Origin of the sequence: Variovorax sp. UMC13, assembly GCF_014170375.1 — a bacterium.
In the GTDB taxonomy this organism is placed as follows: Bacteria; Pseudomonadota; Gammaproteobacteria; order Burkholderiales; family Burkholderiaceae_C; genus Variovorax.
Map to the genome: position 1 here is coordinate 1 of NZ_LZZW01000011.1, position 111557 is coordinate 111557.

General features: G+C 69.0%; 115 protein-coding genes (1 of these 115 running past the window's edge). 86 read left to right on the plus strand and 29 right to left on the minus strand.

Annotated features, from left to right (window positions below):
- Positions 1 to 5 precede the first annotated feature (5 nt).
- The 13 genes from tuf to A9977_RS06925 all read left to right on the plus strand — a co-directional run bounded on the left by tuf (position 6) and on the right by A9977_RS06925 (position 7444).
- On the plus strand, positions 6 to 1196 hold the full coding sequence (gene tuf, locus A9977_RS06865) for an elongation factor Tu (RefSeq protein ID WP_183024149.1): 1191 nt from the start codon (positions 6 to 8) through the stop codon (positions 1194 to 1196).
- A 24-nt stretch (positions 1197 to 1220) separates the two neighbouring features.
- Entirely contained in the window at positions 1221 to 1535 is a 315-nt protein-coding gene (gene rpsJ, locus A9977_RS06870; protein WP_028250951.1) for a 30S ribosomal protein S10, read from the plus strand.
- 274 nt (positions 1536 to 1809) lie between these two features.
- On the plus strand, positions 1810 to 2490 hold the full coding sequence (gene rplC, locus A9977_RS06875; RefSeq protein ID WP_183024150.1) for a 50S ribosomal protein L3: 681 nt from the start codon (positions 1810 to 1812) through the stop codon (positions 2488 to 2490).
- Positions 2490 to 3110 (plus strand): 50S ribosomal protein L4, encoded by a 621-nt coding sequence (gene rplD, locus A9977_RS06880; RefSeq protein ID WP_183024151.1) that lies wholly within the window; start codon positions 2490 to 2492, stop codon positions 3108 to 3110. Before rplC ends, rplD begins: the two co-directional genes overlap by 1 nt.
- A complete protein-coding gene (gene rplW, locus A9977_RS06885; protein WP_183024152.1) occupies positions 3107 to 3445 on the plus strand; it encodes a 50S ribosomal protein L23 in 339 nt (112 codons plus the stop codon). The genes rplD and rplW overlap by 4 nt, the downstream gene beginning before the upstream one ends.
- A gap of 2 nt (positions 3446 to 3447) precedes the next feature.
- Complete coding sequence (rplB, locus tag A9977_RS06890; protein ID WP_183024153.1) at positions 3448 to 4272, plus strand: 50S ribosomal protein L2; 825 nt, start codon at positions 3448 to 3450, stop codon at positions 4270 to 4272.
- A gap of 11 nt (positions 4273 to 4283) precedes the next feature.
- Positions 4284 to 4562 carry a 30S ribosomal protein S19 gene (gene rpsS, locus A9977_RS06895; protein ID WP_007838132.1) on the plus strand — a complete coding sequence of 93 codons (279 nt, stop codon included), beginning with the start codon at positions 4284 to 4286 and terminating at the stop codon, positions 4560 to 4562.
- A 9-nt stretch (positions 4563 to 4571) separates the two neighbouring features.
- On the plus strand, positions 4572 to 4904 hold the full coding sequence (gene rplV, locus A9977_RS06900; protein ID WP_007838134.1) for a 50S ribosomal protein L22: 333 nt from the start codon (positions 4572 to 4574) through the stop codon (positions 4902 to 4904).
- Between the two features lie 14 nt (positions 4905 to 4918).
- A complete protein-coding gene (rpsC, locus tag A9977_RS06905; RefSeq protein WP_183024154.1) occupies positions 4919 to 5845 on the plus strand; it encodes a 30S ribosomal protein S3 in 927 nt (308 codons plus the stop codon).
- 54 nt (positions 5846 to 5899) lie between these two features.
- Positions 5900 to 6316: a 50S ribosomal protein L16 gene (gene rplP, locus A9977_RS06910; RefSeq protein ID WP_183024155.1), complete on the plus strand. Its 417-nt coding sequence runs from the start codon at positions 5900 to 5902 to the stop codon at positions 6314 to 6316.
- A 62-nt stretch (positions 6317 to 6378) separates the two neighbouring features.
- The gene (gene rpmC, locus A9977_RS06915) at positions 6379 to 6585 is read left to right on the plus strand and encodes a 50S ribosomal protein L29 (protein ID WP_183024449.1); all 207 of its coding nucleotides are present in this window, start codon (positions 6379 to 6381) and stop codon (positions 6583 to 6585) included.
- Positions 6586 to 6594: 9 nt separating this feature from the next.
- Complete coding sequence (gene rpsQ / locus A9977_RS06920; protein ID WP_140844734.1) at positions 6595 to 6864, plus strand: 30S ribosomal protein S17; 270 nt, start codon at positions 6595 to 6597, stop codon at positions 6862 to 6864.
- A gap of 73 nt (positions 6865 to 6937) precedes the next feature.
- Positions 6938 to 7444: a peroxiredoxin gene (locus A9977_RS06925; protein WP_183024156.1), complete on the plus strand. Its 507-nt coding sequence runs from the start codon at positions 6938 to 6940 to the stop codon at positions 7442 to 7444.
- A gap of 214 nt (positions 7445 to 7658) precedes the next feature.
- Here the strand turns inward: A9977_RS06925 and A9977_RS06930 are convergent, their stop codons facing one another.
- Positions 7659 to 8249 (minus strand): GNAT family N-acetyltransferase, encoded by a 591-nt coding sequence (locus A9977_RS06930; protein ID WP_183024157.1) that lies wholly within the window; start codon positions 8247 to 8249, stop codon positions 7659 to 7661.
- Complete coding sequence (locus A9977_RS06935) at positions 8246 to 8953, minus strand: cytochrome b/b6 domain-containing protein (protein ID WP_183024158.1); 708 nt, start codon at positions 8951 to 8953, stop codon at positions 8246 to 8248. The genes A9977_RS06930 and A9977_RS06935 overlap by 4 nt, the downstream gene beginning before the upstream one ends.
- Before the next feature lie 161 nt (positions 8954 to 9114).
- Here A9977_RS06935 and A9977_RS06940 point away from each other — a divergent pair, with 161 nt between their 5' ends.
- On the plus strand, positions 9115 to 9573 hold the full coding sequence (locus A9977_RS06940) for a cytochrome c (RefSeq protein ID WP_183024159.1): 459 nt from the start codon (positions 9115 to 9117) through the stop codon (positions 9571 to 9573).
- Between the two features lie 255 nt (positions 9574 to 9828).
- Here A9977_RS06940 and A9977_RS06945 read toward each other — a convergent pair whose 3' ends face one another.
- Complete coding sequence (locus A9977_RS06945) at positions 9829 to 10326, minus strand: TlpA disulfide reductase family protein (protein WP_183024160.1); 498 nt, start codon at positions 10324 to 10326, stop codon at positions 9829 to 9831.
- Between the two features lie 13 nt (positions 10327 to 10339).
- Here A9977_RS06945 and A9977_RS06950 point away from each other — a divergent pair, with 13 nt between their 5' ends.
- The 17 genes from A9977_RS06950 (at position 10340) to A9977_RS07030 (ending at position 27300) form a co-directional block, all read left to right on the plus strand.
- On the plus strand, positions 10340 to 11044 hold the full coding sequence (locus A9977_RS06950) for a DUF4197 domain-containing protein (protein WP_183024161.1): 705 nt from the start codon (positions 10340 to 10342) through the stop codon (positions 11042 to 11044).
- A 40-nt stretch (positions 11045 to 11084) separates the two neighbouring features.
- Positions 11085 to 11624 (plus strand): hypothetical protein, encoded by a 540-nt coding sequence (locus tag A9977_RS06955; protein WP_183024162.1) that lies wholly within the window; start codon positions 11085 to 11087, stop codon positions 11622 to 11624.
- Between the two features lie 19 nt (positions 11625 to 11643).
- On the plus strand, positions 11644 to 12915 hold the full coding sequence (locus A9977_RS06960) for an MFS transporter (protein ID WP_183024163.1): 1272 nt from the start codon (positions 11644 to 11646) through the stop codon (positions 12913 to 12915).
- Positions 12912 to 13367, plus strand: coding sequence for a PTS sugar transporter subunit IIA (locus A9977_RS06965; RefSeq protein ID WP_183024164.1), 456 nt, complete (start codon positions 12912 to 12914; stop codon positions 13365 to 13367). Before A9977_RS06960 ends, A9977_RS06965 begins: the two co-directional genes overlap by 4 nt.
- Positions 13336 to 13605, plus strand: a complete 270-nt coding sequence (locus A9977_RS06970; protein WP_183024165.1) for an HPr family phosphocarrier protein — start codon at positions 13336 to 13338, stop codon at positions 13603 to 13605. Before A9977_RS06965 ends, A9977_RS06970 begins: the two co-directional genes overlap by 32 nt.
- 58 nt (positions 13606 to 13663) lie before the next feature.
- A complete protein-coding gene (gene ptsP, locus A9977_RS06975; protein ID WP_183024166.1) occupies positions 13664 to 15469 on the plus strand; it encodes a phosphoenolpyruvate--protein phosphotransferase in 1806 nt (601 codons plus the stop codon).
- A 143-nt stretch (positions 15470 to 15612) separates the two neighbouring features.
- Complete coding sequence (locus tag A9977_RS06980; protein WP_183024167.1) at positions 15613 to 15990, plus strand: DUF4148 domain-containing protein; 378 nt, start codon at positions 15613 to 15615, stop codon at positions 15988 to 15990.
- 38 nt (positions 15991 to 16028) lie between these two features.
- Complete coding sequence (locus tag A9977_RS06985) at positions 16029 to 16481, plus strand: Spy/CpxP family protein refolding chaperone (protein WP_183024168.1); 453 nt, start codon at positions 16029 to 16031, stop codon at positions 16479 to 16481.
- Between the two features lie 147 nt (positions 16482 to 16628).
- A complete protein-coding gene (locus A9977_RS06990; RefSeq protein ID WP_183024169.1) occupies positions 16629 to 17309 on the plus strand; it encodes a response regulator transcription factor in 681 nt (226 codons plus the stop codon).
- Positions 17306 to 18628 (plus strand): ATP-binding protein, encoded by a 1323-nt coding sequence (locus tag A9977_RS06995; RefSeq protein WP_183024170.1) that lies wholly within the window; start codon positions 17306 to 17308, stop codon positions 18626 to 18628. The genes A9977_RS06990 and A9977_RS06995 overlap by 4 nt, the downstream gene beginning before the upstream one ends.
- Before the next feature lie 108 nt (positions 18629 to 18736).
- Entirely contained in the window at positions 18737 to 19777 is a 1041-nt protein-coding gene (locus A9977_RS07000; RefSeq protein ID WP_183024171.1) for an NADP-dependent oxidoreductase, read from the plus strand.
- Positions 19778 to 19937: 160 nt separating this feature from the next.
- On the plus strand, positions 19938 to 20492 hold the full coding sequence (locus A9977_RS07005; protein WP_183024172.1) for a fimbrial protein: 555 nt from the start codon (positions 19938 to 19940) through the stop codon (positions 20490 to 20492).
- A gap of 442 nt (positions 20493 to 20934) precedes the next feature.
- The gene (locus A9977_RS07010; RefSeq protein WP_183024173.1) at positions 20935 to 21495 is read left to right on the plus strand and encodes a fimbrial protein; all 561 of its coding nucleotides are present in this window, start codon (positions 20935 to 20937) and stop codon (positions 21493 to 21495) included.
- Positions 21496 to 21714: 219 nt separating this feature from the next.
- Positions 21715 to 22491 carry a molecular chaperone gene (locus tag A9977_RS07015; protein ID WP_183024174.1) on the plus strand — a complete coding sequence of 259 codons (777 nt, stop codon included), beginning with the start codon at positions 21715 to 21717 and terminating at the stop codon, positions 22489 to 22491.
- 19 nt (positions 22492 to 22510) lie between these two features.
- A complete protein-coding gene (locus A9977_RS07020) occupies positions 22511 to 25150 on the plus strand; it encodes a fimbria/pilus outer membrane usher protein (protein ID WP_183024175.1) in 2640 nt (879 codons plus the stop codon).
- A gap of 14 nt (positions 25151 to 25164) precedes the next feature.
- The gene (locus tag A9977_RS07025; RefSeq protein WP_259651856.1) at positions 25165 to 26184 is read left to right on the plus strand and encodes a fimbrial protein; all 1020 of its coding nucleotides are present in this window, start codon (positions 25165 to 25167) and stop codon (positions 26182 to 26184) included.
- Positions 26185 to 26187: 3 nt separating this feature from the next.
- Positions 26188 to 27300, plus strand: coding sequence for a fimbrial protein (locus tag A9977_RS07030; RefSeq protein WP_259651857.1), 1113 nt, complete (start codon positions 26188 to 26190; stop codon positions 27298 to 27300).
- A gap of 7 nt (positions 27301 to 27307) precedes the next feature.
- Here the strand turns inward: A9977_RS07030 and A9977_RS07035 are convergent, their stop codons facing one another.
- Complete coding sequence (locus tag A9977_RS07035; RefSeq protein WP_183024451.1) at positions 27308 to 28840, minus strand: class I adenylate-forming enzyme family protein; 1533 nt, start codon at positions 28838 to 28840, stop codon at positions 27308 to 27310.
- A gap of 364 nt (positions 28841 to 29204) precedes the next feature.
- On the opposite strand from A9977_RS07035, the gene A9977_RS07040 reads away from it, so the two are divergent.
- Complete coding sequence (locus A9977_RS07040) at positions 29205 to 29696, plus strand: hypothetical protein (RefSeq protein ID WP_183024177.1); 492 nt, start codon at positions 29205 to 29207, stop codon at positions 29694 to 29696.
- A 67-nt stretch (positions 29697 to 29763) separates the two neighbouring features.
- Here the strand turns inward: A9977_RS07040 and A9977_RS07045 are convergent, their stop codons facing one another.
- Positions 29764 to 30708, minus strand: a complete 945-nt coding sequence (locus A9977_RS07045) for a LysR substrate-binding domain-containing protein (RefSeq protein WP_183024178.1) — start codon at positions 30706 to 30708, stop codon at positions 29764 to 29766.
- 138 nt (positions 30709 to 30846) lie between these two features.
- Here A9977_RS07045 and A9977_RS07050 point away from each other — a divergent pair, with 138 nt between their 5' ends.
- The 8 genes from A9977_RS07050 (at position 30847) to A9977_RS07085 (ending at position 37440) form a co-directional block, all read left to right on the plus strand.
- Positions 30847 to 31257, plus strand: a complete 411-nt coding sequence (locus A9977_RS07050) for a RidA family protein (protein ID WP_183024179.1) — start codon at positions 30847 to 30849, stop codon at positions 31255 to 31257.
- A gap of 31 nt (positions 31258 to 31288) precedes the next feature.
- On the plus strand, positions 31289 to 32155 hold the full coding sequence (locus A9977_RS07055) for a fumarylacetoacetate hydrolase family protein (protein ID WP_183024180.1): 867 nt from the start codon (positions 31289 to 31291) through the stop codon (positions 32153 to 32155).
- A gap of 35 nt (positions 32156 to 32190) precedes the next feature.
- Positions 32191 to 32616, plus strand: a complete 426-nt coding sequence (locus tag A9977_RS07060; protein ID WP_183024181.1) for a cupin domain-containing protein — start codon at positions 32191 to 32193, stop codon at positions 32614 to 32616.
- A gap of 4 nt (positions 32617 to 32620) precedes the next feature.
- Complete coding sequence (locus A9977_RS07065; RefSeq protein ID WP_183024182.1) at positions 32621 to 33712, plus strand: ABC transporter ATP-binding protein; 1092 nt, start codon at positions 32621 to 32623, stop codon at positions 33710 to 33712.
- Positions 33709 to 34572 (plus strand): ABC transporter permease, encoded by an 864-nt coding sequence (locus tag A9977_RS07070; protein WP_183024183.1) that lies wholly within the window; start codon positions 33709 to 33711, stop codon positions 34570 to 34572. Before A9977_RS07065 ends, A9977_RS07070 begins: the two co-directional genes overlap by 4 nt.
- Positions 34572 to 35387, plus strand: coding sequence for an ABC transporter permease (locus tag A9977_RS07075; protein WP_183024184.1), 816 nt, complete (start codon positions 34572 to 34574; stop codon positions 35385 to 35387). Before A9977_RS07070 ends, A9977_RS07075 begins: the two co-directional genes overlap by 1 nt.
- Before the next feature lie 80 nt (positions 35388 to 35467).
- Positions 35468 to 36475, plus strand: a complete 1008-nt coding sequence (locus A9977_RS07080; RefSeq protein ID WP_183024185.1) for a PotD/PotF family extracellular solute-binding protein — start codon at positions 35468 to 35470, stop codon at positions 36473 to 36475.
- Positions 36472 to 37440 carry a tripartite tricarboxylate transporter substrate-binding protein gene (locus tag A9977_RS07085; RefSeq protein WP_183024186.1) on the plus strand — a complete coding sequence of 323 codons (969 nt, stop codon included), beginning with the start codon at positions 36472 to 36474 and terminating at the stop codon, positions 37438 to 37440. Before A9977_RS07080 ends, A9977_RS07085 begins: the two co-directional genes overlap by 4 nt.
- Positions 37441 to 37470: 30 nt before the next feature.
- Here A9977_RS07085 and lipA read toward each other — a convergent pair whose 3' ends face one another.
- From lipA to A9977_RS07100, 3 genes are read right to left on the minus strand one after another with little or no spacing between them, the layout of a single operon-like run.
- The gene (gene lipA / locus A9977_RS07090) at positions 37471 to 38451 is read right to left on the minus strand and encodes a lipoyl synthase (protein WP_183024187.1); all 981 of its coding nucleotides are present in this window, start codon (positions 38449 to 38451) and stop codon (positions 37471 to 37473) included.
- Positions 38452 to 38458: 7 nt separating this feature from the next.
- Positions 38459 to 39157: a lipoyl(octanoyl) transferase LipB gene (gene lipB / locus A9977_RS07095; RefSeq protein ID WP_310936101.1), complete on the minus strand. Its 699-nt coding sequence runs from the start codon at positions 39155 to 39157 to the stop codon at positions 38459 to 38461.
- Positions 39154 to 39468 carry a YbeD family protein gene (locus A9977_RS07100; RefSeq protein ID WP_183024188.1) on the minus strand — a complete coding sequence of 105 codons (315 nt, stop codon included), beginning with the start codon at positions 39466 to 39468 and terminating at the stop codon, positions 39154 to 39156. Before A9977_RS07100 ends, lipB begins: the two co-directional genes overlap by 4 nt.
- Positions 39469 to 39633: 165 nt before the next feature.
- On the opposite strand from A9977_RS07100, the gene A9977_RS07105 reads away from it, so the two are divergent.
- The 14 genes from A9977_RS07105 (at position 39634) to A9977_RS07170 (ending at position 53189) form a co-directional block, all read left to right on the plus strand.
- Entirely contained in the window at positions 39634 to 40113 is a 480-nt protein-coding gene (locus A9977_RS07105; RefSeq protein ID WP_259651858.1) for an ATP synthase subunit I, read from the plus strand.
- 3 nt (positions 40114 to 40116) lie between these two features.
- The gene (atpB, locus tag A9977_RS07110) at positions 40117 to 40995 is read left to right on the plus strand and encodes a F0F1 ATP synthase subunit A (RefSeq protein WP_183024190.1); all 879 of its coding nucleotides are present in this window, start codon (positions 40117 to 40119) and stop codon (positions 40993 to 40995) included.
- A gap of 64 nt (positions 40996 to 41059) precedes the next feature.
- Positions 41060 to 41329, plus strand: a complete 270-nt coding sequence (gene atpE, locus A9977_RS07115) for a F0F1 ATP synthase subunit C (RefSeq protein ID WP_140844704.1) — start codon at positions 41060 to 41062, stop codon at positions 41327 to 41329.
- A gap of 34 nt (positions 41330 to 41363) precedes the next feature.
- The gene (locus tag A9977_RS07120; RefSeq protein WP_183024191.1) at positions 41364 to 41834 is read left to right on the plus strand and encodes a F0F1 ATP synthase subunit B; all 471 of its coding nucleotides are present in this window, start codon (positions 41364 to 41366) and stop codon (positions 41832 to 41834) included.
- A 7-nt stretch (positions 41835 to 41841) separates the two neighbouring features.
- On the plus strand, positions 41842 to 42372 hold the full coding sequence (locus A9977_RS07125; RefSeq protein WP_183024192.1) for a F0F1 ATP synthase subunit delta: 531 nt from the start codon (positions 41842 to 41844) through the stop codon (positions 42370 to 42372).
- A gap of 45 nt (positions 42373 to 42417) precedes the next feature.
- Entirely contained in the window at positions 42418 to 43971 is a 1554-nt protein-coding gene (atpA, locus tag A9977_RS07130; RefSeq protein WP_183024193.1) for a F0F1 ATP synthase subunit alpha, read from the plus strand.
- A 32-nt stretch (positions 43972 to 44003) separates the two neighbouring features.
- Positions 44004 to 44879, plus strand: a complete 876-nt coding sequence (atpG, locus tag A9977_RS07135; RefSeq protein ID WP_183024194.1) for a F0F1 ATP synthase subunit gamma — start codon at positions 44004 to 44006, stop codon at positions 44877 to 44879.
- A gap of 46 nt (positions 44880 to 44925) precedes the next feature.
- A complete protein-coding gene (gene atpD / locus A9977_RS07140) occupies positions 44926 to 46341 on the plus strand; it encodes a F0F1 ATP synthase subunit beta (protein WP_183024195.1) in 1416 nt (471 codons plus the stop codon).
- Between the two features lie 124 nt (positions 46342 to 46465).
- The gene (locus A9977_RS07145; RefSeq protein WP_183024196.1) at positions 46466 to 46885 is read left to right on the plus strand and encodes a F0F1 ATP synthase subunit epsilon; all 420 of its coding nucleotides are present in this window, start codon (positions 46466 to 46468) and stop codon (positions 46883 to 46885) included.
- Between the two features lie 207 nt (positions 46886 to 47092).
- On the plus strand, positions 47093 to 48262 hold the full coding sequence (locus tag A9977_RS07150; RefSeq protein ID WP_183024453.1) for an ROK family protein: 1170 nt from the start codon (positions 47093 to 47095) through the stop codon (positions 48260 to 48262).
- Positions 48259 to 49872 (plus strand): sugar ABC transporter ATP-binding protein, encoded by a 1614-nt coding sequence (locus A9977_RS07155; protein WP_183024197.1) that lies wholly within the window; start codon positions 48259 to 48261, stop codon positions 49870 to 49872. The genes A9977_RS07150 and A9977_RS07155 overlap by 4 nt, the downstream gene beginning before the upstream one ends.
- Complete coding sequence (locus A9977_RS07160; RefSeq protein WP_183024198.1) at positions 49829 to 50860, plus strand: ABC transporter permease; 1032 nt, start codon at positions 49829 to 49831, stop codon at positions 50858 to 50860. Before A9977_RS07155 ends, A9977_RS07160 begins: the two co-directional genes overlap by 44 nt.
- A gap of 118 nt (positions 50861 to 50978) precedes the next feature.
- Positions 50979 to 51881, plus strand: a complete 903-nt coding sequence (locus tag A9977_RS07165; protein ID WP_259651865.1) for a substrate-binding domain-containing protein — start codon at positions 50979 to 50981, stop codon at positions 51879 to 51881.
- Positions 51882 to 52025: 144 nt separating this feature from the next.
- Positions 52026 to 53189: a Gfo/Idh/MocA family protein gene (locus tag A9977_RS07170; protein ID WP_183024200.1), complete on the plus strand. Its 1164-nt coding sequence runs from the start codon at positions 52026 to 52028 to the stop codon at positions 53187 to 53189.
- A 1-nt stretch (position 53190) separates the two neighbouring features.
- Here A9977_RS07170 and A9977_RS07175 read toward each other — a convergent pair whose 3' ends face one another.
- Positions 53191 to 55209, minus strand: coding sequence for a diguanylate cyclase domain-containing protein (locus tag A9977_RS07175; RefSeq protein WP_183024201.1), 2019 nt, complete (start codon positions 55207 to 55209; stop codon positions 53191 to 53193).
- A gap of 186 nt (positions 55210 to 55395) precedes the next feature.
- On the opposite strand from A9977_RS07175, the gene A9977_RS07180 reads away from it, so the two are divergent.
- Positions 55396 to 56520 carry a ligase-associated DNA damage response exonuclease gene (locus tag A9977_RS07180; RefSeq protein WP_183024202.1) on the plus strand — a complete coding sequence of 375 codons (1125 nt, stop codon included), beginning with the start codon at positions 55396 to 55398 and terminating at the stop codon, positions 56518 to 56520.
- Complete coding sequence (locus tag A9977_RS07185) at positions 56517 to 58193, plus strand: ATP-dependent DNA ligase (protein WP_183024203.1); 1677 nt, start codon at positions 56517 to 56519, stop codon at positions 58191 to 58193. The genes A9977_RS07180 and A9977_RS07185 overlap by 4 nt, the downstream gene beginning before the upstream one ends.
- 6 nt (positions 58194 to 58199) lie before the next feature.
- Here A9977_RS07185 and A9977_RS07190 read toward each other — a convergent pair whose 3' ends face one another.
- Positions 58200 to 59096 carry a LysR family transcriptional regulator gene (locus A9977_RS07190; protein WP_183024204.1) on the minus strand — a complete coding sequence of 299 codons (897 nt, stop codon included), beginning with the start codon at positions 59094 to 59096 and terminating at the stop codon, positions 58200 to 58202.
- A gap of 141 nt (positions 59097 to 59237) precedes the next feature.
- Here A9977_RS07190 and gtdA point away from each other — a divergent pair, with 141 nt between their 5' ends.
- The 7 genes from gtdA to A9977_RS07225 all read left to right on the plus strand — a co-directional run bounded on the left by gtdA (position 59238) and on the right by A9977_RS07225 (position 67316).
- On the plus strand, positions 59238 to 60290 hold the full coding sequence (gene gtdA / locus A9977_RS07195; RefSeq protein ID WP_183024205.1) for a gentisate 1,2-dioxygenase: 1053 nt from the start codon (positions 59238 to 59240) through the stop codon (positions 60288 to 60290).
- 59 nt (positions 60291 to 60349) lie between these two features.
- Positions 60350 to 61054, plus strand: coding sequence for a fumarylacetoacetate hydrolase family protein (locus tag A9977_RS07200; protein WP_183024206.1), 705 nt, complete (start codon positions 60350 to 60352; stop codon positions 61052 to 61054).
- 14 nt (positions 61055 to 61068) lie between these two features.
- Positions 61069 to 62334, plus strand: coding sequence for a 3-hydroxybenzoate 6-monooxygenase (locus tag A9977_RS07205; RefSeq protein ID WP_183024207.1), 1266 nt, complete (start codon positions 61069 to 61071; stop codon positions 62332 to 62334).
- Between the two features lie 82 nt (positions 62335 to 62416).
- The gene (locus A9977_RS07210) at positions 62417 to 63400 is read left to right on the plus strand and encodes a tripartite tricarboxylate transporter substrate binding protein (RefSeq protein ID WP_183024454.1); all 984 of its coding nucleotides are present in this window, start codon (positions 62417 to 62419) and stop codon (positions 63398 to 63400) included.
- A gap of 31 nt (positions 63401 to 63431) precedes the next feature.
- Positions 63432 to 64400 carry a tripartite tricarboxylate transporter substrate binding protein gene (locus tag A9977_RS07215; protein WP_183024208.1) on the plus strand — a complete coding sequence of 323 codons (969 nt, stop codon included), beginning with the start codon at positions 63432 to 63434 and terminating at the stop codon, positions 64398 to 64400.
- Entirely contained in the window at positions 64397 to 65743 is a 1347-nt protein-coding gene (locus A9977_RS07220) for an FAD-dependent oxidoreductase (protein WP_183024209.1), read from the plus strand. The genes A9977_RS07215 and A9977_RS07220 overlap by 4 nt, the downstream gene beginning before the upstream one ends.
- Before the next feature lie 37 nt (positions 65744 to 65780).
- A complete protein-coding gene (locus tag A9977_RS07225; RefSeq protein WP_183024210.1) occupies positions 65781 to 67316 on the plus strand; it encodes a cryptochrome/photolyase family protein in 1536 nt (511 codons plus the stop codon).
- Here the strand turns inward: A9977_RS07225 and A9977_RS07230 are convergent.
- Positions 67313 to 68452, minus strand: a complete 1140-nt coding sequence (locus tag A9977_RS07230; RefSeq protein ID WP_183024211.1) for a PQQ-dependent sugar dehydrogenase — start codon at positions 68450 to 68452, stop codon at positions 67313 to 67315. The two genes, A9977_RS07225 and A9977_RS07230, sit on opposite strands and share 4 nt — an antisense overlap.
- A 62-nt stretch (positions 68453 to 68514) precedes the next feature.
- Between A9977_RS07230 and A9977_RS07235 the strand changes: the two genes are divergently transcribed.
- The 4 genes from A9977_RS07235 to A9977_RS07250 all read left to right on the plus strand — a co-directional run bounded on the left by A9977_RS07235 (position 68515) and on the right by A9977_RS07250 (position 71929).
- The gene (locus tag A9977_RS07235) at positions 68515 to 68988 is read left to right on the plus strand and encodes a hypothetical protein (RefSeq protein ID WP_183024212.1); all 474 of its coding nucleotides are present in this window, start codon (positions 68515 to 68517) and stop codon (positions 68986 to 68988) included.
- 94 nt (positions 68989 to 69082) lie between these two features.
- On the plus strand, positions 69083 to 69979 hold the full coding sequence (locus tag A9977_RS07240; RefSeq protein WP_183024213.1) for an acyl-CoA thioesterase II: 897 nt from the start codon (positions 69083 to 69085) through the stop codon (positions 69977 to 69979).
- Positions 69976 to 71091, plus strand: a complete 1116-nt coding sequence (locus A9977_RS07245; protein ID WP_183024214.1) for an NADH:flavin oxidoreductase/NADH oxidase — start codon at positions 69976 to 69978, stop codon at positions 71089 to 71091. The genes A9977_RS07240 and A9977_RS07245 overlap by 4 nt, the downstream gene beginning before the upstream one ends.
- A 31-nt stretch (positions 71092 to 71122) precedes the next feature.
- Positions 71123 to 71929 (plus strand): PPK2 family polyphosphate kinase, encoded by an 807-nt coding sequence (locus A9977_RS07250; RefSeq protein WP_183024215.1) that lies wholly within the window; start codon positions 71123 to 71125, stop codon positions 71927 to 71929.
- Positions 71930 to 71941: 12 nt separating this feature from the next.
- On the opposite strand, the gene A9977_RS07255 is transcribed toward A9977_RS07250, so the two are convergent.
- The gene (locus A9977_RS07255; RefSeq protein WP_220811579.1) at positions 71942 to 73273 is read right to left on the minus strand and encodes a hypothetical protein; all 1332 of its coding nucleotides are present in this window, start codon (positions 73271 to 73273) and stop codon (positions 71942 to 71944) included.
- 191 nt (positions 73274 to 73464) lie between these two features.
- Between A9977_RS07255 and A9977_RS07260 the strand changes: the two genes are divergently transcribed.
- Genes A9977_RS07260 through A9977_RS07275 form a run of 4 tightly spaced genes read left to right on the plus strand, consistent with a single transcriptional unit; the run spans position 73465 to position 79682 of the window.
- Positions 73465 to 74394, plus strand: a complete 930-nt coding sequence (locus A9977_RS07260) for a glycosyltransferase (protein WP_220811582.1) — start codon at positions 73465 to 73467, stop codon at positions 74392 to 74394.
- The gene (locus tag A9977_RS07265) at positions 74391 to 75545 is read left to right on the plus strand and encodes a glycosyltransferase family 4 protein (RefSeq protein WP_183024216.1); all 1155 of its coding nucleotides are present in this window, start codon (positions 74391 to 74393) and stop codon (positions 75543 to 75545) included. Before A9977_RS07260 ends, A9977_RS07265 begins: the two co-directional genes overlap by 4 nt.
- A gap of 11 nt (positions 75546 to 75556) precedes the next feature.
- Positions 75557 to 78070: a glycosyltransferase gene (locus A9977_RS07270; protein WP_183024217.1), complete on the plus strand. Its 2514-nt coding sequence runs from the start codon at positions 75557 to 75559 to the stop codon at positions 78068 to 78070.
- Between the two features lie 4 nt (positions 78071 to 78074).
- Positions 78075 to 79682, plus strand: a complete 1608-nt coding sequence (locus A9977_RS07275) for a hypothetical protein (protein ID WP_183024218.1) — start codon at positions 78075 to 78077, stop codon at positions 79680 to 79682.
- On the opposite strand, the gene A9977_RS07280 is transcribed toward A9977_RS07275, so the two are convergent.
- From A9977_RS07280 to A9977_RS07325, 10 genes are all read right to left on the minus strand, one after another.
- Complete coding sequence (locus A9977_RS07280; protein WP_220811607.1) at positions 79679 to 80389, minus strand: ABC transporter ATP-binding protein; 711 nt, start codon at positions 80387 to 80389, stop codon at positions 79679 to 79681. The two genes, A9977_RS07275 and A9977_RS07280, sit on opposite strands and share 4 nt — an antisense overlap.
- Before the next feature lie 26 nt (positions 80390 to 80415).
- Positions 80416 to 81171, minus strand: a complete 756-nt coding sequence (locus A9977_RS07285) for an ABC transporter ATP-binding protein (protein WP_183024220.1) — start codon at positions 81169 to 81171, stop codon at positions 80416 to 80418.
- Positions 81168 to 82109: a branched-chain amino acid ABC transporter permease gene (locus A9977_RS07290; protein ID WP_183024221.1), complete on the minus strand. Its 942-nt coding sequence runs from the start codon at positions 82107 to 82109 to the stop codon at positions 81168 to 81170. Before A9977_RS07290 ends, A9977_RS07285 begins: the two co-directional genes overlap by 4 nt.
- Complete coding sequence (locus A9977_RS07295; RefSeq protein WP_183024222.1) at positions 82106 to 83026, minus strand: branched-chain amino acid ABC transporter permease; 921 nt, start codon at positions 83024 to 83026, stop codon at positions 82106 to 82108. Before A9977_RS07295 ends, A9977_RS07290 begins: the two co-directional genes overlap by 4 nt.
- Before the next feature lie 177 nt (positions 83027 to 83203).
- Positions 83204 to 84415 carry an ABC transporter substrate-binding protein gene (locus A9977_RS07300; protein ID WP_183024223.1) on the minus strand — a complete coding sequence of 404 codons (1212 nt, stop codon included), beginning with the start codon at positions 84413 to 84415 and terminating at the stop codon, positions 83204 to 83206.
- A gap of 186 nt (positions 84416 to 84601) precedes the next feature.
- A complete protein-coding gene (locus A9977_RS07305) occupies positions 84602 to 85456 on the minus strand; it encodes a class I fructose-bisphosphate aldolase (RefSeq protein WP_183024224.1) in 855 nt (284 codons plus the stop codon).
- A 39-nt stretch (positions 85457 to 85495) separates the two neighbouring features.
- Positions 85496 to 86491 carry an aldo/keto reductase gene (locus A9977_RS07310; protein WP_259651859.1) on the minus strand — a complete coding sequence of 332 codons (996 nt, stop codon included), beginning with the start codon at positions 86489 to 86491 and terminating at the stop codon, positions 85496 to 85498.
- Entirely contained in the window at positions 86488 to 87489 is a 1002-nt protein-coding gene (locus tag A9977_RS07315) for an ABC transporter permease (RefSeq protein ID WP_183024225.1), read from the minus strand. Before A9977_RS07315 ends, A9977_RS07310 begins: the two co-directional genes overlap by 4 nt.
- A complete protein-coding gene (locus A9977_RS07320) occupies positions 87486 to 88997 on the minus strand; it encodes a sugar ABC transporter ATP-binding protein (protein ID WP_405054672.1) in 1512 nt (503 codons plus the stop codon). The genes A9977_RS07315 and A9977_RS07320 overlap by 4 nt, the downstream gene beginning before the upstream one ends.
- Positions 88998 to 89002: 5 nt before the next feature.
- Positions 89003 to 90052 carry a substrate-binding domain-containing protein gene (locus A9977_RS07325; RefSeq protein WP_183024227.1) on the minus strand — a complete coding sequence of 350 codons (1050 nt, stop codon included), beginning with the start codon at positions 90050 to 90052 and terminating at the stop codon, positions 89003 to 89005.
- A gap of 179 nt (positions 90053 to 90231) precedes the next feature.
- Between A9977_RS07325 and A9977_RS07330 the strand changes: the two genes are divergently transcribed.
- From A9977_RS07330 to A9977_RS07340, 3 genes are read left to right on the plus strand one after another with little or no spacing between them, the layout of a single operon-like run.
- On the plus strand, positions 90232 to 91719 hold the full coding sequence (locus A9977_RS07330; RefSeq protein ID WP_183024228.1) for an FGGY family carbohydrate kinase: 1488 nt from the start codon (positions 90232 to 90234) through the stop codon (positions 91717 to 91719).
- Entirely contained in the window at positions 91716 to 93479 is a 1764-nt protein-coding gene (locus tag A9977_RS07335; RefSeq protein WP_183024229.1) for a glycerol-3-phosphate dehydrogenase/oxidase, read from the plus strand. Before A9977_RS07330 ends, A9977_RS07335 begins: the two co-directional genes overlap by 4 nt.
- 1 nt (position 93480) lies before the next feature.
- Positions 93481 to 94236 (plus strand): GntR family transcriptional regulator, encoded by a 756-nt coding sequence (locus A9977_RS07340; protein WP_183024230.1) that lies wholly within the window; start codon positions 93481 to 93483, stop codon positions 94234 to 94236.
- Between the two features lie 146 nt (positions 94237 to 94382).
- On the opposite strand, the gene A9977_RS07345 is transcribed toward A9977_RS07340, so the two are convergent.
- On the minus strand, positions 94383 to 95270 hold the full coding sequence (locus A9977_RS07345; protein WP_183024231.1) for a DMT family transporter: 888 nt from the start codon (positions 95268 to 95270) through the stop codon (positions 94383 to 94385).
- Between the two features lie 103 nt (positions 95271 to 95373).
- On the opposite strand from A9977_RS07345, the gene A9977_RS07350 reads away from it, so the two are divergent.
- From A9977_RS07350 to A9977_RS34055, 3 genes are read left to right on the plus strand one after another with little or no spacing between them, the layout of a single operon-like run.
- Positions 95374 to 96144: a hypothetical protein gene (locus tag A9977_RS07350; RefSeq protein ID WP_183024232.1), complete on the plus strand. Its 771-nt coding sequence runs from the start codon at positions 95374 to 95376 to the stop codon at positions 96142 to 96144.
- Positions 96141 to 96410 (plus strand): hypothetical protein, encoded by a 270-nt coding sequence (locus A9977_RS34050; RefSeq protein WP_220811585.1) that lies wholly within the window; start codon positions 96141 to 96143, stop codon positions 96408 to 96410. The genes A9977_RS07350 and A9977_RS34050 overlap by 4 nt, the downstream gene beginning before the upstream one ends.
- Entirely contained in the window at positions 96382 to 96624 is a 243-nt protein-coding gene (locus A9977_RS34055) for a hypothetical protein (RefSeq protein WP_220811587.1), read from the plus strand. The genes A9977_RS34050 and A9977_RS34055 overlap by 29 nt, the downstream gene beginning before the upstream one ends.
- Before the next feature lie 75 nt (positions 96625 to 96699).
- Here A9977_RS34055 and A9977_RS07360 read toward each other — a convergent pair whose 3' ends face one another.
- The 3 genes from A9977_RS07360 to uvrA form a co-directional block, all read right to left on the minus strand.
- Positions 96700 to 97332, minus strand: coding sequence for an MSMEG_1061 family FMN-dependent PPOX-type flavoprotein (locus A9977_RS07360; protein WP_183024233.1), 633 nt, complete (start codon positions 97330 to 97332; stop codon positions 96700 to 96702).
- Positions 97333 to 97402: 70 nt separating this feature from the next.
- A complete protein-coding gene (locus tag A9977_RS07365; RefSeq protein WP_183024234.1) occupies positions 97403 to 98497 on the minus strand; it encodes a HAMP domain-containing sensor histidine kinase in 1095 nt (364 codons plus the stop codon).
- Positions 98498 to 98543: 46 nt separating this feature from the next.
- On the minus strand, positions 98544 to 101585 hold the full coding sequence (uvrA, locus tag A9977_RS07370) for an excinuclease ABC subunit UvrA (RefSeq protein ID WP_183024235.1): 3042 nt from the start codon (positions 101583 to 101585) through the stop codon (positions 98544 to 98546).
- A 192-nt stretch (positions 101586 to 101777) separates the two neighbouring features.
- Between uvrA and ssb the strand changes: the two genes are divergently transcribed.
- A complete protein-coding gene (gene ssb, locus A9977_RS07375) occupies positions 101778 to 102314 on the plus strand; it encodes a single-stranded DNA-binding protein (protein WP_183024236.1) in 537 nt (178 codons plus the stop codon).
- A 108-nt stretch (positions 102315 to 102422) separates the two neighbouring features.
- On the opposite strand, the gene A9977_RS07380 is transcribed toward ssb, so the two are convergent.
- Entirely contained in the window at positions 102423 to 103319 is an 897-nt protein-coding gene (locus A9977_RS07380) for a LysR substrate-binding domain-containing protein (protein ID WP_183024237.1), read from the minus strand.
- A gap of 142 nt (positions 103320 to 103461) precedes the next feature.
- Between A9977_RS07380 and A9977_RS07385 the strand changes: the two genes are divergently transcribed.
- The 7 genes from A9977_RS07385 to A9977_RS07415 all read left to right on the plus strand — a co-directional run bounded on the left by A9977_RS07385 (position 103462) and on the right by A9977_RS07415 (position 109990).
- The gene (locus tag A9977_RS07385) at positions 103462 to 104409 is read left to right on the plus strand and encodes a dioxygenase (RefSeq protein ID WP_183024238.1); all 948 of its coding nucleotides are present in this window, start codon (positions 103462 to 103464) and stop codon (positions 104407 to 104409) included.
- Between the two features lie 103 nt (positions 104410 to 104512).
- Positions 104513 to 104761, plus strand: coding sequence for a 2-hydroxymuconate tautomerase family protein (locus A9977_RS07390; protein WP_183024239.1), 249 nt, complete (start codon positions 104513 to 104515; stop codon positions 104759 to 104761).
- 98 nt (positions 104762 to 104859) lie between these two features.
- A complete protein-coding gene (locus tag A9977_RS07395) occupies positions 104860 to 106227 on the plus strand; it encodes an MFS transporter (protein ID WP_183024240.1) in 1368 nt (455 codons plus the stop codon).
- A gap of 72 nt (positions 106228 to 106299) precedes the next feature.
- On the plus strand, positions 106300 to 107979 hold the full coding sequence (locus tag A9977_RS07400; RefSeq protein ID WP_183024241.1) for an FxLYD domain-containing protein: 1680 nt from the start codon (positions 106300 to 106302) through the stop codon (positions 107977 to 107979).
- A gap of 66 nt (positions 107980 to 108045) precedes the next feature.
- Entirely contained in the window at positions 108046 to 108777 is a 732-nt protein-coding gene (locus A9977_RS07405) for an ABC transporter ATP-binding protein (RefSeq protein WP_310936102.1), read from the plus strand.
- Entirely contained in the window at positions 108770 to 109363 is a 594-nt protein-coding gene (locus tag A9977_RS07410) for an energy-coupling factor transporter transmembrane protein EcfT (RefSeq protein WP_183024243.1), read from the plus strand. Before A9977_RS07405 ends, A9977_RS07410 begins: the two co-directional genes overlap by 8 nt.
- Positions 109364 to 109408: 45 nt before the next feature.
- Positions 109409 to 109990 (plus strand): biotin transporter BioY, encoded by a 582-nt coding sequence (locus A9977_RS07415; protein WP_183024244.1) that lies wholly within the window; start codon positions 109409 to 109411, stop codon positions 109988 to 109990.
- Here the strand turns inward: A9977_RS07415 and A9977_RS07420 are convergent.
- A complete protein-coding gene (locus tag A9977_RS07420) occupies positions 109987 to 110457 on the minus strand; it encodes a DUF6314 family protein (RefSeq protein ID WP_183024245.1) in 471 nt (156 codons plus the stop codon). The genes A9977_RS07415 and A9977_RS07420 overlap by 4 nt on opposite strands.
- A gap of 85 nt (positions 110458 to 110542) precedes the next feature.
- Here A9977_RS07420 and A9977_RS07425 point away from each other — a divergent pair, with 85 nt between their 5' ends.
- The gene (locus A9977_RS07425; RefSeq protein WP_183024246.1) at positions 110543 to 111544 is read left to right on the plus strand and encodes an LLM class flavin-dependent oxidoreductase; all 1002 of its coding nucleotides are present in this window, start codon (positions 110543 to 110545) and stop codon (positions 111542 to 111544) included.
- Between the two features lie 7 nt (positions 111545 to 111551).
- Here A9977_RS07425 and A9977_RS07430 read toward each other — a convergent pair whose 3' ends face one another.
- A protein-coding gene (locus tag A9977_RS07430) for an alpha-hydroxy acid oxidase (RefSeq protein ID WP_183024247.1) crosses the window boundary here: on the minus strand, positions 111552 to 111557 show its end. The gene runs 1146 nt beyond the window's last position; 6 of the gene's 1152 nt are visible here — the last part of the coding sequence; its start codon lies off the right edge, out of view; the stop codon is at positions 111552 to 111554.

Here is a 111557-nt window from a genome sequence, read left to right on the forward strand (position 1 = left end):
GAAAAATGGCAAAAGGTAAGTTCACCCGCACCAAGCCCCACGTCAACGTGGGCACGATCGGTCACGTCGACCATGGCAAGACCACGCTGACCGCTGCGATCGCAACGGTGCTGTCGGCCAAGTTCGGCGGCGAAGCCAAGGCCTACGACCAGATCGACGCGGCGCCCGAAGAAAAGGCACGCGGCATCACGATCAACACCGCACACGTCGAGTACGAAACGGCCAACCGCCACTACGCACACGTCGACTGCCCCGGTCACGCCGACTACGTGAAGAACATGATCACCGGCGCCGCCCAGATGGACGGCGCGATCCTGGTGTGCTCGGCTGCCGACGGCCCGATGCCCCAGACCCGTGAACACATCCTGCTGGCTCGCCAGGTGGGCGTGGGCTACATCATCGTGTTCCTGAACAAGTGCGACATGGTCGACGACGCCGAGCTGCTCGAGTTGGTCGAGATGGAAGTGCGCGAGCTGCTGGACAAGTACGACTTCCCGGGCGACGCCACCCCCATCATCCACGGCTCGGCCAAGCTCGCCCTCGAAGGCGACAAGGGCAAGCTGGGCGAAGAAGCCATCATGAAGCTGGCCGAAGCGCTGGACACGTACATCCCGACGCCCGAGCGCGCCGTGGACGGCACGTTCCTGATGCCCGTGGAAGACGTGTTCTCGATCTCGGGTCGCGGCACCGTGGTGACCGGCGCCGTCGAACGTGGCGTGATCAAGGTCGGTGAAGAAATCGAGATCGTCGGCATCCGCCCGACCGTCAAGACCACCTGCACCGGCGTGGAAATGTTCCGCAAGCTGCTGGACCAAGGTCAAGCGGGCGACAACGTGGGCGTGCTGCTGCGCGGCACGAAGCGCGAAGAAGTCGAGCGCGGCCAAGTGCTGTGCAAGCCGGGTTCGATCAAGCCGCACACGCACTTCACGGCTGAAGTCTATGTGCTGAGCAAGGACGAAGGCGGCCGTCACACGCCCTTCTTCAACAACTACCGCCCGCAGTTCTACTTCCGCACGACGGACGTGACCGGCGCGATCGAGCTGCCCGAAGGCAAGGAAATGGTCATGCCTGGCGACAACGTCAGCATCACCGTGAAGCTGATCAACCCGATCGCGATGGAAGAAGGCCTGCGCTTCGCCATCCGCGAAGGCGGCCGTACCGTGGGTTCGGGCGTCGTGGCCAAGGTCATCGCTTAATCCACAGGCACAAGGACACACACCATGGCAACCAAGCAAAAGATCCGCATCCGCCTGAAGGCGTTCGACTACAAGCTCATCGACCAGTCGGCCGCTGAGATCGTGGACACCGCCAAGCGCACCGGCGCCATCGTCAAGGGCCCGGTGCCCCTGCCGACGCGCATGAAGCGTTTCGACATCCTGCGTTCGCCGCACGTCAACAAGACGTCGCGCGACCAGTTCGAGATCCGCACGCACCAGCGCCTGATGGACATCGTCGACCCGACCGACAAGACCGTGGACGCGCTGATGAAGCTCGACCTGCCGGCTGGCGTCGACGTCGAGATCAAGCTGCAGTAACTCCGGTTCTGCACTTCACCAAGGTCCGCCGGCAGCGATGCCGGCGGACCTTGTCCGTTGATTCGGACTGCGGCATGCCCCTCGCCGGGCAGGCGGGTTGCATGAAAAGGGTAGCGCGGGCTATAATCGCCGGCTCTGCCCGTTTTGCGCCTTCGCCGGTGCTTGCAGGCCGAGATTTATCAACCTTTTTTCGCAGGTCTTCAACGGGACCAAACGCTGTCGCCAATTGAAGTGGCAGCGGCGGAGAAAGACTTCCATTTTTTGGAGAAAACAAATGAGTCTGAGCAACTCCCTCGGGTTGCTGGGCCGCAAGGTGGGGATGATGCGTCTCTTCACCGATGACGGGGACGCAGTTCCTGTCACGGTGGTGGATGTGTCCAACAACCGTGTGACCCAGATCAAGTCCCAAGAGACCGACGGCTACGTCGCGCTTCAAGTGACTTTCGGTTCGCGCAAGGCATCGCGCGTGACCAAGCCGCAAGCCGGACATCTCGCCAAGGCGGGTGTCGAAGCTGGCGAAATCATCCAGGAATTCCGCGTGACCGCCGATACGGCCGGTCAGCACAAGGCTGGTGGCGTCATTGCCGCAGGCAGCGTGTTCGCGGTCGGCCAGAAGGTGGACGTGCAGGGCACTTCCATCGGCAAGGGCTACGCTGGCACCATCAAGCGTCACAACATGAGCTCGCAGCGCGCGTCGCACGGTAACAGCCGTTCGCACAACGTGCCGGGTTCCATCGGTATGGCGCAGGATCCGGGCCGCGTGTTCCCGGGCAAGCGCATGACGGGTCACCTCGGTGACGTCACCGTCACGACGCAGAACCTCGACGTGTTCCGTATCGACGAAGCGCGTCAGCTGCTGTTGATCAAGGGCGCGATCCCCGGTTCGAAGGGTGGCTTCGTCACCGTGCGTCCGGCCATCAAGGCCAAGCCCCAAGCTGCTGAAGGAGCGAAGTAATGCAACTCGAACTCCTGAACGAGCAAGGCCAGGCCGCGTCGAAGTACGACGCCCCCGAGACCGTGTTCGGCCGTGACTACAACGAAGATCTGGTTCACCAGATCGTCGTCGCATTCCAGGCCAACGCCCGTCAAGGCACGCGCGCCCAGAAGGACCGCGAACAGGTCCATCACTCGACCAAGAAGCCTTTCAAGCAAAAGGGAACGGGCCGCGCCCGTGCCGGTATGACGTCCTCGCCCCTGTGGCGTGGCGGCGGCCGCATCTTCCCGAACATGCCTGACGAAAACTTCACGCAGAAGATCAACAAGAAGATGTACCGCGCCGGCATGGCGTCGATCTTCTCGCAGCTCGCGCGTGAAGGCCGTCTGGCCGTGGTGGATTCGCTGACGGTGGATTCGCCCAAGACCAAGCCGCTCGCCGCCAAGTTCAAGGCCATGAATCTCGAGTCCGTGCTCGTGATCGCCGAAGAAGTCGACGAGAACCTCTACCTCGCCTCGCGCAACCTGGTGAACGTGCTCGTCGTCGAGCCGCGTTACGCCGATCCGGTGTCGCTGGTGCACTACAAGAAGGTGCTGGTCACCAAGGGTGCCGTCGACAAGCTCAAGGAGATGTTCGCATGAGCCGCATGAATCCTACGCCCGCTTTCCGGAATTCGTTCCAGGAAGGCCGTCTGATGGCCGTGCTGGTCGCCCCGATCGTGTCTGAAAAGGCCACGATGGTCGGCGAAAAGTCGAATACCGTCACTTTCAAGGTGCTGCAGGACGCCACCAAGCCCGAGATCAAGGCCGCTGTTGAACTGATGTTCAAGGTCGAAGTCCAGGGCGTGTCGGTGCTCAACACCAAGGGCAAGACCAAGCGCTTTGGCAAGTCCATCGGCCGCCGCGACAACGTTCGCAAGGCCTATGTGACGCTGAAGGCAGGTCAAGAGCTCAACCTCGTCGGGGAAGGCGCTTAATCATGGCCGTCATCAAGATGAAACCCACTTCGCCGGGCCAACGCGGCGCGGTGAAGATCTCGCGGGACCACCTGTTCAAGGGTGCTCCTCACGCGCCGCTGCTGGAACCCCAGTTCCAGAAGGCCGGCCGTAACAACAACGGTCACATCACGACCCGTCACAAGGGTGGTGGCCACAAGCACCACTACCGCGTGGTGGACTTCGTGCGCAACAAGGACGGCATCCCGGCCAAGGTCGAACGCATCGAGTACGACCCGAACCGCACCGCCCACATCGCCCTGGTGTGCTACGCCGACGGCGAGCGCCGCTACATCATCGCCCCGCGCGGTCTGGAAGCCGGTGCAACGCTGCTGAGCGGTTCGGAAGCTCCGATCCGCGCCGGCAACACGCTGCCGATCCGCAACATCCCGGTCGGTTCGACGATCCACTGCATCGAGCTGCAACCCGGCAAGGGCGCGCAGATCGCGCGTTCGGCCGGTACGTCGGCCACGCTGCTGGCGCGCGAAGGTGTCTACGCTCAAGTGCGCATGCGCTCGGGTGAAGTCCGCCGCGTGCACGTCGAGTGCCGCGCCACCATCGGCGAAGTCGCCAACGAAGAGCACAGCCTGCGCCGTCTGGGCAAGGCCGGTGTGAAGCGTCACATGGGTATCCGCCCGACCGTTCGCGGCGTGGTGATGAACCCGGTGGACCACCCGCACGGTGGTGGTGAAGGCAAGACCGGTGAAGGTCGCCATCCAGTCGATCCATGGGGCAACCTCACCAAGGGCTATCGCACCCGTAACAACAAGCGCACGCAGGTCTTCATCGTGTCGCGTCGCAAGAAATAAGGGGATAGCAAATGACACGCTCTCTCAAGAAGGGTCCTTTCGTCGACCACCATCTGGTGGCCAAGGCCGACAAGGCTGTGACGACCAAGGACAAGAAGCCGATCAAGACCTGGTCGCGTCGCTCGATGGTCCTGCCCGAGTTCATCGGCCTGACCATTGCCGTGCACAACGGCAAGCAGCACGTGCCTGTGTACATCACCGATCAGATGGTCGGCCACAAGCTCGGCGAATTTGCGCTCACCCGCACGTTCAAGGGGCACCCCGCGGACAAAAAAGTCCAGAAGAAGTAAGGAACGACCATGTCTGAAACACGTGCAGTCCTCCGCGGTGTCCGCCTGTCGGTCGACAAGGGCCGTCTGGTCGCGGACCTCATCCGCGGCAAGAAGGTCGATCAAGCGCTCAACGTTCTGCAATTCACGCAGAAGAAGGCCGCTGTGATCATCAAGAAGGTGCTCGAGTCGGCCATCGCCAACGCCGAGCACAACGACGGTGCCGACATCGACGAACTGAAGGTCAAGACCATCTACGTCGAACAAGGCGCCACGCTCAAGCGCTTCACCGCGCGCGCCAAGGGCCGCGGCAACCGCATCAGCAAGCCCACGTGCCATGTGTACGTGACGGTTGGCAACTAAGAGGCCGGAAGACTATGGGACAAAAAATCCACCCTACCGGCTTCCGCCTTGCGGTCAGCCGCAACTGGTCGAGCCGCTGGTACGCCAGCAACAAAGACTTCGCCGGCATGCTGGCCGAAGACATCAAGGTGCGCGAGTACCTGAAGAAGAAGCTCAAGAACGCGTCGGTTTCGCGCGTGCTGATCGAGCGTCCCGCCAAGAACGCACGCATCACGATCTACTCGGCACGTCCGGGCGTCGTGATCGGCAAGAAGGGCGAAGACATCGAGAACCTCAAGCGCGAACTCGGCAAGCAGCTGGGTGTGCCGGTCGCAGTGAACATCGAAGAAGTGCGCAAGCCTGAAATCGATGCCCAACTGATCGCCGACAGCATCACGCAGCAGCTCGAAAAGCGGATCATGTTCCGCCGCGCCATGAAGCGTGCGATGCAGAACGCCATGCGTCTGGGTGCCCTGGGCATCAAGATCATGTCGTCGGGCCGTCTCAACGGTATCGAAATCGCCCGTTGCGAGTGGTACCGCGAAGGCCGCGTGCCGCTTCACACCCTGCGCGCCGACATCGACTACGGCACCTCGGAAGCCAAGACCACCTACGGCGTCATCGGCGTCAAGGTCTGGGTCTACAAGGGCGACACGCTGGGTCGTAACGACCTGCCGGCCGTCGAAACGCCGCGTCCGGACGACGAGCGTCGCCCGCGTGGTCCCCGCCGCGATGGCCGCCCTGGTGGCGACCGTCCGGGTGGCGACCGTCGTGGTCCCGGCCCCCGTGCCGGTGGCCGTGGCCCGATCGGTGGCAACACCGCACCGGCCGATGGCAGCGACAAGCCCGCAGAAGCGACCGGTGGTGCGCCCGCAGCACCGGGTGCAGACCCGAAACCCGCCGTTAAGCGCGTCCGCAAAGCCGCGCCAGCTGCAGCAGCTGACGGTGCCAAGACCGAGTAATCGGTCTTTCCCGGGCGCGAAAGCGCTCGGGTCAGTCTCACGGAGTAATAAAACATGCTGCAACCTGCACGCAGAAAGTTCCGCAAGGAACAAAAGGGCCGCAACACTGGCATCGCTACCCGGGGCAACTCGGTGGCATTCGGTGATTTCGGTCTGAAATGCACCGACCGCGGCCGTCTGACCGCGCGCCAACTCGAAGCCGCACGTCGCGCGATCTCGCGTCACGTGAAGCGCGGTGGCCGCATCTGGATCCGCGTGTTCCCGGACAAGCCAATCTCTACCAAGCCCGCTGAAGTGCGGATGGGTAACGGTAAGGGCAACCCCGAGTACTACGTCGCGGAAATCCAACCCGGCAAGATCGTGTTCGAGATCGTCGGCGTGCCCGAAGAACTCGCCCGCGAAGCGTTCCGCCTGGCTGCTGCCAAGCTGCCGCTGCGTACCACCTTCGTCGCGCGCCAGCTCGGCACCTGATCGAGGAGAGAACACTCATGGCAACACGTAAGAAGAAGGACGCCGCGGCCAAGCCGGCCAAGGTGTCGAAGGCTGCAGCACTGCGCGACAAGGACGTCGCCGGCCTGCAAACCGAAATCAAGGATCTGCAGAAGGCCCATTTCGGTCTGCGCATGCAGAAGGCCACGCAACAGCTGTCGAACACCTCGACGCTGCGCGTGACACGTCGCGACATCGCTCGCGCCAAGACCATTCTTGCTCAGAAGCAAGAAGCACCCGCCGCCAAGTAAGGAGCAAACATGACGGAAGCTAAAAAATCCCTCAAGCGCACCTTGATCGGCAAGGTCGTGAGCGACAAGCGTGAGAAGACCGTGACCGTGCTGGTCGAGCGTCGTGTGAAGCACGAGCTCTACGGCAAGATCGTGGCCAAGACGAGCAAGTACCACGCCCATGACGAAAAGGGCGAGTACCACCTGGGCGACACCATCGAGATCACGGAAAGCCGTCCGATCTCGAAGACCAAGAACTGGGTCGTGACCCGTCTGGTCGAGAAGGCCGTCCTGGTCTGACCCTGGGCACACAGCCCCTCCCGAAACGGCCCACAATGTGGGCCGTTTCTTTTTTGTCTGGAGCATTCACATCATGATCAAAGTCGGCGACACCCTTCCCCCCGTCACCCTGCAGGAATACTCGGAAGTCGAGGGCGAAGGCTGCAGCATCGGCCCGAACGCCGTGGACGTCGCCAAGGCTTCGGCCGGCAAGACGATCGCGGTCTTCGCGCTGCCCGGTGCCTTCACGCCCACCTGCTCGGCCAAGCACGTGCCGGGCTATGTGCAGCACTTCGACGAGTTCAAGGCCGCGGGTGTCGACGAGATCTGGTGCCTGAGCGTCAACGACGCCTTCGTGATGGGCGCCTGGGCGCGCGACCAGAAGACCGGCACCAAGGTGCGCATGCTGGCCGACGGCAGCGCCGACTTCGCCAAGGCCACCGGCCTCACGCTCGACCTGACCGGCCGCGGCATGGGCCTGCGCAGCAACCGCTACTCGATGCTGGTGAAGGACGGCAAGGTCGCGACGCTCAACGTCGAGGCCCCGGGCAAGTTCGAGGTCAGCAACGCCGAGACGCTGCTGGCGCAAGCCAAGGGCTGAGCGCCCCTGTGCTGACCCCACGAAGGCGCCACGAGGCGCCTTTTTTCATGCCAGAGACACCGCGGAACCGGCTTTGCCGGGCCGCTGGTGTCGCCCCCTCGAGGGGGAAGGCGAAGCGACACGCAGTGCGCGAGCATTCGGGGGTGGGCCAGGGACTGCCCCCCTTGAGGGGGAGGGCGAAGCGACACGCAGTGCGCGAGCCTTCGGGGGTGGGTCAGAGCTCGACTTTCAGGTAGTGCGAGCCCGGGATCGGGTTGTGATAGTAGGGTGGCACCTCGACGAAGCCCAGGTCCTCGTAGAGCGTGCGCGCCGACTCCATGTCGTCGAGCGTGTCCAGCAGCACGCAGGCGTAGCCCGCGGTGCGTGCCGCATCGAGGATGGCTTCGGCCAGCCGCCGGCCCAGTCCCAGGCCGCGAAAGCCGGGGCGCACGTAGAGCCGCTTCATCTCGGCCGCGTTGGGGTCGTCGGCGCTGTCGAGCGGCCGCAGCGCGCAGCAGCCGGCCACCACCGCCTGCCGGCCATCGGCCAGGCGCAGCATCGTTGGACGGTGCTCGGGGGCCGCGGGAATGTCGGTGGCCGCTACCAGCGCCAGCAGCAGCGCGCCGCGCGGCTCGGCGTAGTCGCCGGGCAGAGCCGCGAGTTCCTCGGCGAAATTCTGGAAGCTCAGGTCGATGCCCAGGCCGCCGGCGTACTCGGTGAACACGGCGCGCAGGGCGTCGAGTTCGTCCGCTGCGTGCGGCGTGATCAGCACGATGTCGGGCGTGCCGATCAGCGGCAGCGTGCGCGAGGCGGGGAAGGTGCTCATGAGCGCAAGGTTCCGATCCAGAGCGCGAAGCCGACGCAGGCCGCGAACAGCACCAGGGCCAACAGACGCGATGCGGCATCGTCCCGGCTGGGTTGCGCGGCGGTGGACGCGGGCGCCACGAGGGTCTTGTCGCCCGAGATCATCGGGCCGACCAGGCGGTGCCGCCGCACCAGCGCGTAATAGAGCACCGCCAGCAGGTGCAGCACCAGCAGCGCGATCACCAGCCATTTGCCGCGCTCCGCGTGCCAGCCGGTGGCCAGGCTGGCGGTGGCGCCCGACACCAGGTGCGACAGCGGGCCCACGTTGGAAATCTCGTCGTCGGCCAGCAGGCCGGTGCCGACCTGCAGCGCCAGCAGCCCCAGCATCGCGAAGACCGACAGCGCGCCCAGCGGGTTGTGGCCGATCAGGTGGTCCGGATGGGCGTCGCCGCGCAGGTAGGCGACGACCGAGCGCGGCCGGTAGAGGAAGGCCGCGAAGCGCGACCAGCGCCCGCCGACGAAGCCCCAGAGCAGCCGGAACAGCAGCAGCGCCAGCACCAGGTAGCCGAGCCTGAAGTGCCATTCCATGGCGCCGAGGAAGCCGGTAGCGAGCAGGCCGCCGACGCCCAGCGCCAGCAGCCAGTGGAAGGCCCGCGTCGGCAGGTCCCAGATGCGTGTGCGCGTCGGGCGTACCTCGTCGATGGTCTGGGACGGAGAAGGAGTCATCGGGCGGACAAAGAGGGCCGAAAAGGGGCGGGAGGCGCAGATTAGCAAATCTCGGCGGCCGCGGCCGGAAGCCCCATGTCGCGCCTGCGCCTTCGCGGCCCTCTAAACTGTTCGCCGGTGCCGCAGGCGCGGCGCCGATCCCCCACGAAATAAGGAAGCCCATGATTCGTCTTGCCAGCCTTGCGCTGGCTGCGGCAGTTGTTGTCGCAGCCGTGCTGCCCGTCCATGCCCAGCCCCAGAAGTTCGACAAGCCCGAGGACGCCATCAAGTTCCGCCAGGCCACGCTCAAGGAGATGCAGCAGAACTTCAAGCGGGTCGCCGACATGGCCTCGGGCCGCGACGACTTCAATGCCAAGGTGGCCGACGAGAGCGCGCAGCGCGTGGCCGAGCTGATCAAGCAGCCCTGGGTGGCCTTCGGTCCCGGGACCGAAGGCGGCAAGGCCAAGCCGGAGGTCTGGACCGAGCAGGCGAAGTTCAAGGACCTGGCCGGCAAGGCCGAGGGCGAGATGGTCAAGCTGGCGGCCGCGGCCAAGACCGGCAACCTCGATGCCATCAAGGCCTCGATCGGCGCGGCGGGCGCGACCTGCAAGGCGTGCCACGACAGCTTCAGAGCACGCTGACCCACCCCCGAAGGCTTCGCGGCACTTCGTGTCCGCTTGCCCTCCCCCTCAAGGGGGCGACACCGACGGCCCGGCAAAGCCGGTTCCGTGGTGTCTCTGGCCCACCCCCGAATGCTCGCGCACTGCGTGTCGCTTCGCCTTCCCCCTCAAGGGGGCGATACCAGCGGCCCGGCAGAGCCGGTTCCGCGGTATCCCAGGAACAGAAAAGAAAAAGGCACCTTGCGGTGCCTTTTTCTTTGTGCGGTGTCGGGCCGCTCAGGCCTCGGCCAGCAGCTTCTCGATCAGCTTGTGCAGTTCGGCGAAGTCGGGCTCGCCCACGTAGCGCTTCACGATCTCGCCGCGCTTGTTGACGATGTAGGTGGTGGGGGTGAGCGCCACGTCGCCCCAGGCCTTGGCCACGGCGCCGGTGTTGTCGATCGCGACCTTGAAGGGAAGCTTGCGGGTTTCCGTGAAGTTCACCACGTAGCTGGGCGGGTCGTAGCTCATGGCGACGGCCAAGGTGTCGTAGCCTTGCGCCTTGTACTTGTCGTAGGTGGCGATCACCTTGGGCATCTCGGCCACGCAAGTCACGCAGCTGGTGGCCCAGAAGTTGACCAGCGTCACCTTGCCCTTCAAGTCTTCCGTGGTCTTCTGGCTGCCGTCGAGCAGCACGAAGGTCGATGCCGGGGCGGTCGAGACGCCGGTCTTCAGGTAGACGCCGGCGCCGGCGGCGAGGGCGATCACGAGCGCAGCGACAGGGAGTAGTTTTTTCATGGAGACCGATGGAATGGACCGCCGCAATTTTAGTTCCGCCTGTCTGGCCTTGCCTGCCTCATTGGCATTGCTGGCCATGCAACAGGCGCATGCACTGTCCTTGAGCGATCTCAGCAGCGCCGACGCCTCCAGCGGCGTCAAGGCTGCGCTCGAGAAAGGCGCCACCGTGGCCGTGAGCCTGCTGGGCCGGCCCGACGGCTTCCTGGGCAATCCCAAGGTGCGCATTCCGCTGCCCGGCTATCTCGAGGACGGCTCGAAGGTGCTGCGCATGATGGGGCAGGGCGGCCGCATCGACGAACTGGTCACGGCCATGAACCGCGCGGCCGAGCAGGCGGTGCCGGCGGCCAAGGACCTGCTGGTCAACGCGGTGCGCACCATGAGCGTGACCGACGCCAAGGGCATCCTCACGGGCGGCGACAACTCGGTCACGCAGTTCTTCGCCGGCCGCACGCGCGCGCCGCTGACCGAGCGTTTCCTGCCGATCGTGAGCGCGGCCACGGTCAAGGTGAAGCTGGCCGACAAGTACAACCAGCTCGCGGGCAAGGCCGCCGGCTTCGGGCTGGTGAAGAAGGAGGACGCCAACCTCCAGGGCTACGTCACCGGCAAGTCGCTCGACGGCCTCTACCTGATGATCGGCGAGGAAGAGCGCAAGATCCGCCAGGATCCCGTGGGCAGCGGCAGCGCGATCCTGCAGAAGGTGTTCGGCGCCATCCGCTGAGCCGCTTCGGAGCGGGTCGCACGCCCATAATCGCGACCCGATGCCTTCTTCGTCCCGCGCCGGTCCGGCCGCCTTCCTTCTCCTTGCCGCGGCCGCGTTGGCCGCCTGCAGCCTCACCTTCAACTGGCGCGAGGTGCCGATCGGCGACGGCGGCCTGATCGCGCTGCTGCCCTGCAAGCCCGACCGCGCGAGCCGCGCGCTGCCCCTGGGCGCCGAGTCCGTGAACGTCGAGATGGCGGGCTGCGAGGCCGGCGGCGCCACCTTCGCGGTGGCCCATGCGCGCGCCGCCGATGCGGCCCAGGCCGAGGCCTGGCTGGGCGCCTGGCGTGCGGCCACGCGCACCCAGCTGGCGGGCGTCACGGCAAAGGAGTCCGCGGGCGTGGTGCCGCGCGCCGCGCTGCAGCCGGCGCCGGTCCGGCTCGATGCGGGCGATCGCAACGGGCCCGGCCCGGCCGCGCGGGTGCTGTGGTTCGCGCAATGGCGCGCGGGCGGCGTCTCGATCTACCAGGCCACGGTGTTGGGCACACCGGCCGATGCCGAAGCCGTGACCACCTTCTTCGAAGGCCTGAGGCTGCCATGAGCCGGCGGCGGCCCGCACCATGAGCGCCCTTCCCCTGGCGCCCGCCCGCAGCGACCTGCTGCGCAGCACGGCCCGCGCGATCGCGGTCTTTGTCGCCTTCGCCTTCGCCTATTTCCTGTCGACGCTGGTGCGCGCCATCACCGCCACGCTGTCGCCGGTGCTGACCGAGGAGTTCGACCTGCAGTCGCGCGACCTGGGCCTGCTGGCCGGCGGCTATTTCTTCGGCTTTGCGCTCACGCAGCTGCCCATGGGCGCCTGGCTCGACCGCCATGGACCCAAGCGCGTGGTGCTGTGCTTCCTGACGGCGGCCGTCGCCGGCTGCCTGCTGTTCTCGCAGGTCACCGAGTTTCCGATGCTGCTGGCCGCGCGCGTGCTCACCGGCGTGGGCGTGAGCGCCTGCCTGATGGCGCCGCTGACCGGCTACCGGCGCTGGTTCGATCCCTCGCTGCAGCTGCGCGGCAACGCCTGGATGCTGATGGTCGGCTCGCTGGGGCTGGTGGCCGCGACCCTGCCGGTGCACTGGCTGGTGCCGCTGTTCGGCTGGCGCCCGCTGTTCTGGCTGCTGGCCGCGGGCGTGCTGCTCTCGATGGTGCTGATCGCCTGCGTCGCGCCCGCATGGCGACCGCTGGCGCCGGCGCCGGGCGGCAGCGACGTGGCGCCGGGCTACGGCGCCGTGTTCCGCGACCCCTTCTTCCGCAAGCTCACGCCGATCGGCTTCTTCAACTACGGCGGCTTCGTCGCGCTGCAGACGCTGTGGGTCGTGCCCTGGCTCACGCGCGTGGCGGGCCACTCGCCCTTCGAGGCCGCGAGCGCGCTGTTCCGCATCAGCCTCGCGCTGCTGGCCGCCTATTGGCTCTGGGGCGCGATCAATCCCTGGCTGGTGCGGCGAAGCCTCGGCGCTGCGCGCCTGCTCACCTGGGGCCTGCCGCTCAACATGGGCCTGCTGGCGCTGATGATCGTGGCCGGGCCGGCGGCCGGCAGCGCCGCCTGGATGCTGCTGCTGTGCGTCTCCACCGTCGTCACGCTGGCACAGCCGGCGGTGGCGATGGCGCTGCCCGCGGCGCTGGCCGGCCGCGCGCTGTCGGCGTACAACCTGGTGGTGTTCCTCGGCATCTTCACCGTGCAGTGGGGCCTCGGCCTGCTGATCGACCTGTTCCTCGGCCTGGGCCTGGACACGGTGGACGCCTTCCGCGCGGCCTTCGCGGTGTTTCTGGGCTGCTGCGTGCTGTCGTACCTCTACTTCCTCTGGGCGCCCCCGCATAATCGACATCCGTCCCCTCGCGTCGCATGAACAGCATCCTCCTCATCGCCCACGCTCCGCTCGCACAGGCGCTGCGGCAGTGCGCGCTGCACGTGTTTCCCGACTGCGAGCAGAACATCGCGGCGCTCGACGTGCTGCCCAACGTGTCGCCCGAGGAAACCCTGGCCGCCGCGCGCATCACGCTCGAGCTGCAGCTGCGCGCGCCGCGCTCCCAGGTGCTGGTGCTGGCCGACGTGTTCGGCGCCACGCCCTGCAACGTGGCGCAGAAGCTGGTCGACGGCGCGCGCTCGCGGCTCGTGGCCGGCGTCAACCTGCCGATGCTGCTGCGCGCCGTGAGCTACCGCAACGAACCGCTCGATGCGCTGGTGCAGCGTGCGATCGCGGGCGGCACGGCGGGCGTGATGCAGGTGGCGGTGGCCGCTCCCCAGAACCAGGCGAGAAGAAAACACAGTGATCAAGACATCCGTGACCATCAGCAATAAGCTGGGCCTGCACGCCCGCGCCTCGGCCAAGCTCACCAAGCTGGCCGGCAGCTTTCCGTGCGAAGTCTGGCTCTCGCGCGGCGAGCGCCGCGTCAACGCCAAGAGCATCATGGGCGTGATGATGCTGGCCGCCGGGCTCGGCTCGACGGTGGTGCTGGAAACCATCGGCGAGCAGGAGCAGCAGGCCAGCGACGCGCTCATCGCGCTCATGAACGACAAGTTCGGCGAAGGGGAGTGACCGTGGCGCGCTTCCAGGCCTTCCCGCCGCGCTCGCGCTGCACGCCTCGGATGGCGCCATGACCTTCGCCGTCCACGGCCTCCCCGTCGCCCGCGGCATCGCCATCGGGCGTGCGGTGCTGGTGGTGTCGAGCCGCATCGACGTCGCGCACTACTTCGTCAAGCCCGAGCAGATCGAGAGCGAGATCGACCGCGTGCGCAGCGCGCGCAACGCGGTCGCCGACGAGCTGACCAAGCTGCAGGCCAGCGTCGCGCTGATGGGGCCCAGCGAGGCGCCGCACGAACTCGCGGCACTGCTCGAGGTGCACCAGATGCTGCTGCAGGACGAGGCACTGAGCGGCGGCGTCAAGCACTGGATCACCGAGCGCCTCTACAACGCCGAATGGGCGTTGACCACGCAGCTCGAAGTGATCGCGCGCCAGTTCGACGAGATGGAGGACGCCTACCTGCGCGAGCGCAAGGCCGACCTCGAGCAGGTGGTCGAACGCATGCTGCACCGCATGAAGGGCACGGCCGCGGTGCTCGCGCCCACGCCGCCGCGGCGCAAGCGCGCGGCCCACAGCGACGACGACGACGGGCACGACCCGACCTCGGGCGAGGGCGCCGATGCGCCGCTGGTGCTGATCGCGCACGACCTGTCGCCGGCCGACATGCTGCAGTTCAAGAAGAGCGTGTTCGCCGGCTTCGTCACCGACGTGGGCGGCCGCACCTCGCACACCGCCATCGTCGCGCGCAGCATGGACATCCCGGCGGTGGTCGGCGCGCGCACCATGAGCCAGTTGGTGCGCCAGGACGACTGGGTCATCATCGACGGCGATGCCGGTGTGGTGATCGTCGACCCTTCCCCGATCATCCTGGCCGAGTACGGCTTCAAGCAGCGCCAGGGCGAGCTCGAGCGCGGTCGCCTCACGCGGCTGCGCCACAAGCCGGCCGTGACGCTCGACGGCGAGCGCGTCGAACTGCTGGCCAACATCGAGATGCCCGAGGACACGCTGGGCGCGGTCAAGGCCGGCGCGGTGGGCGTGGGCCTGTTCCGCAGCGAGTTCCTGTTCATGGGCCGCGAGGCGCAGCGCCTCACGCGCCTGCCCGACGAAGAAGAGCAGTACCTCGCCTACCGCCGCGCGGTCGAGGGCATGCAGGGCATGCCGGTCACCATCCGCACCATCGACGTCGGCGCCGACAAGCCGCTCGACGGCAAGGCGGTGCGCGACGACTACCTGAACCCGGCGCTGGGCCTGCGCGCGATCCGCTGGAGCCTGGCCGACCCGGCGATGTTCCTCACGCAGCTGCGCGCCATCCTGCGCGCCGCCTCGCACGGCGAGATCCACCTGCTGATCCCCATGCTCGCGCACGCCAGCGAGATCCGCCAGACGCTGGCGCTGATCGAGGAGGCGCGCGCGCAGCTCGACCGGCGCGGCGCGGTGCACGGCCGGGTCAAGCTGGGCGCGATGATCGAGATCCCGGCCGCGGCGCTCACGCTCAAGACCTTCCTCAAGCACTTCGACTTCCTCTCGATCGGCACCAACGACCTGATCCAGTACACGCTGGCCATCGACCGTGCCGACGAGGCCGTGGCCCACCTCTACGACCCCGCCCATCCGGCCGTGCTGCGCCTGGTGGCCGAGACCATCGCCGAGTGCCGGCGCCAGGGCAAGGGCGTGAGCGTGTGCGGCGAGATGGCCGGCGACGTGAACTTCACGCGCCTGCTGCTGGGCCTGGGGCTGCGCAGCTTCTCGATGCACCCGTCGCAGATCCTGGCGGTCAAGCAGGAAGTGCTGCGCGCCGACACGAGCAAGCTGGAAGCCTGGGCGCAGGACGTGCTCGCGGCCGAAGAGCCCGCGGCCCTGCTCGCCGCGCCGCGCTGAGGCCAGGCCGCCGCCGCTGCGGCCGAGGCAGGCCGGTGCCGCCGCAATAAAACGAAACACGCCGATACGGCGGCGAGAAGACTTCGGCGCGCGCGGATCGCACCATCGAGGCTCCTTCATTCCTTCACCGAAAGGACCTCGCCATGAACATCCGCCGCACCTTCCTCGCCGTTTCCGCCATCGCCCTGCTGGGCACCGTCGCCGCGGCCCAGGCCGAGGACTATCTCGGCGTCCAGACCTCGCCCGGCGCCGCCGTGAAGCGTGCCGACGTGATGGCCGACGCCGTCCGTGCCGCCAACGCACCCGACCAGAACGTGGCGCGCGGTTCGCGCGGCGCCGAACAGGTCATCGTGTCGCAGGACCGCGCGATCGCGCGCGCGGAGGCCGTGCGCGCGGCCGCCGCGCCCGACCAGAACGTGAGCGCGGGCTCGCGTGTCAACAGCCGCCTGGTCTCGACGCAGCCGCAGCCGCTCGATGCGGCCCGCGCCAGCGCGCCCAAGCCGGCCGCCAGCCGCCTTTGAGCGCTCGCAGCCCCTTAATCTCATCGGAAAGCATCGTCATGAAACCCTGGTTCCAACGCAGCCTGGTCGGCCTCTTCGGCGGCGCGCTCGTGCTCGGCAGCCTCGTGGGCTGCGCCGGCCACCGCCACGGCGGCGACAGCGACTCGGCCGAATTCCGCGCCCGCATGGTCGAGCGCGTCGGCAGCAAGCTCGACCTCGATGCCGCGCAGCAGCAGAAGCTGACCGCGCTGGCCAATGCCCTGCAGGCGCAGCGCGAAGCCCTGCGCGGCGGCGGCGACCCGCGCGCCCAGTTCAAGGCCCTGTTCGCCGGCGACAAGCTGGACCAGGCGGGCGCGGCCCGGCTGGTCGAAGAGAAGACCGCGGCCCTGCGCGCCGGCAGCCCGGAGATCATCGCGGCCACGGCCGACTTCTTCGATCACCTGCGCCCCGCCCAGCAGCAGAAGGTGCGCGAGTTCATGGACCGCGGCCGCCGCTGGGGCCGGCATGGTTGAGCCCCGCCACCGCGCCGCCACCTTCACCGCACCGGCGGCTGCGACGCGACCGCCAACGGAGTGCCTGCGATGCGCCGCATCTTCCCGATGCCTTCGAGCCTGATCGTGAGTCTTCTGTGGGGCGCCGCCAGTAGGCACAATCCGACCATGTCACGCATCCTGCTGATCGATGACGACGAGCACCTCGCGGCGCCGCTGGCCACCTACTTCGCGCGCTTCGACTGCGTGCTCGACAGTGCCACGCGGCCCAGCGAGGGCCTGGCCAAGCTGCGTGCGGAACACTACGACGCGGCCATCCTCGACGTGATGCTGCCCGAGATGGACGGCTTCGCGCTGTGCCGCGCGATCCGCACCGAAAGCGACATCCCGATCGTGATGCTCACCGCGCGTGGCGAGGTGATGGACCGCGTGGTCGGGCTCGAACTGGGCGCCGACGACTACGTGCCCAAGCCCTTCGAGCCGCGCGAGCTGGTGGCGCGCGTGCAGACCATCCTGCGGCGCCAGCGCCAGTCGGTGCCGCAGGTGGTCACGACGCAGCGCCAGGATTTCGACGGCCTGTCGATCGACCTCGACCGGCGCGAGGTGCTGCGCCATGGCGAGCGCGTCGAGCTCACGGGCACCGAGTTCGAACTGCTGGCGCTGCTGGCGCGGCAGCCGGGCAAGGTCTGGAGCCGCGACGACATCCTCAACCAGCTGCGCGGCCAGGAGGCCGACTTCTACACACGCGCGGTCGACATCGTGGTGAGCCGGCTGCGCAAGAAGCTCGAGCCGCTCGACTGCATCAAGACGCTGCGCAACGCGGGCTACGCACTGGCCGTGGGCAAATGAGGCGGCCGCGCGCGAACGACGAGCGGCGCTGGCGGCACCGCTGGAAGCATTCGCTGCGGCTGCGGCTCATCACGGTGTTCGTGCTGCTGGCGCTGGCCATGACCACCGTCTTCCTGGGCGGCATGCAGCACGCCTTCAAGACCGGCTGGCGCGAGGCGGCCCAGCCGCTGCTGATCGACTACATCGACCGGCTGGTGCAGGAGATCGGCAGCCCGCCGGACGTGGAGCGTGCCCGGGCGCTGGTGGCGCGCCTGCCGATCTCGATCCGCATCGACGGGCCGCAGGTGCAGTGGGACTCGCATCCCGCCAAGGACCGGCGCGGCTGGTGGGACGATCACCGCGAGGGGGGCGACGCGCGCGACGAGTGGTTCCGGCGCAGCACCGCCGACGGCCATGTGCTGACCTTCGGCCTGGGCGATTCGCCGGTGCGCGACCGGCCGCACGGCATCGGCTGGGTCATCCTCGCGCTGCTGCTGGGCCTGATCATGGCCGCCTACGCCTACGTGCGGAAGCTGCTGCGCCCGCTCGACGACATCCGCGTCGGGGCCGAGCGCTTCGGCCGCGGCGCCTTCGACCAGTCGATCCCGCTGCGGCGCCACGACGAACTGGGCGAGCTGGCCCAGCGCATCAACACCATGGCGCAGGACATCCGCGGCATGCTCGACGCCAAGCGCTCGCTGCTGCTGGCGCTGAGCCACGAGCTGCGCTCGCCGCTCACACGCGCGCGGCTCAATGCCGAACTGCTGCCGGCCACGCCCGAGGGCGAGGTCGAGCGCGAGGCGCTGCTGCGCGACCTCAACGAGATGCGCGACCTGATCAGCGACCTGCTCGAGAGCGAGCGCCTGGCCAGTCCGCACACCGGCCTGCAGCGCGAGCCCGTCGACCTGGCGGCGCTGATCCGCGAGACCGTGGCCGAGATGCCGGGCGCGCAGAACGTGCACCTGGACCTGGTGCAGGGCCTGCCGCCGCATGCCGTCGACCGCATGCGCATCCGGCTGCTGGTGCGCAACCTGCTGGACAACGCCCTGCGCTACAGCACGGGTGCGCCCCGGCCGCCCTGCGTATCCTTGCGCGCGGTGCTGGACGGCCCGAAGCAGGGCGTGGAGATCGAGGTGCGCGACCATGGGCCCGGCGTCGACGAGGCGCAGCTCGACCGGCTGACCGAGCCCTTCTACCGCACCGACGGCGCGCGTGCACGGGCCACCGGCGGCGTCGGGCTGGGCATGCACCTGTGCCGGCTGATCGCCGAGGCGCATGGCGGCGAGGTGGTGGTGCGCAATGCGCATCCGGGGCTGCAGATCACGATCCGGCTGCCTTAGTCCGAGGTCGCGCAGGCCGCCCACGGCCTGTCGCCTGCGCTACCAGCGCGGCCGAAACCCAGGGCTACGATGCGCCTCCTCATCCACACCAGACAGGGAGAACGCACCATGACCAGCCCACGCATCAACCACCAGGTCCGCCTCGCCAAACGCCCCGAGGGCAAGGCCACGCGCGAGCATTGGCACTTCACCACTGAGGCCGTCGCCGAGCCCGAGGAGGGCGGCGTGCTGGTCCAGGTGCTGTCGCTGTCGCTCGACCCGGCCATGCGCGGCTGGCTCAACGATGCCAGGAGCTACATCCCGCCCGTGGCCATCGACGAGGTGATGCGCGCCGGCGGCGTCGGCCGCGTGATCGCGTCGAAGAACCCCGCTTTCGCGGTCGGCGACACGGTCTACGGCACGCTGGGCGTGCAGGAATACATCCTCATCGCGCAGGACCAGGTCAAGCGCAACGGGCTGGTCAAGATCGACCTCGGCGTCGGCACCATCGGCCAGTGGCTCAACGTGCTCGGCATGCCAGGCATGACCGGCTATTTCGGCCTGATGGACGTGGGCCAGCCCCAGCCCGGCGAAACGGTGGTGGTGTCGGGCGCGGCCGGCGCGGTCGGCCAGACCGTGGGCCAGCTCGCCAAGCTCAAGGGCTGCCGCGTGGTCGGCATCGCGGGCGGCGCGGCCAAGTGCGAATGGGTGGTGAAGGAGCTGGGCTTCGACGCCTGCATCGACTACAAGGCCGGTGAAGGCGCGGTGCGCGCGGGCCTCAAGGAGCACTGCCCCAAGGGCGTGGACATCTATTTCGACAACGTCGGCGGCGAGATCCTCGACCACGTGCTCGCCAAGCTGGCGCGCAAGGCGCGGATCATCATCTGCGGCGCCATCAGCCAGTACAACAACGCCAACAGCGTGCCGGCCGCCGGGCCGCGCAACTACCTGAGCCTGCTGGTCAACCGGGCGCGCATGGAAGGCATCGTGGTCTTCGACTACGCCGACCGCTATCCCGTGGCCATCGCCGAACTCGCGGGCTACCTGAAGGACGGCCGCATGAAAAGCAAGGAAGACACAGTGGTGGGGCTCGACACCTTCCCGGAAGCGCTCAACCGGCTGTTCAGCGGCGAGAACTTCGGCAAGCTGGTGCTGCAGATCGCAAACTAGCGCTCGAACGCACGTCGCATTGGCAATTTGATCGATCAGATTGCTAACTATGGTTAACTGGTAGTCAACAGGCTTCTTTCGCCGATTGACGGTCGCTAAACTCCGCTGGCCTTTCGGGGCCAGCCGTTGGTTCGGCGACTGAATTCAGGGAATCCAAGAAATGCGGAAGAAGATCCTCGTACCGTTCGCCATGGCCGGCATCCTCTCCCAGGGCGCAGGGGCCGCGGACGGCGGCACCCTCCACTTCACCGGCGAGATCGTCGATGCGCCCTGCGCGATCGCGCCCGGCAGCCAGCACCTGAATGTGCCGCTGGGCCCGGTGACGCGCAGGGCCTTCGACGAGGCGACCCCCGGTTTCGCGGCGGCGGGTAAGAAGGCGACTTCCATCGCCAGGTTCCGCATCGAACTGCTGGGCTGCGGCGCCTCCGCCAAGGGCGCGACCGTGCGCTTCGTCGGCCGGGCCGATGCCGACGACACCACCAGCCTTCGTCTGTCCGAGCCCGGCCAGCAGGGGGTGGCGGCGGCTTCGGGCGTGGCGGTCGAACTGGGCGCTGCGGACGGCACCAAGATCGCACTGGGCGCGTCCTCGGGGCCTTACACGCTGGGCCTGGGCGACAACTCGCTCAGCTTCCAGGCTGCCTATGTCGCGACCCGGACGACCGTGACCCCCGGGCCGGCCAACGCGGTGGCGCAGTTCACGGTCGCCTACAAGTAGCCAAGCTGCCGATCGCGTGGCATCTGTCGCGCCGGCGTTGCTCGGCTGGCCGCGTTCTTCCTGCGTTACGGCCATGTCCCCCCTCGAAGCAACGCCGTGAATGGGCGAATTGCCGCGCGCTCGTTGGATGAGTGCCACCGCCTTGCCCGGCCTAGGCCGGCGGCAGGAGGCAATGGCACAACCTCGGGAGGAGGGCATCGGTGGCGCCGAAAGCGTCGCACCGGGGCGAATTCCGTTGCATCAAAGCCACTGATTGAAAACTAAAGTTTCCTGTGATCGACTTAAACGGGGAAATCACACAGATGAAGCGAAACATTGCTAACTACTGTTAACTCTCGATTAATGTACTTCTTCTCTCGTACTTGAGTCGCTAAACTCCGATCGCCTCGCGTCAGCGGGCAGTCAGTTATCGGAATTAGCACATCAAATTCAGGGAATGAAAATGCAAAAGAATCGTTTGATCCAAATCGCCGCGCTGGTCGCGGTCGCCGCCCTCTCGCAGGGCGCGCTTGCCCAAAGCAGCGGCACCATCAACTTCACGGGCGACATCGTCGACGCGCCGTGCTCGATCGCCGCCGGCAGCCAGAACAAGTCCGTGCCGCTGGGCAAGGTGGCGCGCACGGCCTTCGACGGCGCAACCGCCGGCACCGCGACGGTGGGCAAGCATGCGCCCGCCGCCGATTTCACCATCGACCTGCTGGGCTGCGGCGCGACGGCCAAGGGCGCGACCGTGACCTTCTCGGGCACGGCCGATGCCGACGACGCCACCGTGCTGCGCATTGCCAATGCCGGTCAGGTCGGTGTGACGGCCGCTTCGGGCGTGGGGATCGAGATCGGCGACTCGGCCGGCACCAAGATCGCGCTGGGCTCGGCCTCGGGTCAGTACGCGCTGGGCCAGGGCGACAACTCACTCAAGTTCAAGGCCTCCTATGTCGCGACCAAGACGGCCGTGACCACCGGACCGGCCAACTCGACCGCGCAGTTCACGGTCGCCTACAAGTAACGGCGTCCAGGGTGGCGGCCGCTCCGGCCTGAGGCTGAAGCGACCACTGCTTCGGCGCTGGCCGGGCGCGCCATGCATGCCGGGCATCGATGCCGGACCCCAGGTCCGGCCGGTGCCGGCCTTTCTCTTCTCGCTCTTCATCTGTTTGTTCGGCCGCCGCCGCGCGTGCTGCCGAGCGGGCTGGCGCATGCGCCTGGCCCGGACCCAGGACTCTTTTCCATGTGCCGCACTCATCGCTTTCGCTGGACCCTCGCTTTCCTGCTGATGCTGGGCCTGCATTGGCCCGCCGTTGCGGGCGTGACGCTGGGCGGCACGCGCGTGATCCTCGGCGAGAAGGACCGCGAAGCCTCCATCCCGGTGAAGAACACCGGCACCTCGCCCTATGTGGTGCAGGCCTGGATCGACGCCGGCGAAGGCAAGAACAAGACCCCCCTGCTGGTCACACCGCCGCTGTCGCGGCTGGACCCCGGCATGGAGAACATCCTGCGCATCCTGCGCGTGGGGGGCGAGCTGCCGGCCGACCGGGAGTCGGTGTTCTGGCTCAACGTCAAGGAGATCCCCGAGAAGTCGGCCGAGGAGAACGTGCTGCAGATCGCGGTGCGCAGCCGCATCAAGCTGTTCTACCGACCGGCGAAGCTCACGGGCAAGCAGGAGGAGGCGCGCACCCGGCTCACCTGGGCCGTCGGTCCCGGCGCGTCAGGCCAGGATGCCGTGCTCAAGGTCGGCAATCCCACGCCCTATCACGTGACCTTCACCGCCTTGAACGTCAACGACGGCCAGCAGCAGATCAACGCCGACATGGTGCCGCCCTTCGGCGAGATGGCGTACCCACTCACCGCCGTCAAGGCGCCGCAGCCGGTCCAGGTGCGCTTCACCACGCTCAACGACTACGGCGCCGAGACGCCCGAGGAGCGTGTGCAGGTGCCGGTGGGCGACACGCCGGTGGCGGTGAAGGCCGAGCTGGTGCCTGTGGCCGCGGACGCGGCGAAGCGCTGAGGCGCCGGGATCGCTCGCCATGCGTGCTCTCCATGCCCCGTTCCGCTTGGCGCTGTGTGCCACGCTGCTCGGCACGCTGGGCGTGCCGAGCCATGCCCGAGCGCAAGCGGTCGCCTCGAATTTCAACGAAGAATTCTTGAGCATCGGCGGTGACCAGCCGCATGCCGACCTGTCGCTGTTCTCCTTCGGCAACCGCGTGCTCGCGGGCCAGTACCGGGTCGACGTCTCGCTCAACGAGCGCGGCGCCGGGCAGGCCGACATCCGCTTCGTGGAACAGGAAGGCAAGGCCGATGCCGTGCCCTGCCTCACGCGCCGCATGCTCGACGACTGGGGTGTCAACGTGGCGGTGTTCCCGACGCTGGTGGCCTTGGCCGACGATGCTTGCGTCGACCTGGGCACGGCGATCCCCGATGCCAGCTTCAGCTACGACGGTGGCAAGCAGCGCCTGTTCGTGAGCATCCCGCAGGCGGCGCTCAAGCGCTCGGCGCGCGGCGCGGTCGGCCCGGAGAAGTGGAACCCGGGCATCACCGCCGGCATGCTCGACTACCAGTTCAACTTCGCGCGCTACAGCGGCGACAACTACCGCAACGACCCCAAGCCTTCGAGCACCCCGCAGAGCGTGTTCGACGGCAACCCCTTCGACGACCGCACCAAGGCGCTGCAGCGCAACACGCTGTTCGCGGGCCTGCGCGCGGGCTTCAATCACAGCGGCTGGCGCTTCCGGCACTTCTCCACCTACAACCGCGGCATCGACGGCCAGGGTCGCTGGCAGGCCGTCAACAGCTATGCGCAGCGCGACCTGGCCTCGATCCAGGGCCAGCTGCTGATCGGCGACGGCAGCACGCCGGGCAACTTCTTCGACAGCCTGCCCTTCCGCGGCGTGCAGGTCTCCTCCGACGATGCGATGCTGCCCGACAGCCAGCAGGGCTACGCGCCCACCATCCGCGGCGTGGCGCAGACCAACGCGCGCGTGACGGTGCGCCAGAACGGCTACGTGGTCTACAGCACCTTCGTGGCGCCGGGCGCCTTCGTGATCGACGACCTCTATCCCACGGCCTCCAGCGGCGACCTCGAGGTGACCATCACCGAGGCCGACGGCCGCCAGACGAAATACATCCAGGCCTTCTCGGCCGTGCCCACCTTGCTGCGCGAAGGCACCTGGCGCTATTCGGCCACGGCGGGGCGCTACCGCAACAACTACGACGGCAGCGTGATCGGCGGGCGGCCCTCGCTGACGCAGCCGACCTTCCTGCAGGCCACGCTGGCGCGCGGCCTGGGCCGCGAGTTCTCGCTCTACGGCGGCGTGCTGGCGGCGAACATGTACCGATCGCTGCTCCTGGGCGTGGGCAAGAACCTGCGCGACTTCGGCGCCGTGTCGGTGGACCTCTCGAGCGCGCGCACCACCGACCGCACGCCCTTCAATGGCCAGAAGCGTTTCGACGGGCAGTCGCTGCGCTTCCTCTATTCGAAGTCCTTCCTCGACTCGGGCACCAACTTCCGCGTGGCGGGCTACCGCTACTCGACCAGCGGCTTCCGCACCTTCCAGGAAGCGGTGCAGATGCAGGACCTGCAGCCCTTCGAGGCCTTCAACAGCCGGCGCAACGAACTGCGCTTCGAGCTCTCGCAGCAGATCGGCGACAAGGGCTCGGTGTTCGCCTCCGCGCGCCAGCAGAGCTACTGGGGCACCGACGCCAAGGACCGCCTGGTGCAGGTCGGCTACTCGGGCAACTACAAGCAGTTCGGCTACAGCGTGTTCTACAACCAGAGCACCAGCCTGAACCGCGCGCCGCTGCGCCAGCTGATGTTCACCTTGAGCATCCCGCTGGGCGACACGCGGGCCAGCGCGCAGTACACGGCCACACGTGACAACAGCGGCCGCGTGAACCAGCAGGCCAGCCTCTATGGCAGCGCCTTCGACGACAGCCGCCTGACGTACAACGTGACGGCCGGCAGCACCAACCAGGGCGGTGGCAGCACCGGCAGCGGCAGCGCGAGCTACCTGTCGCCGGTGGGCCGTTTCGACCTCGGCCATTCGCAGGGCCGGGGCTACGGCCAGAGCACCTTCGGCATGGCCGGCGGCATGCTGATCCACGGCGGCGGGCTCACGCTGTCGCAGCCACTGGGCGAGACCATCGGCCTGGTGCGGGCACCCAAGGCGCAGGGCGTGGGCGTCGAGTCCCAGCCCGGCGTGGCGACCGACGGTGCGGGCCAGGCGGTGATCCCCAACCTGACGCCGTACCGATTGAACCGCCTGGCGCTGCGCACGGCCGACCTGGGCGACACGGTGGAGGTGAAGAACGCGGTGACCGAAGTGGTGCCCACGCGCGGCGCGGTGGTGGTGGCGAGCTTCGAGACCTCGGTGGGCTACCGGCTGCTGATGACGCTGAGCGACGCGAAGGGCCGCGCGCTGCCGCTGGGTTCGAAGATCGAGAGCGAGGCGGGCCAGGAAGTCGGCATCGTCGGGCCCGATGGCCAAGCCTTCGTCACGGGCGCGGGCCAGCGCGGGCGGCTGACGGTGCGCTGGGGGCAGGGTGCGGGCGACCAGTGTGTGGTGCCCTACAGCCTGCCCGAGGAGAAGAGTCCGCCGCCGATCCGGGAATTGACGGGGCAGTGTGCGGCACCCGTGCCGGGCGAGGCGCCGGCCAAGGGAATCCAATGAACCTCATCCGCCACTTGATCTTCATCGCCAGGACGAAGCGCTGTCGTCGCATGGGCCTTGCGCTGGCGACGCTGGCATTGCTGTGCGGCGCGCCCGGGGCCTGGGCGACCTGCGTGCGCTATCCAAGGACCCTGGCGAAGTCCGTCACCATGGACATGGGCCGGGTGTTCATTCCCAACGACCTTGCGGTGGGCGGCAGCATCGCCAGCAGAGAGTTCGCGATTCCGACTCGAGGCATCTCGGAGTTCGTGTTCGACTGCACCCGCGGCGGCGGGACGCTCATCGGTGTGATGTTGCAAGGAAGCCCGGTCGAGAGTGGCTCCGCGATCTACTCGACCGCGGTGACGGGGGTCGGCATCCGCTTGTCGCGAGTGATCACTGCGGATTTGATCGTGACCTATCCGCACCGGCTCGCGCGCCCCGCCACCAACATCTATTTTCCGGAAGGCACCAAGTTCAAGGTGGAATTGATCAAGACGGCCGCCGTGACCGGCAATGGCCCGCTGGCTGCAGGCACCTACACCCAGTACTACGGCGACGGTGACAGCGTGTCGATGCTGACCACCACGCTGTCCGGCAACGGCATCACCATCATCACGCCCTCCTGCACCGTCGACGCCGGCTCGCGCAACATCCCTGTGAACTTCGGCAAGGTGGCGACCTCCAGTTTCAGCGGCCGAAGCAGCACGGCGGGCGACCGCAACTTCAACATCCAGCTCAACTGCAGCGCCGGCCAGAACGCACAGAACACGGTGCAGATCAAGATGGATGCGACGGCCGACCCCGCGAACGTGGACGGGGTGTTGCGCCTCACGCAAGCAGCTGCCGGCACGAACACCGCGGGTGGCATCGGCATCCAAGTCGTCAACGCCAACACCCAGGCCGCGGTCAAGTTCGGCGACACCGTGGACGTGGGCCCATCGAAGGACGGCAGCTACGTGCTGCCCTACACCGCGCGTTACTACCAGACCGGCGACAGGGTGGCGCCGGGCCAGGCCAACGGCACGGCGACCTTCACGCTCGACTACAGATAGCCGATGTCCGTCACCGCAGGTTTCAAAGGGTGGGGGAAAGTGGCGTGCGGGCCGGGCGCCGAACAACAGCCAAACCAGGGGAGTGAAATTGACCGGAGTGTTTTTCTGTTCTCGAGAAAGACCTCGCGCATGCGTGGCGCAGTGTGCGTGGCCGTGTCGACCTTGGCGCTGCTGGGCACGCAGGGCGCCTGGGCTGCGTGCTACCGCCAAGCAGGGGTGACCGCGAAGACCGTGACCCTGAACATGGGCAAGGTGTTGATTCCCAACGATCTCGCTGTCAATGCGGTCATCGTGACAAGGGACTTTCCCATCACGGTTCGAGGCGCAAGGGAGCAGCTGTTCGGTTGTCCCGGTGGTGGCACGCTCAGCGGCGTGATGCTGCAGGGAGCGCCCATCGAAAGTGGCTCCAGGATCTACACGACGGGTGTGGCAGGCGTGGGCATTCGCCTGTCGACGGTATTGACGGGCACGACCACCTACCCTTTTCGATCTGTGTTTCGCCAGAGTTCGGGCGTCTATCTCAGGGCCGGGGACAAGTACACGGTGGAATTGATCAAGACCGCTGCTGTCACCGGCAATGGCCCGCTGGCGACGGGAACCTATACCCAGATCTACGGTGACGGTGACAGCGTGTCGATGCTGACGGCGGTGCTCACCGGCACCGGCACGACCGTCATCACGCCTTCGTGCACCGTCGACGCCGGCTCGCGCAACATCCCGGTGAACTTCGGCCAGGTGGCGACCACCCGCTTCAGCGGCCGCAGCAGCACGGCGGGTGCCCGCGACTTCAACATTCGGCTCAACTGCAGCGCCGGCCAGAACGCGCAGAACACGGTGCAGATCAAGATGGATGCGACGGCCGACCCCGCGAACGTGGACGGGGTGTTGCGCCTCACCCAGGCCGCCGCCGGCACGAACACGGCGGTCGGCGTCGGCATCCAGATCGTCGATGCCAGCACGAAAGTGGCCGTCAAGTTCGGCGACACCGTGGACGTGGGTCCGTCGAAGGACGGCAGCTATGTGCTGCCCTACACCGCGCGCTACTACCAGACCGGCGACACGGTGACGCCGGGCCAGGCCAACGGCACGGCGACGTTCACGCTCGACTACCGCTGAGCCTGCCTCAGCGGCCCACGCGCTCGCGCAGCTCGCGCTTGAGCACCTTGCCGATCGCGCTGCGCGGCAGCTCGTCGATGAAGTGCAGCTGCGCCAGCCGCTGGGTCTTGCCGAGCTGGGCGTTGGCCCACGACAGCAGCGCGTCTTCGGCGGTGGCGTCGCCTGCGCGGCGCACCACGAAGGCCACCGGCGTCTCTCCCCACTGTTCGGAGGGCACGCCGATCACCGCGACGTCGGCCACGGCCGCATGGCCGCGCAGCACGGCCTCGAGGTCGCTCGGGTAGATGTTGAAGCCGCCGCTGATGATCATGTCCTTCTTGCGGTCGAACAGCGTGAGGAAACCGTCGGCGTCGAAGCGGCCCACGTCGCCGGTGCGGATGAAGCGCTTGCCGGTGGCGTCGAACCACTCGGCCTCGCGCGTCTTCTCGGGCTGGCGGTGGTAGCCGGTCATCATGCCGCCCGAGTGGCCCACCACCTCGCCGGCGGCTTCGGTGTCGTGGCGCGGGAGTTCATTGCCTTCCTCGTCGATCAGCCGGATGTCGCTGCCTTCGGCGGGCTGGCCCACGGTGTGCAGCTTGGTGGGATGCAGGTGCGCTTCGAGCACGCAGGTGCCGCCGCCCTCGGTCATGCCGTAGAACTCGATCAGGCCGCCGGGCCAGCGCTTCAGCACATCGGCCTTGAGCGCGGCATGGAAGGGCGCGCTGGTGCTGAACTTGAAGCGGTACGACGAGAGGTCGTGCGCGTCGAAGGCCGGGTGCGCCATCAGGCGCTGGTACTGCACCGGCACGAGCATGGTGTGGGTCACGCGCTGCCGCTCGGCCAGTTGCAGGTAGCCCAGCGCATCGAACTTGGGCATCAGCAGCACGCAGCCGCCCAGCGCGAGCGTGGGGAAGAACACCACCAGCGTGGTGTTGGAGTACAGCGGCGTCGACAGCAAGGTGACGGTGTCGGGGCTGTACTCGTATTTCGCGCCGCGCTGCACGTGCGCCCAGCGCATGCCGTGGCCCTGCACGATGCCCTTGGGCTCGCCCGTGGTGCCGGAGGAATAGATGATGTTGAAGGGCCACGCGGGCTGCACCTCGACGGGCGCGGGCTGCGCGCCGGCCGGCGCGAGCCAGGCGTCCAGGCCGAGGCCCACGGCAGAGCCGTCGAGTGCCACACACACGATGCCGCCGGCCTGCGCAGGACCGATCACTTCGGCCGCCGAAGCGTCGCTGAACAGGATGCGTGCATCGGCGTCCGCGATCATGCGGGCCAGACTCGCGGGCGTGGAGCCAGGGGCCAGCGGTGCCACGGCGACGCCGGCGCGCAGCGCGCCCAGGAACACCGCCGCGTAGTGCACCGACGAGGCGGCGCAGATCGCGATCGCGTCGCCGGCCCGCAGGCCGTCGCGCTGCAGGCTGGCCGCCACGCGGTCCATCAGCGCGTCGAGCGCGCGGTAGTCGAGCGCGTGCGTGGCGTCGGCGAGCGCGGGGCGCTCGGGCGTGTGCTGCGCGTGGAGGCGGACCAAGTCGGCGATGGCGACGAAGGGGCGCGCCATGGCCGCCTGAAGGGTGGGGTGCAGTTGCAAAATCAATCCTTGCTCGAGGGCGATGCAGCAGGATAGCGAAGCGCCCGCCGGACGCCATCACGTTGGCGACCCTGGAGGCGCCCGGCGCGCGTCGTCAGTTGGCGCTCAGGGTGTCGGGTCCACGATCGCGCGGTGCCGAACATCCCGTCGGCGCGGATCCTTGACCCCAGGGGTTCTCGTGCACATCATCTGTACGGCATGGAGGCAGCGGCGCGGGCTTCATCGCCTCCGTGCCGAGTGCGATCGTGCGGCTCGGGGTCTGGCACCTGCGCGCGACATCACCTGGACCGGGCCGGGCCACAGGCCACTTCGTCCCTCACGCAAGGAGCTTCTCATGGGTCTACTCGACATCCTCCAGCAGGCCATCGGCGGCAACAACGCCGATGCCCACATCGACCAGGTCACGCAGCACGCCTCGACCGACGAGATCGGCGCCGGGCTGGCCGCGGCCATGCGCTCCGACCAGACGCCGCCCTTCGGCGACATGGTGGGCCAGCTGTTCGGCAACTCGTCACCGCAGCAGCAGGCGGGCCTGCTCAACCAGATCCTGGCCACGCTGGGGCCGGCGGCCGCATCGGCGCTGGCGGGCGGTGCGCTGGGGCGGGTGCTGCAGCCGGGCCAGACGCAGCTCACGCCCGACCAGGCCTCGCAGCTGTCACCCGACCAGGTGACGCAGATCGCCGAGCATGCGCAGCAGCAGCATGCGGGCGTGATCGACGAGGTGAGTCAGTTCTACGCGCAGCACGCGGGGCTGATCAAGACGTTGGGTGGCGCGGCGCTGGCCATCGCGCTGGCGAAGATGAAGCAGAACGCCACCCGCGGATAGCTCGGGCAAGGCTCCGGCGCGGACCCGGTTTGCACGGAGCACGCCGGGCGTGGCGGGGCGGTGCTGCTCAGCCTTCGAGATCCTTCGCTTGCTGCACCAGCAAGTCCATGACCTTGCGCGTTGCCGCCGGAAGCTGCCTGTCGGCCATCCAGACCAGACCGACATTCATCGACACGGAGGGGAGCTCCAGGGAGAGGATCGAAAGCTCTCCGCGGCGCACGAAGTACCGCGCCAGATGCGCCTGCATGAAGCCGACCGAATCCGTCAGCTGCAGCACACCCAGGTTCGCCAGCGTGGACACCGACTCCAGGTGCCGACGGGCGACATGGACCTGGTGCTCGGCCATGAAGTTGTCGATGGCCGAGCGAACCAATGAGCCCTTGCTGGGCAGGATCATCGGATGGTCCGAAAGGTGCTTCCAGGCCGGCTTGCGCACCTTGGTCAATGGATGCCCGGGCCGTACCACCACGACGGTGGGATCTTCGTAGAGCTTCTCCGTGCGGTACTCGGAGCCGATGCGCTTGGCCGGCAGGAAGCCGATCACGAGATCGATCTGAGCGCTGCGCAGCAGGGGCAGCAGGGATTCCATCGTGCCTTCCCGAACCGCGATCGTGACGCCGGTCACATCCGTTTCCTCCTCGAGGGTCGCGACCAGGCGAGGGACGAGAAAGACGGCGGTGGAGGGCAGGGCGCCCAAGGCCACGCGTGTGAGACGTCCGCCACCGATGTCCTCGAACTCGGCATGCGCATTGCCCAGGCTTTCCATGATCTCGCGTGCATGGCGTACCAGCACCGTGCCGTACTCCGTGGGTTCCAACCCGCGGGCCGTTCGTTCGAAGAGCGGCGCTTCCACGCCTTTCTCGATGGCCGCCAGCATCTTGGAGATCGCCGGCTGGGTGACGTGCAGGTGCGCGGCCACCCGTGCGGCACTCCGGTAGTCGTCCAGCGCGACGAGCAATTGCAGGTGCCGCAGTTTCAGTTGCGCGCGGATGTACCAGTCGAGGTGAGGCATGGCTTGACGCGTTTGGGAGTCATTACCTCATGGTAATGGCAGAGGCCAAACAACTCAATTTACCTCATGTCTTCGTTCGCCCAAACTGCGGCCAGTCCTTCGAAAACACCGCCTCTTCTTCCTCACCTTCTCCTCGCCATGAGCACCAGCAAGCAACGCATCATTTCTCCGCACGTGGCCGAATATCCGCCCGGGTATTGGTCGAATTGCATTCGTGCGGGCAACACCCTCTGGCTGTCCGGGTTCACCGCGCGGGCAGACGACAGGACGACGATCCTGGGCGTCGGCGACGCCTATGAACAAAGCCGCGTGATCTTCGAGAAGGTCAGGAACTGCGTCGAAGCCGCCGGCGCCGGCATGGCCGATGTCGTGAACATGACCATCTACGTGACCGACATGGCCGACAACAAGCAGGTCTGGAAGGCCCGTCAGGAGTTCTTCGAAGGGGACTTCCCCGCTTCGACGCTGGTGCAGGTGGTCGCGCTCGGCACGCCCGAGATCCTGGTGGAGATCGCCTGCCAGGCCATCGCCCCGCCGCAGGCGGACTAGGGCCGCTGCGGTCGAGACGGAAGCGGCAGCCATGAAACTCGTGTCCTACCTTTCTCCCCAGGGCGCCGGCTTCGGCGTCGTGCGCGCCGATCGCTCCGTGGTCGATGTCTCGCGTCGTCTGGGGCCGGCGTGTTCCACGCTCAAGGATGCCCTCGCGCAAGCGCGTCTTCCGGAGATCGCGCAATGGGCCGACACGGCGATGCCCGACTACGCGCTGTCGCAACTCACGCCGATGCCCGTCATCGGGCGGCCCGGCAAGATCGTCTGCGTCGGTCTGAACTATCTCGCGCATCGCCTCGAGGGACCGCATTCGCCGGAAGCGAAGGCTCCGGCCATCTTCCTGCGGCTGCCCGAGTCGCAGGTGGGGCATGACGGCAACATGGTCTGCCCACTGGAATCCGACGCCTTCGATTTCGAAGCCGAGGTGGCCGTGGTCATCGGCCGGCGCGGACGTCGCATCGCCGTGGAGGATGCCGCTGCGCACGTGGCCGGTCTCTCGGCCTACAACGACGGATCGGTGCGCGATTGGCAGAGCGCTGCCGGTCAATGGGCGCCCGGCAAGAACTTCCCGTCCACCGGCGCCTTCGGGCCATGGCTGGTGACCACGGACGAGTTGCCGCTGGAGCGGCCGCTGTCCCTGGTGTGCCGCGTCAACGGGCGGGAGATGCAACGCAGCAGCACCGACCTGATGATTTTTCCGATCGGGCAACTCATCGCGCACATCTCCACCTTTTGCACCCTGGAGCCGGGCGACGTGATCGTGACCGGCACGCCCGGTGGTGTCGGCATGCGCCGTTCGCCGCCGGTATGGCTGCGCGACGGCGACAGCGTGGAAGTGGAGGTCGAGGGCGTCGGCGTGTTGCGCAACACCGTGCGAAAGGAGCGCCTTCCGAATTGAAGCGTCTGGCGTCTTTCTCCCCCAGTGAACTCCATATGACCGACAACAACCCACCCGACCTGAAAACGCTGGAAGTCCTGGTCCGCACCACGGCACTCGATGCCGCGGACTGGATCGACTTCCCCGCCTATGGCTTTCGCCAGTACTTCCTGTGGAAGAACACGCTGACCGGCGCCAGCATTGCCTTGCTCGAATACCGCAAGGGCGGGTGCATTCCGACGAAACACACCCACGCGTCCAACCAGTTCATGTACTGCCTGGAGGGCGACTACGAATACACGGACACGGGCCTGCGCCTGACCGCCGGCTCGTTCTACATGAACCCGAAGGGCCACCCGCACGGCCCCACCCTCGCGCACGAGCGCAGCCTGCTCCTCGAGATCTATGACGGTCCGCACTACCACGAGAAGCCCGTGTTCCACACCGACGAGACCATCGGCGGCTTCCTGAGCAAGGGTTGAGCCCATGCCACAAGATTTCGTTGCTTCGGCATCGACGGCAGCGCACACCGATGCCGCCGTCAAGGTGTCCGTGCGTGGTGTGACCAAGCGCTTCGGCGCCACGCTCGCCGCCGACCATATCCATCTCGACATCCGCGATGGCGAGTTCCTGACACTGCTGGGCGCCAGCGGCTGCGGCAAGACGACGCTCATGCGCATGATCGCCGGCTTCGAGCGGCCCGACGGCGGCCGCATCCATATCGACGGGCGCGACGTGACCGACCTGCCGCCGCGCGCAAGGCACCTGGGCATGGTGTTCCAGCAGTACTCGCTCTTTCCGCATATGACGGTCGCCGAGAACATCGCGTACGGCCTGAAGGCGCAGCGCATCGATGCGCATCGGATGGCGCAGCGGGTCCAGGAGATGCTCGAACTGGTGCAGCTGCCCCAGGTGAGCGAGCGCCGACCCGGGCAGCTCTCCGGCGGCCAGCAGCAACGCGTGGCACTTGCGCGGGCGCTGGCCACGCGTCCGTCGGTGCTGATGCTCGACGAGCCGCTGGGGGCGCTGGACCTCAAGCTGCGCCGGCAGCTGCAGACGGAGCTCAAGCGCATCCACCGCGAAACCCGCACCACCTTCCTGTTCGTCACGCACGACCAGGAGGAAGCGCTTCATCTCTCGGACCGCATCGCCGTCATGCGCGGTGGGCAGATCGAGCAGCTGGCGGATCCCGCCACCCTCTACACGCATCCGGTCAGCGAATTCGTGGCCGATTTCATCGGTGACATCAGCTTTCTGGCGGGGCGCCACGAGCCATCGACGCGGACCTTCCATCTCGGCGATTCGCTGAGCGTGCCGGTGCACCTCGCGCGGCCCGCGGGGCCGGCGCGTCTCGCGGTGCGCCCGGAGCAGGTGCGACTGAGCGAACGCGCCGGTGCGCTGCGGGCGACGGTCCGCGAAGTGGTCCCCGAAACCGGCAGCACGCTGCTGCATCTGGAACTCGGCGACCGGCAGCCGTTGCTGGCGCGGGTGCTCGGCCTGCCGCAGGGGCGGTCGCTTCTCGGGCAGCAGGTGCGCGTGACGCTCGACGATTGCAGCCTGGCCTTCGACGCGCCATGAAGCGAGCCGCAATCCCTCGCCAATGGCGCGTGGTGGCGGCCCTGGCGCCCGCGCTGCTCATGCTGGTGCTGCTGCTCGTCCTGCCGCTGGTGGACATGACCGCCATCAGTTTCCGCCTCGAGAGTTTCGGCCAGCTCCTGCCGGGCTTCACCGCGCAGAACTATCGGTCCTTGCTGGGCGATCCGGACAATCTGGCGCTGCTGGCCAAGACCCTCGGCATCGCCGCAGGGGTGACGCTGCTATGCGCGATCCTGGCCTTTCCGCTCGCGGCCGCGGTCGCCTCGGCCCCCGAACGCTGGCGTGGGTTGCTGTACTTCGTGGTGGCCGCGCCGCTGCTGGTCAACACCGTCGTGCGCAGCTATGGCTGGCTGCTGATCCTGGGACGGCAGGGCCTGGCCAACTCGCTGCTCATGTGGACCGGCCTGATCCGGGAGCCGCTCTCGCTCAGCGGAAACATGTGGGGCGTGGTCATCGGCGGCACGCAGGTGTTCCTGCCCTTCATGGTCCTGTCGCTGACCACGTCGCTGCAGGCCATCGACCGGCGGTTGCGCGAATCCGCAGACATCCTCGGGGCCGGCCCCGCCCGCTCCTTCGCCACCGTGACCCTGCCGCTGTCGACGCCCGGTCTCATCGCCGGATCGGTGCTGGTGTTCAGCATGATGCTGGGCGCCTTCGTGACGCCCCTCATGCTCGGCGGCAGCGCCGTCAAGTACGTGTCGGTACAGGTCTACACCGATGCGCTGGTGCTGTTCAACCTGCCGCGCGCCACGGCGCTCTCGCTGATCCTCACCGTCGTCGTGCTGGCGGCCTACGCCGTGCACAAGCGCGCCATCCGCCGGGTCGAGGAGGCCCTTTCCTGATGACGAAGGTCTCGACCGAAGCCCTGTGGCGCCTGGCCGCCCGGCTCTGTGCCGGCGTGGTGGCCCTGTTCCTGATGCTGCCGCTCCTCGTCGTGGTGCTGTTCAGCTTCAGCGAGCGCTCTTACTTCAGCTTTCCGCCCACGGGCTTCTCGCTCAAGTGGTACGGCGCGGCCTGGCAGTCGGGCCTGTTCCTCGCACCGGCGGCGCGCAGCCTGGCGCTGGCCGTGCTGGCCACGGCGCTCGCCGCCGCGTTCGCCCTGCCCGCCGCGCTGGGCGTGCGGCGCATGCGTCCGGGCGTGCTGCGCGGCGTGATCGAATTCGCCTGCCTGTCGCCCCTGATCGTGCCCGCGCTGATCATCGGCATCGCGTTGCTGTATTCGCTCACGCGCCTGCGCCTGATCGACACCTTCACCGGCCTGCTGGCCTCGCACCTGCTGCTGGTCTTCCCCTTCATGTTCCGGGCCCTGCTCACCAGCGCCGTCGCATTGCGGCCGTCGCTGCTGGAGGCCTCCGAGGTCCTCGGTGCCAGCCCCGCCACCACGCTGCGCCGGGTCGTGCTGCCCGCGCTCGTGCCCGGGCTGGTGGCCGGCGGCATCTTCTCGGTGATCGTCTCGCTCGACCAGTTCACGGTCAGCCTGTTCGTGACCCAGTCCGAGCAGGTCGTGCTGCCGGTGGCGCTCTACAAGTATCTGTTCGACGTCAACGATCCCGTGGCGGCCGCCGTGTCCACCGTGCTGGTGGTCTTCGGCCTGCTGGCGGCGGTCGTCATCGACCGCCTGGGCTGGTTGCGACACCTGGCCGGTAGCGGCGCCTGACATCCCTCGACCACCCCCTTGCCAACCCCGGAGCCACCATGCCTCAATCGCTCGACCGACGCCGATTCCTCGGCGCTGCCATGTCCCTGCCCGCCGCGGGCCTCCTCTCGACGCTGCCCGACCTGGCCCTCGCACAGACGGCGGCGTTGAGCATCGGCTGGTACCCGGGCCTGCTGGGCGGCAACTTCCGCCGCAGCTTCCTCGACACCTTTGCCGGCGGGAAGGAGGCACGGGTCATCGAGTCCTTCGACAATGCCCGCTTCACGCAGATGCAGGCCAACCGCGCACAGCCGAGCTTGCACGTGGGCGTGTTCACCGACGTGCTGCTGCCGCTGATCGCCAAGTCCGGCCTGGTGTCGGAGATGGACCCGCGCCGGATCCCCAACATGGCACAGATGGACGAGCGGGTCCGCCTGCCCGTGGGTCACTTCGCCATGCCGGTGACCTATGGCACCTGGGGCATCGCCTACAACGCGAAGAAGCTCGGCAAGCCCATCATGGGGTGGGCCGACCTGCTGCGCGACGATCTCAAGGGCCGGGTCTCGGCCCCCAACATCACCTACAACTCGTCCGTCTACACGCTCGATGCGCTCGCGGCGCTCAAAGGCGGCAGCATCCGCTCGCCGGAGGCCGGCCTGGAGGGCATGTACCAGGTCCGCACGCGCGGCCCCGGCCTCTGGGACCAGGAAAGCATCGCGGTGGGATGGCTCAAAAGCGGCGAGATCTGGGCCACGCCCTACTTCAGCGGCAACGTGCTAGCCATGATGCGCGACCCGGACCTGGCGGACCTGCGCTTCTGCGTGCCCAGCGAAGGCGGCTATGCGTTGCCCATGAGCGTGGTGCGGGTCGTCAATCCGAGCGCGGGGGAGCAGCCGGAGCGGTTCATCGACCACATGCTGGGCGTCGAGGCGCAGGAGGCCTGGGCTCGGATCGGCAACGCCAGGCCGGTCAACAAGAATGCCAAGGTCCCGGCCGAGGTCGCCGCCTCCGTGCCGACCGCGGACAAGCTGCGCAACGTGGACTGGGGCTTTTTCGCCGAGCGTCGTTCGGCGATCGTCGACCAGTGGAACAAGGTGGTGAATCGATGAGCACCGCCAGGCGGCAACTGCTGGCGCTGGGCGCCCTCCTTCCGCTGGCCGCCACCCTGCGGGCACAGGCCAGGCCCGAACAGCTTCGGATGCTGGTGCCCTACGCGCCCGGCGGCGCGGCCGACACATTGGCGCGCGCCCTGGCCGAGCGGCTCGGTGCCGCCGACGGCGGCGTGCCGGTCCTGGTGGACAACCGTCCCGGCGGCGGTACCGTCATCGCCAGCCAGGCCGCGGTCACGGCGCCGGCGGATGGAAGGACCCTGTTGCTGGTGGGCGCCAGCTTCCTGGTCCAGCCGCACCTGCTGATCAAGCCGCCCTACGATGCACGCAGGGATTTCGAGCCGGTGCTGCTCTGCGCGTCCAATCCGCATCTGCTGGCGGTGCATCCCAGTGTGCCGGCCGCCAACCTGCGCGAATTCATCGCCTGGGCCAAGGCCCATGCCGACAAGGCCGCCTATGCGTCCTTCGGCCGTGGCTCCTCGGGGCATCTGGGTTTCGAGCTGCTGAAGAAGCAGGCCGGCTTCGACATGCTCCACGTGCCCTACAAAGGGGGCGCGCCGGCGCTGCAGGCGCTGCTGAGCGGTGACGTGTCCGCCATGCTCACCGATCTGCCGCAAGCCTTGCCCTTCGTCCGCAGCGGCAAGCTCAAGGCCATCGCGGTGGGCTCCGCGCAACGCGACGCATCGTTGCCGGAGGTACGGACCGTGTCCGAGTCGGGCGTGGCCGGCTTCGTCTCGGAGTCGTGGTTCGGATTCGTCGTGCGCAAGGGGACGCCGAAAGGACGTCTTGACCCGCTCCACGCGGCGCTGGCCGCTGCCTTGGACGCGCCGGCGGTGAAGGCGGGCATGGACGCCATCGGGCTTCGCCGGATGGGCGGGACGGCCGAGCGGTTCGCAGCGTACCTGGAGCGCGAGGCGTCTCGCCTCGTCGAGGCGCTGCGCTTTGCCCGGGTCGAGCCCGAGTAGGGGCCGCGTTCAGCGGCCTGTGCCCACGGCTCAGACGCCGGCCGCGTGCGCCTGCTCGTCCGCGTGGTAGCTCGAGCGCACCATCGCGCCCACGGCGGCGTGGCTGAAGCCCATCTTGTAGGCCTCTTCCTCGAACATCTTGAAGGTGTCGGGGTGCACGTAGCGGCGCACCGGCAGGTGCGAGTTCGAGGGCGACAGGTACTGGCCGATGGTCAGCATGTCGATGTCGTGCGCGCGCATGTCGCGCATGACCTGCAGAATCTCTTCGTCGGTCTCGCCCAGGCCGACCATGATGCCGCTCTTGGTCGGCACGTTGGGGTGCAGCGCCTTGAACTTCTTCAGCAGGTTCAGGCTGAACTGGTAGTCGCTGCCGGGGCGCGCTTCCTTGTAGAGGCGCGGCGCGGTTTCGAGGTTGTGGTTCATCACGTCCGGCGGCGCGGCCTTGAGGATCTCGAGCGCGCGGTCGTCGCGGCCGCGGAAGTCGGGCACGAGAATTTCGATCTGCGTCATCGGCGAGAGCTCGCGGATGTTCCGGATGCACTCGACGAAGTGGCCGCTGCCGCCGTCGCGCAGGTCGTCGCGGTCCACGCTGGTGATCACCACGTACTTGAGGCGCAGCTTGGCGATGGTACGTGCCAGGTTCAGCGGCTCGTCCTTGTCGAGCGGGTCGGGGCGGCCGTGGCCCACGTCGCAGAAGGGGCAGCGCCGCGTGCACTTGTCGCCCATGATCATGAAGGTCGCCGTGCCCTTGCCGAAGCATTCGCCGATGTTCGGGCAGGAGGCTTCCTCGCACACCGTGTGCAGGTTGTTCTCGCGCAGGATCTGCTTGATCTCGTAGAAGCGCGTGGTCGGCGAGCCGGCCTTGACGCGGATCCATTCGGGCTTCTTGAGCACCTCGCCCTGGATCACCTTGACCGGGATGCGCGACAGCTTGGCCGCGGCCTTCTGCTTGGCCAGGGGGTTGTAGGTTTCGGCGCTCTGGGCGTCGCGAACGACTTCGGTGGTGCTCATGGCGAGATCAGGGAGCCAGGCCGGTGGCGAGCTTCTGGCTCAGCACGTGCGCGGCTTCTTCCCAGGTGGTGTGGACACCGATTGTAGAAAGATCGACGGTGCGCAGTCCGGCATAGCCGCAAGGGTTGATGCGCGAGAAGGGTTCCAGGTCCATCGCCACGTTGAAGGACACGCCGTGGTAGGTGCCGTGGCGCGCGACCTTGATGCCGAGCGCGGCGATCTTGCCCAGGCCGCGGAAGGGGTCGCTGGCGGGGAAGGGGCCGGTCAATGCGGCATGCGAGAACGGGTCGTCGAGCCGCACGTAGATCCCGGGCGAGCCGGGCACGCGGTGGCCGGTCACGCCGAAGTGGGCCAGCGTGCGCAGCACCGATTCCTCGATGCGGTAGACGTACTCCTTGACGAAGTAGCCGGCGCGCCGCAGGTCGATCAGCGGATAGGCCACCACCTGGCCCGGGCCGTGGTAGGTGACCTGGCCGCCGCGGTCGGTCTGCACCACCGGGATGTCGCCGGGGTTCAGCAGATGGTCGGCCTTGCCGGCCAGGCCCTGGGTGTAGACGCCCGGGTGCTCGCAGACCCACAGCGCGTCGGGCGTGTCGGCGTCGCGCTCGGCGGCGAAGGCGCGCATCGCCTCGTAGCTCCGGAGGTAGTCGACGGGGCCCAGCAGCGTGACCGCCAGCGGCGGGCGCGCGAGCGCCTCGAGGCTCACAGCACCACCTTGACCATCGGGTGCGTGGACAGGGTGCGGTAGATCTCGTCGAGCTGCTCGCGGCTGGTCGCCGTCACGTTGAGCGTCACGCCCAGGTAGTTGCCGGCCTTGCTGGTGCGCAGCTCGATGGTGCTGGCGTCGAAGCTGGGATCGAAGCGCTCGGCCACCTGCGTGAGCGCGTGCACGAAGCCGTCCACCTTGGGGCCCATCACCTTGATGGGGAAGATCGAGGGGTACTCGATCAGCGACTCCGTCGGGGCGGCGGAAGGGGTGGTCGTCGGGGCGGCGGCAGAGGGCGGCGGGGTCGTCATGGAGGGAAGGCGAGTATGTCAAGCACGTGAAGTTCCCCGCTGACCTGCTTGGTCATGGCGGAACGGGAGGGGTTTTTACTTATAATCAATGGCTTTGTAAAATTCAGCAGCCTTCGGTGACTGGCGGTGCACATTCCAATGACGACAAGCACTCCTGAATCCGAGATGGATGCCGAAGACTCCGATTTCAAGCCGCTCACCGCCGAACAGGCGCAGCAGCTGCGAGAAGCCAATCCCGAACCTTCGCCCTGGTGGGTGATCGTGGCCCAGGTGGTCGCAGGATTGGTCGTGGCGGGCATCGGCTGGGGTTGGACGGGTCGGCCGGAGGTCGGCATGTCCGCACTTTACGGGGCATTGGCAGTGGCCATCCCGGCGGCGTTGTTTGTCCGGGGTGTCTTCGCGGGTACGAGGAGGGGTGCATCACAGGATGCGCCGGCATCGGCCGCGATGCTGAGATTTTTTGTCTGGGAGCTGATCAAGCTGGCGCTGACCATTGCCTTTCTGGCGGCGGCGCCCTGGGTGATCGGCAACCTGAGCTGGCTGGCGATGCTCCTGGGCGTCGTGGCGGCATTGAAGATGTACTGGGTGGCCCTTGTGGTGCGGCCCAGATTGTTGAACCGGATTGATTCTTTAAAGAGACGCTGAAAGATGGCCGCAGAAGGACACGCACCGACCGCGAGTGAATACATCGTTCACCATTTGCAGCATTGGCAGGTGAACTGGAATCTCGAACCGGTCACGCAAAAGGCGATCGTTGACTTCAACGTCATCAACCTCGACTCGGTGCTCTACGCACTGGTGATCGGCGCCATCGGCTGCTTCGTGCTGTGGCTCGCCGCGCGCAAGGCGACCGCCGGCGTGCCCGGCCGCTTCCAGGCGGCCGTCGAGATCCTGGTCGAGATGGTCGACAGCCAGGCCAAGGCCAACGTGCGCAACGCGCAGAGCCGCAAGTTCATCGCGCCGCTGGCGCTGACCGTGTTCGTCTGGATCTTCCTGCTGAACGCCATGGACATGCTGCCGGTCGACCTGCTGCCGGCGCTGTGGGCCAAGTTCCACGAAGCCTCGGGCGGCGATCCGCACCATGCGTTCATGCGCGTTGTGCCGACCGCCGACCTCTCGACCACGCTGGGTCTGTCGACCTCCGTGCTGCTGCTGTGCCTGTTCTACAGCATCAAGGTCAAGGGCCTGGGCGGCTGGGGCCACGAGCTGATCACGGCACCCTTCGGCGCGCACCCCGTGCTGTGGCCCATCAACCTGCTGATGCAGGTCATCGAATACCTCGCCAAGACCGTCTCCCACGGCATGCGGCTGTTCGGCAACATGTATGCCGGCGAACTCGTCTTCATGCTGATCGCACTCATGGGTGGTGCGATGGCAGCTTCGTTCTCGGGAGTGCTGTTGCCTATCGGGCACATCATTGCCGGAACCGTCTGGGCGATCTTCCACATCCTGGTGATCACGCTGCAGGCATTCATTTTCATGATGCTCACACTCATCTACTTGGGTCAGGCGCATGAGGGCCACTAGGCCTGGTTACCGCTTCGCTTTCCGTTTTTCTTTTCGCTTTCAATCTGTAATCTAAGGAGTCATCATGGCAAACATTCTCGGTCTCGTCGCTCTGGCATGTGGTTTGATCGTCGGTCTCGGCGCGATCGGTGCTTCCATCGGTATCGCACTGATGGGCGGCAAGTTCCTCGAATCGTCGGCACGTCAACCCGAGCTCATGAACGACCTGCAAACCAAGATGTTCATCTTGGCCGGTCTGATCGACGCTGCCTTCCTGATCGGTGTGGCCATCGCCCTGCTGTTCGCCTTCGCCAACCCGTTTGCCGCGACCTTCCTGGCCAACCTGCCCAAGTAAGTCCCGTTCAACGCCACTCTAGAAAGGTGTTGCCGTGAGTATCAACGCGACCCTGTTCGTTCAGGCCATCGTCTTCCTGCTGCTGGTGCTGTTCACGATGAAGTTCGTGTGGCCGCCCATCGCGAAGGCGCTGGATGACCGTGCACAAAAGATCGCCGCGGGCCTGGCGGCCGCCGAGAAGGCCAAGGCGGAACTCGCTTCGGCCAACCAGCGCGTCGAGCAGGAACTGGTGAAGTCTCGTCACGAGACGACCAACCTGCTGGCCGACGCTGAGCGCCGCGCCCAGCAAATCGTCGAAGAGGCCAAGGGCCGTGCCACCGTGGAGGCCAACAAGATCGTGGCCGCCGCGCAGGCCGAAGCCGAACAGCAATCGGTGCGTGCCCGTGAGGCCTTGCGCGAGCAAGTCGCCGCGCTGGCCGTCAAGGGTGCCGAGCAGATTCTCCGCAAGGAAGTCAATGCCGGCGTCCACGCCGACCTGCTCGACCGCCTGAAGACCGAGCTCTGAGGACGCCATGGCCGAACTCGCCACCATCGCCCGTCCGTATGCCGAAGCGCTGTTCAAGGCCTCGGCAGGTGACCTCGCAGGCACGGCCGGCTGGATCGACCAGCTCGCCGCCGTCGCCGGCAATCCGCAACTGCTGCAGTTCGCCGCCGACCCGAAGGTCGCGCCCGAACAGGTGTTCGACCTGGTGTCCGGCTTCGTGTCGCAAGGCTTGCCGGAGAACGGCAAGAACTTCCTGCGCACGGTGATCGACAACGGTCGACTCGCCGCATTGCCCGAGGTCGCTGTCCAGTTCCGTCTGCTGAAGAACGCCCAGAGCGGCGCTTCGGACGCCGTGATCTACAGCGCCTTCCCCATCGACGAAGCCGGTCTGCGCACCGTGGCGGAGTCGCTGGAGCGCCGCTTCGGCCGCAAGCTGAACACGCGCGTCGAACTGGATCCGTCGCTGATCGGCGGCATCCGCGCCGTGGTGGGCGATGAAGTCCTCGACACGTCCGTCAAGGCGCGTCTCGAGCAAATGAAAGCAGCGCTCACCGCTTGATGCGGCGAGGCGGTTGGCCCCATTTATTGAAAGAAGGAAAGAGTCATGCAACTCAATCCCGCAGAAATTTCCGAACTGATCAAGAGCCGTATCGAGGGTCTTGGTGTCAGCGCTGACATTCGCAACCAGGGCACCGTGGTGTCGGTGACCGACGGCATCGTGCGCGTGCACGGCCTGTCGGACGCGATGCAAGGCGAAATGCTGGAGTTCACCGCCACCGCCGACGGCACGCCGTCGTACGGCCTGGCACTGAACCTCGAGCGCGACTCGGTCGGCGCCGTGATTCTGGGCGAGTACGAGCACATCTCCGAAGGCGACACCGTGAAGTGCACGGGCCGCATCCTGGAAGTGCCGGTCGGCCCCGAGCTCATCGGCCGCGTGGTGAACGCACTGGGCCAGCCGATCGACGGCAAGGGTCCCATCAACGCCAAGCTCACCGACGTGATCGAAAAGGTCGCACCGGGCGTGATCGCACGGAAGTCCGTCGACCAGCCCCTGCAGACCGGCCTGAAGTCGATCGACTCCATGGTGCCGATCGGCCGCGGCCAGCGCGAGCTGATCATCGGCGACCGCCAGACCGGCAAGACCGCCGTGGCGATCGACGCGATCATCAACCAGAAGGGCCAGGGCGTGACCTGCGTCTACGTCGCGATCGGCCAGAAGGCTTCGTCGATCAAGAACGTGGTGCGCGCACTGGAACAAGCCGGCGCGATGGAATACACCATCGTGGTGGCGGCTTCGGCCTCCGAATCGGCGGCCATGCAGTACGTGTCGGCCTACTCGGGCTGCACCATGGGCGAGTACTTCCGCGACCGCGGCGAAGACGCCCTGATCGTGTACGACGACCTGTCCAAGCAGGCCGTGGCCTACCGCCAGGTCTCGCTGCTGCTGCGCCGCCCGCCAGGCCGCGAAGCCTACCCCGGCGACGTGTTCTATCTCCACTCGCGTCTGCTCGAGCGCGCCGCTCGCGTGAACGCCGACTACGTCGAAGCCTTCACCAAGGGTGAAGTCAAGGGCAAGACCGGTTCGCTGACCGCACTGCCGATCATCGAAACGCAAGCCGGCGACGTGTCCGCCTTCGTTCCGACCAACGTGATCTCGATCACCGACGGCCAGATCTTCCTGGAAACCTCGCTGTTCAACGCCGGCATCCGCCCCGCCATCAACGCCGGTATCTCGGTGTCGCGCGTGGGTTCGTCGGCCCAGACGAAGATCATCAAGAGCCTGTCCGGCGGTATCCGTACCGACCTGGCCCAGTACCGTGAACTGGCTGCGTTCGCGCAGTTCGCTTCCGACCTGGACGAAGCCACCCGCAAGCAGCTCGACCGCGGTGCCCGCGTGACCGAACTGCTCAAGCAGGCCCAGTACAGCCCGCTGCCCATCTCGCTGATGGGTGCCACGCTGTTCGCGGTGAACAAGGGCTTCATGGACGATCTGGACATCAAGAAGGTTCTGCCCTTCGAGCATGGCCTGCATCAGTTCCTGAAGACCAGCCACGCTGCGCTGCTCGACAAGGTCGAGAAGGCCAAGGCGCTCGACAAGGACGCCGAGGCTGAACTGACCGCTGCCATCACGACGTTCAAGAAGTCGTTCGCCTGATGGCGCTCGACACCAAGGCTTAAGGAGCATCTATGGCAGCCGGTAAGGAAATCCGCGGCAAGATCAAATCGGTGGAGAACACCAAGAAGATCACCAAGGCCATGGAAATGGTCTCGGTGTCCAAGATGCGCAAGGCGCAGGAGCGCATGCGCGCCGCGCGCCCGTACAGCGAGAAGATCCGCACCATCGCGGCGAACCTGGGTCAGGCGAACCCCGAGTACGTGCACCCGTTCATGAAGACGAACGACGCGAAGGCGATCGGCTTCATCGTGGTGACCAGCGACAAGGGCCTGTGCGGCGGGTTGAACACCAACCTGCTGCGCGCGGTCACGGCGCGCCTGCGCGAAGCGCAGTCCGCCGGCCAGGCCATCGAGACGGTGGCGATCGGCGGACGCGGTCTGGGTTTTCTCAACCGCATCGGCGCCCGCGTGGTCGCGCATGTCACCCACCTGGGCGACACGCCGCACCTCGACAAGCTGATCGGCCCGGTCAAGACCCTGCTCGACGCCTACGCGGAAGGCAAGCTCTCGGCGGTGTATCTCTGCTACACGAAGTTCATCAACACGATCAAGCAGGAACCGGTGGTGGAGCAGCTGCTCCCGCTGGCCGCTGAATCGCTGAAGGTCGAGCCGGGTCAGCATTCGTGGGACTACATCTACGAGCCGAACGCGGAAAGCGTGATCGACGAACTTCTGGTGCGCTATGTGGAGTCGCTGGCCTACCAGGCCGTGGCCGAGAACATGGCGTCCGAGCACTCGGCGCGCATGGTGGCCATGAAGGCCGCGACCGACAACGCAGGCAACGTGATCGCCGAACTCAAGCTGGTCTACAACAAGACCCGCCAGGCCGGCATCACCAAAGAGCTGTCGGAAATCGTGTCGGGCGCTGCGGCGGCCGCCGGCGTCTGAGGCTTCCTCGACGTCACCCAGATTCAAAAATTAATTGGAGCAGATGATGGCTCAAGCCAATGCAGTGCAAGGCAAGATCGTTCAATGTATCGGTGCCGTGGTCGACGTGGAATTCCCGCGCAACCAGATGCCGAAGATCTATGACGCCCTGAAGATGGAAGGTTCGGCGCTGACGCTGGAAGTCCAGCAACAGCTCGGCGACGGCGTGGTGCGTACCATTGCCCTCGGTTCGTCCGACGGCCTGCGTCGCGGCCTGATCGTCACGAACACGCAAGCCCCGATCACCGTGCCCGTGGGCAAGGCCACGCTGGGCCGGATCATGGACGTGCTGGGCGCGCCCATCGACGAACGCGGCCCGGTCGGCCAGGAAGTCACGGCTTCCATCCACCGCAAGGCCCCCGCGTACGACGAACTGTCGCCCTCGCAGGACCTGCTGGAAACCGGCATCAAGGTGATCGACCTGGTGTGCCCGTTCGCCAAGGGCGGCAAGGTGGGTCTGTTCGGTGGCGCCGGCGTGGGCAAGACCGTGAACATGATGGAACTCATCAACAACATCGCCAAGGCTCACTCGGGTCTGTCGGTGTTCGCCGGTGTGGGCGAACGGACCCGCGAAGGCAACGACTTCTATCACGAGATGGCCGACTCCGGCGTCGTGAACCTCGAGAAGCTCGAGGACTCGAAGGTGGCCATGGTCTACGGCCAGATGAACGAACCCCCGGGCAACCGTCTGCGCGTGGCGCTGACCGGCCTGACCATCGCCGAGTCCTTCCGCGACGAAGGCCGTGACGTGCTGTTCTTCGTGGACAACATCTACCGCTACACGCTGGCCGGTACCGAAGTGTCGGCTCTGCTGGGCCGCATGCCTTCCGCCGTGGGCTACCAGCCCACGCTGGCCGAGGAAATGGGCCGCCTGCAAGAGCGGATCACCTCGACCAAGGTCGGCTCGATCACCTCGATCCAGGCCGTGTATGTCCCTGCGGATGACTTGACCGACCCGTCGCCCGCCACCACCTTCGCCCACTTGGACTCGACCGTGGTGCTGTCGCGTGACATCGCTTCGCTGGGCATCTACCCCGCCGTGGACCCGCTGGACTCGACCTCGCGCCAGCTCGACCCGAACGTGGTCGGTGAAGAGCACTACAACGTGGCCCGCGCCGTGCAAGGCACGCTGCAGCGCTACAAGGAACTGCGCGACATCATCGCGATCCTGGGCATGGACGAACTGGCTCCGGACGACAAGCTGGCCGTGGCCCGCGCCCGGAAGATCCAGCGTTTCCTGTCGCAGCCCTTCCACGTGGCCGAAGTGTTCACCGGCTCGCCGGGCAAGTACGTTCCGCTGTCGGAAACCATCCGTGGTTTCAAGATGATCGTGAACGGCGAGGCCGATCACCTGCCGGAACAGGCTTTCTACATGGTCGGCACGATCGACGAAGCCTTCGAAAAGGCGAAGAAGATGGCCTGAGGCTTCGCAGCCGACCGCCGGGCTTCGTGGCCGCGCTCACCGTACTCCGGTACGGTTTCGCGCGGCGCCACTCCCGACGGCCGACTGCCTGCTTTGCTCCACTTCTTCAACCTAAGGAAATCAGATGGCCAACACCATTCACGTCGACGTGGTCAGCGCGGAAGAGTCGATCTTCTCGGGCGAAGCACGCTTCGTCGCGCTGCCCGGTGAAGCCGGCGAACTCGGCATCTACCCGCGCCACACGCCCCTGATCACGCGCATCCGCCCGGGCGCCGTGCGCATCGAGACGGCCGATGGCAACGAGGAATTCGTCTTCGTGGCCGGCGGCATCCTGGAAGTGCAACCGAACAGCGTCACCGTGCTGTCCGACACCGCGATCCGCGGCAAGGACCTCGACGACGAGAAGGCCAACGCCGCCAAGGCCGCCGCCGAGGAAGCGCTGAAGAATGCCAAGAGCGACATCGACATCGCGATGGCGCAGTCGGAACTGGCCGTGATGGCCGCGCAGATCGCTGCGCTGCGCAAGTACCGCCAGAAGAAGTAAGGCGCCCTCCGGGTCGCACGACGCCAAAGCCGCCTTCGGGCGGCTTTTTCTTTGCCTGCTCATCTTCGACCTGAATATGTCCTAAGTTGGACCTTGTCCGGCTGAAGCCACCCCACTAGTATTCGCCATCTTCTGGCCACCGATGCCGGAAGCGACAAGATGGAGACAAAAGACTTGGAACGCTGGAGCGGGCTCACGGCCGATGAGATGCAGGTGCTGGAGACGACCTTCTGGTCGTCCGGCGGCTCGCGCCATGGCGTGGCCGAACGGCTGGGTTTTTCCAAGAGCAAGGCCAACGGCCTGATCGCCGGGCTGGTCGAGCAGGGCCTCCTGGCCGAGGCCGGCCTGCAGCGCTCCTCGGGCGGCCGCCGCGCCGAAAACCTCCAGCTCAACGGCGCGCTCGGCGTGCTGATCGGCATCGACATCGGCGCGACGAGCCTCGACATCGCGGTGCTGGGCCCCGACCTGCAGCCGCTGGCGCAGCACACCGAGGCGACCGACGTGCGCCAGGGCCCGGGCGTGGTGCTGGCGCGTGTGCGCGTGCTGATGCGCGAGCTGCTGGCGCGCAGCGGCCACACCGCGAAGCAGGTGTTGGGCATCGGCATCGGCGTGCCCGGGCCGGTCAACTTCCAGATCGGTCAGCTGGTGAACCCGCCGCTGATGCCGGCCTGGGACGGCTTCTCGATCCGCGATGCGCTGCGCGAGGACTACGCGGCGCCGGTCTTCGTCGACAACGACGTCAACCTGATGGCGCTGGGCGAGCTCTGGCGCCTCAAGCGCTCGCTGCAGAACTTCCTGGTGATCAAGGTCGGCACTGGCATCGGCTGCGGCATCGTGGTGCACGGCGAGGTCTACCGCGGCGCGGCCGGCTCGGCCGGCGACGTGGGCCACATCTGCGTCGACCAGGAAGGCCCGCGCTGCCATTGCGGCAACGTGGGCTGCGTCGAGGTGATGGCCGCGGGCCCGGCGATCACGCGCATGGCGGTTCAGGCCGCCGAGGCCGGCGAGAGCGAGCTGCTGGCCGAGCGCCTGCGCGCCCAGGGCCGGCTCGACGCCGTCGACGTGGGCCTGGCCGGCCGGGCCGGCGACGCCGCGGCCAACGGCATCATCCAGCGCGCGGGCAACCTGCTGGGCCAGATGCTCGCGTCGGTGGTCAATTTCTTCAACCCGTCGCACGTGTTCATCGGCGGCGGCATCACGCACATCGGCCCGCTGTTCCTCGCGGCCGTGCGCCAGAGCGTCTACCAGCGCTCGCTGGCGCTGTCGACGCGGCATCTGGAGATCCAGTACACGCCGCTGGGCCCGCAGGCCGGGTTGATCGGCGCGGGCGCGCTCGCGATGCAGGAAACACTGAAGGTCAGGGGGATCGCACCATGAGCGTTGAAAGCACGGGCAAGGCCGGCGTGGCCGTCGCCTTCGACCAGATCGTCAAGGCCTTCGGCCCGGTGCAGGTGCTGCACGGCGTGAGCTTCGCGCTCGAGCCCGGCCGCGTCTACGGCCTGCTGGGCGAGAACGGGGCGGGCAAGTCGACGCTGATGAAGATCCTCGCGGGCTACGAGCAGCCCACGGGCGGTGTGCTGCACATCAACGGCCAGCCGCAGCAGTTCGCGAGTTCGCGCGATGCCGAGGCGCTGGGCATCGTGCTGATCCACCAGGAGTTCAATCTCGCCGAAGACCTGAGCGTCGCGCAAAACATCTTCCTGGGCCATGAAAAAAAAATGTCGCCCCTTGGCCGCCTTTTCAAGGCGGCCGTCCCCCGAGGGGAGCAAGGAAGCTTGGGGCGGCCCGGCGCTTCCTTGAAAGGCTGGCTGCTCGACGACGCGTCGATGGAGCGCGACGCCGCCGCCGCGCTCGCCGCTGTCGGCCTGCAGGTCGATCCGCGCACCAAGGTGCGCCGCCTGATCGTGGCCGAGAAGCAGCTGGTCGAGATCGCCAAGGCCATCGCGCGCCGCGCGCGGCTGCTGATCATGGACGAGCCCACCGCCACGCTCACGCCCGGCGAGACCGAGCGCCTGTTCAAGCTGATCGCGCAGCTGCGCGCCGATGGCGTGACCATCGTCTACATCTCACACAAGCTCGACGAGGTGGAGCAGGTGACCGACGACGTGATCGTGATGCGTGACGGCCGCTTCGTCACGCGCTCGCTCACGGCCGAGGTCACGCGCCACCAGATGGCCAACCTGATGGTGGGCCGCGAGCTGGCCGACCTCTACCCGCCGCGCGATCCGGTGGTGCGCGACGTCGCGCCCGCCATGCAGGTGCGCCACTTCAACGTACCGGGCTGGGCGCAGGACGCGAGCTTCGAGGTGCGCCCCGGCGAGATCCTCGGCTTCGCCGGCCTGGTCGGCGCGGGCCGCACCGAACTGTTCGAAGGCCTGATGGGCCTGCGCCCGGGCAGCGGCACGGTCGAGATGCTGGGCCGGCCGGTGGTGTTGCGCAACCCGCGCGACGCGGCGCGGCACGGTTTCACCTACCTGAGCGAAGACCGCAAGGGCAAGGGCCTGCACGTGCACTTCGGCCTGCGCCAGAACCTCACGCTGATGGCGCTGGAACGCTATGCGCAGCCCTGGCTCAAGCCCGATGCCGAGCGCGCCGCGCTGGCCGAGGCGGTGAAGGACTACGGCATCCGCACCGGCGACCTCGATGCGCGCGCCTCCTCGCTGTCGGGCGGCAACCAGCAGAAGCTGGCGCTGGCCAAGGTGCTGCAGCCGCGGCCCAAGGTGGTGGTGCTCGACGAGCCCACGCGCGGCGTCGACGTGGGCGCCAAGCGCGACATCTATTTCCTGATCCAGCGACTGGCCCGCGAGGGGCTGGCCGTGATCGTCGTCTCGTCCGAGCTCATGGAGCTGATCGGCTTGTGCCACCGCGTCGCGGTGATGCGCGCGGGCCGGCTCGTGACCACGCTCGATGCCGAACATCTCACCGAAGAAGAGCTCATCGCCCATGCCACCGGAACAGCCGCCAATGAACAACACGCCCACGCCTGAGGCCGCCGCCCACCGCGCCGAATCCAAACCCGGCTGGGCCGCGCGCCTGCACGGGATGGGCCCGATCATCGGCCTGGTGCTGCTGTGCATCGCGGGCACCTTGCTCAACGGCGACTTCGCCACCGTCGACAACGCGATGAACGTGCTCACGCGCACCGCCTTCATCGGCATCATCGCGGTCGGCATGTGCTTCGTGATCATCTCGGGCGGCATCGACCTGTCGGTGGGCTCGATGGCCGCATTGATCGCGGGCAGCGTGATCATGTTCATCAACTGGGCCGGCCCGGCCACGGGCTCGCCGTTGATGGCGGTGATGCTGGGCGCCACGCTGGCGGTGCTGCTGGGCGCGATGTTCGGGCTGGCGCACGGCCTGCTGATCACCAAGGGCCGCATCGAGCCCTTCATCGTCACGCTGGGCACGCTGGGCATCTTCCGCGCCTACCTGACCTACTTCGCCGACGGCGGCGCGCTCACGCTCGACAACGAGCTGTCGGACCTCTATGCGCCGGTCTACTACGCGAGCCTGGCGGGCATCCCGGTGCCGGTCTGGGTCTTCTTCATCGTCGCGGTGATCGGCGGCGTGATCCTCAACCGCACCGCCTACGGCCGCTACGTGCAGGCCATCGGCTCGAACGAGCAGGTGGCGCGCTATGCGGCCGTCGACGTCGACCGCGTGAAGATCCTGACCTACGTGCTGCTGGGCGTGTGCGTGGGCATCGCCACGCTGCTCTACGTGCCGCGCCTGGGCTCGGCCTCGCCGACCACCGGCCTGCTGTGGGAGCTGGAAGCCATCGCCGCGGTGATCGTCGGCGGCACCGCGCTCAAGGGCGGCGCGGGCAGCATCACCGGCACCGTGATCGGCGCGATCCTGCTCTCGGTCATCAGCAACATCCTGAACCTCACCAGCATCATCAGCGTGTACCTCAACGCCGCGGTGCAGGGCTTCGTGATCATCATCGTCGCCTTCCTGCAGCGCGGCCGGCGTTGACCGACTCCATTTCCCGTCCGTTCCATCCGTTTTCATCACAGGAGACAAAAGCATGAGCTTCCAACACACGAAACGCATCGCCCTCGGCGCCGTCGCGGCCGCCGCCGCATTGGCGCTGATGCCCGCCATGGCCGCGGAGAAGGTCAACCTCGGCGTGTCGATCCCGGCCGCCACGCACAGCTTCATGGGCGGCATCAACTACTGGGCCAACCAGGCGAAGAAGGACCTGGAGAAGCAACACAAGGACCTGAAGATCACGATCAAGACCGCCAGCGGCGCGCCCGAACAGGCCAACCAGCTGCAGGACTTCACGACCGTGACCAAGATCAACGCGCTGGTGATCTTCCCCTTCGAATCGGCCGCGCTGACCAAGCCGGTGGCTCAGGTGAAGGCCAAGGGCGCCTACGTGACCGTGGTCGACCGCGGCCTGACCGACACCAGCGCGCAGGACGCCTACGTGGCCGGCGACAACACCGCCTTCGGCCGCATCCCGGCCGAGTACATCGTCAAGCAGCTGGGCGGCAAGGGCAATGTGGTGGCGCTGCGCGGCATCGCGACCACGCTGGACAACGAACGCATGGACGCCTTCAACGCGGTGCTCAAGGCCAACCCCGACGTCAAGCTGCTCGACGCCAAGTACGCCAACTGGAACCGCGACGATGCCTTCAAGGTCACGCAGGACTACCTGACGCGCTTCAAGAACATCGACGCCATCTGGGCCGCCGACGACGACATGGCCGTGGGCGTGCTGAAAGCCATCGAGCAGGCCAAGCGCGAGGACATCAAGATTGTGTTCGGCGGCGCGGGCGCCAAGGCCATGGTCAAGACCATCCTCGACGGCAAGGACAAGCGCATCGGCGCCGACGTGAGCTACTCGCCCAAGTTCATCTACGACGCGATCAAGCTCACGGCCGAAGCACGCCTGAAGGGCGAGAAGCTGCCGGCCACGACGATCATTCCTTCGGTGCTGATCACCAAGGACAACGCCAAAGACTTCTACCACCCCGACTCGCCGTTCTGACGGCGGCTTTCTCCCTCTCCCCTTGGGGAGAGGGTTGGGGTGAGGGCAGCGGCGATGGCAAAGATGCTGTGTGCGCAAAGGCCGATGCCCTCACCCTAGCCCTCTCCCGGAGGGAGAGGGGACAGACCTCCAACTTCTAGATTGATGACCGATATGCCTCTTCGCAAGCTGCGCTACGCCATGGTCGGCGGCGGCCGCGATGCCTTCATCGGCGCGGTGCACCGCCACGCCATCGCGCTCGACGGCCAGTGCGAGCTGGTGGCGGGCGCGCTGTCGTCCAACGCCGAGAAGGCGCGCGCCTCGGGCCGCGACCTGTTCCTTGCCGAGGCGCGCAACCATGGCGACTGGCAGGCGCTGCTGGCCGACGAGCTGCAGCGGCCGGCGCACGAGCGCATCGATTTCGTGGTCATCGTGACGCCCAACCATGTGCACTTCCCGGTGGCGCAGGCCTTCGTGGAAGCCGGCTTCCATGTCGTGTGCGACAAGCCTTTGGTGCACACCCAGGCCGAGGCCGATGCATTGGTGCGCGCGGTGGCGCGGCAGGGCACGGTGTTCGGCGTGACCTACAACTACAGCGGCTATCCGATGGTGCGCCAGGCGCGCGCCATGGTGCGCGCCGGCGAGATCGGCGAGATCCGCAAGGTGATCGTCGAGTACAGCCAGGGCTGGCTCGCGACGGCGCTCGAGGCCGGCGGCAACAAGCAGGCCGGCTGGCGCACCGACCCCGCGAAGAGCGGGGCGGCCGGCGCCATCGGCGACATCGGCTCGCATGCCGAGAACCTGGTCGCCACCGTCACCGGCCTGGAGATCGACCAGCTGTGCGCCGACCTGGGCGCGCTGGTGCCGGGCCGCGCGCTCGACGACGATGCCAACCTGCTGCTGCGCTTCTCGAACGGCGCGCGCGGCGTGCTGGTGGCCTCGCAGATCAACACCGGGCTGGAGAACGACCTGCGACTGCGCGTGTCGGGCACGCTGGGCACGCTCGATTGGCGGCAGGAGCAGCCCAGTGAACTGGTGCACCACCCGGTCGACGGCCCCAAGCGCATCCTCACGCGCGGCTCGCCCTGGCTGCATGCGGCGGCGCAGCGCGCGAGCCGGCTGCCCAGCGGCCATCCCGAAGGCTTCATCGAGGCCTTCGCGAATGTCTATGCGGGCGTGGTGGCGGACATCCGCGCGCGCCTCGAGGGCGTGGCGGCCGATCCGCTCGCGGCCGACTATCCGCGCGTGGAAGACGGCGCGCGCGGCGTGCGTTTCATCGAGCGCACGGTGGCCTCGGCGGCCAGCGCGGCGAAGTGGACGGCCTGGTGAATCAGGCGATCTCGCCGGGCGCCGAGCGCACGGTGTCGCGGCCCGCGGCCTTGGCCGCGTAGCAGGCCGCATCGGCGGCCTCGATCCACGCATCGACCGAGGCCGTGTCCTCCTGCAGGCTGGCCACGCCGGCACTCGCACCGACGCGCAGCATGCCCTGCTCCCAAGGCAGGGCGACCGCGTTGATGGCGCGGCGCACGTCGTCGGCGATGCGCATCGCCGTCGCATGCGGGCAGCGCTCCAGCAGCAGCGCGAACTCGTCGCCGCCCATGCGCACCGCGAGGTCGCCCGCGCGCACGCAGGAGGCGATGGCGGTGGCCACCGTCAGCAGCATCAGGTCGCCCGCCAGATGGCCCGCGGTGTCGTTGACGGGCTTGAAGCGGTCGAGGTCGACGAACACCAGCGCGGCCGGCAGCGAGCGCGGCAGGGCGTCGACCAGGCGCTGCGCCTGCAGCGCAAAGGCCTTGCGATTGGCCAGGCCGGTCAGCGGGTCGTGCGTGGCCGACCACTCGAGCTGCTCGCGCGCGGCCTTCTGGGCCTCGATGTCGTTGAGCGTCCAGATGGTGCCCTGCGCGCGGTCCACGTCGTCGACGGGCTTGCTGCGCAGCGCGGCCCAGAAGCGCGTGCCGTCGCAGCGCAGCAGCTGCCATTCGCCGGCGTACGAGAGTCCGGCGCGGAAGGCGGCCTGCTCGTGCGCGGTGAAGGCCGCGAAGTCTTCGTCGGAGCCGAACAGCGCCCGCACCGTGCGCGTCAGGTGCGCCTCCTGGGTGCCGGCCATCAGTCGGCAGAACTCGGCATTCACGAGTTCGAATTTCGCGCCTTGCACGAAGGCGATGCCCATCGGCGCGGCGCCCATCACCGACGCCAGCCGGCCCAGCACTTCGGCGTTCTGCGCTTCCAGCGTGGCGCGCTCCATGCCCACGCGGCGCAGCACCCGGCTCAGGCTGCCGATCTCGCCCGAGGCCACGGGCCAGCCGGCCTGCGGCTGCAGCAGGCCGTCGAACAGGTGCTGGGCGCGGTGCTCCAGCAGCGTCAATGGCCGCAGCAGGTGCCAGAGGAACAGCAGCATGGCGGCCGACAGCAGCGCGATCAGGGCGGCGGCGCCGATCAGCGCGTCCTTGCGCGCGTCGCGCAAGGGCGCCAGCAGCTCGGCTTCGGCGCGGGTGCGCCAGATCATCCAGTCGGGCCCGGGCACGCCGGCGGCGCTGACCACCTCGCCCGGCTGCGGCAGCACCAGCCCCTGGGGTTCGACGGGGGAGCCGTGGGCCACCCAGGCGGCGAAGGCCTGGTTCAGCCGTGCGTCCTCCGACAGCAGCGTCATAATCCGGCGGCGGTCGGGGTGGGCCAGCACACGGCCCTGTCCGTCGGTCACCACCACGATCGCCGAGGCCTCGTTGCCCTGCGCATCGACCAGGCCGTCGAGCAGGTCGCGCCCGCTCAGGCGCAGGGAGCCGCCGAGCACCGCGTAGATCCCGTCGGCGTTGCGCGCCGGTTGCGTCAGCACGACCACCGGCTCGCCGCTGACCTTGCTGGGCAGCGGCTCCGACACCAGGGAGCGGCCCTCGTGCAGCGTGCGGCGGAAGTAGTCGCGGTCGTTCAGGTCGATGCGCGGGCGGCTGCTGCCGGTCTCGTCCACGAAGATCCGGACCTCGCCCGCGGCCGTGGCGACGAAGAGGTTGCTGTAGAGGTTGCGCAGCACCGGCTGGCCTTCGAAGAAGCGGGCGATTCCCGCATCGTCGGCCAGCGTGGCGGCATCGAGCCGGAAGGCCACCGCCTGCAGCGCGCGCTGCAATCCGACCACGCGGCGCGACAGCAGGGCGGCGGTGCGCGCGGCCTCGCTGACTTCGCGCTGGTGCTCGGCCCGCAGCGTGTCCTGCTCGGCACGGCTGATCAGCAGCACCGCGGTCAACCCGATGCCCAGCACCAGGGCCGCGATGCCGCCGACGGTGATGCGCGCCTTGAGCGAACCCATCGCCCGGCGCAGGCCTCTCAGTCGGGTGTTCGTCGCAGTGTGTTGCATGGCAAGGACGAGGGTTGTTGGAGGGAGGCGCGCCCGGCTTCGGCAGGCGACGTCGGCCATTGTGGCCGCTCATCGGGCGATTGGGTGATCCCCATGCGGGGCGGGCGGCGCGTAGGCACCTGCCCACAGCACTTCGCGGCACAGCGTGCGCCGCGCCGGAGCGGGGGCCGCCTAGGATCGCAGCCCATGAGCTCGCCGTCTTCCGCCGCCGCCGCACCGCGCACAGACGACCTGGTGGTCGCGCGACCCGAAGGCCTCTATTGCCCGCCCGGCGATTTCTACATCGATCCCTGGCGGCCGGTGGACCGCGCCGTGATCACGCATGCGCATTCGGACCACGCGCGCGTCGGCCATGGCCACTACCTCGCGCACACCGACAGTGAGGGCACGCTGCGCACCCGGCTGGGCGCCGACATCGCGCTGCAGACCCTGGACTACGGCCAGGCCATCGAACACCACGGCGTGCGCATCTCGCTGCATCCGGCCGGCCATGTGCTGGGCTCGGCCCAGGTGCGGCTCGAACACGGCGGCCGCGTGTGGGTGGCCTCGGGCGACTACAAGACCGAGCCCGACGGCACCTGCACGCCCTTCGAGCCCGTGCCCTGCGACACCTTCATCACCGAGTCCACCTTCGGCCTGCCGATCTACCGCTGGCCCACGCAGGCGGTGCTGTTTGCGGAAATCAACGAATGGTGGCGCCGCAATGCCGACGAGGGCCGCGCCTCGGTGCTGTTCTGCTATGCCTTCGGGAAGGCGCAGCGCATCCTGCACGGTGTGGATGCGGGCATCGGGCCGATCGTGGTGCATGGCGCGGTCGAACCGCTGAATGCGGTGTACCGCGCGGCCGGCGTGGCCTTGCCGCCCACGCTGCGCGTGAGCGACCCCGGTGTCGACGCGCAGCTGCTCAAGCGCGCGCTGGTGCTGGCCCCGCCCTCCGCCCAGGGCACGCCCTGGATGCGGCGCTTCGGCAACTACGTCGATGCCTTCGCCAGCGGCTGGATGCAGCTGCGTGGCACGCGCCGCCGGCGCGGGGTGGACCGCGGCTTCGTGATGAGCGACCACGCCGATTGGCCGGGGCTGCAGCGTGCGATCGCCGGCACCGGCGCCGAGCGGGTGTTCGTCACCCATGGCAGCGTGGCGGTGCTGGTGCGCTGGCTCACGGAGAACGGGCTGGAGGCGCAGGGCTTCCAGACGGCGTATGGGGACGAGGATGGCGAGGAAGGGCCGGCTGCCGCGGCGCCAGTGCGCGACGGGGAGGCCGTGAGCCCCCATCCCGCCCTTCCCCCGGAGGGGGAAGGAGACATGCCGTGAAGGCCTTTGCCGCGCTGTACCGCGAACTCGACGCCACCACCTCGAGCCTGGCCAAGCAGGCTGCGCTGCAGCGCTACCTGCAGGCGGCCGCGCCCGAGGACAGCGCCTGGGCCGTCTATTTCCTGGCCGGCGGCAAGCCGCGCCAGCTGGTGCCGACCAAGCTGCTGCGGCTGCTCGCGCAGGAAGCCGCGGGCCTGCCCGAGTGGCTGTTTGACGAAAGCTACGAAGCGGTGGGCGACCTGGCCGAGACCATCGCGCTGCTGCTGCCGCCGCCCACCGAGACGCACGAACTCGGCCTCGCGGCCTGGATCACGCAGCGCCTGCTGCCGCTGCGCAAGCTGCCGCCCGAGGAGCTCGTGGCCGCGCTGCGCGCGCAGTGGCCGCAGCTCGCGGCCGAGGAGCGGCTGGTGTACTTCAAGCTCATCACCGGCAGCTTCCGCGTGGGCGTGTCGCGGCTGCAGGTCACGCAGGCGCTGGCCGCGGTCGGCGCGCTCGACCCCAAGCGCGTCGCGCAGCGCCTCATGGGCTACACCCACATCGGCGGTCAGCCGAGCGCGGCCGACTATGCGGGCCTGATCGCGCCCGAGAACGGCAGCGAGCTCAACCAGAAGACCAGCGGCCAGCCCTATCCCTTCTTCCTCGCGCACCCCTTCAACCTGCCGCTGGAACAGTTCGATGCGGTGCTGGGCCCACCCTCGGACTGGATCGTCGAGTGGAAGTGGGACGGCATCCGCGCGCAGCTGGTCAGGCGCGCGGGCGTGGTGTCGCTGTGGTCGCGTGGCGAGGAACTGGTGACCGACCGCTTTCCCGAGCTGGCGCTGATGGGCGAGGCGCTGCCCGACGGCACGGTGCTCGATGGCGAGATCGTGGTGTGGCGCAAGGACGAGACTTCGCCGGAGGGCGAAGGCCGCGTGCAGCCCTTCGCCGAGTTGCAGCGCCGCATCGGCCGCAAGACGCTGGGCCCCAAGCTGCTGCGCGAGATCCCGGTGGTGCTGCTGGGCTACGACCTGCTCGAATGGGAAGGCCAGGACCTGCGTGCGCAGCCGCAGCAGGCACGCCGCGCACTGCTCGATGCACTGATCGCGCAGGTGCGCCATCCGCAACTCATCGCGAGCCCGTTGCTCGAAGGTGCGGATTGGGCCGACCTGGCGCGCCAGCGCGAGGCCGCGCGTGCGATGGGCGTCGAAGGGATGATGCTCAAGCAGCGTCATGCGCACTACGGCGTGGGCCGCACCAAGGACGTGGGCACCTGGTGGAAGTGGAAGATCGATCCGCTGAGCGTCGATGCGGTGCTGATCTACGCGCAGCGCGGCCACGGCCGCCGCGCCAGCCTCTACAGCGACTACACCTTCGCGGTCTGGGACGGTCCGCCCGATGCGCCCGAGCGCAAGCTGGTGCCCTTCGCCAAGGCCTACTCGGGCCTCACGGACGTCGAGATGGGCCGCGTCGATGCGGTGATCCGCAAGACCACCATCGAAAGCTTCGGCCCGGTGCGCAGCGTCAAACCCACGCTGGTGTTCGAACTGGGCTTCGAGGGCATCGCGCGCAGCCCGCGCCACAAGAGCGGCATCGCGGTGCGCTTTCCGCGCATGCTGCGCTGGCGCGAGGACAAGCCGGTGGAGGAGGCCGACACGCTGGAGACGCTCGAAGCGCTGCTGCCCGCGCAGCGCTGAAGACTGCTAACCACCCCCGAACAGCTGCGCCACCGTGCGCCGCAGCCAGCCATTGCCCGCGTCCGCATGGAAGCGCTCGTGCCAGTGCTGCTTGACGGCGTAGGCGGGCAGGGCGAAGGGCAGCTCCATCAATCGCACCGGCTCCTGCGTGGCCAGCACCTCGCCCAGCACGCGCGGCACGATCACCACCAGTTCGGTGTGGGCCACGATGCGCGCCACGCTCAGGAAGCTCGACAGCCGCGCCACCACGTTGCGCTGCACGCCCAGGCGCGCCAGCGTGGTGTCGACGATCGCATGGCCGGTGCCGGAGGACGAGATCACCGCATGGGCCTCGGCCTCGAAGCGCTTCTTCGTGAGCCGCGCGCCGACGCGCGGGTGGTTCCGCGCCACCAGCGCCACGAAGTTCTGCATGAACAGCGTCTGCTGGTAGAAGCCCGCATCGAGCTGCGGCATGAAGCCCACCGCCAGGTCGACCTCGCCGTCCTCGAGCCGGCGGCCGCTGGCGGTGGAGATGATCTCGGTCTCCAGGTGCACGCCGGGCGCCACGCGCCGCAGGTGGTCGAGCAGGCCGGGCAGCAGCACCACCTCGCTGATGTCGGTCATGCAGATGCGGAAGTTGCGCCGGGCCTGGGCCGGATCGAAGGCGCTGCGGCTGCCGCGTGCGGTCTCCAGCTGCGCCAGCGCCTCGCGCAGGTGCGGATGGATGCGCTGGGCGTGCGGCGTCGGCTGCATGCCGCGCGCGGTGCGGGTGAACAGCCGGTCGTCGAAGTGCTCGCGCAGCTTGTTGAGCATGGTGCTGGCCGCCGCCTGTGCCAGCCCCAGCTGCTCGGCTGCCTTCGACACGCTGCCGGTCTTGTAGACCGCGTCGAACACGGCGAGCCAGTCGAGATCGAGTTTGGACATGCGGGCGGCTCCTGAAGGCGAAGCCTGCATTATCGAAAAACGAAATACCGGGTATCTGCTGCAGGGCTTGAAGCCATAGTGGGGGCGGCGAACAATGGCGCTCCAGGCACGGACGACGTGCCGATGACGGAGACCTGTCCCATGACCACTGCCCCGCGAACCGACGAACGCCGCGCCTACTACGAGCGCATCCAGCCCCTGCACCTCACGCCGCTGTGGGAGTCGCTGCATGCGCTGGTGCCGCGCGAGCCGCAGACGCCTTGCGTGCCCGCGCTGTGGCGCTACGACGCGATCCGGCCGCTGCTGATGGCATCGGCCGAACTCATCACCGCCGAAGAAGCCGTGCGCCGCGTGCTGGTGCTGGAGAACCCGGCCATTCCCGGGCGCTCGTCGATCACCCAGTCGCTCTACGCGGGCCTGCAGCTGATCATGCCGGGCGAGGTGGCGCCCTCGCACCGCCATGTGCAGTCGGCGCTGCGCTTCATCGTCGACGGCAAGGGGGCCTACACCACGGTGGGCGGCGAACGCACCACCATGCACCCGGGCGACTTCATCATCACGCCCTCGTGGGCCTGGCACGACCATGGCAACGAGGGCATCGAGGGTGTGAGCGAACCGGTGGTGTGGCTCGACGGCCTCGACATCCCGATGGTGCGTTTCTTCGACGCCGGCTTCGCCGAGAACGACGACGCCAAGGTGCAGCATGTGGCGCGGCCCGAGGGCCACAGCCTGGCGCGCTTCGGCCACAACATGGTGCCGGTGCGGCACGACCACAGCTCGGCCACCTCGCCGATCTTCAACTACCCCTACGCCCGCAGCCGCGAAGCCCTGGCACAGCTGCAGAAGCAGGAGGCGCCCGATGCCTGGCTGGGCCACAAGCTGCGCTACATCAACCCGCTGACCGGCGGCGCGCCGATGCCGACCATCGCGACGAACCTGCAGCTGCTGCCGCGCGGCTTCGCGGGCAAGGCGCACCGCGCCACCGATGGGGCGGTCTACAGCGTGGTCGAAGGCCGCGGCACGGCAGAGATCGCGGGCCAGCGTTTCGACTTCGGCCCGCGCGACACCTTCGTCGTGCCCTCGTGGGCGCCGCTGAAGCTCGCGGCCATCGACGAGGTGGTGCTGTTCAGTTTTTCCGACCGACCGGTCCAGCAGGCCATGGGCGTGCTGCGGGAAGCCTTCCTCGAAGACTGAGCGCTTCAGGTCTCGATCCTTTTCATTTTCATGCGCCGCCGCGTGCGGCAGGAGCCCCCATGTCCTTTGCCTTCACCCCCCCCTCGATCGTCGGCCTGCCCATCGCCGGCAGCGACGACCGTTTCCCGGTGCGCCGCGTCTACTGCGTGGGCCGCAACTACGCCGCCCATGCGCGCGAGATGGGCTTCGACCCCGAGCGCGAGCTGCCCTTCTTCTTCTGCAAGCCCAACGACGACGCCTCGGTGGTGCCGGTGGCCGAGGGTTCGACCGCCACGCTGCCGTACCCGCCGCTGACCAGCAACTACCACTACGAGGCCGAGCTGGTGGTGGCCATCGGCAAGGGCGGGCGCGACATCGCGCCGGCCGATGCGGCCTCGCATGTGTTCGGCTATGCGGTGGGCCTGGACATGACGCGGCGCGACCTGCAGATCGCCGCGCGCGAAAAGGGCCGGCCCTGGGAAGTGGGCAAGGCCTTCGACTTCTCCGCGCCCATCGCGCCGATCGTGCGCCGCGACCAGGCCCCCGACGTGCAGTGCGCGGGCATCGTGCTCGAGGTCGATGGCACGGTGCGCCAGCAGGCCACCATCGCGCACCTGATCTGGTCGATCGACGAGGTCATCGCCAACCTGTCCTCGCTGTTCACCCTGCAGCCCGGCGACCTGATCTTCACCGGCACGCCCGAGGGTGTGGGTGCGGTGCAGCGTGGCCAGACCATGGCCGTGCGCATCGACGGTTTGCCTTCCCTGTCGGTGCGCATCGACTGAGCCGGAGCCTTGCGATGAACCCCACAACCCAAGCCGCACCCCGCGTGCTGCTGATCGGCGGCGGCATCGGCGGCATGGCGGCCGCCCTGGCGTTGGCGCGGCAGGGCCTCGCGGTCGAGCTGCTGGAGCAGAGCCACACCATCGGCGAGATCGGCGCCGGCCTGCAGCTGGGGCCCAATGCCTTTGCCGCGCTCGACGCGCTGGGGGTGGGCGAGGCGGTGCGCGCGGGCTCGGTTTTCACCGACCGGCTGGTGATGATGGACGCGGTCGATTGCCGCGAGGTCGCATCGGTGCCGGTGGGCGAGGCCTTCCGCGCACGCTTCGGCAATCCCTATGCGGTGAGCCACCGCGCCGACCTGCACGGCGCGCTGCATGCGGCGGTGCAGCGGCAGCCGCTGGTGCGCGTGCACACGGGCGCGCAGGTCGAGGTGCTGGAACTCGGCGGCGCGCCGGTGCGGGCCGTCACGCGCAACGGCCGGGTCTTCACGGCCGATGCGGTGGTCGGCTGCGACGGCGTGAAGTCGGTGGTGCGCGAACAACTGGTCGGCGATGCGCCGCGCGTGTCGGGCCATGTGGTGTACCGCGCGGTGGTGCCGGCCGAGGACATGCCGGCCGACCTGCGCTGGAACGCGCCGGTGGTCTGGGCCGGTCCCGACTGCCACCTGGTGCATTACCCGCTGCGCCATGGCGAGCAGTACAACCTGGTCGTGACCTTCCACAGCCGCGAGCCGGAAGTCTGGGGTGTGAGCGACGGCAGCAAGGCCGAGGTGCTGTCGTACTTCGACGGCGTGCATGCGCGGCCGCGGCAACTGCTCGACCGTCCCACCTCCTGGCGCCGCTGGAGCACGGCCGACCGCGAGCCGGTCGCGAACTGGAGCGCGGGCCATGCCACGCTGCTGGGCGACGCGGCGCATCCCATGATGCAGTACCTGGCACAGGGCGCCTGCATGGCACTGGAGGACGCGGTGACGCTGGGCGCCGCGGTGCAGGCCTGCCGTGCGGCCGACGGCGTGGACGACCTGCCCGCGGCCTTCCGCCTCTATGCCTCGGCCCGGGTGGCGCGCACTGCGCGCGTGGTGCTGTCGGTGCGCGAGATGGGCCGGCTCTACCATGCCAAGGGGGTCGAACGCCTGGTGCGCAACGGCCTCTGGGTGGGCCGCACGCCCGAACGCTTCTACGATGCCGTCGAGTGGCTCTACGACTGGCGGCCCGAGCGGTGCCTGGACGAGGCCGATGCGGCACTGCGGCCCGAACGCCAGCGACATCCGGCCGACGCCTGAAGGCGCGATGATCGGTGTCGCGCCAAGAGAAGAAAACCTTCCACCGCAGATCCATCCACCAGGAGACTTTCCCATGCCTTCGATGCCCCCTCTGTTCGCCTCGGCCGCTGTCGCACTGCTGCTGACGCTGAACACCGGCGCCCATGCGCAGACCGCCGCCGCCGACTTCCCGAACAAGCCCGTCACGCTGGTCACGCCCTTCGCGGCGGGCAGCGGCCCCGACGCGGTGCTGCGCCTGGTGTCCGAGAAGCTCTCGCGGCTCTGGGGCCAGCGCGTGGTGGTGGACAACAAGCCCGGCGGCGGCGGCTTCATCGCGATCGACCAGGCGAAGCGCGCCGCACCCGACGGCTACACGCTGCTGCAGCTCGACAGCGAGCACATCGCCGCGCTGCCGCACCTCTACAAGTCGCGCAACTTCGTCACGCTGCAGCATTTCGACCCGGTCGCCTCGCTGTTCCGCACCCCCTTCTTCGTGGCCGTGGGCACCGATTCCAAGTGGAAGAACATGAGCGACCTGATCGCCGACGCCAAGGCGCATCCGGGCCAGGTCAGCTACGGCTCCTGGGGCGTGGGCAGCCCGGGCCACCTGGGCGGCCAGCAGCTCGACGCCCTGGCCGGCACGCGCATGCAGCACGTGCCCTACCGCGAGGTCTCGCAGCTGTTCGCCAACGTGGGGGCGGGCGACGTGCCGTGGAGCTTCGCGAGCATCCCGTCGAGCCAGGGCATCTACAAGGCCGGCAAGCTGCGCTACCTGGCGATCGCCGCGCCCAAGCGCATTCCGCAGATGCCCGACGTGCCGACCATGGCCGAGGCGGGCGGCCCGCCCTCGCTGGAGGTCAATTCCTTCGTCTCGCTGCTCGCACCCAAGGGCGTGCCGGCCGCGGTCAAGGCGAAAATCAACGCCGATGTCGCCAAGGTCATCGCCGACCCCGAGATCCGCGCCCGCTTCGACACCTTCGCCTTCGAGCCCCTGGCCTGGTCGCCGGAGGAAATCCAGCGCAATGCCGAAGCCAAGTCCAAGGTCTACGGCGAGCTGGTCCGCCTCGGCAACATCAGCCTCGAGTAACGTCTTCCTCCCTGCTTCCGAAAGAGAAAACATGCGTCGTTCCCTCCTCGTCCTCGCGCTGGCCGCCGCCTCGGCCGCCGCCCTGCCTTTCGCCGCCGCCGCGGAGGGGGCCTGGCCCAACCGGCCGATCCGGCTGATCGTCGGCTTCCCCGGCGGCTCGACGCCGGACATCGCGGCGCGCACCATCGCCGAGCCGCTGTCGCGCGCGCTGGGCCAGCCGGTGGTGGTCGACAACAAGCCCGGCGCCTCGGGCAACATCGCGGCCGACCAGGTGGCCAAGGCCACCGACGACCACACGCTGGGCATCGTCATCAACGGCAACCTCACCTCGTCGAAGATGCTGTACCCCAAGCTGCCCTACGACCCGGGCAAGGACTTCACCTACCTGTCGCTGATCGCCACCGCGCCGCTGGTGGTGGTCGCGCCCAACAACCTGCCCGCGGGCGCCGCCTTCTTCGAGGCCGCGCGCAAGGCCGGCGACAGCTGGAACTACGGCTCGGTCGGCACCGGCTCGGTGGCGCACCTGGGCATGGAGCTGCTCAAGAGCCGCGTGCCGGGCTTCAACCCGGTGCACGTGCCCTACCAGGGCAACCCTCAGGTCGTGACGGCCATGCTGGGCGGCCAGGTGCAGATGGCGCTGATCCCGCCGGGCGTGGCCATGCCGCAGATCCGCGCGGGCAAATTGCAGGCCATCGGCATCACCAGCGGCCGCAGCACGCTGGTGCCCGAACTCGCGCCGCTGGCCGATGCCGGCGTGAAGGACTTCAACCTCGAGGTCTGGACCGCGCTGCTGGGCCCGGCCAACCTGTCGAAGGCGGCGCAGGAGCGCATCTCGAAGGAACTGGCCATCGTCATGAAGTCGCCGGACGTTCGCCAGAAGCTGTTCGAGCAAGGCTGGCAGGCCGTGGGCACCTCGCCCGAAGGCATGCGCGTGCGCGTGGACGAAGAGGCCAAGATCATGTCGCGCATCATCCAAACGCGAGGCATCAAGCTGCAATGACCCAAACCCTGAACGAACCGGCGCGCAGCCTGCCGGTCTACGGCGAATACGACGTGGTCGTTGTCGGCGGCGGGCCGGCCGGCCTGGCGGCGGCGGTGAGCGCGGCGCGCCATGGCGCGCGCACCTTGCTGGTCGAGCGCTACGGCTTCCTGGGCGGCATGGGCACGGCCGGCGGCGTGACCAATTTCGCCGGTCTCTACGGCAAGCGCCGCGGCGAGATGACGCAGCTGGTGCACGGCGTGGCCGACGACCTGCTGGCGCGCATCGATGCGCTGGGCGGCCTCAACAAGCCGCAGGACGGCATGCAGGGCCGCATCCGCGTGCGCTCCTACGACACCTCGGCCTACAAGTGCGCGGCCGACCAGATGGTGGTCGAGGCGGGCGTCGAACTGCTGTTCCATGCCTATGCCGCCGCGGTGCTCATGGACGGCCGGCGCATCGCCGCGCTGGTGGTCGAGACCAAGTCGGGCCGGCAGGCGATCCGCGCCAACGCCTTCATCGACGGCAGCGGCGACGCCGACGTGGCGGCCTTCGCGGGCGTGCCCTTCGAGGTCGGCGACGGCCACGGCAGCGGCCTGTTCCCGACCACCATGTTCCGCGTCGGCCAGGTCGATGCGCCGCGCGCGCTGGCCGCGGTGGGCGAGTTCAAGGCCATCAACGACCTGATGAACGCGGTGCGCGAACGCAGCCCCGAGGCCTACCGCTTCCCGCGCGACGGCGCGATCCTGCGGCCCAACATCGACCCGCGCGAATGGCGCGCCAACGTCACGCAGATCCGCAATGCCCAGGGCAAGGCGATGAACGGCGTCGACGCGCGCGAACTCAGCGACGGCGAGCTCGAGGGCCGGCGCCAGATCGCCGAGTACTTCCGATTTCTGCGCGCCGAGGTGCCGGGCTTCGAGCAGTCGGCCATCGTCGAGATCGCGCCCCAGGTGGGCCTGCGCGAGACGCGCCGCATCGAGGGCGAGTACGCGTTGAGCGGCGAGGACATCCTGTCGTCGGCGAAGTTCGACGACGTGATCGGCCTCAACGGCTGGCCGATGGAGATGCATGCCGACGGCCGCATCGAATGGGCCTTCCCGCGCGACGAGGCCAACACCTTCAACCACCTGCCCTGGCGCATGCTGGTGCCCAAGGCGATCGACAACCTGCTGGTGGCCGGCCGCTGCGCCGCCATGACGCACGAAGGCCAGTCGGCCGCGCGTGCCAGCGGCGGCTGCTTCGTGATGGGCCAGGCCGCGGGCACGGCGGCGGCGTCGCTGGGCGCGGGCGGCTTCGCACAGGTCGACGTGGCGGCACTGCAGAAGACGCTGATCGCCGACGGCGCGGACCTGGACCGATAGGCACACGCGCGGGTCGCCCCGCGCGGACAATCCACCGATGCGCAACCTGGTGGTGGTCCTGGGCGACCAGCTGAGTCTTTCGAGCGTGGCCTTCGAAGGCTTCGACGCCGCGCGCGACCGCGTCTGGATGGCCGAGGTGCGGGAAGAGTCCGAACATGTGCCGAGCACCAAGATGCGCACGGCGCTGTTCCTGTCGGCGATGCGCCATTTCGCCGAGGCGCTCGCGGCCCGCGGCCTGCCCCTCGACTACCTGCGGCTGGGCGCGCATGCGTTCGCCTCGATCGAGGCCGCCCTGGCCGACACGCTGGCGCGCGAACGCCCCGAGGCGCTCGTGATGGTCGAGGCTGGGGAATGGCGGCTGGAGCAGGCGATCGCGCGCGTGTGCCAGGCGGCGGGCGTGCGGCTCCTGCGGCGCGACGACCTGCACTTCATGGCCTCGCGCGCCGACTTCGCCGACCATGCGCGGGGCAAGCCGCGGCTGGTGATGGAGGCCTTCTACCGGCAGATGCGGACCCGGTACCGGGTGCTGCTGGACGCGCAAGGCGGGCCCGAAGGCGGGCAGTGGAACTTCGACGCCGACAACCGCGGCGCCTTCGGCCGCGCCGGGCCGGGCCTGCTGCCACTGCCGCCGTCCTTCGCGCCCGACGCGATCACGCGCGAGGTGCTGGCCGACGTGGAGACGCACTTCGGCGAGCACTACGGCAGTGCCGAGGCCTTCGACTGGCCGGTGACGCGCGCCCAGGCCCTGGTCGCGCTGGCCGACTTCATGACCTGGCGGCTGCAGGACTTCGGCCGGGTGCAGGACGCGATGTGGACGGACGAGCCTTTCCTCTATCACAGCCTCCTGTCCTCGTCGCTGAACCTGAAGCTGCTGGACCCGCGCGAAGTCATCGCAGCGGCCGTGGCGCAGTGGCGGGCCGGCGCGGTGGCGATCGAGGCGGTCGAGGGCTTCGTGCGCCAGATCCTGGGCTGGCGCGAGTTCATGCGCGGCGTGTACTGGTGGCGCATGCCCGCGCTGGCCGAGGCCAACGCGCTGCGCCACCACGAAGACCTGCCCGCCTGGTACTGGTCGGGCCAGGTGCAGATGAACTGCATGCGGCAGGCCATCGGCCAGACCCTGCGCACCGGCTATGCGCACCACATCCAGCGTCTGATGGTCACCGGCAACTTCGCGCTCACCTTCGGCGTGGCACCGGCGCAGGTGCATGCGTGGTACCTGTCGGTGTACGTCGACGCGGTGGAGTGGGTCGAGCTGCCGAACACCGTGGGCATGTCGCTGTTCGCCGATGGCGCGCGCTTCGTGACCAAGCCCTATGCCGCGGGCGGCGCCTACATCCGGCGCATGAGCAACTACTGCGATGGCTGCCGCTACGCGCCCGGCACGCGCAGCGGCGAGGGCGCCTGCCCGATGACGGTGATGTACTGGGACTTCGTGGCGCGCCACGAGCGCCTGCTCGAGAGCAACCCGCGCACGGTGATGATGGCGCGCAACCTCCGGCGCATCGATGCCGCCGAGCTGGAAGCGATCCGGCAGACCGCCACCAACATGCGCGCGCGGCCGGACCTGCTCTAGCGCGGCAGCACCCGCAGCACGCGCCCGCTCTGGCTGTCGGTCAGCAGGTACAGCGCGCCGTCGGGGCCCGCGCGCACGTCGCGCAGCCGCTCGCCGAGTTCGGTGAAGAGGATCTCCTGCGTGCCGGGCCGGCCGTCTTCCATCGGCACGCGGCGCACGCTCTTCTCCTTCAGCGCGGCCACAAAGATGCTGCCGCGCCAGGCGGGGAACAGCGTGCCGTCGTAGTGGGCCATGCCCGCGGGCGCGATGGAGGGCGTCCATTCCGCCAGCGGCGGCGTGATGCCAGGATAGCTGCGGTAGGGCGTGATGCGCGCGCCGGTGTAGTCGATGCCGCCGGTGGTGATCGGCCAGCCGTAGTTGGCGCCGCGCGCGATGCGGTTGAGTTCGTCGCCGCCCTTCGAGCCATGTTCGTGCGCGTACAGCCGGTTGCGGCCCGGCAGGCTCACCATGCCCTGCGGATTGCGGTGGCCGAGGCTGTAGATCTCGGGCAGCGCACCGGCGTGTCCGACGAAGGGGTTGTCGGCCGGCACGCTGCCGTCGCGGCCGATGCGCAGGATCTTGCCCAGGTGCGTGTGCAGGCGCTGCGCGTCGGTGCGTTCGAGGTTGCCGTCGCCCATGCCGATCACCAGCGTGCCGTCGTCCAGCAGCGCCATCCGGCCGCCGAAGTGCTGGCCGTGTGCCTTGGCCGGGCGCGTGGTGAAGATCGGCGTGACCTCGCGCAGCCGCGCGCCGTCGAGCCGGGCACGCACCACGCGCAGGTGGTTGGCCGAGGCCGTGCCGTGCGCGAACGAGAGGTAGAGCCATCCGTTCTGCGCGAAGCCCGGGTCGACCAGCACATCGAACAGTCCGGCCTGGCCGCTCGCATAGACCGGTGGCAGGCCCGCGACCGCTTCGGCGCGCAGCACATGGCGCCCCTCGGGCGTGCGGTCGAGGATGCGCAGGCGGCCGGGCCGCTCGGTCACCAGCAGCCGGCCATCGGGCAGCGCCGCCAGGGCCCAGGGATGCACCAGGCCTTCGGCGACGGTCTCGATGCGGTAGGGCACGCCGGGCGCCGCGGCCTGCGATGGCGCGGGCGCGGCCAGCAGGCCGGCCCACAGCAGCCAAGCGATCCGTGCCCCCGAGGATCGGACTTGCATGCGTCGTGCGCCATGATGGGGGCCTCGTTTCATGTGCCCAGTATCGAACAGCATGCCTGCCGATGAACCCTGAAGACCCTTCGTTCCCGCGCCCATGGCGCACCCGCCTGCTGGCCTTTGCCGGCGCGGCCCTGTTCGCCATCGCCTGGGGCTCGCTGGTGCAGACGCAGTTCAACCTGAACGCGCTGGCCGCGCTCGGCGTCGAGATGCCGCTGGCCCTGCGGCTGCGGACCTCGGTGCAGGACCTGCGGGGCTTCGGGCCCGTCTATGCGGCCATCGTGCTCGCCGCCTGGCTGCCCGCGTTCGCGCTGGCCGCCTGGCTCGCGCGCCGGCACCCGGCCTGGCGCGCCGCGCTGTTCGCACTGGCCGCCGGCGTGGCGCTGCCGCTCGCCATCCGCGCGATCGACGCCGCCGCGCCCATGCCGGTGCTGATCGACGCCACGCGCGGTCTCGGCGGGCTGTCGGCGATGGTGGCGGGCAGCGTGCTGGGCGGGGCGTTGTTTGGGTGGGGGACGCGGCCTCATTTGCGGGGATAGCGCCTGGCAAGCACCCCTGATTTCCCTGTGACAGCGCTTTGGCTCGCGCTTTGCTATGGTGCGTGACTCCCTTTTCGCCTCCGCTGCCTTCACGATGACCGCTCCCGCCACCCCCACCCGCCTCGTCGACGAACTCGTCGCCCTCATGCAACTCGAGCCGCTGGGCGACGACCGCTTCCGGGCGCAGAGCGAGGACATCGGCACGCCGGCGGTCTTCGGCGGCCAGGTGCTGGGCCAGGCGCTGATGGCGGCCAGCCGCACCGTCGAGGCCGATCGGCCGGTGCATTCGATGCACGCCTACTTCCTGCTGCCCGGCGAGCATGCGCCCATCGAATACACGGTCGACCGGGTGCGCGACGGCCGCAGCTTCACCACCCGCCATGTGGTGGCGCGCCAGCAGGAGCGCATCATCTTCGAGATGTCGGCTTCGTTCCAGACTGTCGACGCGGGCGTGGAGCACCAGTTCGCCATGCCGCCGACCGCCGCGCCCGACAATGTCGTCGACGACCTGCAGCGCCGCATCGCGCTGGGCGACCGGCTGCCCGAGCGCGCGCGCATCAAGGGCCTGATGCCGCACGGCATCGAGTTCCGCACCGTCGAGCCCGACGACCTGATCGCGCCGGTGCCGCGCGAAGGCACGCGCGCGATCTGGATGCGCGCCGTGGCGCCGCTGCCCGACGATCCGCTGATGCACCGCGCGCTGCTGGCCTATGCCTCCGACCACGGCCTGCTCGGCGCCGCGCTGATCCCGCACGGCCTGACCTACCTGCAGGGCAATGTGCGCATGGCCAGCCTGGACCACGCGATGTGGTTCCACCGCGATTTCCGCTTCGACGACTGGCTGCTGTACGTGCTCGATTCGCCCAGCGCCAGTGGCGCGCGCGGCCTTTCGCGTGGCAGCGTGTTCACGCGCGACGGCGTGTTGGTGGCCTCGGCCGCGCAGGAAGGAATGATGCGCGTGCGCAAAACGGAATCCCAAGGAAAACCATGAGCCAGCTTTTCTCGCCCCTGCAGCTCGACGCCCTCACGCTGCCCAACCGCATCGTGATCGCGCCCATGTGCCAGTACTCGGCCGACGGCCACGGCAACATGACCGACTGGCACCTGATACATCTGGGCCAGCTCGCGCTCTCCGGTGCGGGCCTGCTGATCATCGAGGCCACGGCGGTCGAGGCCATCGGCCGCATCACGCCGGCCGACGTCGGGCTCTACGACGACGACAACCAGGCCGCGATCGCGCGCGTGCTGAAGGCGGTGCGCCAGCACTCGCGCATGCCGATCGCGATCCAGCTCGCGCACGCGGGCCGCAAGGCCTCGAGCCATGTGCCGTGGGACGGCGGCCAGTGCCTGGCGCCCGGCGAGGGCGCGTGGCAAACGGTGTCGTCCTCCGCGCTGCCGCATGCGGCCGGCGAACCCGCGCCCGCGGCGCTCGACGATGTCGGCCTGGCGCGCGTGAAGGCCGCCTTCGTGCAGGCCGCGCAACGCGCGCACGCGCTGGGCATCGACGCCATCGAACTGCATGGCGCGCACGGCTACCTGCTGCACCAGTTCCTGTCGCCCATCGCCAACCAGCGCAGCGACCGCTACGGCGGCTCGCTCGAGAACCGCATGCGCTTCCCGCTCGAAGTCTTCGAGGCGGTGCGCACCGCGGTGCCGGCCGGCATGCCGGTGGGCGTGCGCATCTCGGCCACCGACTGGGTCGAGGGCGGCTGGGACATCGACTCGAGCATCGCCTTCGCCAAGGCCCTGGCCGCGCGCGGCTGCAGCTTCGTGCATGCCTCCTCGGGCGGTGTGTCGCCGCAGCAGAAGATCCCGCTGTCGCCGGGCTACCAGGTGCCGCTGGCCGAACGCCTGAAGGCCGCGCTCGACGTGCCGGTCTTCGCGGTCGGCCTGATCACCGAAGCGAAGCAGGCCGAGGCCGTGATCGCGGCCGGCCAGGCCGACGCGGTGGCGATCGCGCGCGCCGCGCTGTTCGAACCGCACTGGCCCTGGCGTGCCGCGGCCGAGCTGGGCGCGCAGGTCGAGGCGCCGCCGCAGTACTGGCGCTCGCAGCCGCGCGACCAGAAGGCGCTGTTCGGCGAGGCGCGCATCGGCGCGCGCTGACTTTTTTTCCTTTCGTCTGGAGGTATCGCCCATGTCCCGTTTCGACAAGTACCGCATCGGTTCCAAGGTCCGCCTGGCCGACATCGATCCGGGGAACAAGGGCTTTCTCAAGGGCGACGAGGCCGCGCATGGCGCACAGCTCGATGCGCTGGCCATCCAGCTCGACGAACTGCAGAACCTCATGCATGCCGAGGGCCGGCGCAAGTTGCTGCTGGTGCTGCAGGGCACCGACACCAGCGGCAAGGACGGCACGGTCCGCTGGGTGTTCTCGCGCACCTCGCCGCTGGGCGTGCGCGTGGCGGCCTTCAAGGCGCCCAGCCTGGAAGAGCAGGCGCACGACTTCCTCTGGCGCTGCCATGCGGTGGTGCCGCGCACCGGCGAACTCGCGGTGTGGAACCGCAGCCACTACGAAGACGTGCTGGTGCCGGTGGTCGAAGGCTGGATCGACAAGGCCACGACGCAGCGCCGCTATGCGCAGATCAACGACTTCGAGCGCCTGCTGACCGAGACCGGCACGGTGGTGCTCAAGTGCATGCTGCACATCGACAAGGACGAGCAGCGCCAACGCCTGCAGGCCCGCATCGACGACCCGTCCAAGAACTGGAAGTTCAGCCTGGGCGACCTCGAGGCGCGCAAGAAGTGGAGCGACTACCAGCGCGCCTATGCGAAGGCGCTGGACGCCACCTCGACCGACGTGGCGCCCTGGTACGTGGTGCCGGCCAACAGCAAGACGCACCGCAACCTGATGATCGCGCAGCTGCTGGTCAAGACGCTCAAGGACATGAAGCTCAGCGTGCCGCCGCCGGACCCGGCGTTGAAGGGGCTGGTGGTGCGCTGAAGCGGGTGCCGCTCAGCGCGCCAGAAGGCGGCGCAGGTCCGAGCGGGCGCGTCGCAGCACGCGGCGCGGCAGGCTGATGCGCGAGGGGGGCGGTGCCGCGGAGGCGACCGCTTCAGGCGCTGGCGCGACGATGGCCTGCGCTGCGGGGGGCGGCACATGCGGCGGCAAGGCGGCCAGCGTGCCGAGCAACGCCCCGGCCACTTCCTCCGGCACGATGCTGCGCCGGATGTGGTTCGCCAGCAGCGTCCCGCGCCTTGCGGCTTCGGTCCGGTCGGCTGCGACGAACCGCAACGCGGCCACGGCCGATGCGAGCTCGGGCTCGGCCCAGTGCTGGTCGGGCGTGTAGCTGCCATTGGCCTCGCCGGGGCGCACCGGCGCAAGCGTCCAGTCGACGAAGCAGGCGGCTTCCGGATCGAGGAAGGCCGTCGGGCCGCCCCAGCCCGTGATCACCAACGGCTTGGCCGCGAGGGCGGCCTCGAAGGCGCCCAGCCCCCAGCCTTCGGCCCGGCACAGCGAGACGAAGCAGTCGCCGGCCTCGTGCAGCGCCTGCAGCGCGCCGTCGGAGAGCTCGTCGGTCACGAGCCGGATCGGCGGCGGCACCCGGCCGTGGCGCAGCACCGCACGGCCGATCATGGCCTCGAACTGGGGCTGCACCGGCACGCGCTCGCCTTCGTGGCCGGGGTCGCGGCGCACACGCTCCAGGTCGTGCGCCGTGGTCTTGATGACCAGCGCCACCGGCTCGTCGGGCCCGAAGGCTTCGGCAAAGGCCGCGACCAGCGGGTCGATGGACTTGCGCTCCAGCCAGGTCGAGACCGTGTAGAAGACCTGCCGGCCTTCCAGGCCCGCCAGCAGCCGCCGCAGCCCGGCACGGTCCGCGTCGCTCACCGGTCGTTGCGGCCGCGGCAGGTGCGGCACCACCCAGATCGGGATGTGCACGCCGCTGGCGCGGAAGACCTCGCGGTTCCATTGCGTGGGCACGATCACCGCGTCGAGGCCGTTGATCAGCGCCGGCCAGTGGGCGGGCAGGCAGTCGGTCTCCCACACGGTGTGGCCCACGATGCGGCGCGCGCCCCGCGCACGTTCGCGCGCGATGAAGTGCGGGTAGTACTCGGGCACGAAATGGACGATGACGTTCTCGCAGGCGCGCGCGTCGTCGCGCAACGGCCACAGGTCCTCGGGGCCCGCCTCGGGCGAAGGCGCCGGCGCGTAGCCCAGGCCCAGCGCGCCGCCCGGCAGCATCGGCTCCCAGGCGACCGTGGTGCCGGCGTCGCGCAGGGCGCGCACCAGCGCGGCAGCGGCCACCGCATAGCCGCTGGTGTCGCCCAGGCCGACATAGCGCAGCACCAGGGGCTCTGGGAGATGATTGAGAGACATTAGTAACAAATAGTGTACATTTGATCGACAGTGCCCTGTCGTTGGGCAGGGCGAGGGCCGGACCCGGCCTGCCCCAGGGGCAAGAGGAGCCGCCGAGGCCGCTCCGTGGCCTCATTTCGCGGTGCCTGCTGTCGGCACTTCTGATCCTTGGCCGTATTTTCGTGACAGCAACTCCCGCTTCCCGCATCCCGAACACGTACCACTTCGTCTTCGGGCTGCGTCCGCAGACCGAGCCCTTTCACCTGATGCACTACCTGTGCCTGGCCTCGTGCCTGGGGGTGAACCAGCCCGACCGCGTGGTCGTGCACCTGCACAACGAACCCTTCGGCGAACTGTGGGACCTGATCCGCCCCCGGATCGAGGTGGTGCCGATCCCCGAGCGCGAACTGCGCATCGACCTTTCCTACGACGACGACTACATCCGGCGTTTCGCCTATGCGCATGTGGCGGACTTCATCCGGCTGCGCATCCTGCACGAGCAGGGCGGCATCTATGCCGACATGGACTCGCTGTTCGTCGCGCCGCCACCCGCGCACCTCTTCGAAGCCTCCTGCGTGATGGGGCACGAGCGCGTGGATGCGGGCGTGCCGTCCTCGCCCGAAGGCTCGCTGTGCAATGCGCTCATCATGGCCGAGCCCGGTTCGCCCTTCATCGCCACCTGGATCGAGCGCATGCCGGGCGCCTTCGATGGCAGCTGGAGCAACCACTCGACCTTCCTGCCCTACCGGCTGAGCCGCGAGTTTCCGCAGCAGATCCGCGTCGAGCCCGAGAGCCGCTTCTTCTCGCTGGACTGGTCGCGCGACGGCATCGCCGCGCTGTTCGAGCAGGACCGCCAACTGCCGCCTGACGCGACCAGCCTGCACCTGTGGGCCCACCTCTGGTGGGACGTGGAGCGGCGCGACATGTCCGACTTCAACCACACGCTGCTGACCCCGGCCTACGTCGCGCATGCGCGCAGCACCTATGCCCGGATCGCGCGACCCTTCCTGCCACCGGGCATGGCGCCGTCGGCGCTGGGGCACTGGCTGCGGCAGCAGGCCGCGCCCCAGGGCTGGCTCGGGCGTCTGCGTGGCGGGCGTGCGGCGTCATGAGCGTGCCGACCCCTCCGCGCAGCCGGGCGCTGCTGCTGACCCACGTCTTTCCTGACCCGCAGGGCGTGGGCCTGGCGCGGCGCGGCTGGCGCTGGGCCTGCGAGCTCGCGGCCCAGCACGACCTGGAGATCGTGCTCATCACGCGCAACGAAGGCCAGCCTGTGCCGCCATCGCCCCTGCCCGGCAGGCTGCGCGTCGTGCACTGCACGGGCGCGCCCATCGCCTCACGAGCGCTGGCCGACTGGTTCGATCCCGACGCTGGCGCGGCCCGGGCGCTCGCCGCGCTCGAGGGCCCGCAGCCCGCGCGCATCGTGGTGTTCCGCTTCTACCTGCACGACATGGCGGCGCAACTGCCCGCCGACTGGCGCGCGATCGCCGAGATGGACTGCGACGACCTCGAGTCCGCCACGCGCTGGAGCCTGGCCGCGCTGGCCTTGCGCCGCGGCCGCTGGTCCGCGGCGCGCGCCTGCATGGCGCAGGCGAGGGGCTATGCAAAGCTCGAACGCAGCCTGTTGCCCGCCTATGCCACGGTCCATGTCTCGGCCTTCGAGGATGCGGCACGGCTGCGCCGGCTGCCAGGGATGAAGGCGGTGCAGGCCAGCCCCAACAAGCTCGTGCCCGAACCCGATCTCGTGCCCGCACCGATGCCTGTCGGCGGCCGCACGCTGCTGTTCGTTGGCGCGCTGTTCTACCCGCCCAACGAGGATGCGCTGCTGTGGTTCGCCCGGGCCGTGCTGCCCGCGCTGCGGCGACTGGTGCCGGATGTGCGCATCGTGGCCGCGGGCCGCGCCGAAGAGGCACTGGTGCAGCAGCTCGCGCGGCACGGCATCGTCTACGTCCATTCGCCCGCGGACCTGCGTCCGCTCTATGCCGAGGCCACGGCCGTGATCGCGCCGGTGCGTGGCGGCGGCGGCACCAAGCTCAAGGTGCTCGAGGCCTGGCAGCACGAGCGTCCGCTGGTCGCGACCTCGCATGCCGCGCGCGGGCTCGCGGTCGAGTCGGGGCGGCATCTGCTGGTGGCCGACCGGCCGCTGGAGTTCGCGCGCCACTGCGCGGCCCTGCTCGCCGATCCGGTGCTGGCGGCCGCGCTGGTGCGCGACGCCGCGGTGCTGCTGAAGGCGCGTTACTGCCTCGACGCGCCGACGCGCTGAGGGGAGAGGACATGCACCTGTCACCGCACGCCACGGCGCCGTCGTCGCCGCTGTTCATCCTCTCGGTCGCCACCGGCTATGGCGGCGCCGAGCGCGACATCGAGATCCTGCTGCCGCACCTGGCCGCGCAGCGCCAGGTCGTGGTCTTCGCCTGCAGCCCCTACCACCTCGAGCGGCTGCGACGCATCGAACGGCCGGGCCTGGAGGTGCATCGCATCGATGCCTCGCGCGAGGGCTTCGTGGAGGCCGGCGCGCGCCTGTTCGTGCAGCGCTACTTCGCACTGCGGCCCTCGGCCATCCTGGCCAACACGCTCGACTCGCTGCGCATCCTCGCGCAGGCCGCCGACTGGCTGCCCGGGATCGATGTGCAGTCCTGCTTCTACGTGCGCGATTTCCAGTGGTTCGACCACGCACCGCTGCTGCAGGCCATGGCCCGCGCCACGCTGCTGGTGCCCGATCGCTCGGTGCTCGAGAAGCCCGGCTACCTGAACCCCCATGTCTGGCCGCACGGCCCGCTGCGCGCGCTGGCGATGCCCACGCCGGTGGACATTCCGCCGGCCATCGCGACCGAGCTGCCCGCCGACGCCTCCTTCCTTCACCTGGCCACGGTGAACGGCTTCAAGGGCCATCGACCGCTGGCCGACGCGGCCGCGCTGCTGCGTCGCCGCTGTCCCGGCCTGCGCATCGACTCGTACGGCCACCGGCCGCTTCCCGCGTTGTATGAACAGCTGCGCGCGCACATCGAGGCGGCCGGTGCCACGCCGACGCTGGCGCTGCACGAACACGTGGCCGACCCGTCCGCCCTGATCGGCCGGGCGCGTGCCGTGCTCGTGACCTCGGTCTCGGAGCACGGCGGACCCGAGACCTTCGGCCGCACGCTGGTCGAGGCCTGGGCCCATGGCCGTCCGGTGATCGCCTTCGCCTGCGGCACGCCGGCCCGGCTGGTGCGCCACGAGGTCGACGGCCTGCTGGTGGACGAGGGGGACGTCGAAGGGCTCGCCGCCGCCATCGTCCGGCTGCACCAGGACCCGGCGCTGGCCGATCGGCTGGGCCGCAACGGCCGCGCACGGGCCGAGCGCGAATTCGCCACCGAGGTGGTGCTGCAGCAACTGCTGCCGGTGCTCGAGGGGCAATGGCACCGGGGGCCTGCAGCACCCGTGGCACCCGTGGCGGCGCCCGCCGAAGAGGGGCCGAACACGCTGTTCGACGTCTCGCTCTCGCTGATGCTGGGCTGGCATTCGCCCGTGGGCATGCTGCGCGTGGAGAAGGACATGGGCGACCTGCTGGCTCGGCAGCGCGGGCCCGTCCAACTCGTGCGGCACGGCGCCGACGACGGCGGCTACCGGCGCCTGAGCGCACGCGAGCTGGAGTTCCTCGCCAACCGGCTCGACGGCCGCGACGGCATCGGCAGGCTGGCCGCGCGCGAACTCGCGGCCACCCCGCTGCCGCCGCCGCGGCTGCCGCTGTCGATCGGCCGCTCGATGCGCCTGCTGGGCCGCCTGCACGGAGCAGGCGGCGGGCAGGTGAACCGCAACGCCGCAGGCCGGCGCCTGCGCCGCTGGCTGCATGCGCGTGCCGAATCGGCCGTGCGGGCCGCCCCCGTCGACGCGGCGCGCTACGCGCCGGAGGCGGGCGATGCCTTCCTCAGCGTCTCCAATCCCTGGGACTACGTCGGCCTGCCGGTGTTCCAGGCACTGCGGGCCCGCGGCGTGCGCACCGTGCTCGCGGTGCACGACCTCATGGTCTGGGAGACGCCGCAGTGGACGGCCGGGCGTGATCCGCGCGAGCACGCGGCCAACATGCTGCCGGTGCTGGCCGAAGCGGACCGGCTGGTGGCCGTTTCGCAGCACACCGCTCACGTGCTCGCGCAGGCCTTCGCCGCGATCGCCCGGCCGTTGCCGCCGTTGCGCGTCGCACACCCCGCCGGCTTGCCCGGCACGCTGTTCCCCTTCGGCGGACCGCCCCCGGGCCTCGATGCCACGCGTCCCTTCGTCGTCTACTGCTCGACCATCGAGGTGCGCAAGAACCACCTGCTGCTGCTGCACCTGTGGGAGCGCCTGCGCCAGACCCTGCCGCCCGAGCGGCTGCCGGTGCTGGTCCTCGCGGGCCGCTGGGGCTGGGGCGTGGAGCCGGTGCGGCTGGCGGTCGAGCGCAACTGGCGCCTCGCGCCGCATGTGCTCGTCGCACCCGAACTGCGCGACGAGCAGCTGCTGTGGCTTTACCGCCATGCGCGCTTCGCCGTCTTCCCGTCCTTCAACGAAGGCTTCGGGCTGCCGGTGGCGGAGGCGCTGGCCGTGGGCACGCCGGTGGTGGTGTCGGACCATCCGGCGCTGGTCGAGGCCTCGATGGGGCTGATGCCCGCAATCGACCCGGGCGACCTGCCGGCCTGGCAGCAAGAGATCGCCGCGCTGTGCCTGGACGATGCGCGGCTGGCGCAACTGCGCGCGAAAGCCCGGCACTGCCGGGTCGCGCCTCCCGATGGACTGCCCCGCGCGCTGGCCGATGCCGCGGGACTTTCGGCCTGAGACCATGGAACACCCCACCCTCGAACCGGGCTCGGTGCGCGACGAGCGCCCGACCGCCGCGCGCTCGCTGCGCGCGGCCCTGCATTACTTCTCCGGCACGCTGCAGTCCCAGCATGCCCTGATCGACGCGCGACGGCGCACGCTGGGTGAGCTCGGTGGCGAACTGGCGCGCCAGCAGGCCGAGATCGATGGCCTGCGGCAGACGCTGGCGCAGCGCGAGGCGGAGATCGACCGGCTCGCGCAGGCGCTGGCCCGGCCTTCGCGGCTTCGGCTGGCGTTGCGGCACCCGGTGCGCGCCGTGCGCCATGTGCTGCGCCGCATCGTCCAGCGGCTGCGCCCGCCGCCGCCGCCCGCGGCCGTGGCATTGCCGGCGCCCGCTGCCGACTGGATGAGCACGCCGGTGGCCGCGCGCGTCCAGCCCTCCGACTACCGCGAGCGCATGCGGGCCTTGCTGGACACGGGCCTGTTCCAGGGGCTGCGCACGCTCACCCTCGTCGTGCCGCCCGCGCTGCGCGAGGCTGGTGCCTCGATCGAACGCAGCCTGGCCCAGACCGGCCTGAGATGCACCCTCGTGTCCGCGATGCCCGCGCAGTTCACCGATGCGCTCTACCTCGTCGTGAGTCCCTGCGCCTTCACCCGGCTGCCGCCGGCCGAACGGCGCATCGTGTGGCTGGTCGAGCCGGCCGAGCAGGCGACGGTCCTGGCGGAGGCCGTGCTCGCGCCGCTGGCCGAGTCGCTGGCCATCTTCGATGCATCGCTCGCGCACATCGCGACCCTGCAGGCGCGCGGCATCGCGCTGTACCAGACCTTCTATGTGCCGCTCGACCCGGCGGGCGCCGTCGATGACTCCGCGCTGGGCTTGGCCCATCTGCTGCCGCGCGCGCTGCATGGCTGCGGCGCGATCGACGACGAGGCCTTCGAGCGCGCCACGCGCGGCACGCGCCTGGACGCGGACCATCTCGTGCTCTGCCTGCCGGAGTCGCTGGCCCGTTTCGAGAGCGCACGGGCCCACCTGCGGCCCGGCGCCGCGCTCTTTCCCGGTCTGCGCCAGCTCGACGGATGGAAGGGCACGGCCCTGAGCTACCGTTTCATGGCACGCCGTGCGCTGGCCGCGGGACGCACACGGCTGATCGTGTCGGAGGACGATGCCGAGTTCGGCGAGGACTTCGAAGCGAGGCTGGCGAAGACGCTCGAGCACCTCGACCTGCATGCCGGCCGCTGGGACCTGTTCTCGGGCCTGCTGACCGACTTGTCAGAGCGCGCCGAGGTCAAGGCGGTCGAGGCCAGCGGGAGTGACCTGTTCCTGCGGCTGGACTCGGTCATCGGCATGGTCTTCGGCATCTACGGACCGCCCGCGCTGGCGGCACTGGCGACCTACCGTGTGGCGGGCAACGACACGATGAAGGACACCATCGACCGTTATCTCGAAGCGCTGCGGCTGCGCTGCGTCACGATCTTTCCGCCACTGGTGCGGCACGGCGAGGACTTCGCGTCCACGCTGTGGATGCCCGAGGGCTGGCGCTTCTCGAGCAACGAATCGATGAACCCGATGATCCATCGCAGCCAGCTGCGGCTGGTCGCGAAGATCGGCGACTGCCTCGAGCGGGCTTAGACCCCCAGGTAGCGCGCCCAGAGGCTCCGGTCCGCATCCAGCGCGGCCGAGTCCCCGCGCCACACCACGCGGCCGCGTTCGAGGATCAGGTGGCGGTCGGCCAGCGGCAGCAGGCGCTGCACGTACTTGTCGACGACCAGGATCGCTTCGCCCTCGGCTTTGAGCGTGGCCAGGCAGCGCCAGATCTCCTCGCGGATCACCGGGGCCAGGCCTTCGGTGGCCTCGTCAAGGATCAGCAGGCGCGGGTGCGTCGTCAGCGCGCGCGCGATGGCCAGCATCTGCTGCTCGCCGCCCGAGAGCTGGTTGCCGGCGTTGGCCTTGCGTTCGGCCAGGCGCGGGAACAGGCCGTAGAGCGCCTCGACGGTCCAGCGTGGTGCGCTGTGCTTCGCGTCGGCGCGCGGCCGCGCGAAGGCGCGCAGGTGCTCGTCGACGCTCAGGTTCGGGAACACGTGCCGGCCCTCGGGCACGATCGCCACGCCGCGGCGCGCGATCACGTCGGGCTTGGCGCCGCCGATGTCGGTGCCGTCAAAGCGCACGCTGCCGCGCAACGGCTTGAGCGTGCCGGTCAGCACCTTGAGCAGCGTGCTCTTGCCCATGCCGTTGCGGCCCAGGAGCGCCAGCACCTCGCCGGGGCGCACGTCGATGTCGATGCCGAACAGCACCTGGCTCGCGCCGTAGCCGGCTTCGATGGCTTTGGCGTCGAGCAGGGGCTTGAGGGTGGTGGTGATGGGGGTCATGCGTGCCCTTCCGCTTCGGTGCCCAGGTAGACCGCCTGCACGTCGGGGTGGCCGCGCACTTGATCGGCAGTGCCGGTCATCAGCACCTTGCCCTGCACCAGCACGGTGAGGCGGTGGGCGAGCTTGAACACCGCGTCCATGTCGTGCTCGATCAGCAGGATGGCCATCTCGCTGCGCAGCGATTCGATCAGCGTCACCATGCGCGCCGATTCGTCGGGGCCCATGCCGGCCATCGGTTCGTCGAGCAGCAGCAGCTTGGGCCGGGCCGCGAGCGCCAGCGCCACGTCGAGCGCGCGCTGCGCGCCGTGCGGCAGGGTGCCGGCGATGCGCTGGCGTTCGCTGGCCAGGCCCACGCGCTCGGCCAATGCCTCGGCCTGCGCGACGAGTGCCGCCTCATCGGCGCGCGGCGCCATGAAGCGCATGCTGCTGCCCGCGTGCGCCTGCACCGCCAGCATCAGGTTGTCGTGCACCGTCTCGTTGGCGAACACGCGCGTGACCTGGAAGCAGCGCGACAGGCCCGCGCCCACGCGCTGGTGATCCTTCAGGCCGGTGATGTCGCGCTCGCCCAGCCAGATGCGGCCGGCATCGGCCTTCAGCAGGCCCGAGATCAGGTTGATCAGCGTGGTCTTGCCGGCGCCGTTGGGGCCGATCAAGGCATGCACCTCGCCGGCATCCACCGTGAGGTTCACATGGTCGGTCGCGAGCAGGCCGCCGAAGCGCTTGACCAGGCCTTCGATTCTGAACAGGCTCATGCGGCCACCGCCTTCTTCCTGCGCGACAGCGCCGCCAGCCCCTTGGGCGCCCACAGCGCCACCGCGATCAGCAGCAGGCCCAGCGGCATGTGCCAGTGCTCGGTGTGCTGCTTGAGCACCTCCTCCAGCAGCAGCCACACGGCCGCGCCGACGGGGCCGCCCCAGCTGCGGCCCAGGCCGCCGATCACCACCATCACCAGCAGCGTGGCCGACTGGGTCCAGTGCATCGCGCCCGGGCTGATGAAGCCGTTGCCGCCCGCCAGCAGCGCCCCAGCCAGGCCGGCGATCGCGCCCGCGATGGCGAAGGCCGCCAGCTGGATGCGGAACACCGGGTAGCCCAGCGCGCGCATGCGCGTCTCGTTGTCGCGGATGCCGCGCAGCGCATGGCCGAAGCGCGCGCCCGTGGCGCGGTGCATCCAGGCCAGCAGCAGCGCGACCAGCGCCAGCACGACCCAGTAGAAGTTCGATTCGTTGCCGAGGTCGACCCCCAGGCCCAGCACCGGGCGCGCCGGCAGCGTGTAGCCGTCGTCGCCGCCGTAGGCCCGCAGCGACACCGCGATGAAGTACAGCATCTGCGCGAAGGCCAGCGTCGTCATGATGAAGTAGACGCCGCGCGTGCGCAGCGCCACCGTGCCGATCAGCGCGGCGACCAGGCCCGCGAAGAGCATCGCGGCGGGCCAGAGCACCCAGGCCGAGACCACGCCCGCATCGGACAGGGCCACCACCGTGTACGCGCCGACACCGATGAAGCCCGCATGGCCCAGCGCCACCATGCCGCCGAAGCCCAGGATGAAGTTGAGGCTGGCCGCGGCCAGCGCGATGATGAGCACGCGCCGCATGAAGCCGACGTAGAACTCCATGCCGAACAACGGTGCCACCAGCGGGAAGGCCGCGAGCGCGAGCAGCAGCGCGACGAGAAGAAGGGTACGGGGCTTCATGCGCGTGCCGAGAAGAGGCCCGAGGGGCGGAAGATCAGGACGACGACCATCAGCGCGTACATCGCCACTTCGGCGAACAGCGGGCCGAGGTCGGCGGCGGTGGCCGGCGGCAGCGTGGCGCGCAGCAGCATCGGCAGGAAGGCGCGTCCGATGGTGTCGACCAGGCCCACCAGCAGTGCGGCGACGAAGGCGCCACGCACCGAACCGATGCCGCCGATCACCAGCACCACCAGCGCGGGGATCAGGATCTGCTCGCCCATGCCGACCTGCACCGCGACGATGGGCCCCATCAGCGCGCCGGCCAGCGCGGCCAGTGCCGCACCCAGCAGGAACACACCGTTGAAGATGCGGCCCACGCGCACGCCCATGAGCTCGGCCATGGGCCGGTCGGAGGCGCCGGCGCGCACCCGCATGCCGACGCGCGTGTGGTTCACCAGCACATAGAGCGCCAGCGCCACGGCCACGCCGGCGCCGAGGATCACCAGCCGGTAGGCCGGGTAGGGCAGGCCCTCCATCAGCTGCACCGGGCCGCTCAGGGCCGCGGGCGTGGGCGCCATCACCGGCGACGGGCCCCAGATCATCTTGACGATGTCGTCGGCCACCAGGATCACGCCGAAGGTCGCGAGCACCTGCGCGAGGTGGTCACGCTTGTAGAGCCGGCGCATCAGCAGCACCTCGAGCAGCGCGGCCACCACCACCGTGACCACCACGGCCAGCACGATGGCCGCCACGAAGGAGCCGCTCTGCTGGTGGGCCTGCGCCGCGACATAGGCGCCCGACATGAACAGCGAGCCGTGCGCGAGGTTCAGCACGTCCATGATGCCGAACACCAGCGTGAGCCCCGCGGCCAGCAGGAACAGCATCAGGCCGAAGCCGAGTCCGTTGAGCAATTGCTCGAGAAAGAGAATGCCGGTCATTGGGAGAAGAAGGATGCGGGCAGCCGGACGCAGAGGACGCGAAGGTTTTGCAGAGGACGCAGAAGATGCATCGGGACAGATCCAGGAATTCCCTGGCTGTCCTTTCGCGCTTTCTGCGAAACCTCTGCGCCTTCTGCGTCCTGAAGTCCGTCTGTCGGATGGGCTACTGCGAGGCGCTTACTTCAGCGGACATTTGTCGGCGTAGGTGTCGCCGTAGTTCGTGAGCAGCGTGCTCACCGTCTTGTTCGTGACCTTGCCCTGGGCGTCCTTGCCGATCACGCGCAGGTAGAAGTTCTCGATGGGGAAGTGGTTGTTCGCGTACTTGAAGCTGCCGCGGGTCGAGGCGTAGTTGGCCTTCTTCAGGGCGGCGATCACGGCCTCGCGGTTCTGCGCGTTGCCGCCAGCCTGCTTCACGGCGGCGTCCATGGCCAGGATCACGTCGTAGGCCTGGGCGGCATACAGCGAGGGGTAGCGGCCGTTGTATTCCTTCCTGAAGGCTTCGACGAAGGCCTTGTTCGGCGCGTTGTCGAGGTCGTGCGCCCAATGCGAGGTGTTGAACAGGCCCAGCATGGGTTCGCCCACGGCGCCGATCACGTCCTCGTCGGCCGAGAAGCCGCTGGTGACCAGCGTGATGTCCTTCGACAGGCCCGCGCCCACGAACTGCTTGATGAAGTTGATGCCCATTGCGCCGGGCAGGAAGAAGTAGATCGAGTCGGGCTTGGCCGCGCGGATCTGCGCGAGTTCGGCCGCGTAGTCGATCTGGCCCAGCTTGGTGTAGAGCTCGTCGGCGACCTGGCCCTTGAACTGGCGCTTGACGCCGCCCAGCGCGTCCTTGCCCGCCGGGTAGTTGGGGGCGATCAGCACCATCTTCTTGAAGCCGCGATCCTGCGCGAACTTGCCGGCCGCTTCATGGAACTGGTCGTTCTGGTAGGCGGTGCCGAAGAAATAGGCATTGCACTGCGCACCCGCGAACTGGCTGGGGCCGGCGTTCGACGAGAGATATGGCACCTTGGCCGCGAACAGCGTGGGGCCGACGGCGATCGCGATGTTCGAGCCGATCGGGCCGCTGAACAGGTCGATCTTGTCGCGCTGGATCATGCGGTCGACCAGCTGCTTGGCCTGGTCGGGGCTGCCCGCCATGTCGGCCTGGATGAACTCGACCGGCTGGCCGCCCAGCTTGCCGCCCAGCTGCTTGATACCCAGCGCGAAACCGTCGCGCGCCTCGGCACCCAGCGCGGCGAAGGGGCCCGAGATGTCCAGGGCCAGGCCCACCTTCACCGGCGCGGCCATCGCGGCACCGGCGAAGCCGAAGGCGGAGGCCAGCGCCAGGGCGCACAGGGAACGGGTCAGGCGGGTCGCGGCGGGCGGCGGGGTGATCTTCGTGCGCATGGAGACTCCGGTAAGTAAGGGTTGGCACCACATCGATGCGTGCGGCCCCGGCATTGTGCGGAGCCACTTCATTCACAAGTCAATACTTTATGCATGAAGCATCTGGTGTCAACGGGGCTTGCACGAATGGTGCCAACCCTTGGTCGCGCGAACGCGCCGCCGCGTCCGCGTCCCCTTGCGCCCGCCTCAGTCCGCAGTGCCGCCCGTTTCGTAGAGCCGCCAGGCCGCCTCGGCGCCGAGGCCGCGGTGGATCATGGCCATCAGCGCAGCCACCACGCCCGAGGGGTTGGCGTGCTGGTAGACGTTGCGCCCGTAGACCATGCCGACGGCACCCTGGTCCAGCAGCACGCGCGAGCGCGCGAACACCTGCTGCAGGTCCTCGCGGCCGCCGCCGCGCACGAGCACGGGGCAGCGCGCGGCCTGCACCACGCGATGGAAGTCGGCCGGGTCGCTGGTCGGGTCGGCCTTGACGATGTCGGCCCCCATCTCGCGTGCCAGGCGCGTCAGCGTGACGATCTTGTCGGCATCGCCGTCGACGCTGTAACGGCTGCCGGCGGTCGGGGCCTGCATCACCAGCGGCTCGATCATCAACGGCATGCCGTAGCGGTCGCAGTCGGCGCGCACGCGCGCGATGTTCTGCACGCACTGGCGGAACAGGTCGGGCTCGTCGGGCAGCATGAACAGGTTGAGCACCACGCAGGCGGCGTCCATCTGCACCGCGGGCAGCACCGGGTCGTCGTGGTTCTGCAGCACGGCCCACATCGCGCGGTGCCGGGTCGCGTTGTAGGGGTTGCCCATGTCCAGGCGCATCACCAGCGCGGGGCGGCCGCGGCCCGGCCGGTGCTGCAGCAGGTCGGCCTGGCCGAGGTTGAGCTGGATGGCGTCGGGCGCGGCGGCCACCAGCTTGTCCATCACCGCGGGCATGTCCTCGAGCCCGTCGAGGAAGGTGGGCTCGTTGCACACGCCGTGGTCGAGCGCGATGTCCAGGCAGCGCCCGTTGTGCAGCAGCCGGTTCAGGCGTGCGGTCTTGTCCTTCGACATGGGAAGAGGTCCTTGAGTGGAGAGGAGAGGGGAGGGAAGTCAGGCCAGCGCGTGCAGGTGCGTAGCCGTGGCCGCGTCGATGCGTTGCAGCGCCTCGTCGTGCAGGGCGATCGCACCGGCGGCTGCGTTCTCGGTCGCCTGCTGCGGCACGCGCGCGCCGCACAGCGCCACCGACACGCTGCCGCGCGCCAGCGTCCAGGCGATCATCAGTTGGCCGAAGGAGCAGCCGAGCTGTTGGCGCAGCGGCTCGAGCGTCTCGAAGAAGGCCGCGAGCCTGGCGCGGTTGCCGGCGCTGAAGCGCGGGTTGCTCGCGCGCTGGTCGTCGCCGGTGAACTGGCGCGCGGGGTCGATGGGGCCCGCGAGCAGGCCGAGCGCCAGCGACGAATAGCCCAGCACCGCGACATCGTGCTCGGCGCACAGCGGCAGCAGCGTCTGCTCGATCTCGCGGTCGATCAGGCTGTAGCGCTCCTGCGCCGCATCGACCGGGCCGTGCCGCAGGTACTCGGCCAGCGTCTCGGGGTTCACGTTGCTCACGCCGATGGCGCGGATCTTTCCCTGCTTCTTCAGTGCGAGCAGCGCGTCCATGGTCTCGGCCACGGGCGTGGTGCCGTCCTGCCAGTGCGTGATGTAGAGATCGATGTGGTCGGTCTGCAGGCGCCTGAGGCTCTCTTCGCATTCATGGACGATCGATTCGCGCCCGAGGTAGCGGTACACCGGATGCCCGTCTTCCTCGAAGAAGTGCGTGCCTTCCCGCGTGTGCCACACCAGCCCGCACTTGGTGGCGATCACGGCTTCGTGGCGGCGGCCCTTGAGCGCGGCGCCGACGATGCTTTCCGAGCGCCCCAGCCCATAGGCCGGCGCGGTGTCGACCAGCGTCACGCCGGCGTCCAGCGAGGCTTGGATGGCGCGCACGGCCGCGGCCTCGTCGGCGCCGCCCCACATCCATCCGCCCATGGCCCAGGTGCCCAGGCCGATGGCCGAGCACTCGATGCCCGAGGGGCCGAGCGTGGTCTTCTTCATGGCGGCTGCGTTCATCGCTGGGTCTTTCGTGTGTTCAGGAGGTGGTCGATGGTCACGGCCGCGAGCAGAATCAAGCCCTTGATCACGTCCTGCCAGTAAGGCGAGACGTCGAGCAGGATCAGCGAACTGGTCACCACCGACAGCAGCGCCAGGCCCAGCACCGCGCCCAGCACCGTGCCCGAGCCGCCCTTGAGGCTGGCGCCGCCGATCACGGCCGCGGCGATCACGTTGAGTTCCATGCCCATGCCGAAGGTGGGCGTGGCGGCGCCGAAGCGCGCGGTGTAGATCACGCCCGCCAGGCCGGCCGAGGCCGAGCACAGCACCGTGACCCAGAACTTCACATGGCCCACGCGGATGCCCGAGTAGAGCGCGGCCTTCTCGTTGCTGCCGGTGTAGAACACGCGTCGCAGCAGGGTCGAGCGGCGCAGCACGAAGTCGCTCACCACCACGATCGCCAGGAAGATCAGGATCACGGCCGGTACGCCGAACAGCGTGCCCTGGCCGATGAACTTGAACTCGGCCGGCAGCGAGAAAAGCGACTGCGGCGTGCCCTGCGTGAGCGCCAGGCACAGGCCGCGCACGATCACCATGAAGGCCAGCGAGGCGATGAAGTGGTTGAGCCCGATGCGCGTGACGCAGCCGCCGATCAGCGCGCCGATGCCCGCGCTCGCGGCGATGGCGATGAGCCCGGCCGTCCACGGATCGAGGCCCATCAGGAACAGCTTGCCCGTGACCACCATCGCGAAGCACACCACCGAGCCCACCGACAGGTCGATGCCGCCGACGATCAGCAGGATGGTCATGCCCACCACCACGATGCCTTCGATGGAAAAGGACAGCAGCATCGCGCGCACGTTGTCCCAGGTGAGGAAGTAGGGCGAGGCGAAGCTCATCGCCACGCACAGCGCCGCGATGATCAGCAGCAGGCCCATCTCGCGCATGCGGATGAGCTGGAGGGCGGGCTTCGTCGGTCGCGGAGGCAGGCCGGCGTCGAGTTGTGCTGGAGGGTTCATGCTGTTTCCTGTTCGCATAGTCCGGAGGCCAGCCGCAGCAGCGCCTCTTCCGTCATGTCGTGGCCCTGCAGTTCGCCGGCCAGGCGGCCGTCGCGGATCACCAGCGCGCGGTCGCACAGGCCGATGATCTCGGGCAGTTCCGAGGAGATCACGACCACGCCCGTGCCCTGGTTCGCGAGCTCGCGCAGGATGTGGTGGATCTCCGACTTGGCGCCCACGTCGACGCCGCGCGTGGGCTCGTCCATCAGCAGCACCGAGGGCTCGGTGGCCAGCAGCTTGGCGATCGCCACCTTCTGCTGGTTGCCGCCCGACAGGCTGGCCACGGCGATGGCCACGCCGTCCGACTTCAGCTTGAGCTTGGCGCCCAAGGCCACCGCCAGCCGGTGTTCGGCCGCGCGCTGCAGCAGCCCGAAGCGCGAGCTCACGCGCTGCAGCGCCATCGAGGCGATGTTCTGCGCGATCGGCAGGTCGAGGTAGACCCCGGCCGCCTTGCGGTCCTCGCTGAGGTAGGCGATGCCGGCGCGCAGTGCGTCGCTGTACTTGCGGATCGACAGTGCCTTGCCGCGCAGCCGCACCGTGCCGCGCGTCGCGGGGCGCAGGCCGCACACGGTCTCGGCCAGCTCGCTGCGGCCCGCGCCCATCAGGCCCGCGATGCCGAGGATCTCGCCTCGCCGCAGCGTGAAGGACACGCCGTGCACGCGCGCGCCGTCGGCGAGGTCGATCACCTCCAGCACGGCATCACCCGCGGCCGAGGCCTGCTGCTTGGGCGGGTAGTAGTTGCCCAGGTCGCGCCCGACCATGCGGCGCACCAGCGCGTCGGCGTCGAGTTCGGCCAGCGGGCCGCTGTGCACGTTGCGGCCGTCGCGCAGCACGGTCACGCGGTCGCAGTGCGCGAAGATCTCGGCCATGCGGTGGCTGATGTAGACGATGCCGATGCCCTGGGCCTTGAGGTCGTGCAGCACCTTGAACAGCGCGGCCGATTCGTTGTCGGTCAGCGCGGCGGTGGGCTCGTCGAGGATCAGCACCTTGCAGTCGAGCGTGAGCGCCTTGGCGATCTCGACCAGCTGCTGGCTCGAGATGCTGAGCGCGCCCACGCGCGCCGCGGGGTCGATGGCCTGCCCCAGCCGCTGCAGCACCGTGGCGGCGCGCGCGTTGAGGCTGGCGTAGTCCATCCACGCCTGCCGGCCGGCGTTGATCTCCGGCATGAAGATGTTCTCGGCCACGGTGGCGTCCGCGCACAGCGCGATCTCCTGGTGCACCAGGCCGATGCCCAGGCGCATCGCATGCGCCGGGCCGTCGATGACCACCGGCTGGCCGTCGAGCGTGATCTGCCCCTCGTCCGGCTGGTGGATGCCATCGATGATGTTCATCAGCGTGGACTTGCCCGCGCCGTTCTCGCCGCATAGCGCGTGGATCTCGCCGCGTGCCAGCGAGAAGTCCACGCCCGAGAGCGCGCGCGAAGCGCCGAAGCGCTTGCCGATGCCGCGCAGTGCGAGCAGATCGCTCACTGCGTTCACTCGCCGATGCCCTTGGTGCCGCGGCGCGCGAGGTACTTGTCCCAGTAGAAGTCGTCGGCGTTGGCCTTGCTCACCACGGCCAGGCCGTTGTCGAGGAAGGGCACGGCCATGGGATTGGTGCCGTTGCGCTTGGCGTCGTTCATCGGGTCGATCAGGCCCGGGTTCTTGGCCAGGAACAGCATCATCATCCCCATGTAGCCCTGCATGCCCTGGTTGGGGTTGATGGAGCCGAACACGTCGCCCGACTTGATCATGTCGAGGATCTTGGCGTTGACGTCGCAGCACATCACCTTGATGTTCTTCTTGCTTTCCACCTTGGCCTGCGCCGCGCCCAGCGCCGAGTTGGCCTCGGGCATGAACAGCGCGCCCAGGTTCGGGTTGGCCTGCGCCAGGCTCAGCACCGCCTGGTAGGCCTTGTTCGGGTCCTGGTTGCTGGCGGCGCGGCCGACCAGCTTCATGCCCGGGTGCTTGGCCTTCATGCGGTTGATGAAGGCGGCGATGCGGCGGTCATGGTTGTCCTGGCCCGGGTTCTCGAGCACCGCGTACTCGCCCTTGCCGCCCATCGAGGCCGCGATCGCGTCGGCCGCCTGCGTGCCTTCGCGGTCGTTGTCCGAGGTGATGAAGGAGGTGCGCTTGGAGTTGGGCGAGTCGGCCGCGAAGGTGACGACCGGGATGCCCATCGCCGCCGCGCGGTTGATCGGCTCGATGAAGGGGTCGGGGTTCATCGGATGCAGCAGGATGCCCGCCGGCTTGCGCGCCAGCTCCTGCTCGAAGGAGGCCAGCTGCTTGTTCACGTCGTACTCCGGCGTGCCGGTGTAGCGCGTCTTCACGCCCAGCGTGCGGCCGAGCTGCTTCATCATCTCGTAGACCGGAAACCAGTACTCGACGCCCGACACCATCACGTTCATCACGTAGACGTCGCCGGCATTGCCGCGCAGGCCGGTGCCGGCCGCGGCAGGGGCAGCGGCTTGCTGTTGCGCGAGCGCGCTGGCGCCGGCCAGGCCGATACCGGCGGCGGCTGCGGACTTCAGGAAATTACGCCTCATTCTTTGTCTCCTCACGTGGACTGGCAGAGCTGGCGACCTGCTGTTCGAGCAAGCCTTGCAGGACCTTGTTGTCACGACAGTTGTTATGACAGGTAGAATGTAAGCGCAGCACGTTTCTCCAGATAACTAGGGGAAACGCTACTGGAAACACGCTTTCATTGCATCGAAGCTGTTATTACATGAAGTCCAACATACTGATCGGCATCGACATGGGCTCGAGCAGCCTCAAGGCCCTGGCCCTCGACGCCGGGAGCGGCCGGGCGCTGGCGCTGTCCCGGCTGCCCCTGCCGCACGACCGGCTGCCTGCGGGCGGATGCGAAACGAGCGCGCTCGCCATCCGCTCGGCCCTGACCCACGTGCTGCGCGACGTCGCCCACCAGCTCGGCGCGCGCGTGAACGAGGTGCGCGCCATCGGCTGCACCGGCCACGGCGCCGGGCTCTATGCGCTCGATGCAAACCATGAACTGGTGGGCGGCAGGGCGGTGGCCTCGACCGACCAGCGCGCCGATGCAAGGGCGCGTTCGCTGGCGCGGCGGCACGGCCCGGCGCTGTTCGCCGACGTCGGCTGCCAGCCCTGGCCGGGCCAGCCCACGGTGATCGCGGCCGAGCTGCTAGGCGCCGACGCGGTGCAGCGCGGCCTGCTGCACCGCCTGCTGTTTGCCAAGGACTACCTGGGCTTCCTGCTGACCGGCGAGATCGCCACCGATGCCAGCGACGCCAGCACCGCGGGGCTGCTGGCGATCGCCTCGGGCCAGTGGTCGCAGGCCGCCTTCGACGCCTCGGGCATCGCCGGCCTCGGCCCGCGCGCCTTCGGGCCGCTGCTGCGCAGCGGCGAGGTGATGGGCCTGCTGCGGCCCGCGGAGGCGGATTCGTGCGGATTGCCTGCGGGCATTCCGGTCGCGATGGGCGCCATCGACCTGCTGGCCTCGATGACCGCGGTCGGCGCCGAGGCGCGCGGCCGCGCGGTGTCGGTGCTCGGCACCTGGTGCGTGAACGCGGTGATCGGACCGGTGATCGCGCCCCAGCCCGATGTCGTGGCGGTGGTCAACTTCGGCCGCGCGCAGCAGCGGCTCTACCTGGAGAACAGCCCCTCGTCGATGGCCAACATCGCCTGGCTGGCCGGCGTGCTGGGCCTGCCCGATGCGCGGGCCGTGCTCGACCTCGCGATGTCGGTGCCGCTGGGCGCGCGCGGCCTGCGCTTCCTGCCTTTCGTCAACGGCGGCGCCGGCATCACGGCCGGCTTCGTCGGTCTGCAGAGCCATCACACGCGCGCCGACATGGCGCGTGCGGTGGTCGATGCCACCGCGGCGCTGCATGCCCGCCACACGGCGCGCCTCGCGGCCTGCGGCCTGCCGGTGTCGGCCTCGACCGTGCTGGGCGGCGGCGCCAGCGACGTGCGGCTGGTGCGCCTGCTCGCATCCTTCCTCGGCCGCCCGGTCGAGCGCTGCGCCGACGACGAGACCGGCGCGCGCGGGGCGGCGCTCTATGCCGCCATGTCGCAGGACATCGACCACGCCGCACCCGGCAGCGTGCTGCTCGCGCCTTGCGACGGCGTCGAGCCCGACGCGCGCGAGGCCCAGGCCCATGCGGACTTCCAGGCCGGCTTCAACGAACTGATCGACACCATGTCCCCTGTGTTCTCGCACCTGGCCGGAGGCGTGCAATGAGCGCCGCGCCACAGCCCTTCGTGCGCCCGGCCGCGATCGCCGAGCGCCACTTCTCGACCGTGGTCATCGGCGCCGGCATCAACGGCGTCGGCGTGTTCCGCGACCTGTGCCTGCAGGGCGTCGACTGCCTGATCGTCGACAAGGGCGACTTCAGCGCGGGCGCCAGCAGCGCGCCCTCGCGCATGATCCACGGCGGCCTGCGCTACCTCGAGAGCGGCAGCTTCTCGCTGGTGGCCGAGGCCACGCGCGAGCGCAACCGGCTGCTGCGCAATGCGCCGCACCTGGTGCAGCCTCTGGAGACCGTGGTGCCGCTGTCGAGCCTGTCCGGCGGCCTGGTCAGCAGTGCGCTGAAGTTCTTCGGCCGCACGCCGCCGCCGCGCACGCGCGGGCTGCTGGCGGTGGCCGCGGGCCTGCGGCTCTACGACCTGCTGGGCCGGCGCCAGCGCGTGATGCCCACCCATCGCATCCGCCGCGTGCCACCGGCCGACCGGCGCCTGTTCCGTGCCGCCGTGCGCTGGACCGCGACCTTCTTCGACGCCTGGATCCGTCATCCCGAATGGCTGGTGCTCGAACTGATCGGCGACGCCTGCCGCGACCAGCCGCGCTCGGCCGCGGTCAACCATTGCCGCGTGACGGGCTGCGCGGGCAAGGTGCTCACGCTGCGCGACGAGCTCACGGGCGCGCTGGTGCAGGTGACGGCCGACACCGTGGTCAACGCCACCGGCGCCTGGCTCGACCGCAGTGCGTCGCTGCTGGGCGGCGCCCCGGCGCGGGTCATGGGCACCAAGGGCTCGCACCTGGTGCTCGACCATCCCGCGCTGCGCGATGCGCTCGAGGGCCGCATGGCCTACTTCGAGGCCGCGGACGGGCGGGTGTGCATCGTCTATCCCTTCCTCGGCCGAGTGCTGGTGGGCTCGACCGACATCCCGGTGGACGACCCCGACCGGATCGCGACCGAGCCGGCCGAGGTCGACTACCTGCTCGAGGTGCTGGCCGAAGTCTTTCCGAACCTGGCCTTCGGCCGCGGCGACGTGGTCTACACCTATGTCGGCGTGCGCCCGCTCGCGCGCTCCGACGCCGACCAGCCGGGCCAGATCTCGCGCGACCACTCGGTGGTGGTGGATGCGCCCGATGGCACGCGCGACATCCCGGTGGTCGGCCTGGTCGGCGGCAAGTGGACCACCTTCCGCGCGCTGGCCGAGGAGGCCACCGACGCCGTGCTGCGGCTGCTGGGCCGCGCGCGCAGCGCATCGACCGCAGCGCTGGCCATCGGCGGCGCCGCGGACCTGCCGGCCGACGCCGCGGCCACCGAGCGCTTCCTGGCGGGCATCGTGACGTCCTCCGGCCTGAGCCCTGCGCGCGCCCGCACGCTGCTGCGCCGCTACGGCACGCAGGCCTTGCCGCTGGCACAAGGCTTTGCCGCGGCGGGCGACGTGCCGCTGCTGCATGCGCCCGACCATTCGATGGCCGAACTCCGCCACCTGTGCCGCGAAACGGGCGTGGTCCATCTCGACGATCTGGTGATCCGCCGAACGCTGCTCGCGATCCGTGGTCTGGTCACCGACGCCGCGCTGGCCGAGATGGCCGCCGTCGCCGCCGAGGCGTTGGGTTGGGACGCTGACCGGCAGCATCGGGAACTGCAGGCCTGCGCCACCGCATTGCGCGAGCGGCACGGCGTGCGCCTCGCGCCGGTGCAGCCCAGGGCGCCCTCTGCTTTCGATGCATCATTGACGAACCGCTCGGCCCTTGGCCAGTCCTAACGTGAACGCTTCCACCGACCCCACGACCGTGCTCGACCGCGGCTCCGAATCGCCCCTCTGGGCCCAGTTCCGCGATGCCATCCGCCTGCAGATCCTGCAGGGCGTGCTGCCGATCGGCGCCAAGCTGCCGTCCGAGGCCGAGCTCGGCGAGCAGTTCGGCATCTCGCGCATCGTGGTGCGCGAGGCGCTGGCCGACCTGGTGCGCAACAACCTCATCTACAAGATCAAGGGCCGCGGCGCCTTCGTGTCGGCGCGCGAGCGCGACGAGGACTTCGTCTCGACCGTGCTCGGCTTCTCCGACGAGATGGAACGCAAGGGCCGCTCGGTGCGCACCCAGATCCTGACGCAGGAGCTGCGCGCCCCCACCGCGCAGGAGGCCGTGTCGCTGGGCCTCACCGACGACACCCAGGTGGTGGCGCTCAAGCGCCTGCGCAGTGTCGACGGCGAGCTGCGGCTGCTGGTCGAGACCGTGGTGCCGGCCGACCTCGCGCCGGGCCTGCACCGCACGCGCCTGGACGACCGCTCCCTCTACGACGTGCTGCGCCGCCAGTACGGCCTGCGCCTGGTGCGCGCCGAGCGCTGGATCGACGCGGTGCTGCCCGATGCGCAGACCTGCGAGCTGTTGAACCTGCCCACGCCGGAGCCGCTGCTGCGCATCGAATCGATCGCCTACGGCGCCAACGGCCGGCCGCTGGAGCACTACCGCGCGCTGCACCGCTGCAAGACCAGCCGCCTGCACGTGCAGACGACGACCTGAGGGGGATCGGGAGCGGGCAGCCGGACGCAGAGGTCGCAGAGCTTGCGCAGAGGTCGCAGAAGAAACCGAAGAATCGATCTCGATTTCTTCTGCGACTTCTGCGTCGCTTTTGTCTTCCTTCTGCGTCCGGCTGTCCGGCTTCTTCTTCAGGCCCGGGCCACCTTCGCCGGCCACAGCACCGAGGCGATCGCGACCATCATCAGCGCCACCGCGACCCCGTCCTGCCAGTGCACGACCTCGCCCAGCCACACCGCGCCGCTGAACACGCCCAGCACCGGAATGAACATCACGCTCAGCGTCGAGGCCACGGGCGGCAGCCCGCGTGCCAGGTAGAACCAGGCGGCGTGCGCGAAGCCGAAGATCAGCACCGCGTTGTAGCCGATCGAGCCCCAGGTCACGGCACCGGGCCAGTCCAGCTGCTCGCGCTCGAAGAGCAGCGACAGCACGGTCATCACCACCGCCGTCATCGCCGTCATCCAGAACGACAGTGTGAGCGTCGGCAGCCCGATGCGCGTGTGGCGCAGCTGCTGCGTGCCCAGCGCCCAGGTGGCGGCGGCCACCAGCGCCAGTGCGACGTAGCCGGGCCGTCCCGCGAGGCCCGTGAGTTCGTGCCACAGCAGCAGCCCGACGCCGATCGCACAGGCGCCCACGCCCAGCCAGGCGCGCCGCGTGAGCACGGCCGAGAACAGCAGTGCGCCGATCACGGCCGAGAACACCGGCATCGTGTAGCCCAGGATCGCGGCGCGTCCGCCTGACAGCGCCTTCACCGCCAGGATGATGCAGGCGTGCCAGACGAACATGTTGGTGGCGCCCAGCCACACCAGCTCGGGCCAGGCGCTGCGCGGCACGCGGAACGGCACCTTCATCCACACCAGCGCGAGCCCCAGCACCGGCAGGCCCAGCCAGATCGAGATCGCGCGGAAGCCCAGCGGCGGGTAGTCCGCCACGCCGAGCTTCATCACCGGCCAGTTGAAACCCCAGGTGAGGGTCAGGAGAAGGAGCAGGACGAACTGGCGCGCGGTGAAGGAGGGCATGGGGCGCGATTGTGGCGTGGGGTGTGGGTTCGTGCTGACGCTCGATGGATCGGGCCTGTCTGGTGCCCTGCCAAAAGACAGCCCGGAACCCTAGAATGCCTTGATGGAAGCGCAAGCGTTGTTGATTGCTTTGCACGACGAGTCGGCGGGATATGACATCACGCCCGACAGAGTGCCGCTGTCCGTGTTGCGCAACTTCGCGAGGGATGTAGACGAGTTCTTGCGCGGAGATGGCCATGACGTGGACACCAGCGCGCTGGATGTCTCCGTGGTGAACGGATCGTTGGGGATTCGGACATTCCCCACGGCCAACCCTGTCTTGATGAATGACTTGCGCAAGCTGGCGAGCGACCAGCAGATGGACGGCGTCAGCCCGAAGCGCCGCGCGGTGGTCGAGCGATGGCAGAAAACTGCCCGCGGCGGGCGGCAGTGGCGCGTGAGCATCGCATCCGCTTTCCTGCCGGCGGCCATCGTCATCAGCGCCGAGTCCGACTTTCGCGCCGACGATGCGGACCAGTGGGTTCGTGTGGAACGCTATGTGCGCGGCGAGATCGAGGACATGGGCGGGCACACCAAGCCGAATGCGCACATACGCCTGCCGGATGGCAAAGCACTTCTCGTCGATGCTGCACGCGAGATGCTCCGCGACGAGAAGATCAATCGGCTGTACAAGCCCGCGATGATCCGAATCGTGGCCGAGTACAACGTGGCGACGCGCGAATACCGCAATGCCCGATTGCTCGAATTCGTCGAGCACGAGAGCCGGTTCGATGAGAAGGCGCTCGATCGCCTCACCCAACGCGGCGCCAAAGCCTGGCGCGACGTACCCGATGCGGGCACCTGGATCGACGAACTCAGGGGCAGCAAGGAATGAGCGCGATCCTGCTGGACACCCGCTACCTGATCTCGCTGGCCGATCCTGCACGTGCGCACCACCTGACGGCCGTCAGCTATCTGCGCGAGGCCCTGAAGCGCAGTGTGCCCCTGTACCTCTCGGCCGTCGCGGCCTCCGAGTTCCAGGTCAAGCAGCCCGTAACCGACCTGCCCTTGCGCAATTTCGAGGTGCTGGCTGCCTTTCAACATCGACCATGCCATGACGGCGGGTTTGCTGATGCGGAACCTCCAGCGAGACGCCAGTGACGATCGCAGTGCGGTCAAGGACGACGTCAAGCTGATCGCTCAGGCGATATGTGAATCACTGACGCACATCCTCACCGAAGATGCCCAGACCCTGGTGAAGTATCTGAAGCGCTTGAACAAGGATGGCGCCAGCAGCGTGAAGCCCATCCTGCTGGCCGATGGCTTCGACTCCGCCTGGTTCGACAATGGGCAGCGGGGCCTGCTGAGCGAGTGACGCCGATCGAGCGGGGCCGGGTGCCGTGGCGATGAACCGGTCTGCTTCAGCCCGTCGTGGCTGCGGGTGCCGCGTTCAGATCGAGGGACTTCGCTCGCCCTCGAGTTGCAAGCGGTAGCGCTCCAGCATCTGCGCCTGCGACTCCGTCACGGGGCCGGCGCCGATCTGGTCGTGGATCATCTGGTTCATGCTGGGCAGCGCCGCGCGCGATTCGGCGGTGCGCGCCTGCCACAGGCGCGAACGCATGAAGGCTTTGGCGCAGTGCAGATAGGCTTCGCGCACGGCCACCTCGATCACCAGTTTCGGCCGCTGGCGCTCGTGTGCGAAGCGGTCCTTGAAAGACGGCTCGTCGCGCAGCCGTGCCGTGCCGTTCACGCGCAGCGTCTCATCCACGCCGGGGATCATGAAGATCAGCGAAATGCGCGGGTCGCGCAACAGGTTTTCCAGCGTGTCCAGCCGGTTGTTGCCGCCCGAGTCCGGCAGCCACAGCGTGGCGCCGTCGTCGCTGGTCTTGATGAAGCCGGGCTCGCCGCCGCGCGGGGAGGCGTCGAGCAATGCATCCCCCGTTCCCGCGCTGGCGACGACGCAGAAGGGCGCCAGCGCGACGTATCGTCGGCCGTGAATGTCGAGGCGGTCGAGCTGCTTTCGCAGTGCACGCTCACCAGGTTCGGCATAGAGGGCGCGCAGTTGTGCAAGGGTGCTGATCATGGTCGGTCCCGTGTGGCTTGCACCTGATTCTGCCCTCGGGCTCGTCACCGATCCCGAGGAGCGCGAGCCTTCAGCCGCTGGACGCCGCCAGCGGCAGCAGCACGGTCACCGTGCTGCCCTGTCCCAGCCCGGCACTGGCGGCCGAGACCTCGCCGCCGTGCCGCTCGACGATCTTCTTCACGATGGCCAGGCCCAGCCCCAGCCCGCCCTCGGCATTGGACGCGGCACCGGGCGCCTGCACGAAAGGCTCGAACAGCTCGTCGATGGCGCCGGGCTGCATGCCGATGCCGTTGTCGCTCACGGTGACGGCCACCTTGCGCGCCGCGGTGAGGCGAAGGTCCAGCGCCACCTCGCCGCCCGGGTCGGTGTACTTGGCCGCGTTGTTGAGCAGGTTGGCGAACACCTGCACCAGGCGCGTCGCATCGCCGAGCACCTCGACCGGCACGGCGCCCAGGTCGGTGCGCAGCCGATGCCCCTTCTTCGCGATCAGGGGCCCGCTCTGCTCCAGCGCCTGCGCCAGCACCGCGCGCAGGTCCACCGGCCGCAGGTCGAGCTGGAACTCGCCGCGCATGACGCCCGAGAGGTCGACCAGGTCGTTCGCCATGCGCGTCATCTGCTGCACCTGGCGCCCGATGAGTTCGCTGGCCCAGGCCACCCGCTTCGCGTCGTCGGGGGCGCGCCGCAGCAGTTCCTGCGCCGAATGCAGCGCCGCCAGCGGGTTGCGAATCTCGTGCCCCAGCGTGGCCATGGCGTGGTCCTTGGCGCGGTTGCTGGCCCGCAGTTGCCGCACGCTCTCGGCCAGTGCATGGCGCGACGTCCGCAGCCGCCCGCCGATGAGGCCGATGCTCAGGCCGATCACCAGGAACAGCACGGTCCGGCTGATGTTCTGGGGCTGGAGGAAATCGTGCAGCCCGGTGCCGTTGCCGATGAAGAAGTAGGTGCCGATGGAGGTGCTCAGCACGGTGGCGAACAGCGCCGGCCCGAAGCCGCCGTACAGCGCGGCCACCACGACGGCGAGCGACAGGATCAGGTAGGGGCCCTGCTGCCCCAGCAGGGGGTTCATCAGGTAGCGCAGCAGCAGCGCAGCCAGCACCGCGACCAGCGCCATGGCGTAGTCGCGCGCCTGGGCGCCGGCGGCGGGTCGCTCGGGCGGCATCAGTGGCATGGTCTGGGAGGCCCGGTGTGCGGCTTGGAAAGGCGAGGCGGCCCGCTCAGAGCAGCCGCTTCAGGTACCGCCCGGTGTGGCTCGCCTCGTTCGCCGCGATGTCCTCCGGCGTGCCTTCGCCCACCACCGTGCCGCCGCCGGCGCCGCCTTCGGGGCCCATGTCGATCAGCCAGTCGGCGGTCTTGATGACGTCGAGGTTGTGCTCGATCACCACGATGGTGTTGCCCGCGTCGCGCAGCTGGTGCAGCACCTTGAGCAGCAGTTCGATGTCGGCGAAGTGCAGGCCGGTGGTCGGTTCGTCGAGGATGTAGAGCGTGCGGCCGGTGTCGCGCTTGCTGAGCTCGAGCGCGAGCTTCACGCGCTGCGCCTCGCCGCCCGACAGCGTGGTCGCGGCCTGGCCCAGCTTGATGTAGGAGAGGCCCACGTCCAGCAGCGTGTGCAGCTTGCGCTCGATGGTCGGCACGGCCTTGAGGAATTCGTGCGCGGTCTCGACCGTCATCTCGAGGATCTGCGCGATGTTCCTGCCCTTGTACTGGACCTCGAGCGTCTCGCGGTTGTAGCGCTGGCCGTGACAGACCTCGCAGGGCACGTAGACGTCGGGCAGGAAGTGCATCTCCACCTTGACCACGCCGTCGCCCTGGCAGGCCTCGCAGCGCCCGCCCGCCACGTTGAAGCTGAAGCGGCCCGGGCCGTAGCCGCGTTCGCGCGCGGTGTTGGTCTCGGCCATCAGCTCGCGGATCGGCGTGAACAGGCCGGTGTAGGTGGCCGGGTTGCTGCGCGGGGTGCGGCCGATCGGGCTCTGGTCGACGTTGATGACCTTGTCGAAGTACTCGATGCCCTCGATGGCCTCGTGCTCGGCCGGCTCGTCGTGGGCGCGGTAGAGCGTGCGCGCCACCGCGCTGTAGAGCGTGTCGTTGACCAGCGTCGACTTGCCCGAGCCCGACACGCCGGTCACGCAGGTCAGCAGGCCGACCGGGAAGGCCACGCTCACGTTCTTGAGGTTGTTGCCGCTGGCGTTGACCACGCGGATCTCCTGCAGCTCGCCTTGCGAAGCCAGGTGCGCGGCCTCGCGCGCGGCGCGGCGCTCGGCGGCCGGGCTCTGCGGGAAGCGCGATGCCGAAGCCTTCTTGCCTTCGTTGAAGGCCGGCTTGGCCACCACCGGCAGCCAGGCCGTGCGATGCACCGGCACCGCGATCTTCTTGGTGCCCGACAGGTACTGGCCGGTGAGCGAATCCGGATTGGCCGCGACCTCGGCATAGGTGCCCTCGGCCATCACGCGCCCGCCATGCACGCCCGCGCCCGGGCCCATGTCGATCACGTGGTCGGCGGCGGCGATCATGTCCTCGTCGTGCTCGACCACGATCACGCTGTTGCCGATGTCGCGCAGATGCTTGAGCGTGCCGATCAGCCGGTCGTTGTCGCGCTGGTGCAGGCCGATGCTGGGTTCGTCGAGCACGTACATCACGCCGGTCAGGCCCGAGCCGATCTGCGAGGCCAGCCGGATGCGCTGCGACTCGCCGCCCGACAGCGTCTCGGCGCTGCGGTCCAGGCTCAGGTAGTTGAGGCCCACGTCGTTGAGGAACTTGAGCCGCAGCCCGATCTCGCGCACCACCTTGTCGGCGATCTCGGCCTTGGCCCCGCGCAGCTTCAGCGTCTGGAAGTAGGCCAGGCTGTCGCGCAGCGTCAGGTGGCTGACCTCGTAGATCGCCAGCTTCGGCGGCAGGCTGCCGTCGTCGCGCGGCGTGTCGTCGACCAGGAAGACGTTGCGCGCCTCGATGCGCAGCCGCGAGCCGCCGCAGTCTGGGCAGGGCTGCAGGTTGCGGTAGCGCGCCAGGTCCTCGCGCACCAGCGTGGAGTCGGTCTCGCGGTAGCGCCGCTCCATGTTCGAGATGATCCCTTCGAAGGGATGCTTCTTCACCAGCTTCTTGCCGGCCGAGGCGCCCGACTCCATGGTGTAGCTGAACTTGATCTCTTCCTCGCCCGAGCCCTGCAGCAGCACCGCCTGCACATCGGCCGGCAGCGACTCGAAGGGCGCGTCGACGTTGAACTTGTAGTGCTTGGCGACGCTCTCGATCATGCTGAAGTAGTAGCCGTTGCGGCGGTCCCAGCCCTTGATCGCGCCGCTGGCCAGCGACAGCGAGGCGAAGGCGACCACCCGGCTCGGGTCGAAGAACTCGCGGTGGCCCAGGCCGTCACAGCTGGGGCAGGCGCCGACCGGCGAGTTGAAGGAGAACAGCCGCGGTTCCAGTTCGGCCAGCGAGTAGTGGCAGATGGGGCAGGCGAACTTGGCGTTGAACAGGTGCTCCTTGCCGGCCACGGTGTTCTCGTCGCCCATCTCCAGCGTGATGGCGCGGCCGTCGGCCAGGCGCAACGCGGCCTCGAAGCTCTCGGCCAGGCGCTGCTGCATGTCGGGGCGCGCGCGCAGCCGGTCGATCACCACGTCGATGTCGTGCTTCTCGGTCTTCTTGAGCTTGGGCAGGTCGTTGTATTCGTAGGTCGCGCCGTCGACGCGAAAGCGCACATAGCCCGCGGCCTGCATCTCGGCGAAGAGCTCGAGGAACTCGCCCTTCTTCTCGCGCGCGACCGGCGCCAGGATCATGAGGCGCGGCTCGTCGGGGATGGCCAGCGTCGCATCGACCATCTGCGACACCGTCTGCGCCTGCAGCGGCAGGTGGTGGTCGGGGCAGTAGGGCGTGCCGGCACGGGCGTAGAGCAGGCGCAGGTAGTCGTGGATCTCGGTCACCGTGCCCACGGTGGAGCGCGGGTTGTGGCTGGTGGCCTTCTGCTCGATGCTGATCGCGGGCGACAGGCCCTCGATCACGTCGACATCGGGCTTGTCCATGAGCTGCAGGAACTGCCGCGCATAGGCCGACAGGCTTTCCACATAGCGGCGCTGGCCCTCGGCGTACAGCGTGTCGAAGGCCAGGCTGGACTTGCCCGAGCCCGACAGGCCGGTGATCACCACCAGCTTGTTGCGCGGGATGTCGAGGTCGACGTTCTTGAGGTTGTGCGTGCGTGCGCCGCGGATGCTGATGCGCTGCTGCGCGAGCACGGCACCGAGGTAGGCGTCGTTTTGGGGCGAATTCACAGGCGGCGGTCCGATTTTTTGGGCAACCGGACATGATAGACGCCCGGGCTTTCCTCGGCTGGGCTCCGGTTTAGGCCGGCCCGGAACCCGCCGCGGTGCCGGCGACGGCCGGTTCCCGCAGGCCGGCCCCGAGCGGCGATAATCGCCGGTTCTTTTTTCCTCCTCTTCATCCATTCATCAGGGGCAGTGCACATGGCATCGGTCAACAAAGTCATCCTCGTCGGCAATCTGGGCCGCGATCCCGAAACCCGTACCTTCCCGAGCGGGGACCAGGTCTGCAACGTGACCCTGGCCACCACCGACAAGTGGAAGGACAAGCAGAGCGGCGAGATGAAGGAAGCGACCGAGTGGCACCGCCTGGTGTTCAACGGCCGCCTCGCCGAAATCGCCGCGCAATACCTGCGCAAGGGCTCGCAGATCTACGTCGAAGGCCAGATCCGCACCCGCAAGTACCAGGACAAGGACGGCGTCGAGAAGTACGCCACCGACATCCGCGTCGACCAGATGCAGATGCTGGGCAGCCGCCAGGGCATGGGCGGCCCGGCCGGCGGCGGTGACGACGGCGGCTATTCGCAGGGCGGCGGCAACGGCGGCGGCGGTGGTGGCGGTTACTCGCGTCCCGCGGCCGCGGCACCGCGCCAGGCACCGGCCCCCCGCCAGGCACCGGCCTCGGCGCCGGCGCGTTCGTCGTCGGGCTTCGACGACATGGACGACGACATTCCGTTCTGAAGCCTTTCGGCCCTCTCGCCCAATGAACAAGGGCCTGCGCTTCGAGCCGCAGGCCCTTTTTTCTTGTGGCCGGAAATCCATGGCCACACAGGGCTGAGGGGGCCTGGCCTACCGCTTCGAGCCCCCCGGGTAGTCCTTGACCACCTCCAGGAATGCCGCGAGGACCGGCGAGCGATCGGCCTGCCGGTAGACGCAGCTCAGCTCGATGTCCTTGAGGTGGCGCGACTTCAACGGCCGAAACACCACGCCGGGCAGCCGGAGCATGGCGCCGGATTCGGTCGTGATGCAGAGCCCGAGCCGGGCCGACACCAGCGCCACGCAGGTCGTGACGTCCTCCACTTCCTGCGCGATGCGCAGCGCCACCTTCTCCCGCCGGAACGCGTTCATGACCTCCTGCGCGAGCCCGGCCAGGGGCGTGTTTGGGTAGAGGACCATGGGTTCGTCCGCCAGGTCGGCGATCGAGACCTGCGTCCGCGCGGCCAGCGCATGGTCCTCGTGCATGCCCACGTACATCGGCTCGCGCAGCACCCGGCGCACGGCCAGATCGGGCTCCGCGGGCGGCAGGCGATGGAAGCCGACCGTGATCCGGTGCTCGCGCAGCGCCTGGATCTGCTCCCCCTTGGTCAGCGTGTGCAGGTGGATGCGCACGTCGGGGCGCAGCGCATGGAAGCGGCCGATCAGCAGCGGGATCACATGGAGCACGCCCGAACCGAAGATGCCGACCTGCAGGTCCCCCGTCAGGCCCTTGCCCGCGCGCAGGGCGCGTTCGCGCGCGAGCTGGGACAGGGCCAGGATGTTGGGCACGTCCTGCAGCAGCGATTCGGCGGCTTCGGTGAGTTCCACGCCGCGCGGGGTGCGCAGGAACAGCGGCGTTCCCAGGTCCTCCTCGAGCTGCCGGATCTGCCGCGACAGCGGCGGTTGCGCCATGTGCAGGCGCTCGGCCGCGCGGGAAAAGCTGCGTTCCTGCGCGAGCGCCAGGAAGTAGCGCATCTGTCGCAAATCCATTCGATGACTCCTCGGGCAGGGGATACCAAAAAAGTATGGCAGGCGCCCACGACAGTATTGGACTGTATCGCGCGGCAGCGCGAACATTCGGGCCGGCAAGACCCGCAGCGTGGCAGAAGACGGCAGACAGGAGACCCGGACGATGATCATCAAGACCCAGCAGGACGTGACCGCCGCGGTGCTCGCGGAACTCGCGCGCGCCGAAGACCCGCGCTTCAGGGAGATCATGCAGGCCGCGGTCCGGCACCTGCATGGCTTCGTGCGCGACGCCCGCCTGACCGAGGCCGAGTTCCACCGGTCGTGCGCGCTGATCGCGCAGCTCGGGCAGCTCACGACCGCATCGCACAACGAGGTGGTACTGATCGCGGGCTCGCTGGGCATCTCTTCGCTGGTCTGCCTGCTGAACAACGGCGACCAGGGCCAGACCGACACCACCGCCAACCTGATGGGGCCGTTCTGGCGCATGGATTCGCCGCGCACCGAGAACGGCGGCTCCATCGTGCGCACCCCGACGCCTGGCGCGCCGATCTTCGTGGACGCCTGGGTGCGCGACCGCCAGGGCCAGCCGGTGGCGGGCGCCGAGGTCGACGTGTGGCACACCTCCGCCGATGGCCTCTACGAGAACCAGGACCCGGCCCAGGGCGACATGAACCTGCGCGGCAAGTTCATCACCGACGCCAAGGGGCACATCGCCTTCCGCAGCGTGAAGCCGGCGGGCTATCCGATCCCGCTGAGCGGGCCGGTGGGCGCGTTGCTGCGCGCGCAGGGGCGGCACAACATGCGGCCCGCGCACATCCACTTCATGATCCACAAGGCGGGCTTCAAGACCCAGTTCTCGCAGGTGTACTCGAGCGACGACCCGAACCTCGAGACCGATGTGCAGTTCGGCGTCACCCATGCGCTGGTCGGCCAGTACGTGCTCCATGGCAGCGGCGATGTGCCGCCCGCGGCGGACGTGAGCGGCCCCTGGTACTCGCTCGCACACCATTTCGTGATCGAGCCGGGCGAGGCCCGCCTGCCCGCGCCACCCATCACCGGCAAGGCCGGCGGCGAACGCCCGCAGCTTCAGGTGCTGGCGCGCCGCCCATGAAGAAGAGTCCGTCGCGCCCATGGCCCGGACCGGCCGGGACCGCCATCGCATGGCCGGTGCCGCCGCACCCCTTCCGCCCCCTTCCTCCTTCGAGTGCCGCCCCATGCCCATTGCATTGATCAAGATCATCGAGGGGCGCAGCGCCGAGAAGAAGCGACGCCTGATCGAAAGCGTGTCGCGCGCCATGGCCGACAGCCTGGAGATGCCGATCGATGGCGTGCGCGTGCTGCTGGACGAATACCCGGCGGACCGCTGGGGGCGCGGCGGACAGCCCGTCGGCCTCGCGCCGCCGAATGCCGAGCGCCCGCCGGACCCGGTGGCGCAGGCCACGGCCAAGCTGCTGTCCAACTGAATCAAGCCACGCGCTGCGAAGCGAAGGCGGCTGCGGTACCGCGGGTCGCCGGCAGAACCGCGAGCCCGTGGCGCTTCACACCGAACCACGGAGACACCATGAACGACAAGCCCCCACTCGACATCCAGCAGCTCATCGACCGGCAGCGCTTCGGCGCCTTCCACTGGGTGCTGCTGGCCCTCTGCTTCCTGATCCTGGTCGTGGACGGCTTCGACACGGCCGCGATCGGCTACATCGCCCCCGCCCTGCTGGCGGAGTGGGGTGTAGAGAAGTCCGCGCTCGGACCGGTGCTGAGTGCCGCGCTCTTCGGTCTCGCGATCGGTGCCGTCACCGCGGGGCCGCTGGCCGACCGGGTCGGCAGGAAGGCGGTGCTGGTGGTCTCGGTCGCCTTCTTCGGCATCGCCAGCCTGGCGACCGCCTTCTCCACCAGCCTCGAGATGCTGACGGTCCTGAGGTTCGTCACCGGAATCGGGCTGGGCGCAGCCATGCCGAACGCCGCGACCCTGACCGCGGAATACGCGCCGGCCGCGCGCCGCTCCCTGCTGACCAACGCGATGTTCTGCGGCTTCCCGCTGGGCGCGGCGGGCGGAGGGCTCGTCGCCGCATGGATGATTCCCCACCACGGGTGGCGAAGCGTCCTGGTGCTGGGCGGTGCCCTTCCGCTGGTGCTGGCCTGCGTCCTGGCGTGGCGGCTTCCCGAGTCGCTGCGCTACCTGGTCGTCAACCGCAAGCCCGCCGACCGCATCCGCAAGGTCCTGCGCCGCATGACGCAGCGGCCGATCGCCGAAGGCACGGTGTTCGTCGTGCCCGAACCGACCCAGGCCTCCGGCAAGCGCGCCATCGGCCTGGTGCTGTCGCGTGCCTACCTGCTCGGTTCGGTGATGCTCTGGCTGACCTACTTCATGGGATTGCTGATCTTCTACCTGCTGACCAGCTGGATGCCGGTGCTGATGAAGGAGGTGGGCTTCAGCATCGAGCGTGCGGCCCTGATGGCTGCGCTGTTCCCGCTGGGCGGCGGCATCGGTGCCGTGGCCGTCGGCTGGTTGATGGACCGCACCAACCCCCATGCGGTGATCGCCGCGGCCTATGCATTGACCGCGGCCTTCGTGTTCGGCATCGGCCAGGGCACCGCGAGCCTGGGGGTGCTCGCCACGCTCATCTTCCTGGCCGGCGTGTTCATGAACGGCGCGCAGACGGCGATGCCGGCGCTGGCGGCCCAGTTCTATCCGACGCAGGGCCGTGCGACCGGCGTGTCGTGGATGATGGGCATCGGTCGCTGCGGTGGCATCGCCGGCGCGCTGGTGGGCGCGGAGCTGATGCGCCGGCACCTGGGCTTCGACATGATCTTCACCCTGGCCAGCGTGCCGGCGCTCATCGCGACCCTGGCCCTGGTCGTCAAGCTCGTGGCCAGCCGGGGTGTGCACGCGCTGGCGACACCGGCCGACCTGGCGCAGCGAGCCCACTGAACGTGCAGAGGCCCTGGCCGTGCTGGCGCAGGGCATGCTCTCGAGGGAATGGGTCGCAGACAATGCGTCCCCATGACCATCAACCTGCAGACCCTCAAGTGCGCCGAATGCGGCAGCAGCGTGCTCAGGCGCACCGGCCTCAACCAGTACGAGTGTGCGCATTGCGGGTCGGTGGCGGTGGTGGAGGACGATGTCTCGGCGCGGCTCGACCGGGTGCTGGAGCAGGTCAAGGATGCGGCGGCCGATCGGCTGGCGAAGGAGCAGGCGGCGCGCGGTGCGCAGCAGATCCGCATGCTGGGGTTGGCCCTGGGCGCGATGGTGGTGCTGGGCGCCGTGGTCTTCGCCGTCAGCGCCTTCCTGCCCAAGAGCCGCTCCGGTGCGGCGATCGCGCCGCTGGCGGCGGTGAAGGTCGACCGCACGATCCCGGTCGACGGGCTCAAGCTCGGTGAGCCGCGCCAGGTGCTGGTCGGCAGTGGCAGCTCGGCGCGGCCAAGGCTCTTCGTGCTGGCGCGCAACGAGACCGGGCAGGCCCTCGAGACGCCGCGCGTCGAGGCGCAGTTCTACGACGGCGAGACCCGGCTCGGCACGCGCACCGAGAGCCTGCCGGTGGCGCTGCTGATGCCGGGCGAGTCGGCGCCGCTGCTGATCGATCTGCCCAACGGCGACCAGGCCGTCACGCGGCAGGAACTCACGGTGTCGCGGCTGTCCGCGCCCCAACGCGTGGTCGACGGGCCCGCCCTGCGCTTCGCGCGCGTGCGGCTGGTGCAGCAGAAGGACGAGCTGCGGCTGGTGGGCCGCCTCGTGAACCCGCGCACCGACGCCACGCTGACCGGCCTCCAGGTGCTGGCCACCGCCTACGACGACAGCGGCGCGCCGATCGGCTTTGGCCGCGGCTACGTGCAGGGCAGTGAACTGCGTCCCGGCGAACGCAGCGCGGTCGAGGTGCGCATCGACCGCTTCGGCGGCAGCACGCCCGTCGCCGCCTGGGACTACCGCATCGACCAGCATGTGAGCCATCCCGACGGCAGCCGCAGCGCGGTGCGCGCGGCCGACCGCGTGGTGCGCACCGTGGGCGCGCCCGAAGCCTTCAACCCCGAACTGCGCATGAGCACCGAGGACCTGCTGGCCGAAGACGCCGAACGCTTCGACCTGGCGCAACTCGAGCTGCTGCCGCTGATCCCCGGCGTCAACACGATCCGCCAGCGCACCTACATGACCGAGCTGGTGAATCGCAGCAAGGACCTGATCGCCGTCACGCCGGCCGCCGTGATCTCGCGCTTCGACGGCAACACCCTCGACGGCACCACGCGGCTCGATGGCATGGCCTACCTCTACCCGGGCGAGCGCATGCCGGTGCAGGTCGATCCGCTCCGGGCCGACCGCATCACGCAGACCCGGGTCGAGTGGAAGCCGATGCGTGCCGCGGCGTTGCCGGGCCCGCGCATCCCGCTCGAAGTGCGCGTGACCGGCACCGAGGCCCAGATGGGCAGCGTGCTGGTCAACTTCAGCCAGCGCTTCAGCTACAAGGCCGTGCTGGTCAAGGGCGAGGTGAAGAACCCGGGCGCGGCCATCGTGCGCAAGGCGCGGGTCTGGGTCAGCCTGCGCGACAAGGCGGGGCGGCTCACCGGCTTCAAGCCGGTCGACAAGCTGCCGGCCATCGGCCCGGGCGAGAGCGTGCCTTTCGAGGTGCGGATCGAGCAGCAGGGCGGCGATTTCGCGACGGTGAGCACGGTCTACCAGAGCACGGATTAGGGTGAACGGGCCCGTCGAAGGCTTCAAGTAAAGTGGCGCCCCTTGCTCCAGACAACCAATCCCCCCTTGCCCGCCGATGGCCTGCGCCTCGAGGATGTCACGCTGGTGCGTGGCACGCGGCGCGTGTTCGAAGGGCTCACGCTGCATTTGACCGAGCGCCGCATCGGCCTGGTCGGTGACAACGGCGCCGGCAAGAGCAGCCTGTTCCGCCTGCTGTGCGGGCTCGACCGGCCCGACGCGGGCCGGGTGCGGGTGCATGGCCTGGACACCGTCTCCGAGCGCCGCCAGCTGCCGCGCCACATCGGCCTGATGTTCCAGAACCCCGACGACCAGATCGTCTTCCCGACCGTGGCCGAGGAGCTGGCTTTCAGCCTGACGGCGCAGGGCGCGCCGCGTGCCGAAGCACGCGCGGAGGCGAAGGAGTTCCTCGCGCAGCGCGGCCTGGCGGACTGGGCGGCCCGCGCGGTGGGCGAACTCAGCCAGGGTCAGCGCCAGCAGGTCTGCCTGCTGGCGCTGCAGATCTGCAGCCCGCGCACGCTGCTGCTGGACGAGCCCTTCGCCAGCCTCGACCTGCCGAGCCAGGCGCGCCTGTCGGCGCAGCTCGCGGCGACCGAACAGCAGGTGGTGGTGTCCACCCACCAGCTCGACACCGTGCGCGACTTCGAACGCGTGCTGTGGCTGGCCGACGGGCAGGTGCGCGCCGACGGCCCGGGCCCGGTGGTGTGCGCGGCCTATGCCGACGACGTGCGGGCGCGCGCCGAGGCCGATTCCCAACGCCACGGTGCGCTGCATGCGTAGCCTCTACTCGTCGCAAAGCACCTGGCTGCACGCGCTGCCGGCCTGGCTCAAGCTCGCGAGCCTGTCGGTCGGCGGCACGCTGCTGGTGCTGATGAACCGGCCGCTGCCGCTCGCCGTGGTGTTCGGCGTCGTGCTGCTGTGCTTCGCCTCGCTCGGCCCGCCCGCGTGGCGCCGCGCGCGCATGCTGCTGGGCATGGCGGTGGCCGGCGCCCTGATCGTCGGCTTCCATGTGGCGCTGGGCTCGACCCTGCTGGGCGTGGTGAGCGCGCTGCGGCTCGCGAGCGCCGCGCTGCTGGCCCTGATGCTCACGCTGAGCACGCGCTTCGACGACCTGCTGGCCGTGCTCGAGGCCGTGCTGCATCCGCTGCAACGCCTGGGCGTGCCGACCGAGCGGCTGGCGCTGGGCCTGGGGCTGATGCTGCGTTTCGCCGAGAATTTCCATGCCCAGTGGCAGCGCCTCGACGACGCCTACCGGGTGCGCGCGGGCCATGGCGGCGGTTTCCGCCTGCTCGCGCCGCTGACCATCCGCACCCTGCAGACCGCGGAGCGCGTGGCCGACGCGCTGGCGGCCCGGCTGGGCCGTTGACGGCGCCCGCCACGACATTTCCGTTTCCTCACTGGATCGACCACCATGACTTCCTCCGCCGGTTCCCTCACTTCGTCCCGTTCGCTGTCCTATGTCGCGCTGTTCGCGGCCCTGATGGCGGTGTTCGGCCTGATCCCCAAGATCGACCTGCCCTTCGGCGTGCCGATCACGCTGCAGTCGCTGGGCGTGATGCTGGCCGGCTGCCTGCTCGGGCCGCGGCGCGGCTTCTGCGCGGTGGCGCTGTTCCTGCTGGCCGTGGCGCTGGGCCTGCCGCTGCTGCCGGGCGGCCGCGGCGGCCTGGGCGTGTTCGTGGGGCCGACCGCGGGCTTCCTGTTCGGCTGGATGTTCGGCGCCTTCGCCTGCGGCCTGCTGATGCGCCGCATGGCGCGCCTGACCGGCGCGGCCCTGTGGGCCGGCGCCTTCGCGGCCGCGCTGGTTGGCGGTATCTTGGTGGTCTATGCCTTCGGTATCGCCGGCCTGTCGTGGGTGGCCCACATGTCGCTGACGCAGGCCACCATGGCCATGCTGATCTTCATCCCGGGCGACCTGGTCAAGTGCGCGCTGTGCGCGCTGCTGGTCCAGACCGTGATGCGCGGCATGCCGGGCTGGCGCCTCGATCGCGACTAAACGCTGCCGCGGGCGAACACCGTCTCCGACACATAGGCCTTGCGCGGGCCGTGCACCGTGTGGCGGATCACGAAGCGGCCGTCGGCCAGGAAGCGATAGCGGCTCTCGTAGGTGTCGGGTGTGCACAGGTGCGTGGCCGCGCCGGTCCAGCCGTCGCCGTCCGCGGTCAGCGCGATGGCATGGAAGAGCCGTGGCGGGGTCTCGGCGAAGAACACGGCCAGGCCGTCCGGCGCCCGTTCGAAGCGGTAGTCGCGGTGCCCGTCGAAGGACTGGCCGTTGGCCAGGCGCACCCGGCCGTCCTCGCGGTAGTGCAGGCTGTCGGGCCCTTCGCGCGTGAACAGCGCCACGCCGCGCATCTCGGCCTGGCCTTCGATGGTGCGCATCAGCTGCCAGGCGCCTTCGAGCCGGTCGAAGACCGCCTCGGCATTGCCCCAGGGCGGCTGGGTGGGTGAATGGCGGCGGGTCATGGCAGAACTCTAAGGCAACGGCCCTAGCAGAGCCCGCAATGGCCTGCTCCAGCAGGCAGAAGCCGATCGGTCCATGATGCGCGCCATGGCCGATTTCTCCATCCTCGATCTCTCTCCCATCTGCGAGGGCAGCGATGCCGCGCAGTCGTTCAAGAATTCCCTGTCGCTGGCGCAGCATGCCGAGGCGCAGGGCTACCGCCGCTACTGGCTGGCCGAGCACCACGGCATGCCCGGCATCGCGAGCGCGGCCACGGCCGTGCTGCTGGCCCACATCGGCGCCGGCACTTCGACCATCCGCATCGGCGCGGGCGGCGTGATGCTGCCCAACCATTCGCCGCTGGTGATCGCCGAGCAGTTCGGCACGCTCGAGTCGTTGTACCCCGGGCGCATCGACCTGGGCCTGGGCCGCGCGCCGGGCTCCGACCAGCGCACCGCGCGCGCGCTGCGCCGCAACCTCGAATCGGATTCCGACCAGTTCCCGCAGGACGTGATCGAGCTCATGGACTTCATGAGCAAGGAACCGCGCCAGCCGGTGATGGCGGTGCCGGGCCGCGGCCTCGAGGTGCCGGTGTGGATCCTGGGCTCGAGCACCTTCGGCGCGCAGCTGGCGGCGCACCTGGGCCTGCCCTATGCCTTCGCCTCGCACTTCGCGCCGCAGCAGATGATGGCGGCCATCCGGATCTACCGCGAGAGCTTCAAGCCTTCGGCGCAGCTGGCCAAGCCCTATGTGATGCTGGGCTTCAACGCCTTCGCGGCCGAGACCGACGAAGAGGCGCGCTTCCGCGCGAGTTCATGGCAGCAGGCCTTCGTGAACCTGCGCAGCGGACGGCCGGGCCGGCTGCCGCCGCCGGTCAAGGACTACTACGCGAGCGTGGGCCCGGCCGAGCGTGCGCTGCTCGACTCGGTGCTGTCGTGTTCGGCCGTCGGCTCGCGCGAGACCGTGCGCGCCGGCCTGGCGGCCTTCATCGAGAGCACCGGCGCCGACGAGCTGATGATCACCGCGCAGGTCCACGACCACGCGGCGCGGCTGCGCTCCTACGAGATCGTGGCCGGGCTGCACAAGGAGCTGTTCCCCGCCCGCGCCTGACGCCGGCTCAGGT

Coding starts and splice junctions, on each gene's coding strand:
- tuf (WP_183024149.1), top strand. CDS start 6: ATGGCAAAAGGTAAGTTCACCCGCACCAAGCCCCACGTCAACGTGGGC.
- rpsJ (WP_028250951.1), top strand. CDS start 1,221: ATGGCAACCAAGCAAAAGATCCGCATCCGCCTGAAGGCGTTCGACTAC.
- rplC (WP_183024150.1), top strand. CDS start 1,810: ATGAGTCTGAGCAACTCCCTCGGGTTGCTGGGCCGCAAGGTGGGGATG.
- rplD (WP_183024151.1), top strand. CDS start 2,490: ATGCAACTCGAACTCCTGAACGAGCAAGGCCAGGCCGCGTCGAAGTAC.
- rplW (WP_183024152.1), top strand. CDS start 3,107: ATGAGCCGCATGAATCCTACGCCCGCTTTCCGGAATTCGTTCCAGGAA.
- rplB (WP_183024153.1), top strand. CDS start 3,448: ATGGCCGTCATCAAGATGAAACCCACTTCGCCGGGCCAACGCGGCGCG.
- rpsS (WP_007838132.1), top strand. CDS start 4,284: ATGACACGCTCTCTCAAGAAGGGTCCTTTCGTCGACCACCATCTGGTG.
- rplV (WP_007838134.1), top strand. CDS start 4,572: ATGTCTGAAACACGTGCAGTCCTCCGCGGTGTCCGCCTGTCGGTCGAC.
- rpsC (WP_183024154.1), top strand. CDS start 4,919: ATGGGACAAAAAATCCACCCTACCGGCTTCCGCCTTGCGGTCAGCCGC.
- rplP (WP_183024155.1), top strand. CDS start 5,900: ATGCTGCAACCTGCACGCAGAAAGTTCCGCAAGGAACAAAAGGGCCGC.
- rpsQ (WP_140844734.1), top strand. CDS start 6,595: ATGACGGAAGCTAAAAAATCCCTCAAGCGCACCTTGATCGGCAAGGTC.
- A9977_RS06925 (WP_183024156.1), top strand. CDS start 6,938: ATGATCAAAGTCGGCGACACCCTTCCCCCCGTCACCCTGCAGGAATAC.
- A9977_RS06930 (WP_183024157.1), bottom strand. CDS start 8,249: ATGAGCACCTTCCCCGCCTCGCGCACGCTGCCGCTGATCGGCACGCCC.
- A9977_RS06935 (WP_183024158.1), bottom strand. CDS start 8,953: ATGACTCCTTCTCCGTCCCAGACCATCGACGAGGTACGCCCGACGCGC.
- A9977_RS06940 (WP_183024159.1), top strand. CDS start 9,115: ATGATTCGTCTTGCCAGCCTTGCGCTGGCTGCGGCAGTTGTTGTCGCA.
- A9977_RS06945 (WP_183024160.1), bottom strand. CDS start 10,326: ATGAAAAAACTACTCCCTGTCGCTGCGCTCGTGATCGCCCTCGCCGCC.
- A9977_RS06950 (WP_183024161.1), top strand. CDS start 10,340: ATGGACCGCCGCAATTTTAGTTCCGCCTGTCTGGCCTTGCCTGCCTCA.
- A9977_RS06955 (WP_183024162.1), top strand. CDS start 11,085: ATGCCTTCTTCGTCCCGCGCCGGTCCGGCCGCCTTCCTTCTCCTTGCC.
- A9977_RS06960 (WP_183024163.1), top strand. CDS start 11,644: ATGAGCGCCCTTCCCCTGGCGCCCGCCCGCAGCGACCTGCTGCGCAGC.
- A9977_RS06965 (WP_183024164.1), top strand. CDS start 12,912: ATGAACAGCATCCTCCTCATCGCCCACGCTCCGCTCGCACAGGCGCTG.
- ptsP (WP_183024166.1), top strand. CDS start 13,664: ATGACCTTCGCCGTCCACGGCCTCCCCGTCGCCCGCGGCATCGCCATC.
- A9977_RS06980 (WP_183024167.1), top strand. CDS start 15,613: ATGAACATCCGCCGCACCTTCCTCGCCGTTTCCGCCATCGCCCTGCTG.
- A9977_RS06985 (WP_183024168.1), top strand. CDS start 16,029: ATGAAACCCTGGTTCCAACGCAGCCTGGTCGGCCTCTTCGGCGGCGCG.
- A9977_RS06990 (WP_183024169.1), top strand. CDS start 16,629: ATGTCACGCATCCTGCTGATCGATGACGACGAGCACCTCGCGGCGCCG.
- A9977_RS06995 (WP_183024170.1), top strand. CDS start 17,306: ATGAGGCGGCCGCGCGCGAACGACGAGCGGCGCTGGCGGCACCGCTGG.
- A9977_RS07000 (WP_183024171.1), top strand. CDS start 18,737: ATGACCAGCCCACGCATCAACCACCAGGTCCGCCTCGCCAAACGCCCC.
- A9977_RS07005 (WP_183024172.1), top strand. CDS start 19,938: ATGCGGAAGAAGATCCTCGTACCGTTCGCCATGGCCGGCATCCTCTCC.
- A9977_RS07010 (WP_183024173.1), top strand. CDS start 20,935: ATGCAAAAGAATCGTTTGATCCAAATCGCCGCGCTGGTCGCGGTCGCC.
- A9977_RS07015 (WP_183024174.1), top strand. CDS start 21,715: ATGTGCCGCACTCATCGCTTTCGCTGGACCCTCGCTTTCCTGCTGATG.
- A9977_RS07020 (WP_183024175.1), top strand. CDS start 22,511: ATGCGTGCTCTCCATGCCCCGTTCCGCTTGGCGCTGTGTGCCACGCTG.
- A9977_RS07030 (WP_259651857.1), top strand. CDS start 26,188: ATGTCCGTCACCGCAGGTTTCAAAGGGTGGGGGAAAGTGGCGTGCGGG.
- A9977_RS07035 (WP_183024451.1), bottom strand. CDS start 28,840: ATGGCGCGCCCCTTCGTCGCCATCGCCGACTTGGTCCGCCTCCACGCG.
- A9977_RS07040 (WP_183024177.1), top strand. CDS start 29,205: ATGGGTCTACTCGACATCCTCCAGCAGGCCATCGGCGGCAACAACGCC.
- A9977_RS07045 (WP_183024178.1), bottom strand. CDS start 30,708: ATGCCTCACCTCGACTGGTACATCCGCGCGCAACTGAAACTGCGGCAC.
- A9977_RS07050 (WP_183024179.1), top strand. CDS start 30,847: ATGAGCACCAGCAAGCAACGCATCATTTCTCCGCACGTGGCCGAATAT.
- A9977_RS07055 (WP_183024180.1), top strand. CDS start 31,289: ATGAAACTCGTGTCCTACCTTTCTCCCCAGGGCGCCGGCTTCGGCGTC.
- A9977_RS07060 (WP_183024181.1), top strand. CDS start 32,191: ATGACCGACAACAACCCACCCGACCTGAAAACGCTGGAAGTCCTGGTC.
- A9977_RS07065 (WP_183024182.1), top strand. CDS start 32,621: ATGCCACAAGATTTCGTTGCTTCGGCATCGACGGCAGCGCACACCGAT.
- A9977_RS07070 (WP_183024183.1), top strand. CDS start 33,709: ATGAAGCGAGCCGCAATCCCTCGCCAATGGCGCGTGGTGGCGGCCCTG.
- A9977_RS07075 (WP_183024184.1), top strand. CDS start 34,572: ATGACGAAGGTCTCGACCGAAGCCCTGTGGCGCCTGGCCGCCCGGCTC.
- A9977_RS07080 (WP_183024185.1), top strand. CDS start 35,468: ATGTCCCTGCCCGCCGCGGGCCTCCTCTCGACGCTGCCCGACCTGGCC.
- A9977_RS07085 (WP_183024186.1), top strand. CDS start 36,472: ATGAGCACCGCCAGGCGGCAACTGCTGGCGCTGGGCGCCCTCCTTCCG.
- lipA (WP_183024187.1), bottom strand. CDS start 38,451: ATGAGCACCACCGAAGTCGTTCGCGACGCCCAGAGCGCCGAAACCTAC.
- A9977_RS07100 (WP_183024188.1), bottom strand. CDS start 39,468: ATGACGACCCCGCCGCCCTCTGCCGCCGCCCCGACGACCACCCCTTCC.
- A9977_RS07105 (WP_259651858.1), top strand. CDS start 39,634: ATGGATGCCGAAGACTCCGATTTCAAGCCGCTCACCGCCGAACAGGCG.
- atpB (WP_183024190.1), top strand. CDS start 40,117: ATGGCCGCAGAAGGACACGCACCGACCGCGAGTGAATACATCGTTCAC.
- atpE (WP_140844704.1), top strand. CDS start 41,060: ATGGCAAACATTCTCGGTCTCGTCGCTCTGGCATGTGGTTTGATCGTC.
- A9977_RS07125 (WP_183024192.1), top strand. CDS start 41,842: ATGGCCGAACTCGCCACCATCGCCCGTCCGTATGCCGAAGCGCTGTTC.
- atpA (WP_183024193.1), top strand. CDS start 42,418: ATGCAACTCAATCCCGCAGAAATTTCCGAACTGATCAAGAGCCGTATC.
- atpG (WP_183024194.1), top strand. CDS start 44,004: ATGGCAGCCGGTAAGGAAATCCGCGGCAAGATCAAATCGGTGGAGAAC.
- atpD (WP_183024195.1), top strand. CDS start 44,926: ATGGCTCAAGCCAATGCAGTGCAAGGCAAGATCGTTCAATGTATCGGT.
- A9977_RS07145 (WP_183024196.1), top strand. CDS start 46,466: ATGGCCAACACCATTCACGTCGACGTGGTCAGCGCGGAAGAGTCGATC.
- A9977_RS07150 (WP_183024453.1), top strand. CDS start 47,093: ATGCAGGTGCTGGAGACGACCTTCTGGTCGTCCGGCGGCTCGCGCCAT.
- A9977_RS07155 (WP_183024197.1), top strand. CDS start 48,259: ATGAGCGTTGAAAGCACGGGCAAGGCCGGCGTGGCCGTCGCCTTCGAC.
- A9977_RS07160 (WP_183024198.1), top strand. CDS start 49,829: ATGCCACCGGAACAGCCGCCAATGAACAACACGCCCACGCCTGAGGCC.
- A9977_RS07165 (WP_259651865.1), top strand. CDS start 50,979: ATGCCCGCCATGGCCGCGGAGAAGGTCAACCTCGGCGTGTCGATCCCG.
- A9977_RS07170 (WP_183024200.1), top strand. CDS start 52,026: ATGACCGATATGCCTCTTCGCAAGCTGCGCTACGCCATGGTCGGCGGC.
- A9977_RS07175 (WP_183024201.1), bottom strand. CDS start 55,209: ATGCAACACACTGCGACGAACACCCGACTGAGAGGCCTGCGCCGGGCG.
- A9977_RS07180 (WP_183024202.1), top strand. CDS start 55,396: ATGAGCTCGCCGTCTTCCGCCGCCGCCGCACCGCGCACAGACGACCTG.
- A9977_RS07190 (WP_183024204.1), bottom strand. CDS start 59,096: ATGTCCAAACTCGATCTCGACTGGCTCGCCGTGTTCGACGCGGTCTAC.
- gtdA (WP_183024205.1), top strand. CDS start 59,238: ATGACCACTGCCCCGCGAACCGACGAACGCCGCGCCTACTACGAGCGC.
- A9977_RS07200 (WP_183024206.1), top strand. CDS start 60,350: ATGTCCTTTGCCTTCACCCCCCCCTCGATCGTCGGCCTGCCCATCGCC.
- A9977_RS07205 (WP_183024207.1), top strand. CDS start 61,069: ATGAACCCCACAACCCAAGCCGCACCCCGCGTGCTGCTGATCGGCGGC.
- A9977_RS07210 (WP_183024454.1), top strand. CDS start 62,417: ATGCCCCCTCTGTTCGCCTCGGCCGCTGTCGCACTGCTGCTGACGCTG.
- A9977_RS07215 (WP_183024208.1), top strand. CDS start 63,432: ATGCGTCGTTCCCTCCTCGTCCTCGCGCTGGCCGCCGCCTCGGCCGCC.
- A9977_RS07220 (WP_183024209.1), top strand. CDS start 64,397: ATGACCCAAACCCTGAACGAACCGGCGCGCAGCCTGCCGGTCTACGGC.
- A9977_RS07225 (WP_183024210.1), top strand. CDS start 65,781: ATGCGCAACCTGGTGGTGGTCCTGGGCGACCAGCTGAGTCTTTCGAGC.
- A9977_RS07230 (WP_183024211.1), bottom strand. CDS start 68,452: ATGCAAGTCCGATCCTCGGGGGCACGGATCGCTTGGCTGCTGTGGGCC.
- A9977_RS07235 (WP_183024212.1), top strand. CDS start 68,515: ATGAACCCTGAAGACCCTTCGTTCCCGCGCCCATGGCGCACCCGCCTG.
- A9977_RS07240 (WP_183024213.1), top strand. CDS start 69,083: ATGACCGCTCCCGCCACCCCCACCCGCCTCGTCGACGAACTCGTCGCC.
- A9977_RS07245 (WP_183024214.1), top strand. CDS start 69,976: ATGAGCCAGCTTTTCTCGCCCCTGCAGCTCGACGCCCTCACGCTGCCC.
- A9977_RS07250 (WP_183024215.1), top strand. CDS start 71,123: ATGTCCCGTTTCGACAAGTACCGCATCGGTTCCAAGGTCCGCCTGGCC.
- A9977_RS07265 (WP_183024216.1), top strand. CDS start 74,391: ATGAGCGTGCCGACCCCTCCGCGCAGCCGGGCGCTGCTGCTGACCCAC.
- A9977_RS07270 (WP_183024217.1), top strand. CDS start 75,557: ATGCACCTGTCACCGCACGCCACGGCGCCGTCGTCGCCGCTGTTCATC.
- A9977_RS07275 (WP_183024218.1), top strand. CDS start 78,075: ATGGAACACCCCACCCTCGAACCGGGCTCGGTGCGCGACGAGCGCCCG.
- A9977_RS07285 (WP_183024220.1), bottom strand. CDS start 81,171: ATGAGCCTGTTCAGAATCGAAGGCCTGGTCAAGCGCTTCGGCGGCCTG.
- A9977_RS07290 (WP_183024221.1), bottom strand. CDS start 82,109: ATGAAGCCCCGTACCCTTCTTCTCGTCGCGCTGCTGCTCGCGCTCGCG.
- A9977_RS07295 (WP_183024222.1), bottom strand. CDS start 83,026: ATGACCGGCATTCTCTTTCTCGAGCAATTGCTCAACGGACTCGGCTTC.
- A9977_RS07300 (WP_183024223.1), bottom strand. CDS start 84,415: ATGCGCACGAAGATCACCCCGCCGCCCGCCGCGACCCGCCTGACCCGT.
- A9977_RS07305 (WP_183024224.1), bottom strand. CDS start 85,456: ATGTCGAAGGACAAGACCGCACGCCTGAACCGGCTGCTGCACAACGGG.
- A9977_RS07310 (WP_259651859.1), bottom strand. CDS start 86,491: ATGAACGCAGCCGCCATGAAGAAGACCACGCTCGGCCCCTCGGGCATC.
- A9977_RS07315 (WP_183024225.1), bottom strand. CDS start 87,489: ATGAACCCTCCAGCACAACTCGACGCCGGCCTGCCTCCGCGACCGACG.
- A9977_RS07325 (WP_183024227.1), bottom strand. CDS start 90,052: ATGAGGCGTAATTTCCTGAAGTCCGCAGCCGCCGCCGGTATCGGCCTG.
- A9977_RS07330 (WP_183024228.1), top strand. CDS start 90,232: ATGAAGTCCAACATACTGATCGGCATCGACATGGGCTCGAGCAGCCTC.
- A9977_RS07335 (WP_183024229.1), top strand. CDS start 91,716: ATGAGCGCCGCGCCACAGCCCTTCGTGCGCCCGGCCGCGATCGCCGAG.
- A9977_RS07345 (WP_183024231.1), bottom strand. CDS start 95,270: ATGCCCTCCTTCACCGCGCGCCAGTTCGTCCTGCTCCTTCTCCTGACC.
- A9977_RS07350 (WP_183024232.1), top strand. CDS start 95,374: ATGGAAGCGCAAGCGTTGTTGATTGCTTTGCACGACGAGTCGGCGGGA.
- A9977_RS34050 (WP_220811585.1), top strand. CDS start 96,141: ATGAGCGCGATCCTGCTGGACACCCGCTACCTGATCTCGCTGGCCGAT.
- A9977_RS34055 (WP_220811587.1), top strand. CDS start 96,382: ATGCGGAACCTCCAGCGAGACGCCAGTGACGATCGCAGTGCGGTCAAG.
- A9977_RS07360 (WP_183024233.1), bottom strand. CDS start 97,332: ATGATCAGCACCCTTGCACAACTGCGCGCCCTCTATGCCGAACCTGGT.
- A9977_RS07365 (WP_183024234.1), bottom strand. CDS start 98,497: ATGCCACTGATGCCGCCCGAGCGACCCGCCGCCGGCGCCCAGGCGCGC.
- ssb (WP_183024236.1), top strand. CDS start 101,778: ATGGCATCGGTCAACAAAGTCATCCTCGTCGGCAATCTGGGCCGCGAT.
- A9977_RS07380 (WP_183024237.1), bottom strand. CDS start 103,319: ATGGATTTGCGACAGATGCGCTACTTCCTGGCGCTCGCGCAGGAACGC.
- A9977_RS07385 (WP_183024238.1), top strand. CDS start 103,462: ATGATCATCAAGACCCAGCAGGACGTGACCGCCGCGGTGCTCGCGGAA.
- A9977_RS07390 (WP_183024239.1), top strand. CDS start 104,513: ATGCCCATTGCATTGATCAAGATCATCGAGGGGCGCAGCGCCGAGAAG.
- A9977_RS07395 (WP_183024240.1), top strand. CDS start 104,860: ATGAACGACAAGCCCCCACTCGACATCCAGCAGCTCATCGACCGGCAG.
- A9977_RS07400 (WP_183024241.1), top strand. CDS start 106,300: ATGACCATCAACCTGCAGACCCTCAAGTGCGCCGAATGCGGCAGCAGC.
- A9977_RS07410 (WP_183024243.1), top strand. CDS start 108,770: ATGCGTAGCCTCTACTCGTCGCAAAGCACCTGGCTGCACGCGCTGCCG.
- A9977_RS07415 (WP_183024244.1), top strand. CDS start 109,409: ATGACTTCCTCCGCCGGTTCCCTCACTTCGTCCCGTTCGCTGTCCTAT.
- A9977_RS07420 (WP_183024245.1), bottom strand. CDS start 110,457: ATGACCCGCCGCCATTCACCCACCCAGCCGCCCTGGGGCAATGCCGAG.
- A9977_RS07425 (WP_183024246.1), top strand. CDS start 110,543: ATGGCCGATTTCTCCATCCTCGATCTCTCTCCCATCTGCGAGGGCAGC.